Below are 113,645 nucleotides of genomic sequence, written 5' to 3'. Positions count from 1 at the left end.
AGGATGTTCGCGTCACGGTCGAGCGCGGCGCGCGCAGTTTTGCGGCCGGGGATCGCGTCATGTTCCTGCAAAACGAACGCGGGCTCAGCGTGAAGAACGGCACGCTCGGGACCATCGAACAGGTCAGCGCGCAGTCCATGACCGTGCGCATCGACGATGGCCGTTCCGTTGACTTCGACCTGAAGGATTACAACCGCATCGACCACGGCTATGCCGCGACCATTCACAAGGCGCAGGGTATGACAGTGGACCGCACCCATGTGCTGGCTACGCCGGGGATGGACGCCCACGGCAGCTATGTCGCGCTGTCGCGGCATCGTGACGGCATGGACCTGCATTACGGCCGCGCTGACTTCACCGGTCAGGACCGGCTTGTCCGCACCCTGTCGCGCGACCGGGCGAAGGACATGGCCTCCGATTACGAGCGCGCCGATCCGGCGCAGAGCTATGCCGAGCGGCGCGGCATCACCTTCCGCGAACGCATCGCCGAGATCGTCAGGAAGATCGTACCCGAGAGCGTGCGCGGCATGTTCGACGGCCTGCGCGTGCCCGCTGACGGTGCGCCCGGTCCGGGCGCTGGAGAGCGGCCGGAAAGGGGAAGCGCCGGTGTGGAGGCGCAGCGCGAAACCCCCGCGCCCGTGAGGGCTGCGACATCAGTGCAGCCCGCACGCGATGTTGCCGAAGATCGCGAAGCCGAGTTGCGTCGCGCCCGGACCGATGTGCTGAAACGTCATGCCCGCGCCGTGGACGCGATCTTCAGCATGGAGGATGCTGGCGGCAAGGCGAGCCCCGATCAGATGCGCGAACTGACCGACGCGCGGAAAGCGTTCGAGGATGTGCGGCCCCACGGCTGGCGCGATGCCGAAGCGGCTTACGCCAGAGACCCGGACCTTGTCCGCGAGGCAGGATCGGGCCGGCTCAATCGCGTGATCCGCGCGCTCCAGTTAGAGACCGAAATCCGAACCGATCCGGCTCGCCGCGCCGACCGCTTCGTGGAGCGCTGGCAGAAACTCGACCACACGAGCCAGCGCCAGTATCAGGCGGGCGACATGTCCGGCTACAAATCCACGCGGGCGGCGATGGGCGACATGGCCAAGAGCCTGGAGCGCGATCCGCAACTGGAATCCATCCTCGCGAGCCGCAAGCAGCAGCTCGGAATTCAGATCGAAACAGGCCGCCGCCTCGGTGCAGAACTCGCCTTCAATCACGGCATCGGCCTTGGCAGAGGACGCGGGATCGGAATCTGATTTTGATGCGGATCGTTGTCTGCACCCTTTTGGGCGATTGATTCCGCCGATCGCAAGTATTTGCCGCCGATTGTACGCCACGCTACGACGAGGCGAAAAATACTCTTGCACGCGCGTCACTGTTTGCTCTGTCTGGATCAGGAGCAGTCAGCGGGAGGCAGCGTTTCCATGCGCGAACCAGATCGTATCGTCCGCCTGAACACCGTTCTTGCCCGTACCGGCCTGTCCCGATCCACCATCTACCGCAAGATCGCCGAGGGCACGTTCCCGGCCCAACTCAGGATCAGCGTCAACGGCGCAGGCTGGCGCGAATCCGACATCAACCGCTGGATCGCCGATCCCGCGGCGTGGCGTCCGACATGCCTATCCGGTTTTCACCCAAACGGAGACTGACATGATGGACCAGCAACTCGTAGCGCGCATCAAGCGACGTAGCAAATACTGGGGCCAGACCGCACCTCATCAATGGTTCGATGTCCGTGTCGTAGAGGACGCAGGCTATCGCCTCAGAGGCAACAACAATAACTACCGATTGGACGACGTGATTATCGGCGTGCGTCTAGCCAATGGCTTCATCGTCGATCTCGCCAACGGCAAGACTAGCCGTGGGTAAAAGCCGGGATAGGCACCGCGTCGGAGAGGCGAGTGCGACTTCCATGACCGACGGCGAGGCGGATGACGATGGTGCAGGTGTTTGTGCCGCGCTCCCGGCGCGGACGGTGCTGCTTGCGGATATGGGACCGGAGCGCCGCCACCCCGTCAATGCCGAGCCGCTGCGCGGTGGCGCTTCGCGCCAGCATTGACCGGATGCCGCCGCCCCGGTGATGGCTTGTCAAGCAGACCAGGGTGGATTGTGGGCGCGGTCGCGCTCGCGTTCCGGAGGGGAGAAAGAGCGGCGCTGTAGACAAGCCGAAGTTATCCTTGAAGATTGAGTTATAGGGTGGTACAACTACTCGAAGCTGGAGTGACGGAATGATCGTCGGCTTTCGGGACGGCTGGTTGCGGGCTTTCTTCGTGGACGATGCCCGTTCTCGCAATATCCCACCTGATCTTGAAGCCCGATTGTTCAGAAAGCTCCAGATGATCGACGACGCCGTGGCCGATCAGGACTTGCGCGTGCCGCCCAGCAATCACTTCGAGAAGCTGCGCGGCAATCTGGCGGGGTTTCATTCGATCCGTGTAAATCAGCAATGGCGGCTGATTTTCCGCTGGGATGGCGAGCGCGGCGAGGCAGACGGGATTTATCTAGACGATCACAGCTACCGATAAGAGCGAGGCAACCATGCTGACCACCAAGCGCAAGCCGGCGACTGTCGGCGAGATTTTGAGCGAAGAGTTCATGGAGCCGATGGGCCTGACGCAGGGCGCGCTCGCCGAGGCGATGGGCGTTCAGCGCAAGCACGTCAACGAGTTGTGCGGCAACCGCAGGAATGTGACTGCCGCGACGGCCTTGATCCTGGCCCGCGTCTTCGGCAACAGCCCGGACTTCTGGCTCAACGTGCAGCGGCGCAGCGATCTTTGGGAGGTGATGAACACGCCGAAGGAGCGCGAGCGAATCGCGCGCGCACGTCCGTTGAAGAAGCGCGCAGCATGAGTAACGTGATGCGTAGGAAGCGATCTACGCAAATGCCGCCGTTCGCAAGTATTTACCGCCGATCGTACGACGAAGTGAGATCAGGTCTTTTCATTCCGGTTTCGCCGCCGCTTCATGCCTGTTTGTCTCGAAAAACAGTGCGGGAAACGGCATGGAAGACAACACCGAGCCAGAACGATTCAAACCGGCGAACGATAACAATGGCGCACCGGATGCCGACAAGTCGAGCGCGGAGACTTGGGATAAGATCGACCGTGTGGCGCTGACGCTGGCCCGCATCATCGGCCGCCGCATGGCGCGCGAGGATTTCGAGCGGCTGACCGCCGCAAACGACAACAGGCCCATCGTGTCCGAGAAAACGGAGGACGGGGCCGATACCGAGTGAAAGGATCGCCCCGATGACCGCCACCCGTCCGACGCCCCGCGTCGCCCTCTACGCCCGCTATTCTTCCGACAATCAGCGCGAAGCCTCCATTGAGGATCAATTGCGTCAGTGCCGCGAGCGCGCGGCGCGCGAAGGCTGGACCGTCGTGGAGTGCTATTCCGACCGCGCCATCTCCGGCGCATCGCTCATCCGTTCGGGCATCCAGTCGCTGCTGGCCGACGCGCAGGCGGGCCGGTTCGACATGGTGCTGTCCGAAGCGCTGGACCGCATCAGCCGCGATCAGGAGGACGTTGCAGGCGTCTTCAAGCGCCTGCGCTTCGCGGGCGTCACCATCGTTACCCTCTCCGAAGGCGAGATCAACGAACTTCATGTCGGCCTCAAGGGCACCATGAACGCGCTCTTTCTCAAAGACCTCGCCATCAAGACCCATCGCGGCATCCGGGGGCGCATCGAGGCGGGCAAGATCGGCGGCGGCAATGCCTATGGCTACCGCGTCGTCCACCAGCTCGACGCGCGCGGCGAGCCGATCCGGGGCGAACGCGAAATCATCGAGGAGCAGGCCGAGATCGTGCGACGCATCTTCCGCGAATATGTCGCCGGCAAGGGGCCGCAGCGCATCGCCGCCGATTTGAACCGCGACGGCATCCCAAGCCCGACCGGAAACCGCTGGAACGACACCACGATCCGGGGCAACCGGATCATCAGTTCGGGCATCCTGAATTGCGAACTCTATGTCGGCGTGATCCGCTGGAACAGGCAGCGAAAACTCAAGAACCCCGACACCGGCCACTTCGCCTATCGGCTCAATCCTGAAAGCGAATGGATACGCTCGGAGGCCCCCGAGCTTCGCATCGTGCCACAGGAGCTATGGGATGCCGCCAAGGCACAGCAGGACGAGTTGACGGCGCGCTACAAGAGCCGGATCGAGGCAGCGCGCGAGGGCACGAAGCGCAGCCTCGCCAGGAATGGCGCAATGAACGCCACCCACCGTCCGCGCACTTTGCTGTCCGGTCTGTTGTTCTGCGGCTGTTGCGGCGGCTCCTATGCCCGGCGCGGGCAGGATCGCTACGCCTGCACCAACCATGTCTTGGGCAACGGCTGCGACAATGTCCGAACCATCGCCCGCCATGCGCTGGAAACTCGCGTGCTGACCGGGCTGCGCGAGCGCATGATGACACCGGAAATGGCGGCGGAAGCCATGCGCGCCTATACGCAAGAAACCAATCGGCTCAATCGTGAGCGCCGCAATACAGCCGACGCCACACGCCGCGAGCTTGCCGAGACGGCCAAGGCCATTGCCGAGATCGTGCGCGTCATCGAGCAAGGCGGCTGGCACCGTGCGCTGTCCGACCGGCTCACCGAGCTTGAGGCCAGACAGGACAGCCTCACCGCCCGCATGTCGGACGCCCCGAAGGACGTTCCCGATATGCACCCCGGCATCGCCGAGACCTACCAGCGCAGGATCGAACGCCTGACCGCCGCGCTCGCCCATCCCGACGACGCTGCGGAGGCGGCCGAGGCCATCCGTGAGATCATCGACCGCATCGTCATCACACCCGGCCCGACGCGCCGCGACCTCTCCGTCACCCTGCAAGGCGAGCTTGGCGCCATTCTCGACTGGATCGACCGCACCGGAAAACCCGGCTACAAACCCGCCCCTGACACCGCCTCAACCCGATTGTCAGTTTCGGTCAAAGCCGGGGCTTGACCCGCGCATCCATCGAGAAAAAGTCTTCTTCAAGTGAAGGATTGCCGGGTCAAGCCCGGCAATGACGCAAGAGACGCAGGCCCGCGATCCCGCAGCGCAACACGCCCGAGTCATGCGGTAATCGCTCGCCCGAGAACAGAGGGCGCAGCGCGCGCCTCAAGTGAGGGCGCGGGGAAGGCCGGGTGCCCGTTGCACCCGCAGCCTCGCGTGCAAAATAGATAAGCACACGAGTTCGTCACCACAGGTACACCGGGACAGCCCGGCCTTCCCTGCGCAATGGTTTTAACGGCTTACTCCGCGCTCTCCCCGGTGACCGGGCTTTATTGTCACCGTCGCCAGCGTGATGCGCAGGCATCATCGCCAACTTGACGCCAGCGTCGGGGCGTCAGGACCACACGGCTTCGCCGTCCGCGTTCACCGGCGTTCGTCTCTCGCCGCTGCCGCGTCCACCGCTTCCCGCGCCCAACGTCCGTGACGATCGCGATACGCCCCTCTTGCGGGTGCGGGATGACGCGGGACATGGCGGTGATTTGGCCTGGCTGTGAACCAAAATATTTTCGCGCAAGGGACTGGTCAGACTTTTGGTGATTTGCCCGTCGGGCTGTTTTGGGCGTGCCACCGCCTCCCCGTCATTCCGGGGCACGCCATTTTGGCGCGAGCCCGGAATCCATTTCGCCGCTGGCGCATGTGGCCCGATGGATTCCGGGGTCGCACATTGCACGCGCGCCCTCAGCGACAAGCGCTACGCGCTTGCGCGGGGAATGACGTGGCTTCACCAATTGACGTACACGAAATCCTGCGGCGACGGATAGCAAGTAGCCCGCATGAGCGCAGCGACATCCGGGTTACGCTTGCTGCTCAGAACGAGGACATAGAGCCGGTCGTCACGCCGTAAGATCAATTATCCTATTGGGCGGGAGGCGCGCCGACTTCGGCCGCTTGCGGCCTTTGACGGAGGACGGCGGGCAAGAGATCCGGCCGATCAATTCCGGTCACGAGGACGGCTGCAAGCATCGCGGCGATCGCCGTTGCGATGAGCGCAACGCTGCGCCAGCGCCGGACACGCGCCGACAGACGGATCACATTGGCGGTGTCCGCGACAAGAACAGGCCGTTCGATGTCAGGCGCGGCCGGCTCCCGCAACGCTTGCGGCAAAACCAACGGCGCCTGTGCCTGCGAATGGCCGACGGCGGCCTTGATCCTGTCCCAGACCTCCGGCCGCGGCTCGACCAATCCGGCCATCTGGTTCAACGCGCCAAGCCTTTGCTCCCAGGCCTGCACCATCGCCATGAAGTCCTTGTCGACGGACATCATGGTCTCGACCTGTACGCGCTCGTCGGCGTCAAGCGTGCCGAGCACGTATTCCGCGGCCAGCGCGATATGGTCCTCGCTATAAACCATCATCCAGAGTCCAAAATCACCTAGAGTCCGAGACACTCCCGGATATCCATCAGGCTGCGATGCAGCCACGTCTTCACCGTATTCACCGGCGCCTCGAACTTCGCCGCCAATTGCTCCCGGCTCCAGCCGTTGTAGTAGGCAAGCAGCACGAGCTTCTGGCGGTCCGGCTCCAGCCGCCCGATGCATTCCAGCAATTGCTTCAGCTCTTCGCTCATTTCGCTGCGCGCGAGCGGATCCGGGCTTTCGGCCGGCACTTCCGCGGCCACCGGCTCTTCCTCGATCGAGACTTCGCCCCGCTTGCGCGCGACATCGATGGCGCGGTTTCGCGCGATCGACGCCATCCAGGTGATCGGCGACGACAGACCGGGATTGAACTGTCCGGCGCTGTTCCAGATATTGACGTAAGCCTCCTGAATGACGTCCTCCGCGAGATCCTGCCGGCGCAGGATACGCAGCACCACGCCGAAAAGTTTCGACCGCGTGGCGGCGTAAAGGCGCTCGAAAGCGGCTTCATCCGCCTTCGCTACGGCGGCGATCAGCCAGACCAACTCAGCCGGCGTCAGCATTCGATGCCCTCAAACTCGCAATGCCTCGCCGCTGTTGTCGGCCGCAGCAGGATTCCATAACGGCGGCATCATAGCTCGCGTCAATCCGGTCCACCACGCCGCCAGCAGCCGGCCTGTGGACAGCAAAACAAAAACCCGGACCTCGCGGCCCGGGTCTTCCCGATGGTGCAAGCGGTTGAAGAACGAAACAGCGTCAGGCGACCGCGCCGATGCGCGAGCGCATCAGTCCGATGCTGTCGAGATCGGCTTGCTCGCGGGCGCTCTCTTCGGCCCGCTCGCGTGCCTGATCGCGCTCGTCGAGAAGCTCGACCTTCTTGAGCTCCTCGAAGGCTTCCGCCAGCAGACCCTTGGCGTCTTCAAGCTGAACGCGCAATTCATCGGCGGAGCGGGTCAGATTTTCCCGCCGCTGGATCGCAGCCTTGGCATAGGTCGGATAGGCGAAGTGCGTGGGATCGTTGATCCCGGCGCGCTCCTGCTCGGTCTGGATTTCCCGCTCGAGATCGACCGACATGCGCTGGAAGTCAGCAATCATGCTCTCGATCTGAGCGACCCTCCGACGCTTTTCGTCGACCTGAAATTTCTTCAGGCGGATAAGCGTTTCACGTGACTTCATCGACTCATACTCCCCAGAAGTCCCGATTTGAACGCGGGACGAAGCCGGCTTCCCCAAAGGGCCCGGCCGGTGTCTCAACTGTGTGGCGAGGATGATGGCCCGACAAAGTTAGCGTTCCGTTTCCAAACTACCTAGGATTTGCTCAAGCCGCCGATAGCCGTCGTTAAGGGTGGATACTTCGTCCTTGCCCTGGCGCAGAAACCCTTCCAGCGGCTCATGCAGCCGGATCGCCTCGTCGACCTCGGGGCTGGAGCCCGCCCGGTAGGCGCCCAGCCGGATCAATTCCTCCATGTCGGCATAGGTCGCCATCACCCCGCGGCCCCGCATGATGGTCGGCAGGAACGCCGGGTCGGCCGCCTTCGGCATGGTGCGGGAAACCGACTTGAGAATGTTGATCGCCGGGAAACGTCCGCGCTCCGCAATGGCCCGCTCCATCACGATGTGGCCGTCCAGAATGCCGCGGACCGCGTCCGCGATCGGCTCGTTATGGTCGTCGCCGTCCACCAGCACGGTGAAGATCGCGGTGATGCTGCCGACCCCGAGGCCGGGCCCGGCGCGCTCGAGCAGCTTCGGCAATTCGGTGAACACGGTCGGGGTATAGCCCTTGGCGGTCGGGGGCTCGCCTGCCGACAAACCGATTTCGCGCTGCGCCATCGCGAAACGCGTCACCGAATCCATCAGGCACAGCACCGATTTGTTCTCGTCCCGGAAATATTCTGATATCGCGAGCGTCAGATAAGCCGCCTGTCGCCGCATCAAAGCGGGCTCGTCCGACGTCGCCACCACCACGACCGAGCGCGCCAGCCCCTTGTCGCCAAGATCGTCCTGAAGGAATTCCTGCACCTCGCGGCCGCGCTCGCCGACCAAGCCGATGACCGTGACGTCGGCGTCCACGTTGCGCGCCAGCATCGACAGCAGCACCGATTTGCCGACGCCGGAACCGGCGAAAATACCCATGCGCTGGCCGCGGCAACAGGTCAGAAAAGTATTGAGCGCCCGCACACCGAGATCGAGCGGCTTGCCGACGCGCTGGCGCGAATGGGCCGGCGGCGGCGAATTCCGGTACGGCATCGGCGAGCCGCCTTGCGGCAACGGCCCTTTGCCGTCGATCGGTTCCCCCATCGCGTTGATGACACGCCCGAGCCAGGCCGGCGAAGGCCGCACCTGGTTGGCGGCATTGGCGATGACGGCGCGGCAACCGCGGCGGACCCCGTCGAGGCCGGCGAACGGCATCACCACCGCGTTGCTGCCGGAGAAGCCGATCACCTCGCACGGGATGAAGCGGTCGCTCCCAGTCTCGACCACGATGCGGGAGCCGACCGACATCGCGTGAATCGGCCCCGCGATCTCGACCATCAGGCCGCGCACGCCCACCACACGGCCATAGATGTTGACGCCGTCGATATCGTCGATCTGCTGGGCCAGTGCTTTCATTGCGAAAAGTTTAAGTTTCGCCACATTGAGATTTTGCCCTTAACTTCGTGTTTACCCGCATCGTTAATCATTGCGTCACTGTCTTTGATGACTGGGTGCGCTCGACCATCAGAAGAAGGTCGAGTCACGGGAGTCGGTTAGGCCCGTCTCTTAATGCGGAACTTGAACGAGAGTGGATACGAAAAACTGGTTTGGCGCAATATCTTAGGGCGATTCGAAAAAAATTGCACGGTGAGAGCTTGCGTACCGGAATCAGATTTTGTTAACCATATGTCGTCAGGATCCGAATCAGTTGTGCAAAGGCGTTTTGAGTGCCGCAAGTGCGGCCGACCTGACGCCCGGGGCGGCGACGATAGGGGACTGGCATGCGCGTATTGCTGATAGAAGATGACAGCGCCGTCGCGCAGTCGATCGAATTGATGCTCAAATCCGAGAGTTTCAACGTCTATACGACTGACCTGGGCGAAGAAGGCGTCGATCTCGGCAAGCTTTATGATTACGACATCATCCTGCTCGACCTCAATCTGCCCGACATGTCGGGTTATGATGTGCTCAAGCAGCTTCGAGTGTCGAAGATCAAAACACCCATTCTGATCCTCTCCGGCCTCGCCGGCATCGAGGACAAGGTCAAGGGTCTCGGCGTCGGCGCCGACGACTACATGACCAAGCCCTTTCACAAGGACGAGCTGGTCGCCCGCATCCACGCGATTGTGCGCCGCTCCAAGGGCCATGCCCAGTCGGTGATCCAGACCGGCGATCTCGTGGTCAATCTAGACACCAAGACGGTCGAGGTCGGCGGCCAGCGCGTGCATCTGACCGGCAAGGAATACCAGATGCTGGAGCTGCTCTCCTTGCGCAAGGGCACCACCCTGACCAAGGAAATGTTCCTCAACCACCTCTATGGCGGCATGGACGAGCCCGAGCTGAAGATCATCGACGTCTTCATCTGCAAGCTGCGCAAGAAGCTCGCCAATGCTTCCGAAGGCCGCAACTTCATCGAAACGGTATGGGGCCGCGGCTATGTGCTGCGCGAGCCGCACGAGCAGGAAGAGCGCATTCCCGCCTGATCCCGCTTGGTTTTACGGCGGGCCAAAGGCCCGTCCTTCCGACTGAACCCCGCCGCAAATGGCGGGGTTTTTGTTTTTGGAGCGTTTCAAGCGAAGTGGATTCCGGTTCGCGTGAAGAAAACGCATCAAAACAAGAGGGCAGAGCCCGGTTCTGATGACGTCGAGAGCGCCGCCGGGGCAGGTTTTCGCTTCGACCATACGCGGGCTTTTTAACTCGAACGCGCGCCCGCCGTCTGACGGGAGACGGTTGAAGGACCGCTTTGACGGCTCACCGCCCCGCCGCAACCGCTTTCAAGGGCGGTGGCATCGCTGCCGCTCCGGCGTGCGGCAGCGGCGCCGCGCTTGAGCGGTAAAGCCCGCGCCGTTCCGGATAGGGCCGGAAGGCATCGGTCAGTCCGACAACGGTTTCCGCCGCGCCCAGCAGGAGATAGCCGTCCGGCTCCAGCGACCTCGCCAGCCGGTTGAAGACGCCGGCCTTGGTCTCCTGATCGAAATAGATCAGCACGTTGCGGCAGAAGATCACGTCGAAGGTGCCGAGATTGGAAAAATCGTGCAGCAGATTCAGCTGCCGATGCTGCACCATGGCGCGGATATCCGCATTGATCTGCCACAGCTCGCCGTTCTGCGTGAAATACTTGACCAGCATCTGGATCGGCAGCCCCCGCTGAACCTCGAACTGGCTGAAGATGCCCGCCCTGGATTTCTCGAGAACGCCCTGCGACAGGTCGGTGGCGAGAATCTCGACCCGCCATCCCGTCAGCATCGAGCTGATTTCCTTCAGGCACATCGCGATCGAATACGGCTCCTGCCCGGTGGAGGACGCCGCACACCAGATCCGCAGCGAGCGGCGGTTGGCGCGCGCCTGCAGCAGGTCCGGCAGGATGGTCTGCCGCAGATGATCGAACGGAATCTTGTCGCGAAAAAAGAACGTCTCGTTGGTGGTCATCGCCTCGACCACGTCGACCGTCAGCGTCTCGGCGCCGCCGGCCCTCAATTTCTGAACCAGTTCGGCGATACCGGGAAGACCCGCCTTTCGCGCCAGCGGAATCAGGCGGCTCTCGACCAGATACTGCTTGTCCACGGACAAATCGAGGCCGGAACGATCCTTCAGGAGCCTGCGCAGGAACTCATAATCAGCCGGCGTCACGAGCGGTCTCCCGAAAACACGCGAACCAGCTTCGGCGCGATCTGGTTGAGCGGCAGCACCGCGGCGCAGATGCCCGCATTGGCGGCCGCACCGGGCATTCCCCACACCACGCTTGTCGCCTCGTCCTGGGCGATCACGCTGCCGCCCGCCGCGACGATAGCCTTGCCGCCGCGCATGCCGTCCGAGCCCATGCCGGTCAAGACCAGCGCCAGAACGCCGCTCTGCCAGACATCGATCGCGGAGGTGAACAAGGGATCGACCGCGGGCTTGCAGAAATTGACCGGCGGACCGTCGTCGAGGGCGATCGCGACCTCGGCGCCATGACGCACGACGCGCATATGGCGTCCTCCCGGCGCGAGATAGATCCTGCCCGGCTTGACGACCTCGCCGTCGATGGCTTCGCGCGCCGGCCGGCGGCTCGAACGCGCGAGGTGTTCGGCAAGAATGGTGGTGAAGGTCGGCGGCATATGCTGGGTGATCAGCACCGGAAAACGGTCGATGACCGGACCGAGATCGGCGACCAGCGTCATCAGCGCCTGCGGGCCGCCCGTCGACGAACCGATCAGAAGCGCGCGCGGCGCCTGGGTGCTGAAGGCATGGCGCACCGGTTGCGGCGGCTCGGCCGGAACCGGCTGGAGCCGGAGTTGCGCTTCACGCGCGCGTTCGACGCCGGGCGCCAGAAGCGGCACCACGGTGGCGTGCCTCGCCGGAGCCGGGGCCGGGGCCGGCGCGGTGCGGCGGACCTTGCCGCCGAGAGAGCGAATCTTCTGGATCAGATCGTGGTGGAAAATCTCGGCGGCGCCTGATGCGCGGGTGCTCTCGGGCTTCGGGATGTAATCCGACGCGCCGAGCGACAACGCCTTGAAACTGACCTCCGCGTTGCGGCGGGTCAGCGTCGAAGCCATGATGACAATGAGGTCGCGCTTCTTCGCCAGCAGCCGCGGCAGCGCGGAAATGCCGTCGAGTTCCGGCATCTCGATATCGAGCAAGGCAATATCGGGATCGGCGCGTTCAAGCTGGTTGACGGCTTCAAGGCCGGTGCGCAGCGATGCCACCACCACCATGTCCGGCTCGGCTTCGATCCAGCGGGAGATCAGACCCCTGATGACGACGGAATCATCGACCACCATCACCCGCAGCGGCCGTTGCCGTGTCGAATTCGGGATGGGGGCAGTTGTCAACGCAACACTCATTACTCACCGGTACAGCTACAGCGGCACTACAGAAACAACGCCGAAGGCCGTTCAGCCACCGGATAAGATACCAAATCAGATAAGTCCGACTTCCTGGAACTTGGCCGTGACGATATCCTTGTCGAACGGCTTCATGATGTATTCGTTGGCGCCGGCGTGAAGCGCGCGCGCGATATGCGCGACATCGTTTTCAGTGGTGCAGAACACCACTTTGGGCCGGTCGCCGCCGGGCATGCGGCGAAGATTGCCGAGAAATTCGTAGCCGTCCATCACGGGCATGTTCCAGTCGAGCAGGATCGCCTCGGGCAATCCGTGCCGGCACGCTTCCAACGCCTTCTCGCCGTCCTCGGCTTCGAGGATGTGGAAGTCCAGTCCTTCCAGAATGCGCCTTGCGACCTTGCGGATCACGCTTGAATCATCGACCACTAAACATGTTTTCATGTTAGCCCTCTGCTTCCTCAGTGCCCAGCGCGGGCGTTTCCATTGCTGCTCGGTCCACGTTAGCCGTTGATCTATGCCGCGAGCTGCGCCGGCGCGATTTCGAGGACGCGGTCGACATCGAGGACGACCATGAGCTGGCCGTCGAGGCGATGTACGCCGCCTGCAAGCTTGGCCATGCGCGGATCGAGGTTGACGGGGTTGTCCTCGCGGCCGTCGTCGGGCAGCGTCAGCACTTCGCCGATCTGATCAATCAAGAGGCCATAGGATTCACCGCGCAGATCGACACCGACCGCCATCGGCGGCTTGCCATCGTCGTTCTTCGGCAGGCCAAGCCGGGCACGCATGTCGATCACGGTGACGATGCGGCCGCGCAAATTGAGCACGCCGGCGATTTCGGTCGGCGACAACGGCACCCGCGTCAGCCGCTCCGGCATGAACACGTCCTGGACCCGCGAGATCGGCAGTCCGAACAATTGCCCGCCGATCACCGCAGTGACGTATTCCGCGACGGAATTTTGGATGGTCTGGGTCTTGGTCATGGTGGACTCCATTACGCTGCTGCCGCACGGCTCAGTTCGGCGGTCTGTTCCTTCAGCGCCGCGATCAGGCCGGGCCGATCGAATTTGGCGACGTAATCGTGGAAGCCGGCGAGCTTTCCGCGCTCGATCGCCGCCGGTGACACCATCGAGGACAGCGCGATGATCGGCATCGAGCTCAAATGCTGATCGGCCTTGATCGTCTCGGCGAACTCGAACCCGTTCATGTCGGGCATCTCGATGTCGGTCAGCACCACGTCGAACGACTGGCCCGAGCGCAGGGCGGCGAGGCCTTCCTGCGCGTTGGGCGCCACCCGCACCCGGTAACCGGCCGCCTTCAGCACCGGCGCCAGCATGTTGCGGAAGAACGCGCTATCGTCGACCAGCAGCACCGATTGCGACAGCGCCGAGGGGCGCATTTCCTTGCGCGCGAACCAGTCGGCAAACGCCATCGGCAGGAAGTGTCCGACGTCGATCACCTCGGTGGCCTGGCCCTTGATCACGGCGGAGCCGAGAATGCCGTCACGGCTGCCCGCGACCTCGATGTTGAGCCGTTCCTCGACGATGTCGATGATCTCGTCGACCACCAGTCCCATCGAGCGACCGTCATCGGCGAACACCAGGATCGGCTGCGATCCCGAGGTGGCGACATTGACGCCGACCATCTGCACCAGCGGCATCAGCTGGTCGCGGTACTGCACCATGTGGCGGCCGTTGGAGAGTTCGATCTTGTCGGTGGCGATCTCCTCCAGCCGGGTAACGAGCCCGAGCGGCACCGCCTTCGGCTGGTTGGAGCCGGCGCGGAACACCAGGAGCGAGGTCAGTTGCTCGGCGGTGGCGGCGCGCGACGCCGCGTTCTCGTCCGAGATCTCGTGGGAAGCGGAGACCGAGGTGCCGAGCGCCTTGGCCACGCCGTTGGGATCGATGATCATGATCACCGCGCCGTCGCCCAGAATGGTGTTGCCGGAGAACATGTCGATGTGACGCAGCTTGGTCGACATCGGCTTGACCACGATTTCCTCGGTGTGGAACACGCCGTCGACCACGATGCCGAAGGTCTGGCTGCCGACCTGCGTGACGACGATAAAGCCGTTCTCCGGATCGGAGGAGGAGCCGTCGTCGGTCTTGAGCAGCTTCTTCAGATGCACCAGCGGCAACAGCTTATTGCGCAGGCGCAGCACCGCGGTGTCCTTGATGCGCTCGATGCGGTGTTCCGAATTGGCGCGGGCCCGCACCAGTTCGACCACGGAGAGCTGCGGGATCGCAAAGCGGTCGCCGGCGGCCTCCACGATCAGCGCCGACACGATGGCCAGCGTCAGCGGGATCTTGATGGTGACGCTGGCGCCCTCGCCCGCCACCGACTTGACGTCGATGGTGCCGCCGATCTGGTCGATATTGTTGCGCACCACGTCCATGCCGACGCCGCGGCCGGATACGCTGGTGATTTCGGCTGCGGTCGAGAAGCCCGGCGCGAAGATGAATTTGTGGATCTGGGCTTCCGTCATCTTCTCCAGTTCGGCCTCGGTGACGAGACCGTTGGAGATCGCCTTGGCCTTGATGCGCTCGGTGTTGAGGCCGCGGCCGTTGTCGGCGATGCAGATGATGATGTGGCCGCCTTCATGATAGGCGGACAACCGGATCGTACCCTGCTCCGGCTTGCCGGAAGCGAGCCGCTCGGCCGGCGTCTCCAGCCCGTGATCGGCGGAGTTGCGCACCATGTGGGTGAGCGGATCCTTGATCAGATCGAGCACCTGGCGGTCGAGCTCGGTGTCGGCGCCGTGCATCTCCAGTTCGATATGCTTGTGCAGTTCGCCCGAGAGGTCGCGCACGATTCGCGGCAGCTTCTGCCAAGCGTTGCCGATCGGCTGCATCCGCGTCTTCATGACGCCTTCCTGCAATTCGGCCGTCACGTTCGACAACCGCTGCAACGGCACCTTGAATTCGGTGTCCTCGTTGCGCCGCGAGATCTCCAGCAGCTGGTTGCGGGTCAGAACAAGTTCCGACACCATCGTCATCAGATGTTCCAGCGTGTCGACATTCACCCGGATCGACTGGTTGGCGACCTTGTCCGCCTCCTGCATCTCGGAGTCGGCGGCCACTTTCTTCACGGCCGGCTTCGGCTCGCTTTTCGGCGCGGCTGCGGCCGGCGCCGGTTCGGGCTTAGGCTGAGGTGCCGGCGACGGCGCGGACTCGGTTTCGGTCTCGCGGAAGGCGCGCTCCAGTTCGTCCAGCGACACTTCGCCGGGCCTGAGTTCGCGCTCCAGCGTCTGCACCACCAAAGCGTTCTCCTGCGCGGCCTCGGGCGCTGCTGCGGGAGCCGCGGCATCCGGTTCTGACCCGGCCTGCGTCCCGCGCTCGGCCATTTCGTGCAATTGGACGATCAGATCCTGATCGTCGCCTTCCGGCTCGGCCTCGGTCGCCTCCAGTTGAGCAAGCAGTTCCTTGATGCGGTCGATGCTGGCGAGGATCAGGCTGACCGCATCCCCCGTCACCGGCATGCCGTCGCGGAATTTGCCCATCAGGGTCTCGCCGGCATGAGCCAGCGCTTCCAGCCGCGGCAATCCGAGGAAGCCGCACGTCCCCTTGATGGTGTGGACGAGGCGAAAGATGTTATCCAAAATCTTGGCGTTGTTCGGCTCCTGCTCGAACCGCACCAGCTGATTATCGACCGTATCCAGGCTCTCGCTGGTCTCGGTCAGAAACTCCCGCAACAAATCATCCATGAAACCGACCCTAGAACACACGGGACGCGCCACATCGACACGCCTTTCGGAGTTTGGTCAGCTTCTATGCAAAGCGTTTAATATTAGTTGAGTAACCGGAAAAGAACGCTCTCAACAAAGAGATAAGAGCGCCGCACGCGATCCGGCCGCGATTTGTAAACCTCCGGTTAACCATACCGGCCGTGTAGAGCGCCCTTTCGGTTCTGATGGAATCAGAACCGAGGCTTTCTCTTCATTGCTTTGACACGTTTTCCTGACGCGAACTGCTATCCGCTCCGCTCGAAAACGCTATGCGCTTTTCACGAAGCGGTTGCGACGATCGAATCGCCCTCGGGCGCCAGCACCACCTTCAGGCCGCAGGCTTCGGCGAGGAGCCGCGTATAATAAGGCTGCACCGCATGGGCATCGACGCCCGCGCTCTGACTCGAACTCAGGAGATCGGCGATATTTTGCGGCATGCGCGCGTTCAGTCCGCTGGCGGCGACACGGAATCCCATGACCTCGCCTTCGCCGATCGGGTCGACCGCGATCACGCCGCCGCGCGGAATGGTCTGCTGCGCGATCACCATCATGTTCAACAGCAGCTTGACCCGGTTTTTCGGCAGCAGCAGGCGCGGCAGGCTCCAGGTGATCTTGGTCTTGGCGTCCTCCAGATGCCCCCGCGCCATGTTCTGCGCGTCGCCGAGGTCGATCTGCGCGCCGGCCGAGCCCGCCGCCCCGAATGCCAGGCGGCAGAACTGCAGACGCGCCGACGCGGTCTTGGCGCTCTTGCGGATCAGATCGAGGGCAAACTCGCGATCCTCCGGCTTGGGATTGTCGTCGAGGACCTCCAGCCCGTTGACGATGGCGCCGACCGGGCTGATGAGGTCGTGGCAAACCCGCGAACACAGCAGCGCCGCAAGTTCGAGGGCGTCAGGGGCAGGATTGGGAGACGAAGTGCCAGACATAAGAGGTGTTCCTGGATATCTGCACGGCGCGGGCCAAGCCGAATCACGCCTGTCAGCAGGCTTGATACACTGGGGACGCGTGCGGCGCCAACACGGAGCAACCCCACCCCTATGGTTCCTTTTCGTCAACAGGCACGATTGAAGCGGCTCTGTCGCAGGGAAAAACATATAGGTATGACTGTCCGCCGGTGAGGTTCGCCCGAGAATCCACCCGATGAATCCACCGATGAACGAGGCCCCTTTGTCCGGATCCGAGATCGGCCGCGATACCGCGGCCCTGCTGATGCAGCCGCTGACCGATCTGGTGATCCGGGCCGGCGCGGCCATTCTCGCGGTCAACCGCCTTGCCATGAAAATCGACGGCAAGCCGGACGGTTCTCCGGTGACGGAAGCGGATCTCGCCGCCGACCGCATCATCGGCGAAGGCCTGGCCCGGCTCGCCCCTGCGATTCCGGCGGTCTCCGAGGAGCGGGTTCATCTGGCCAAACCGCCTTATCACGGCAGTTTCTTCCTGATCGACCCGCTCGACGGCACCAAGGAATACGTCGCCGGCCGCGACGAGTTCACGGTCAACCTGGCGCTGGTCACCAACGGCACGCCGCTGCTCGGCATCATCGGCGCGCCGGCACTTGGATGGATATGGCGCGGGCTGGTGGGACAAGGCGCCGAACGGCTAGCGACAGCCGATGCCTCACCGGGGCAGCCCGAGCCGATTCACACCCGCCCCGTGCCGGCGCCGGGCGCGCCCTGGATCGCAGCCGTCAGCCGCTCGCATGGAGATGCCTCCACCGAGGCTTTCATCGCGGCCCGGCCGGGCGCCACTCGGCTCAAGCTCGGCTCGGCGGTCAAATTCGGCCGCCTGGCGGAAGGCGCCGCCGATATCTATCCGCGGCTCGCTCCGACCTGCGAATGGGATATCGCGGCCGGCCACGCCATCGTCACCGCGGCGGGCGGCAAGATCACTGATTCGCGCGGCGCGGAATTGCGCTACGGCGAGGGCCGCAAGGATTTCATCGTGCCGGAATTCATCGCCTGGGGCGATCCGGCGGCAGCAGGGCGAATCACGCCTACCGCCCCAGGGTCTGCCTGAGTCTCGGCCAGCGCAGCTTCGCGATCCGCAGAATGCGTGCGGAATCCGCGGCAAAGGCGTCACGGGCCTGCTCGCGGCTGAACAGATAAAGCCGTTGTCCCGTGACCAGCCAGAAGTTCGGATTGCCGGCCACCGCGACGCCGCGAGCGACGTCGACCGGGTCGTATCCGCCGAACTGGGGCCCGTAAATATCGGGATGGGCGACAAAGGCGGCGCGATTGCCTTCATTGCAAAAACGCCAGACCACGCCGGCCTCCGAGGCCTCGAACTCTTCCCGGCCGATTTCGGCTTTGGCATCGGCAAAATAAGCCACGGGGTCGAAGCCCTCGATGGCAAGGCCGGAGAAACGATTCGCGACCACCCGTTCAGTGGTCGCGGCATGGACCGCGCGCGGCAAGCCGGACAACATGCCTAGCCCTGCGAATAATGCGATCAAGGCGATTCCGGGGCGCCTGCCGTTTCCTTCCTGCCGTGGTGCCGTCATAGTTGATGCCGATAACATTCGAGTCGGGGGACAGTGGACGCAACCTAAAGCCGTGTTTGTTGGCGTCGGGTTAAGGTCGGCGGCCATGATTTCGATACCAGGGGTTCTTTCATGACTTTCGCCTCTCGCCTTGCCGCGGCTGCAGTCGCCGCCCTGGTGTGCTGGTCCGTACCTGTTTTCGCGCAACAGCAGGAGCCGGCGGAACCACCTCCGCCTCCCCCGCCACGCCAGGCGGCGGGAGCGAACACCTACGGCCCGGACGAACTGGTCAATGCCGGTCATCGTTTTTTCGGCAACGTGTCGCGCGGGCTTGCCGCGGTCATCGAACGGGCGGTGAGCCAGTGGGGCCTGCCGAACGGCTATGTTCTGGGTGAAGAAGGCAGCGGCGCCTTCGTCGCCGGGCTGCGCTATGGCGAAGGCACGCTCTACACCAAGAACGCCGGCGATCTGCACGTCTACTGGCAAGGGCCCTCGGTCGGCTTCGACTGGGGCGGCGACGGCGCCCGCACCATGACGCTGGTTTATAATCTTCCTTCCACCAATGCGATCTACCAGCGCTTTGCCGGCATCGACGGCTCCGCCTATATCGTCGGCGGCTTCGGGATGACGGCGCTGACCGCCAACAACATCGTGCTGGTGCCGATCCGCTCCGGCATCGGCCTGCGGCTGGGCGCCAATATCGGCTATCTGAAATATACGCCGCGCGCGACCTGGAACCCGTTCTGAACCCTTCGCGCCTTCTGAATCCTGAAGCCGGGGATGAATCCCGAAGTTAAGGATGTCCTGGCGGCAGATTCACGTTAACCCGGCATTGGGCTGGCGTTCACCCTGCTCTCCGTGGCATTGTGATTAACGAAGGGTTTCCGACGCGGGAATCCAAGGTTTCTCGCCGAGTTGCCGCGCGTAGCAGGGAGTTTGGTCCATGGTCGAACCGATCATGTATCTGGCGATCGGTTTTCTGATCTCGATGCTGTGCGGGTTGATGATCATCCCGCTGGTTCACAACCGAGCAGTGCGGCTGACGACGCGGCGCATCGAGGCGGCGACGCCGCTGTCGATGGCGGAAATCCAGGCCGACAAGGATCAGCTGCGCGCCGAATTCGCGATGTCGGCGCGGCGGCTCGAGATGAACGTCGACCAGCTCAGGAACAAGACCACCAGCCAGCTTGCCGAACTCGGCAAGAAAACCGACGCGATCAATCGCATGAAGCTCGAGCTTGGCGAAAAGAACGCCACGATCTTTGCGCTCGAGGCGCGCGAGAAGGCATTCAAGGAACAGCTGCGGGCGACCGAAGAGGAGTTTGCCGCCAAGACCGAAGCCTTGCGTGTCGCCGGGCAGGCGCTGGCCGACAAGCAAAGCGAACTGGCCAAGATCGGCGCCGCGTTGTCCGACCGTTCCATCACCGCGGACAGCCGCCAGGTCGAACTGGTCGCGGTGCGCGCCCAGATCGATGCGCTCAAGAACCGGGTCGGCGACGCCGAGAAGGACTTTGCCGAAACCCAGGCTCGGCTCGCGCAGGAGCGCGGCGCGTCCGAGAACGCGACGCGCGATCTTGCCGAAGCGCGCGGCCGGGTCGAGAACCTGAGCCAGCGCGTCACCGATCTCGATCGCCAGCTGATCGTCCAGGTCAAGGAAGCCGAAATGCTCGGCAACCGCGTCACCGATCTGGAAACCCGCCTTGCCACCCAGGGCAAGCTGCTCGCCGAGCGCGATTACGAGAGCAATCAGTTGCGCCAGTCGAACACGGCCGCCGAACGCACGATCAAGGAATTGCGCAACGAGATCGCAGCGACCAATGCCGGCAAGGCGCCGGCGATCGAGAAGCTGCGCGGCGAAAAGACCGAGCTTGAGGAACAGCTTCGCCTCGCGCGCGACGAGCGTTCCAAACTGCAGCGCGACATCAACGCGATCCAGCAACAGGCCGAAAGCTCCTGGGCCACCGAGCGCATGGAAAACGCGCTGCTGCGCGAGCGCATCAACGACATCGCCGCCGAAGTCGCCAAGCTGGCGATGACGCTGGAAGGGCCGGATTCGGCGATCGAAGCCATGCTGGCCGGCGAGACGGCGGTGGCCGCGAAGACGGCCAAAACCGGCAAAGGCACCGCCAATGGCGTTATTCCCGAGGGCGGCACCCTGGCCGAGCGCATCCGGGCGCTGCAATCCCACGCCTCCCGCGCCCGCCAGCCGGAGGCGTGAACCTTTCGTACATGGTCTGACGGGTTTGGCTTGACCGGTTTGACTTGACACTTAGGCCTTGCCCTTCGTAAATCGCCGCAATTGACGGCGTGCATTATTCCGTCGAAGATGCTTGGCGGCGTTTGACGGTTGCACGAAATTCCCGGGCGCATAGCTCAGCGGGAGAGCGTTCCCTTCACACGGGAGAGGTCCAAGGTTCGATCCCTTGTGCGCCCACCATAAACCCCTTGTTTTAAGGGTTTTTTATTTTCTGCCCTAGTTCCAATATGCGTTTCGACACGCCTTAGAGCAAAAAATCACGCACAATTGGCCCAAAATTGGCCCAGTGAAACGTCTCTCCAACTCAGCAATCGGCACACGTTTGCGTTTTGATGCTGTCAATCATAGCCTTTTTGAAACGCGCTGTGTCTGAAAGCTTGTTGGCACCCCTCCATATATAGGGAGAGAGGCCCTGAACAGTGTACCCATAATTTTGATAGCGATACCACGTCCGCTTTGCACCGTTAGCCGCCAACATCGCGCGACGATGCACTGTGTCGCGATGGCACTTCCGGACACTCTGCCATGCTCCGCTTTGTAAAGCGGAATTTTTACAACGCTACAATCCAAGGTAGCATATTGAAATGGGGGAACGTCGCTGTATAAATCACGGACGGCGTATCGAATCTTTGACAAGTGATACGAATGGATTTGGGCCATTCGCGGGAAAGGAGGAATTTGTGCGCGCAGAACCGAACTTCGTTGCAGCAATAATCTTCGGGGTATTGGAGATTGCCTATTTCGTTATGTTCTTGCTGCTCAAATACGAAAATCGGACTGAGCTTTATCAGCCAACCCTCTATATAAGTACCGCGTCTTGGTTTGCATTTGTTGTGTTTGCAGCGTTCATTTTCCGGCCTTTTGCCTATCGATGGCTGCGTGTAGTTATCGCATTCATAGTGTTCATGACTGTTCCGGCCGTTTTTTCGCTAGCTCTTACAAAAATACTTGCTGACGCAAATGCAGATAAATTGTGGTTTGAGCTGGCGTTCCTCGGTACCACTGCAATCAAGCTTGGTATAGCGGCAAGCCTTTATGCTTGGGCTGGTTCTCGGAGACCCTCAGGTCAGTACGCGTGAGGGTGGGATGTTAGCAACTAACGCTCGGCCGCCGCGTGCGCTTGTGATCATGCTCCTAGTAGTTCAATAGCATAGACCAAGCTACGCCAAGCCTTCACACGGGAGAGGTCCAAGGTTCGATCCCTTGTGCGCCCACCATTAGACTTTTATATCCAATGAATTAGCGGACTAATTCCCTCGGAATGTTCCCCAAAAGAGCCGGGGCAAAAGAGGGGCACCTCGGATTTGGCACGGTTGACGAAAATCGCTCTGCCACCGCAACGCTCCGACTTGACCATCCACAAAGTGACGCCGCTTCCCCGCCAAACGGGCTGCACCTGGTCGGCGCTCCTCTTTCCAGAGCTGGAACGAAATCGAGGACGTCGCCACGGCAATGCGTTCAGGAAGTATCCACATTCCACATGTCGCGGTGACCGAGCCGCTCGACCGGACATACTTGAATTGTTAGACGCATCTTCCTGGAATAAAATTTGAGTCGGTAATGACCGTTGCGATCGAGATTGGGCGGACCGTAACGGGAGATCCCGCAGTTTTGGACTTAGAGGAACTTCTCGCGACGCGCCTTCTGGTTCAAGGCAATTCCGGCTCCGGCAAGTCTCACCTGCTACGCCGACTTCTCGAGCAGAGCGTGCCCTGGGTCCAGCAGACGGTCATCGATCCCGAGGGCGACTTCGTGACGTTGGCCGAACGCTTCGGTCATCTCGTCATCGACGCGCAAGAACACACCGAGCGCGCTCTGCAGGTGGCTGCCGAGCGGATCCGGGCTCACCGCGTCTCTACCATCCTGAATCTTGAAGGGCTCGACGCGGAAAACCAAATGCGGCGCGCAGCCGCGTTTCTCGGGGGCCTGTTCGAGGTCTCCCGGGATCACTGGTATCCGATGTTGGTGGTCGTTGACGAGGCTCAGTTGTTCGCGCCGGCGATAGCCGGAGAGGTTTCGGACGAAGCGCGCAAGCTCTCGCTCGGCGCGATGACGAACCTGATGTGCCGGGGCCGCAAGCGCGGGCTTGCAGGCATCATCGCCACTCAGCGGCTCGCGAAACTCGCCAAGAACGTGGCTGCCGAGGCCGCCAATTTCCTGATGGGCCGGACGTTTCTCGATATCGACATGGCGAGGGCCGCCGATCTTCTGGGAATGGAGCGCCGGCAAGCGGACGCCTTTCGCGATCTGCAGCGGGGACAATTCATGGCGCTCGGCTCCGCCCTCTCGCGCCGCCCCATAAGCGTACAGATAGGCTCGACCGACACGCACCCGCGCAACGCATCGCCGCGGCTGATGCCGATGCCGGATGCGAAAATCGAGGACGCGCGCGGCATAATCCTGGCGGCCCCGCCGCCGGAGGTCAATCGGCCTGTGCGCAGACCTTCGGTGGACATCGTGAACCAGCTCATGATGGCGAAGGAAGCAGTTCCCGAAGCTGTCGAGAGGCCACTGAGTGCGGAAGAACGAACGGAGCGCCGTCTAAGGCTGGACCGCATTCTCTCCGCCATCCTGGCCGAACCCGATGCCGGATTCCGAACCGCGGACATCCTGTATCAGGAGTTCGTCGTCCGCTGCCGGATCGAGGGTCTCGGTTCGGCGGCGCCGACGCTAAGCGTCTTCCGACGCATGCTGACATGCGCTCGCGCAGGACTCTCCAGCGATATGGAAGAAGAAGACGACGCCTGGCGGGAAGTCCTGCTGCGGGCCGGCATCCTTCCGGAAGACATGCAAGGCGTATTCCTGCTGATCGCTCGCGCCGCCAGGGAGAACTTGCCGTGTCCCAGCGATTCGGCGATCGCCCGCGCTTACGGCACGCATTCGTTTCGCCGCGCCCGACGGACGTTGGCCTATATCGAGGAACAGGATCTCCTTGTATGCCAGATCGACGGCATGGGCCGCAGAATCGCGACGCTCGTCGAGCCCGCTTGGACAACAGCGCCGGGTGACCCCAATGCCGACGAAACGCCCGCCCTATTGATGTGCGCGGCACCGCCATCTGCGTAGCCGGAGCGAATGGGCCTCCCCGCCGCTGTATCTGTCGCCGTCACGCAAACGTACAAGACCAAGTTTTCAAACGGGCTCTACGGTATCCACGCCGTTGAAGCGATCGCATCCGACGATGCAACAATGCGGCCGCCCATCAGCACCGTGCGTGCCAGCGTGCCGGCCGCCACCAGATCCTCCACGCTCGCCGCGCGCGCGATCAGCAGATCGGCCCGCGCGCCTTCCCGAAGCCCGAAATCATCGAGGCCCATCAACGACGCCGGTGTACTGCTGACCATATCGAAGGCGCGGCGCAGGTCGTTGAGGCCGAGATGGCCGGCGAGCACCGTCCATCGGGCGATCTCAAGCAGGTCGCCGGAGCCGGTCGGCACGAACGCATCCTCGATGTTGTCGGAAGCCGCCGCGACCGGCACGCCTGCCTCCAGGAGTTCGCGGACGCGCGTCAGGCCGCGCGGGGCCAATCGGTCGGCCGCCCGTCCCTGCAGGAAAAGGTTGGCGGCGGGCAACGTGACCACGGCGACACCGGCCTCGTGCAGCCGCTCGATCGAGCGCAGCGCCTGGTCGCGCGGCATCGCGGAGAGCGCCGAGCAATGTCCGGCAACGACCCGGCCGGCCATGCCGCGCTCCCGCGTCAGATCCGCCAATGCGTCAAAGAGCACCCGGCCGCCATCGAGATGTTCGTCGATATGCAGGTCGAGCGGCAGGCCGCTGCGTTCGGCCACATCGAACAGCATTGTCAGGAACGCCAGCGGCTGGCTGGAATAGGCCGGCACCCCGCCGATCGCGTCGATGCCGAGCGCAATCGCCTCCTGCAACCACGCTTCACTTTCCGGCAGCATGGAGGTGGCGTCCGAGGTCACATGGCCGACCACCTGGATGCGCATCCGGTCCGCGCAGCTCTCGCGTAGCGCAAGCATGGTCTCGATGCCGCGGAGCCCGCTCTGCGGGTCGATATTCGTATGGCTGCGGATGGCGACGGTGCCATACGCGCTGCATGCCTCGACGGTGTCGCGGGCCCGCATGATCATCTCGTCGCGGGTGATGTTCGGCGCAATGGCCCGATAGGCGGCGATCGCTCCGTCCAGCGTGCCCTGCGGATTGGACAGAAGCCCGCGCGTGCGCGACTTGTCGAGGTGCTGGTGGATATCGACCAGGCCCGGCAGCACCAGCCGGCCGTCCAGCGCGATCAGCTCGGCCCCTTCACCGCTCAACTGCGGTGCAATGGCCAGGACGCGCCCTTCGGCCCCGATCCGGACATCGAGAAATTCCGGCTGCGAGGCCCCGGCTCGGAGCACGCGTCCGCCGCGCAATATCAGGTCACGAGCCATCGGCATTCCTGTTCGACCCTAAGCGTTCCCTTCTCCTAGACCTGAGTTTTACAGGCGCCGCAAGTGCGGCGAAAAGGAAGCCAACGGAATGCGGGACATCGATCTGGTTTACAGAGAGCTGACTTATGGATTCATCGACCAGGGCACGCAGGCGCTCGAAAAGCACCGCACGACCCTGCCTGGTCCTGCTTATGCCCCGCGGGCCTAGATGCCGAACACCCAGATCGCAACGATGGCGCCGAGCGTTGCCAGTCCGCTGATGGTCCAGCCGACGGCGTAGGCGGCTTCCTCGTTGTTCGCGCCGCGCATGACATCATATCTATCGGTGTAGCTATCGGTCGAGACGTGCCAGTGATCCGACATGATCGCCTCCTGATTGTAACCAGGAAACAATCGCCCACCGCCGCTAAGGTTCCGTATGCGCCTCGCCTACAACACTCATTCAATTCGAGCCAAATTCACGGATAACTGATCGCCCCTCGCGGAAACTGCGGGAGCGCCGATTCGGTTGAGCTGCGCCGGGTACCTGCCAACCAACCGGGGAGACCACTTCCATGCGCAAATTGATCATCGCCGCCACCGCCATCGCCTTGCTCTCGTCGACGGCTGCTTTCGCCCAATCGACCGGCAAGGCGGGAGGGACCACGGGTGCGGTGGCCCAAAACGCCGACACGACGGCCAAGAGCGATCCGTCGAGCGCCAAGATGGCCAAGACGACGAAGAAAGCGAAGAAGTCGAGCACGGCCAAGAGCAACGACGCGAAGTGACGCAGAGGCCGCCTTCGGGCGGCCTCGTCTTCGTCCGGATCGGGTTTTCGCCCGAAACGCTATGGCCCCGCGCCTTTGAGCCGCTCCTCGAACCACCCGGACAGGGCCCGCTCGACGGCGCCCCCGACATATAATTCCGACGCGGCGACCTGGTTTTTTCCCAGCACCAGAAACAGCCCGATCCGGTAGGCGAACCACAGATGGGGATCGGTCAGCGCCCGCAGCTTGTGCCGGTCATGTTCCGGCGGCTGGTGATTGACGGCCTTGCGGATCTCGATCGCGAGCAAATTTTCCGGAACGGTTCGCCGGTGTACGACGATATCGGGATAAACCGATTTGCCGAGATCGTCGTCGGTCGAGACGATCGAACCCTTGGGCAGAAGCAGCCGGCGGTCCCCGAGCCGGTTGTAATCGCAATCGACGTCCCAGCCGCCGAACCGGCGTTCGAGATGGACGGCGAGGCGATGCGTCAATGTCCGCTCGCCGACGTCCTTCCCGAGCAGATAGGTCTCGCGCGCATAGAACTCACCCAGCGCGCCGATCACCTTGTCCAGTTCGGACTGCATATCGGCCAGCATGTCGCCTCCCCCGAGGCGTCGTGATGGCCGACATCTGCGTCGCTTCGATGACGCTTACAGCCGTATTTTTTACATCTGGACTTCGATCAGCCGCGGTCCGGGCTCGGCGACCGCTTCGGCGAGCGCCTTGTTGAACTCGTCGACGGTGGTGACCGCGCGGCCCGGAACGCCCATGCCCCTGGCCAGCGCGACGAAGTCGATGGTCGGCCGATCCAGCTTCAGCATGTCCAGGGCACGTTTTCCGGGCTCGCCGGCGCCGACGCCGTCGAACTCGCCGCGCAGGATCTGGTAGATGCGGTTGGCGAATACGATGGTGACGACATTCAGGTTTTCGCGCGCCTGGGTCCACAGCGCTTGAATCGTGTACATCGCGCTGCCGTCGCCGACCATGCACATCACCTTGCGGTCCGGGCAGGCCACCGCGGCCCCGGTCGCGACCGGGGGCGAGAAGCCGATCGAGCCGCCCATGTTCTGCAGCCAGTCATGCGGCGCAGCCCCCGCCGTCGGCGGGAAGAAGCCGCGGCCGGTGGTGATGGATTCGTCGACCACGATGGCGTTTTCCGGGATCGCCAGCGCGATCGCCTGCGCGATCGAGGCCGGGGTCAGCGCGCCGGTCGGCTTGACCAGCTCCATCAATTGCTGCGGCTTGACGTCCGACGGCTTGGCGCCGAGCGCATCGGCCAAAGCCCCCAGCGCCGCGATCGAATTTTCGCCCCAGGAGGTCAAGCGGTGAACCTCGCAGCCCTCGGGCTTGAGGATGCTCGGCTTGTTCGGATAGGCGAAGAAGGCGATCGGCTCGTTGGCCTCGACCAGGACGATGTTCTTGAAGTTCTTCAGGATCGGCAGCGCCTGCTCGATCACATAGGGAATGCGGTCGATCGAGAAGCGGCCGCGGCCGCGCGCCATGCGCGGATGATAGGTCTGGCCCATCACCTTGCAGCCGGTCTTGCCGGCAATCTGCTGCGCCAGCGCCAGCCCCTGCTCGGTCAGGCCATCGCCGGTGACCAGCACCAGGGTCTCGGCGCCCCCGTTCTTCAGCACCCTTGCCGCCTCATCCACCGCCCGTGGCGAATAGTTCGGGCGCTGGCTCTCGGTCGGCACCTCGGCGATAGCGCCGGCTTCGTTCCAGGCGGTGTCGGCGGGCAGGATCAGGGTCGCGATCTGGGGCGGCGAACTTTTCGCCGCGGCGATGGCGGCGGCGCCGTCGGCCGAGACCGATTTGGCATCCGGCGAGGTCCGGACCCAGTCCGACATCGGCCGCGCCAGGCCCTCGACGTCGGAGGTCAGCGGCGCGTTGTAGCCGATGTGATAGGTCGCGTGCTGTCCGACGATGTTGACGATGCCGGAATGCGCCTTCTTGGCGTTGTGCAGATTGGCCAGCCCGTTGGCGAGGCCGGGGCCGAGATGCAGCAGGGTCGACGCCGGCGTGCCCTTCATGCGAAAATAGCCGTCCGCGGCGCCGGTCACCACGCCCTCGAACAGGCCGAGGACGCAGCGCATGCCCGGAACCCGGTCCAGCGCGGCGACGAAATGCATTTCCGAAGTGCCCGGATTGGTAAAGCAGACGTCAACACCGCCCGCCACCAGGGTTCGCACCAGACTTTCCGCACCGTTCATCATTCCACTCCCGTTCGCATTCCTCTGAGGCAGCCAGAGATCACAATCATTCTTGACGCGTTTCGTCAAAGGGGGCGCAGAGCATTCCTGCCAAGCGGACGACCCTATGGCGTTTTCAAGCGAAGCGGATACCGGCCGGCGTGGAGAAAACGCCTCAAAAGGTCCAACGCCTTTTTAACCGGTTGATCTGAAAATCGGCGCCCTCACGGGCTCGTTGCTTGCGAAATCGCGCCAATTATGGCCTTTCTGGCGATGAGGATCGAATTTTTCGCGAGGAAGAAAATGACTCGGGGATTGGCTTTCCTGGCTGCCGCGGTTTTCATCCTGACCGGGGCGGGGCACGCGCGGGCTCAAGGCTTCGACTCACGCGATATCATGGGTGGCGGGCCCAATTTCTTCGCCGGCGGATCGAGCCCAATTCCGCGCACCACCGTCAATTTCGAGAGCAATTATCCGCCCGGCACCATCGTGGTGAACACCGCCGAGCGTCGGCTTTATCTGGTGGAGCCCGACGGCCAGGCGCTGCGCTATGGCATCGGGGTCGGCCGCGACGGTTTCCGCTGGGGCGGCGTACACCGCGTCTCGGCCAAGAAGGAATGGCCGGGCTGGACCCCGCCCGCGCAGATGCTGGCGCGGCGGCCGGACCTGCCCCGCCACATGGCCGGCGGCATCGACAACCCGCTCGGCGCCCGCGCCATCTATCTCGGCTCGACGCTCTATCGCATTCACGGCTCGAACGAGCCCGAGACGATCGGCCAGGCGGTATCCTCCGGCTGCTTCCGCATGACCAATGAGGACGTCACCGACCTCTATGACCGGGTTCACGTCGGCGCCACGGTCGTCGTGAAGAATTAGGGCTTTTCGGTTCTGATTGAATCAGAACCGAAGCTCTATCCTCTTTGCTCCGTGAGCGGATGCGCCCGATCAAGCCTTGCGCGGACGCGACGATTGCGGCAGCGTCAACACAATGAATGCTTCTCGTCGGCCTTCGCCCGTCATCAGGGCCATCGCGGTCCTGCTGGCCGCTGTTGCGCTCGACAGCCTTGTTCCGGAGCCGGCGGCGACGTCCGAAATTCCGGCCATCGCCTCGCGCCAGCGCGCCGAGAAGAAATCCTTTACCGACGGCGAAATCATCGACGGATTTTTCAAGACCGCGTTCGGCGCCGAATATCATCTGGCCGGCCGGGTCGACCGCATCCGCAAATATGACGTGCCGGTGCGGGTCTTCGCCGAAGGCGACGACCGTGCGGCACGCAAGGCGCAACTCGCCAGGGTCGTCGCCGATATCGGCCGGCGGGTGCAGCACCTCGACATCGCGATGGCGGCGCCCGGCGACGACGCCAATATCGTCGTCAACCTGGTGCGCGACCGCGATTTGTCGCGGACCATCACCAGTCTCTACGGCAGCGAGCGGGCCAAGGAGATCCGCACCTCGCTCGATCCGCAATGCCTGTCCGGTTTTCGCAAGAACGAGGCGTTCGAGATCGAGCATTCCGACGTGATCCTCACCTATGACAGCAGCGATTTCATCTTCCTCGACTGCGCCTATGAGGAATTGCTGCAATCACTGGGACCGATCAACGATACCAGCTCCGTGCCCTGGACCATGTTCAACGACAATGTGTCGATGGGCTTCTTCGACATCTACGATCAGTACATCCTGAACCTGCTCTACGACCCCCGCATCAAGGCCGGCATGACCGTGCAGGAGGTGCGGGAGGTGCTGCCGGAGGTGCTGGCCGATGTGCGGGCCTGGGTCGCCAAGGTCAATAATCTGCCAGAGTGAAGGCGCTGTGCAGCAAGCCGGGCGCGCGCCGCGCAAGCCGCGAATTCGCACGCCGACGATGAGGTTTCAACGCGCCCCGGCGTCGGATAGGGTGCGCGCGATCAACTGGGGAATGACATGAGCTTGTCCGGAATTTTTGCGCGAATAGTGGCGCTGATCGGCGCCGCCGCGGTGCTGTGGCGCCGTCTGCAGGACGCCACGCATGAGCCGGCCTGGGGCAGCGCGCCGGTGGTGCCGGCGGCGAAGCCGCAGGGCAGCATCCCGACGCTCAAAATGCCGACGGCCCAGGGCTGGACCGACGGGCAGATCCCGGTGGCGGCGCCCGGGCTCAAGGTCAATGCGTTTGCGACCGGCCTGAAACACCCGCGCTGGATCAATGTGCTGCCCAATGGCGACGTCCTTATTGCCGAGGCGACGCAGGTCGCCGGACCGATCAGGAACGTGTTCAGCTACGCGATGCAGGCGACGATGAGACGCGCCGCCGCGCTCGGCGTCAGCGCCAACCGCATCACGTTATTGCGCGACGTGGATGGCGACGGCATCGCCGAACGGCGCGAAATTTTCATGGAGGGACTGAACCAGCCGTTCGGCATGGCGCTGCTGGGCGATACGTTCTACGTCGGCAACACCGACGGCGTGGTCGCCTTTCCGTATGCGGCGGGCGCGGACCGCATCACCGCGCCGGGCCGGAAACTGGTCAGCTTCAAGCCCGCTGGGCACTGGACGCGAAGCCTGCTGCCGAGCCCCGATGGCAAAAAGCTTTATGCCGGGGTCGGCTCGCTCACCAATATCGCCGACGACGGCATGGCGGCCGAGCAAGGCCGCGCCGCGATCTACGAACTCGATCTGGCCGAGGGTTCAAGCCGCATCTTTGCCAGCGGCCTGCGCAACCCGGTGGGCCTGGCATGGGAGCCATCGACCGGCGTGCTGTGGACGGTGGTCAACGAGCGCGACGGACTGGGCGACGAGACGCCTCCCGATTATCTGACCTCGGTCCGCGACGGCGGTTTCTACGGCTGGCCCTATTGCTATTGGGGGCAGACGGTGGACGATCGGGTGCCGCAGGATCCGGCCGCGGTCGCAAAGGCCATCACGCCGGACTACGCGCTGGGCGGCCACACCGCGTCGTTGGGCCTGTGCTGGATGCCGGCCGGCACGCTTCCCGGCTTTCCGGACGGCATGGCGATCGGACAGCACGGCTCCTGGAATCGCAGCACGCTGAGCGGCTACAAGGTTGTGTTCGTGCCGTTCGCGGATGGGCGCCCGTCCGGGCCGCCGCGGGATATCCTGTCGGGATTCCTCGCACCGGACGAGCGGGTATCCTACGGGCGGCCGGTCGGCGTAACGCTCGGCCCCGACGGCTCCCTGCTGGTGGCGGACGATGTCGGCGACGTGATCTGGCGCGTCACGGGCGAGCGGCAGGGCTGAGCGAGCCTGCAAAGGTTTGGTTCGGAGCGCCGATCCGTCAGTGCGGCGTTGCGCGAGGATACCTGTGATCCAACAGCGCCGACTCGCAATGACTGCCGACTCGCAGTTTCAAAACGGAGTTATGCGAACTTCTCGAACAGCTCCCGCCCGATCAGCATGCGCCGGACTTCGCTGGTACCGGCTCCAATTTCGTAAAGCTTGGCGTCGCGCAACAGCCGCCCGGTCGGATAGTCGTTGATATAGCCGTTGCCGCCGAGCAGCTGGATGGCGTCGAGCGCGCATTGCGTCGCCTTCTCCGCGGCAAACAGGATCGCGCCCGCCGCATCCTCACGCGTGGTCTCGCCGCGATCGCAGGCCTTCGCCACCGCGTAGACATAGGCGCGCGAGGCATTCATCGTGGTGTACATGTCGGCGATCTTGCCCTGCACCAATTGAAACATGCCGATCGGCTGGCCGAATTGCTTGCGCTCGTGGACGTAGGGCATCACCACGTCGAGGCAGGCCTGCATGATTCCGAGCGGCCCCGCCGCCAACACCGTGCGCTCGTAGTCGAGGCCCGACATCAGGACATGGACGCCGCGGCCGGCCTCGCCGAGCACGTTCTCTTCCGGCACTTCGCAATTGTCGAACACAAGCTCCGCGGTGTCGGAGCCGCGCATACCGAACTTGTCGAGCTTCTGCGCGGTCGAAAACCCCTTCATCCCCTTCTCGATGATGAAGGCGGTGATGCCGCGCGGGCCGGCGGCGGGGTCGGTCTTGGCATAGACCACCAGCGTCTCCGCCACCGGTCCGTTGGTGATCCACATCTTGGCGCCGTTGATGACGTAACGGTCGCCCTTCTTCTCGGCGCGGGTCGTCATCGACACCACGTCCGAACCGGCATTCGGCTCCGACATCGCCAGCGATCCGACATGCTCGCCAGAAATCAGCTTCGGCAGATATTTGCGCTTCTGCTTTTCGTTACCGTTGCGGCGGATCTGGTTGACGCAGAGATTCGAATGCGCGCCGTAGGACAGGCCGACCGAGGCCGAGGCCCGCGATATTTCCTCCATCGCAATGCAATGTTCGAGATAGCCGAGCCCGGATCCGCCATACTCCTCCTCGACCGTGATCCCGTGCAGTCCGAGCGCGCCGATTTTCGGCCAGAGGTCGCGCGGAAACTGGTTGCTCTTGTCGATCTCGGCAGCGCGCGGCGCGATCTCGTCGGTCGAAAAGCTCTGGACGGTTTCGCGAATCGCGTCGGCGGTTTCGCCGAGGTCGAAATTGAACATCCGATGCGCGTTGGAAATCATGGGCGGTCTGGCTCCGGGCAATGCGTGCAGCTGGTCGCGTGCATAGGCTTAGGCTCTGCAACCGAGCTTGTCACGGGCCAGCCGGCCTGAGAAGGGGGCGTGAACAGGACAAGCGCTGCACCGCCGCAGAAAATGCGTCAAACTCCCGCCTTGCTCCGGCCCGCGCTCCGGGTTGTAATTCGCACCCAATACCGCCGGCGCCGAAAACAGAAGCGGAACCTTCAGGGAGCGAAACCATGCACGGGACCATCGAGCCCGCCCACGATGTCAATCCGACCGATAGAGCCGAGCTTCAGCGGCTGGCGCGCGAGGAAGCCTATGCGACACCGCTGAAGGATTTTCATCCGGGCGCGCCGCGCCTGTTCCAGAACGACACGCTGTGGCCCTGGTTCGAGCGGCTGCGCCGGGAAGAGCCGGTGCATTACTGCGCCAATGCGCCGATCGAACCCTATTGGTCGGTCACCCGGTATCACGACATCATGCAGGTCGACACCAGCCACGGCCTCTTCTCGTCCGATGCCGGCCTCGGCGGCATTTCGATCCGCGACATGCCGACGGGCTATAACTGGCCGAGCTTCATCGCGATGGACCAGCCGCGACATGGCCCGCAGCGCAAGACCGTCTCGCCGATGTTCACGCCGACGCACCTGGACCAGCTTGCGGTCCTGATCCGCGGGCGCGCCGGCCGCGTGCTCGATGCGTTGCCGCGCAACGAGACCTTCGATTTCGTCGATCGGGTGTCGATCGAACTGACCACGCAGATGCTGGCGACATTGTTCGACTTCCCTTTCGAGGAACGCCGCAAGCTGACGCGCTGGTCGGATGTCGCGACCGCGCTGCCCAAGAGCGGGATCGTCGAATCGGCGGAGCAGCGCCGCCAGGAGATGGACGAATGCGCGGCCTTTTTCACCGGGCTCTGGAACGAACGCGTCAACGCCGCGCCGCGCAACGACCTGATCTCGATGATGGCCCATAGCGACGCGACGCGGCACATGGATCCCGACAATCTGATGGGCAACATCATTTTGCTGATCGTCGGCGGCAACGACACCACCCGCAACACCATGAGCGGGTCGGTGCTGGCGCTGAGCGAGAACCCGGAGCAATATCGCAAGCTGCGCGACAATCCGGCGCTGATCGATTCCATGGTGCCGGAAGTGATCCGCTGGCAGACGCCGCTCGCCCATATGCGCCGCACCGCGCTGGCCGATACCGAGCTTGGCGGCAAGAAGATCAAGAAAGGCGACCGGGTCGTGATGTGGTATGTCTCCGGCAACCGCGACGACGAGGTGATCGAACACCCCGACGACTTCATCATCGACCGCGCCCGTCCCCGCACCCATCTGTCGTTCGGCTTCGGCATCCACCGCTGCGTCGGCATGCGGCTCGCCGAGTTGCAGCTGAAAATCGTCTGGCAGGAGATGCTGAAGCGGTTCGACGCGATCGAGGTGGTCGGCGAGCCGAAGCGGGTCTATTCCAGCTTCGTCAGGGGTTACGAATCCCTGCCGGTGCGGATCCGGGCGTAAAGCATCCGCCAGCCGCCCGGGGCTTGCCGGACGCGGCCTATAAAATTGCGGCATGACAGCTCAAGCCGGATTGGAAGGGAAGGCGGAGCACTTCTGTCCTAAAGGCTTTAGCGTGAGAGCACGCGCCACGGCGCGAATCCAACCGAGGCCGCCATGGATATCGCTGCAAGAGATCAACTCGCCACCAGCCAGGACTGGCCGCTCGCGATTTACCGGACGCTGAAGAGCTTCGGCGTATCGCAGATTTCCTATGTTCCGGACGCCGGCCATTCGCGGCTGATCGAGCTGTCGCATGGCGATAGCGCCATCGAAACCACCGTGCTGACGACGGAAGAAGAAGGGGTCGCGCTCAGCGCAGGGGCCTGGCTCGGCGGAAGCCGCGCCGTGCTTTTGATGCAATCGAGCGGCGTCGGCAATTGCGTGAACATGCTGTCGCTTTTGTCGAGTTGCCGGTTTCCGTTCCTCACCCTTGTCACGATGCGCGGCGAATGGGCCGAGTTCAACCCGTGGCAAGTCGCGATGGGAAAAGCGACCCCGCAAGCCCTGGAAATCATGGGCGTCACGGTGCTGCGGCTGGAGCGGCCGGAGGAGGCGGAAGATATCGTCTCGGCCGCCGCCTCGCTGGCGTTCGAGAGCGACCAGCAGGTTGCGATCCTGATCTCGCAGCGCATGATCGGCCGCAAGAAATGGACGGAGGCAAAGTGATGGCGCAGAATTTCACGCTCGACCGCCGCGACGCGGTCAAGGCCCTGCTCGCCGATCGCGGCGACCTGCTGGCCGTATCCGGTTTGGGATCATCTTCCTACGATGTCTTCGCCGCCGGCGAACATCCCGGAAATTTCTATCTGTGGGGCGCCATGGGCGGCGCGGCCATGGTCGGCCTCGGTATTGCCCTGGCCCAGCCGAAGCGGCCGGTGGCCGTGATCACCGGCGATGGCGAGCAGCTCATGGGCGTCGGCAGCCTGCTGACGATCGCGGCCAAGAAGCCCGGAAATCTCACCATCGTCGTGCTCGACAACGGCCATTTCGGCGAAACCGGAATGCAGCTCAGCCATTCAGGCCTGGGGGCGCGGCTCGAGGTGATCGCCAGCGGCGCAGGCATTGCATCGGTCAGGGAAATCACCGACATCGAAGGCATCATCAGCCTTCGAGCCGAGATGCAAAGCATCGATGCGGGGCCACGGCTGGCCAGGGTGAGGATCGCCTCGGATCACGTCGATCGGGCGTTGCCGCCGCGGGACGGCGTATTTCTCAAGAACCGGTTCCGGCAAAATCTCGGCATTGCAGTTACGTGACTCAACCTTGCCTTACGCGAGCCTGATATCCCAGAGGCCTTCCTGGCGGCATGCTTTTATTTCGCTTCGGAGCAGGGCCGTGATCGCAGCGGTAGCTGTCGAGCCGGGATGGTCGATCGGAGATGCGATCACGAGTTCGCGCGACAGCGTCTGTTTCGAGATTGTCGCGACCTCCAGCCGCCCTTCCGCGACCTCGTTTCGCACCGCGGACGGCGGCAGCAGCGAGAACCCCAGCCCTTCCTCGACCAGGCTGGTCAGGACGCGAAAGGAATCCGCTTCCACCTGCACGCCGAGTTTCAATTTCTGCTTCGCCGCCACTCGCTCGATCAGAGCCCGGAGCCCGTGCGAATGACTGGGCAACACCAGCCGCTGCCGCAACAGCCAGCCGATCTCCACCTGCTTTTTCCGCGCCAGCCCGCAGCCGCGCGGCCCGACGCCGACGATATGGTCGCGGCCCAGGGTCTGAACCGTCAGGTGCAGATCGACGGCTGGCCCATAGACGATCGCAAGATCCATTTCTCCGCGGTGCAGCCATTCGAGCAGATGCCCGCCATAACTTTCGACGATGCGCAGCGATATGCCGGGGAAGTTCTCGACCGTCCGTCGCGCCAGCCGGCCGGAAAGCACGCGGCTCACCGTCGGAACCAGCCCCAGCACGACACGTCCGGACGGCGCGCCGCCCACGGACTGGATATCATCGCGAATCTGGTCGATTTGCCGGACAATGCCCGCCGTCCTGGCCAGCAGCAGCCGGCCGGCCTCGGTCAGCACCATGCCGCGGCCGTTCCGGGTAAAAAGCTCGGCGCGCAATTCATGCTCGAGAAGCTTGATTTGACGGCTGAGCGCGGGCTGCGCTACCCGCAACGTATCGGAGGCTTTGCTGAGGCTTCCGAGCTCCGCTACGCAGTTGAACGTCCTGAGCTGACGGAAATCCATACTTGCCAATCTTGGAATGCGGGTTAATACGCTATAACAAATAAGCATAGGGAGTTTACGGTGGTTTCTCAACCGCAAGCCGATCAGCGCGCGACGTCAGCGCAACATTGCCTCCGGTAATTCCGATGACCGCAATCGAACAAGACGAATATGCCGACATCCGCGACGCCGTCGCCAAGCTGTGCGCCCAGTTTCCGGGCGAATATTGGCGCAAGCTCGATCGCGAAATGGCCTACCCGAGCGCCTTCGTCGATGCGCTGACGCAGGCCGGCTACCTCTCGGTCCTGATCCCCGAGGAATATGGCGGTGCCGGACTGAAACTGTCCGCCGCGGCCGCCATCCTCGAAGAGATCCAGCGGGCCGGATGCAATGGCGGCGGCTGTCACGCGCAGATGTATACGATGGGCACGCTGCTGCGGCATGGCAACGACGAGCAGAAAAAGAAATGGCTGCCCAAGATCGCCAGCGGCGAATTACGGCTGCAAGCCTTCGGCGTCACCGAGCCGACCAGCGGCACCGACACCTCGTCGCTGAAGACCTTCGCAAGGCGCGAAGGCAATGACGGCTATGTCGTCAACGGCCAGAAGATCTGGACCAGCCGGGCGCAATATTCCGACCTGATGATCCTGCTCGCCCGCACCACGCCGAAGGAGCAGGTGCAGAAGCGGACGGATGGCCTGTCGGTCTTCATCGTCGATATGCGGGAAGCCAAGAACGCCGGGCTCGAGATCCGCCCGATCCGCACCATGATGAACCATGCCACCACCGAAGTGTTCTTCACCGACATGAAGGTGCCGGCCGAAAATCTGATCGGCGAGGAAGGCAAGGGTTTTCGCTACATCCTGTCCGGCATGAACGCCGAACGTATCCTGATCGCGTCGGAATGCGTCGGCGACGCCAAATGGTTCATCGCCAAGGCCTCCGCCTATGCCAAGGAGCGCGCGGTGTTCGGCCGGCCGATCGGCCAGAACCAGGGCATTCAGTTTCCGATCGCGAAAGCCTATGCCGTGATGCGCGCCGCCGAACTGATGGTGAAGGAAGCTACCCGCAAATACGAAGCCGGGCTCGATTGCGGCGCGGAAGCCAACATGGCCAAGATGCTGGCGGCCGACGCCTCCTGGGAAGCCGCCAATGCCTGCGTGCAGACCCACGGCGGTTTCGGCTTTGCAGAAGAATATGACGTCGAGCGCAAATTCCGCGAGACGCGGCTGTATCAGGTCGCGCCGATCTCGACCAATCTGATCCTGTCGTACCTCGCCGAACATGTGCTCGGCATGCCCCGCTCCTATTGAGAACGCAAAGATGCTGCCGCTTGAGGGAATAACCGTTATCGCCGTCGAACAGGCGGTCGCCGCGCCGTTCTGCAGCTCGCGCCTGGCGGACGCCGGCGCCCATGTCATCAAGATCGAACGGCCGGAAGGCGATTTCGCGCGCGGCTATGACGCCGCGGCCAAGGGGCAGAGCAGCTATTTCGTCTGGCTCAACCGCGGTAAGGATTCCGTGGTGGTCGATCTCGCCACCATGGAAGGACGCGCGGAGTTGGAGAAGCTGATCGCCGGGGCGGATGTCCTGCTGCAAAACCTGAAGCCCGGCTCGATGGACAGGCTCGGCTTCTCGCTCGACCGGCTGAAGAAAGATTATCCGGCGCTGATCTGCTGCACCATCACCGGCTATGGCGATACCGGCCCCTACGCCGATCGCAAGGCCTACGATCTCCTGATCCAGGCCGAAAGCGGACTGGCCTCGATCACCGGCGGCGCGGACGGCCCCTCGCGCGTAGGGCTGTCGATCGTCGATATCGCCACCGGCGCCACCGCCCATGCCGCCATCCTCGAGGCGCTGATCGGGCGCGGCCGCACCGGCAAGGGCGCCGATATCCGGATCTCGATGTTCGACGTGATGGCCGACTGGCTGACGGTGCCGCTGCTCAATTCCGAGGCCGGCAATCCGCCGAAGCGCATGGGCCTCGCCCATCCCTCGATCGCGCCCTATGGCGTGTTCTCGTCCAGGGACGGCAAGGGCATCCTGATCTCGATCCAGAGCGAGCGCGAATGGAAGAAGCTGTGTACCGAGGTCCTCGGCCAGCCCGACTTGCCCAATGACCCCCGCTTCTCCAACATGGTCGAACGCGTCCGCAACCGGCAGCTCACCGACAAGGCGGTCGGCGATATCTTTGCGACACTGACCCGTGACGAACTGCTGAAGCGCCTGTCCTACTCCGACATCGCCTTTGCCGAAGTGAACACGATGGCCGATCTCACGATCCATCCGCATCTGCGCCGTATCGAGGTGGACACGCCGAAAGGCGTCGTCACCTATCCGGCGCCGGCGGCCATCGTCGTCGATCAGCCGCGCCATTACGGCGCCGTGCCCGCGATCGGTGAAACGACCAGCCTGTCCAAAGCCACTCCTGCCCGGACCAAAGCGTCATGACCGACAAGATCGACCTGGATCATCTGCGCCAGTGGATCGGGCGCAGCACCGAGGCTTCCGACACCGTCACCGCGCAACTGGTGAAGGGCCTGCGCGCGACCCTGTTTCAGGAGATCGGCGAGCCCAGATCCGGCGATGCCGCGCCGTTCACCACCCATTGGTGCCTGGCGCAGCCGGTGTTTCCGATGTCGGAACTGGGGCCGGATGGCCATCCCGCGCGCGGCGGCTTCCTGCCGCCGGTGCCGTTGCCACGCCGGATGTGGGCCGGCGGCGAACTGCAATTTGCCGATGCCCTGCGCGTCGGCGACGAACCGAAGCGCATCTCGCGCATCGCCGACGTGACGATGAAGACCGGCTCTACCGGCACCTTGTGCTTCGTTGCCGTCTCCCATGAGGTGACGACGCCGCGCGGGATCGCCATCCGCGAGCGGCAGGACATCGTCTATCGCGAGATGTCGACAACGCCGCAGGCCGCACCCGCCAAGCCGGTCGCCGCGCCGCCGGCCGGGCAACACCGCGAAGCCCACATCTCCGATCCGGTGCTGTTGTTTCGCTATTCGGCACTCACCTTCAACGGCCACCGCATTCATTACGACCGCGATTACGTCACCAAGGTCGAAGGCTATCCCGGCCTGATCTTCCACGGCCCGTTGCAGGCCTCGTTCCTGGTGGAATTGGCGGCGAAGCTGCGCGGCGGCCAGCCGCCGAAAAAATTCAGCTATCGCGGCTTGCAGCCGCTGTTCGAAGGCAGCGAGTTCAGCATCAACGCCAATGACAATGGCGACGGGATGGAACTGTGGATCGCCAACGCCGAAGGTCAGCCGACCATGAAGGCGACAGCGATTTGGTAGTTTCCTGCCTTGTCATTTCCGGGACATCGCCACCAGGTCCGCGCGAACACGCTGCCTGACGATAGGCGCGCATGACGGCACGAGTCACGACGCCAGAAACCCGCCATCCGCCGCCAGCATATGACCCACCACATAGGAAGCGGCATCGCTGAGCAGCCAGATCGCGGCTTCGGCGGCTTCCTCCGCCTTCCCCATCCGCCGTAGCGGCAGCCCGGCCGCGACAGCCGACATGTCGGCGATGCCGGATCTGAGCATCATGTCGGTGACGACCCGGCCGGGGCCGATCGCGTTGATCCGGACGCCGCGCGGCGCGGCTTCCATCGCCGCAGACCGTGTCAGGGAGATGACGGCCGCCTTCGAGGCGGAATAGAGCGACAGGCCAGGATTCGGATTTCGCACGCCGCTGACCGACGCATTGACGACGATGCTGCCCTTGCCTTGCGCGAACATGACCGGAAGCTGATGGCGAAGACACAGGAAGACGGAACGCACATTGGCATCGAAGACCTCGTCATATACGGCGCTGCCCTGCTCCTCGATCGGCGCGCGACGCTCCTGAAAGCCGGCATTGTTGAAGACAGCATCAAGCCGGCCGTAGCGCTCGACCGCGGTCCTGACCAGGCACGCGACCTCGTCTTCCCGCGTCACATCGGTCCTGACCGCAAGCGCCTCCGCTCCCGCGCTCCGGCATTCGGCCGCCGCCGCTGCGATCTCCGGCTCGCGCCGGCCGGCAATCAACACGGCTGCGGCACCCTCTTCCGCCATCTTCAAGGCCGCGGCGCGTCCGATGCCGCTCCCGCCTCCGGTCACCAGGCAAACCCTTCCGCGCAGCCGGCCCGCGGCCGCGCCCTCGGAGATCCCCGTCGGCAAAGGCTGGCCCATCGTGCCAAACTCCTCGATCATGCTATCGAACCATTCCGGCATATAGTTGTATAATACAACTATTATATCCCTCTGGAGTCAAGCCATGACCGTCCCGGATCCGAGCCTGATCGACGACATTCGCGCCGCTTCCCGGCAGATGGTCCGCGAACTCGGTTTCATGGCAGCGACGCTGGCCGCCACCGGCTATCCGCCATCGGCCGTCCATACCATCCTGGAGATCGGCCTCCGCGGTCCGATGAATTCGGCGCAGCTTGCCGAACTGCTGCATCTGGAGAAATCCAGCGTCAGCCGCATGGTCCGCAAGCTGATCGAAAACGGCGAGTTGAAGGAGACATCCGATGCGGGAGACGCCCGGATCAAACCGCTGTCGCTGACCGCGAAGGGGCGACGCACGCTGGCGGCCATCCATGATTTCGGCCGGCGTCAGGTTTCCGGTGCGCTTGAGCGGCTGACCGAGGCCGAACAGCGGACCGTAAGGGAGGGACTGACGATCTATGCCCGCGCCCTGCGTGCGGCGGATCGCGATGCGGAGACCATCGTCCCGCATTCCACGGCCTGACATTCGGCGCTATGGCTACTTCCCCTGCGCTTCCCGCATCTTCGCCTGGATCTTGGCCATGCCCGCGATCCAGCGATCGTAATTCTCGGTCTTGTTGCGCATGTAGCCGAGCACCTGCGGATGCGGCAGGATCAGGAAGGTTTCCCGCTCGATCCCGGCGAGCGCATCGCTCGCCACCTGCTCCGGCGTCAAATCGCCATCGCCGGATTGCGGCCCCTTCGGGATCGAACGCAGCATGTTGGTGTCGACGCCCTGCGGGCACAGGATCGAGACCTTGATGCCGTCGGCGCGATGCGCGATCGCGAGGTTCTCGGCGAAACCGACCGCGGCATGTTTGGTGGTCGAATAGGCCGGGCTACCGACCTGCGACAGCAGGCCCGCCGCCGAGATCGTGTTGAGGAAATAGCCACCGCCGCGCACCTTCATGCGCGGGATCAGATGCCGCGCCGCATAGACATGGGCCATGACGTGGATCGCCCAGCTTCGCGCCCACGGCTCGTCGGAATCGCCGCCGGCATTCACCGTCAGCGGATCGAAGCCGCCACCGATGCCGGCATTGGAGCAGAACAGCGCGATCGGGCCGAATTTCCGCTCGGTTTCCTCGATGACATGACGGATATCGCGCTCCTGCGCGACATCGCATTTGAACACGGCGCCACCGATCGGACCGGCAACCGCTTCCGCGCCTGCATGATCGAGATCGGCGACCACGACCTTGGCGGCGCCGGCGCGGTGAAAGGCTTCGCAGAGCGCGCGGCCGATGCCGTTGGCGCCTCCGGTCACGACCACGACCCTGCCGTCCACCTGCATCGTCACACTCCCATTTTCGTTTCTAGTTTTTAAACTTCAGGTCAAAACAAGATCGAGCACCGCAGTATAATGACAGGCTGCGCCCAGCAGCACGAAACAATGCCATATCGCGTTCTGGAAACGAAGCCGCCGCCAGGCGTGAAAGATCACGCCCAGACTATACAGCGCGCCCCCGATCAGCACGAACCACAGCGCCATTCGCGGCAGCGCCGAGACCACCGTGTCGTAGAGCATCATGCCGCTCCAGCCCATCGCCAGGTAAAGCCCGACCGAAAGCCGGTCGAAACGGCCAGGCCAGCGGAGCTTGAGCACGATACCGACGACCGCGATGCACCAGACGCCCACGAGCAGCGCGATGGCGAAGACGCTCTGCTTCATTTCCATAATCAAGGGCGTGTAGGTCGCCGCGATCAGCACGTAGATCGCCGAATGATCGAAACGGCGCAGCACCCATTTGGTGGGCGAGACCGGCCACAGATTATAGGTTGCCGACAGCGACAGCATCGCCAGCAGCCCCGCGACATAGATCGACACCACCACGACATCGAGCGGCGTGGCATAGATGGCCGTGAGCACGATCAGCACGGTGGCCGCGATCAATCCCAGGCTCACGCCGACGATATGCACGACGCCGTCCGCGATCAGTTCGGCCCGGTCGTAATGCCAGCCGATCGCGTCGCGGGCGGCATAGACGGAATTCGAAGCCAGTTGCTTGAGTTGGAAAATGGTCATGGCAGGCCCGGCGTTCTGGTCAAAGACGGATAAAATATAGCCCCCGCATGGTCAACGAACCGTTCAAACCCGCTTCGCCTTTAATCGCGTCGAAAGTGTGAAGCTTGATTTCAGCCTCCCGATCGCCATTTTTCAGACAGTCCGCCCGCCCATTTTCGAGCCCTTGTCCTCCATGGCCCCGAGCTTTTCCGATATCGTCGAGGAAGCACGCCTGTCGGCGCGGGCGCTGTTGGACTATGGCGAGCACTTTTTCGATCCGACGGTCCGGCTTGGCGTCACCGGCCTGTCACGCGCCGGCAAAACGGTCTTCATCACCGCGCTGGTGCATGGCCTGATCCGCGGCGGCCGTTTCCCGGTTTTCGAACCCTTTGCGTCGGGGCGGATCGCCCGCGCCCGGCTCGAGCCGCAGCCCGACGACGCGGTGCCGCGCTTCGACTATGAGAACCATGTCCGCACCCTGATCGAAGATCGCCGCTGGCCGATTTCGACGGTCGACATCAGCGAACTCCGGCTCGTCATCGATTACCAGCGGCGCAACGGCGCCGACCGCACCCTGACGCTCGACATCGTCGACTACCCCGGCGAATGGCTGCTCGATCTGCCGCTGCTGAACAAAACCTACCAGCAATGGTCCGCCGAGAGCCTGACGCTGTCGCGCGAAGGCCCGCGCAAGCTACTGGCGGCGCCGTGGCACGCGCATCTGGCGACGCTCAGCGCCGCGGCCAAGGCCGACGAGCAGGCGGCGCTGACCGAAGCCAGACTCTTTACCGACTATCTGCGCGCTTGCCGCGATGAACGTTTCGCCATGAGCCTGTTGCCGCCGGGCCGCTTCCTGATGCCGGGCAACCTCGCCGGTTCGCCGGCGCTGACCTTCGCGCCGCTCGAGGGGCCGGTGGATGGAACGGCGCCCGAGGGTTCGCTGTGGGCGATGATGGTCCGGCGCTACGAGGCCTACAAGGACGCGGTGGTGCGGCCGTTCTTTCGCGATCATTTCACGCGGCTCGATCGCCAGATCGTTCTGGTCGATGCGCTCGCCGCCTTCAACTCCGGTCCCGAAGCGCTGCGCGATCTCGAGGCGGCGCTGGCGGGCATCCTGGACTGTTTCCGGACCGGGCGCAGCACCTTGTTCAGCAATCTGTTCCGGCCGCGCATCGATCGCATTCTGTTCGCCGCGACCAAGGCCGATCATTTGCATCATGCGAGCCACGACCGCCTCGAAGCCATCCTGCGGCGGATCGTCGCCAGCGCAGCCGAGCGCGCCGAATACGCCGGGGCCGGGATCGACGTGGTGGCGCTGGCCGCGGTGCGCGCCACCCGCGAGGCGCAGGTGCAGCGCGGCCGGGACAAACTGCCGTCGATCCTCGGGACGCCGGCCGCGGGCGAACAGATCGGCGGCGAGACGTTCGACGGCAGCATGGAAGTGGCGACCTTTCCGGGCGATCTGCCGGCCGACCCGGAAGAATTGTTCAAGGACGACGGCGCGTTCCGCGGCCTTGCCAGCACGCCTCCGGAAAAGACCGATTTCCGCTTTCTGCGCTTCCGGCCGCCGCAGCTCGAATGCCAGGATGCGGGCGGTCCGGTTTTGCCTCACATCCGCCTTGACCGCGCCCTCCAGTTCCTGATCGGAGACAAACTGCAATGAGCGAGCGATCGCCTCATCGACGTCCCGCCACCTTCAGGCTCGACGACCCCAGCGTCATCGTGATGGATCCGGAGGATTCCAGCCGTCCGTCCCGCGGCACCATCCAGATCAGACCGGAAGCCGATCCGGTGCTGCTGCCGGTGCCGACGGACGCGCCGTTGATCCCGGCGAGGCGCGGCTTCCGCTGGGGGACGATGTTCTGGGCCGCGGTCGGCGGGCTGGTGCTGCTCGGCCTCGGGCTCAGTGTCACGCATCTGATCGAGGATCTGTTCGCGCGCAGCGAAGGCCTTGGCTTTCTCGGCCTGGCGTTCGCCTTTGTTGCCGCGCTGGCGCTCGCCGTCGTCATCGCGCGCGAAGCATTCGGGCTGGCGCGGCTGGCGACCATCGAGAAGCTGCATTTGCGCGCCGCGGAGGTGCTGGCCAGCGACAACCGCGATGAAAGCCGGGCGATCGTGAACGATCTGCTGAAGCTCGCGCACCAGAATCCGCAGCTGGCCCGCGCCCGCGCCACGCTGCGGGGCCACGCCGACGACATCATCGACGGCGCCGACATGATCAAGCTGGCCGAGCGCGAACTGATGACACCGCTCGACCAGGAAGCGCGCCGGCTGGTCTCCTCGGCCGCGCAGCGGGTCTCGATCGTCACGGCAGTCAGTCCGCGCGCCATGATCGATGTGCTGTTCGTTTTCGTCGCCAGTCTGCGGATGATCCGGCAGCTCGCGCTGCTTTATGGCGGACGGCCGGGCACGCTCGGCATGATCCGGCTGATGCGCCATGTCATCGCCCATCTTGCGATCACCGGCGGCATGGCCGCGAGCGACAGCCTGGTTCAGCAGATGCTCGGCCACGGCCTGGCGGCGAAACTGTCGCAGCGCCTTGGCGAGGGCGTCCTCAACGGACTGCTCACCGCGCGGCTCGGCCTCGCCGCCATCGAGGTGACCCGCCCGCTGCCGTTCACCGCCCTGCCCCAGCCGGCGCTCGCCGATCTCGCAAAAGACCTGCTGCGCAAGCGCGACGGCGAGGAATAATCAACAAATTGCAGGGTGGGTTAGCGAAGCGTAACCCGCCTTTCGTTGCAAATAGGCGACGGCGGATGACGCTGATGCTCATCCGCCCCACGCGGGCTGCTGTCATTCCGGACGGCGCACATTGGCGATCTTGTAAAGGTAATCGCCGATATTGGAGCAACAGCCGCTGCCTGCCGTTGAGGACCCGCCCTTGCCGGGATATTCAGCGAAAGCTACGGCCTGTGAATGTAAACTCCGTCATCGCTGACACCCGGCTTATGAACTCCATGACCGCATCCTCCCGATCCAGATTCTCCGGATTTGCCCGCGGCGTCGGCGTGCGGCAGATCCGTCTTGGCTGCGGCGTGGTGCTGTTCGCCTATCTGATCAGTCACTTCCTCAACCATGCGCTCGGCAATATCTCGATGGACGCGCTGGCCACGGGCGTCCACTACCACACGATGTTCTGGCAGTTTCCGCCGGTCGCGATCGTGTTTTACGCCGCGGCGCTGGTTCATTGCGGTCTCGGAATCTGGGCGCTCTACCAGCGCCGGCAATTCAAATGGAAGGCGATCGAGCCGCTCCAGCTCGTGCTGGGCCTGAGCATCCCCGCGCTCATCATCGCTCATATCGTCGGCGTCCGTCTTGGCCAGACGCTGTTCGACAACGAAAAACTCTATCCGCAGGAGCTTTACGGGTTCTGGGTGACGCAGCCCTACAAGATATGGCTGATGTCGGCGGTCATGACCATCGCCTGGGTCCATGGCTGCATCGGGCTTTATTTCTGGCTGCGGATAAAAGCGTTGTTCGATCGCGCCGCGCCATTTCTGCTCGTGGCCGCCGTGCTGATTCCGACGCTCGCTTTGCTCGGCTTTTATCAGGCGGGGCGGCGCGTCGCCGAAGACAGCGCCAGCGCCCAATGGAGGGCCGACAATCTCTCGCCTCGTCAGGTCGGCACCCCGGCACAGCAAAGCGCGCTTGAGGAGATCGCCGATGGTTTTCTGATCGGTTATCTCGGTCTGGTCGGATTGGTGTTGCTGGCGAAAGGCGCGCGCGTCCTGGCCGAGCGCCGCGGCGGCATGATCACCTTGTCCTACGGCAATGGCCGCAAGATCCGGGTGCCGAAGGGCTTGAGCGTGCTCGAAGCCAGCCTGCGCAACAATCTCCCGCATGCCAGCGTTTGCGGCGGCCGCGCCCGCTGCTCCACCTGCCGCATTCGTGTGACCAGCGGCGGCAAGAACTTGCCGCCGCCATCGAAGCGGGAAGCCTTCGTGCTGAGCCGCGTCGGAACGACCGATCCGTCGATCCGGCTCGCCTGCCAGCTGCGCCCCACCCAGGACCTGTCGTTGTTCCAGCTCTTCATGCCGCACACGATGTCGGCCAACGTGCATGCCTCGGATCCTCACCGCATCGGCCAGGAGCGCTATCTCGTCAGCATGTTCGTGGACATGCGCGGCTCGACCAGGCTTGCCGAACAGCGATTGCCGTTCGACACCGTCTTCATCGTCAACCGCTTCCTCGGCGCGGTGTCGGAGGCCGTGGTCGAATGCGGAGGGCAGCCCAACCAATTCGTCGGCGATGGAGAACTGGCGCTGTTCGGGCTGGACACCAGCCCACAGGCCGCATGCCGCCAGGCGCTCAGGGCGGCGGCCATGATCGCCGTCAATATCGCGGAGCTGAATCGCTCTCTCGGCGACGATCTGCGCGAGCCGATCGGCTTCGGCATCGGCATTCACGGCGGCGAAGTGATCGTCGGAGACATCGGCTATCGCGACCATATGGTGTTCACCGCGCTCGGCGACGCCGTGAATGTCGCTGCGCGATTGCAGGACATGACCAAGAGCCTGGGGTGCGAGGTGATCCTGTCCGAGGAGGTGCGCATCACGGCCGATCTGCCGGCAGATGGCCTGCCCAAACAGCAAGTCGCGATCCGCGGGCGCACGGAGCCGATGATGGTGCGCTATGTCACCGGCGCGGGGACATTGACGGCGTTCATCGACGAGGCCGTCGTGGCATAGCAAGCTAAGGTCCCGGACAACTGCTGGTCCTGGCAGCCCCGAAAGGAACGAGAAGGAGCCGGCCTCATGGTGCTCTGCAGCAGAAAAAACATCGAGGTTAGTTTTTACTTAAAAGCAACCTTCTTCATGGTTTTGCTGCGACCAAAAACTCTCAACCGCGTGCAAAACTAGCAAAAAGCGTGAATGCGCCGCGATTATGATCATTTTCCGCCAGAATCACCGTGTGGTCTAAGCTATCCAGGTCGGCTCGGACCTCGTATCGTACACCCGCGGACATGCCAGTTGGCGGGGACTGGCAGTTCGTTCTTATTTTTGATCCCGCGGAGACGATGTGATGGCTAAAGGTACTGTTAAATGGTTCAACCCAACCAAGGGTTATGGATTTATCCAGCCCAGCTCGGGCGGCAAGGATGTTTTCGTTCATATTTCAGCAGTCGAAAAGGCTGGCCTCTCGACGCTCAATGAAGGACAGACGGTCGAATACGAAGAGGTAGCCAATCGCGGCAAGACCTCGGCCGAAAACCTCAAAGTTTAAAGCGACGCCATCGCCGGCAGGCCCCACTCTCGGACATTATCCGAGGGCAGTGCCTGAAGCTTTGATCTCAAGCGACACAACATTGCGCAGGAGCAGGCTCTGCTCTTGCGTGCATGAAAGCCGGCGCGGAACAGGCCGGCCGGTTTTTCAGTCTTCCTTGACCCATTGGGCGAGCGGCATGACATCCGGCGGCTGGGCGTAGCCGCGTGGCCACATGTCGACAACCCACCCGAGCTTGGTGGCGCGGTCCACCAGCACGGCCGTGTTGTGCGGCAGCTGAAAGGTCAGCGGATTGCCGCGATAATGCGGATCGCCAACGTCGTGGAACCTGAACAGACCCCATTCCTGCAGCACCAGCAGCAGGCTTGTGGTGTTGCGGGTGGTGTCCCAGCAATCGTAATTGTGCTTGTCGTCCAGCGCGCGAACGTCGGCTTTCGCGACGCGCTTGTCGGTTCCGATCACCGGTCCCATGCGGCGATCGAACCAGATCACGGCCTTCTGCAACGCCGCCCGCTCCGCCGCGGCTGACGCGCGGCCCGAGGCGAGGATGTGCGTGAGCGCGCGACGGTCGCCGGGGGTGAAATCAAGGATCTCGCGGCGGCGGCAGACAAACCCGTAGCAAACCGTCATGGACGTTGCGGAAGGCGGATAGATCGATACCGTGCTGTACAGCGCCGCCTGCGGTGTACTCAACTCCATTGCGGCCGCCGACCGCGGCATGGCCATCAGGATCGGTCCGAGCAACAAAACGGCAAACGCGGATGCGGAGCCGCTGCCCGGCTTCCCAGTTCGTCGTCTTTCGCCAAATTCCATCCGTCGCCGCGCTTCGCTTCAAAAATCCCGCAAAGCCTATCGCAGCCGTTTCGCGATTCCAAGCTTGGGTCCATGATGAGGGGGTAACGGAACTTCAGGTCACGCCATGACGTCCGACACCGTACCGCTTCCGCCATTCGAGGCGCCGTATGCGCCGGACGATCGCGTTATCGCCGGACGGCTGCTCGAAACCGGCCGATTGGACCGCGTGCGGGAAGAGCGCATCGACCACACCGCGACGCGCCTGATCGACGCCATCCGCAGCCGAGACGACCGGCTCGGCGGGGTCGAGGACATGCTGCGCGAGTTCGCACTTTCCAGCAAGGAGGGCCTCGCACTGATGGTGCTCGCCGAAGCCCTGCTGCGCGTGCCGGATGCCCGCACCGCCGACCGCTTCATCGAGGACAGACTCGGCCAGGGCGATTTTGTACATCACGAAACCAGATCCAGCGCCTTCCTGGTGAACGCGTCGGCATGGGCGCTGGGAATGTCGGCGCGGGTGATCCAGCCCGGCGAGACCCCGCAAGGCACGATCGGCCGGCTGGTGAAACGGCTCGGCGTCCCGGCCGTGCGCGCCGCGACACGGCAGGCGATGCGGCTGATGGGCAGCCATTTCGTGCTCGGCGAAACCATCGAGCAGGCGCTGGCGCGGGCGCATCCGGATTCGGCGCGCGCGCCGCGCTATTCCTACGACATGCTGGGCGAAGGCGCCCGCACCGCCGCCGATGCCGAGCGCTATTTCAATGCCTACGCCAGCGCCATCGACGCCATCGGCCGCGCCGCCGGCCGCCGGCCGCTGCCCGACCGTCCCGGCATTTCGGTAAAGCTCTCCGCGCTGCATCCGCGCTATGAAGCCGTGAGCCACGGCCGGGTGATGGCGGAGCTCGTTCCGAAGCTGATCGCGCTGGCGCGGCAAGCCAAAACCCATGATTTGAATTTCACCGTCGATGCCGAGGAAGCCGACCGGCTCGAACTGTCGCTCGACGCGATCGCGGCCGTCTTCAGCGAGGCGTCGCTCGCTGGCTGGGACGGTTTTGGACTGGCGATCCAGGCCTATCAGAAACGCACGGCCGAGGTGATCGACCATGCCGACCGCCTCGCGCGAACGCTGGACCGGCGCATGATGGTGCGCCTGGTCAAGGGCGCCTATTGGGATACCGAGATCAAGCGCGCGCAAGAGCGCGGCCTCGACGACTATCCGGTGTTCACCCGCAAGGCGATGACCGATCTCAATTACATCGCCTGCGCGCAAAAACTGCTAGCGCTGCGCCCGCGCCTGTTCCCGCAATTTGCGACCCATAACGCGCTGACGGTCGCAACCGTGATCGAGCTCGCGGGCAACGAAGGCGGCTTCGAATTCCAGCGCCTGCACGGCATGGGCGAGGCGCTCTACGAACAATTGAGCAAGGATCGCCCGGATCTGGCCTGTCGCTCCTATGCGCCGGTCGGCAGCCATCGCGACCTGCTCGCCTATCTGGTGCGGCGGCTGCTGGAAAATGGCGCCAACACGTCGTTCGTGGCGCTCGCCGCCAACGATAAAATACCAGCGGCCACGCTATTGCGGCGGCCGACCACGATCTTAGGCGCCGCGGCGCAAGCGCGGCATCCGAACATCCCCTTGCCGCGCGACCTTTACCGGCCGCAACGGACGAATTCGCGCGGCATCGAATTCGGCGACCGCACGGCCTTGAACGAATTGCTTGCGGCGGTCGCGGCGAGCCGGCCGGCGATCACCGGGACTACGAGCGTAACTCCGGAAGCCGCAAACAACCTGGCCGACGCCGCCCGCGCCGGTTTCAGGGCGTGGAACGAAACACCGACCGGGACGCGCGCGGCGATCCTCGACAAAGCGGCCGACCTGCTGGAGCAACGCGCGGCGCATTTCATCGCCCTGTTGCAGCACGAGGGCGGCAAAACGCTCGACGACGCGCTCTCGGAAGTTCGCGAGGCCACCGATTTCTGCCGCTATTACGCCGCCGAAGGCCGCAGGCTGTTCGGCCAGAGCGAGACCATGCCGGGGCCAACCGGCGAGAACAATGTGCTCGGGCTGCGCGGCCGCGGCGTGTTCATCGCGATCTCGCCGTGGAATTTTCCGCTGGCGATCTTCCTCGGCCAGGTCACGGCGGCGCTGATGGCGGGCAATAGCGTCGTCGCCAAGCCCGCCGAACAGACCCCTTTGATCGCGGCGGAAGCCGTCCAATTGCTGCACGAGGCCGGCATCCCGTCCCCGGCGCTGCATCTGGCGCAGGGCGATGGCCGGATCGGCGCGGCGCTGGTCGCGCATCCCGGCATCGCCGGCGTGGTCTTCACCGGCTCGACCGAGGTCGCACGCGCGATCAACCGGACGCTCGCCGCCAGGGACGGACCGATCGTGCCATTGATCGCGGAGACCGGCGGCATCAATGCCATGATCGTCGATGCCACGGCGCTGCCCGAACAGGTCGCCGACGATGTCGTGACCTCGGCGTTCCGCTCGGCCGGCCAGCGCTGCTCGGCGCTGCGGCTGTTGTTCATCCAGGACGACGTCGCCGACCGCATGATCGAGATGATTGCGGGCGCGGCGCGCGAACTCAAAATCGGCGACGTGCGCGACCCTGCCGTGCATATCGGGCCGGTGATCGACCTTGAGGCCAAACAGCGGCTGGAGGCGCATATCGCCCGCATGAAGCGGGAGGCGCGCGTGCATTTCGCGGGTCTGGCTCCCGCCGGCAATTATGTGGCGCCGCATATTTTTGAATTGTCCGAGGCCGGTCGACTGACCGAGGAAGTGTTCGGCCCGATTCTGCATGTGCTGCGCTATCCCGCCGAACGGCTCGAAACCGCGCTGCAATCGATCGAGTACACAGGCTACGGGCTCACGCTCGGTATTCATTCGCGGATCGACGACACGATCGAGCAGGTGATCGCCCGCCTCCAGGTCGGCAACATCTATGTCAACCGCAACATGATCGGCGCCGTGGTCGGCGTGCAGCCGTTCGGCGGTCATGGTCTTTCAGGCACGGGGCCGAAAGCCGGCGGGCCGCATTACCTGGCGCGGTTCGCCACCGAACAGACCGTGACGATCAATACCGCCGCCGCCGGCGGCAATGCCGCGCTGCTGTCGGGCGAGGAATGAGGATTCACGTCGCGAGGAGCACAGCGATCTACCGTCACTCGTCATTCCGGGGCATGCGCGCGGCCCCGTTTGCTCGCCACGACGCCTAAACAGCCGTTGCATCGCACCGCCAACATCGGTCAAATGCGCCCTGCCATCTGCTGATCGCAGCCGACGATTCCACATGGCGGAATAAAACCAACAAACGTGACGGGAGCGACCCCATTATGGAAGACGGCATCTTCGCAGGCCTCAAGGTTCTGGACTGCGCCAGCTTCATCGCGGCGCCCGCCGCCGCAACCGTGCTGTCGGATTTCGGCGCCGAGGTCATCAAGATCGAGCCGCCCGGATCGGGAGATCCCTATCGCAACCTGCCGAATCTGCCGGGATATCCGCGCAGCGAACATAATTTCGCGTGGCTGTTGGAGGCGCGCAACAAGCGCAGCCTCGCTCTCGATCTCAGCAAGCCGAAAGGCCAGGCGGTGCTGCATCGGCTGGTCATGGAGACGGATGTCTTCATCACCAATTTTCCGCCAGGCGTGCGCAGCCGGCTCGGCATCTCCTACACCGAACTGGCCCCGCTGAACCCGCGCCTGATCTATGCGTCGTTCACCGGCTATGGCGAACAGGGCGAGGAAGCCAACAAGCCCGGCTTCGACAGCAACGCCTATTGGGCGCGCTCCGGCCTGATGGATCTGGTGCGGGCGGATGAGAGCACCACGCCGGCGCGCTCGGTCTCGGGGATGGGCGATCACCCCTGCGCGATGGCGCTGTATGGCGCGATCGTCACCGCGCTCTACAAGCGCGAACGCACCGGCAAGGGCTCTCACGTTTCCTCGAACCTGATGGCCAACGGCGTCTGGGCCAACGGCGTGCTGGCCCAGGCCAAATTATGCGGCGCCAAATTCGGGGAACGGCGTCCGCGCGAACGCGCGCTGAATGCCGTGACCAACCACTACCGGTGCAAGGACGGCCGCTGGATCATCCTGTCGCTGCTCAACGAGGAACGGCAATGGCCGGCGCTGGCGCGATGCCTGGGACGCGAGGAGCTCGTCACCGATGCGAGATTTGCGACCAAGGCCGATCGCCATGCGCGATCGCTGGAGCTGATCCAGATATTCGACGAGGTGTTCGCAACCAAAGACCTCGCCGAATGGCGCAAGACCCTCGACGGCAACGGCCTGGTGTTCGGCGTGGTCGGCATTCTCGACGACATTCCGCACGACCGGCAGATGATCGACAACAACGTGCTGGTGCCGTTCGAGGGCGACACCATGCTGACCGTCAACAGCCCGATCTGGGTCGACGGCAGCACAAAGACCCCACCGCGGCGTCCGCCCGATATCGGCGAGCACAGCGACGAGGTGCTGCGCGAGGCCGGTTTTGACGAGGCCGCGATCCGGCAATTGCGCGCGTCGGGCGCCGTGGCTTGAGCGCTATAGCGTTTTCGAGCGAAGTGGATTCCTGTTCGCGTGAAGAAAGCGCGTCAAGGCAAAATGCTGGAGCCCGGCTCTGATTCCATCGGAACCGATAAGGCGCTAGTGATTGTGCAGCAACACCCAACCGATAGCGGCAACGCCAATGACCACCGCCACCGCGATCGCCCACGTGCTGACACGGATATCGCCAGTCGTTTGCCGCTCGGCTTCGTTCTCGGCGATCTCGCGGTTGCGCTGCTTGTTCTCCTGTTCGGACGAACTCATCGGCGAACCTCCGCTTGAGGATGCATCAGACGACTTCAGGCGAGGATAGGCCCAGCCAACCAGCCGTCAACCAGGTTGCATTCAGCTACCGGGTTTTGACAAAGCACATCCCCATGCGCGATGTCGCGTCCACGACTTGGCAGGCCAGTCCCTTGGCGCAACTCCACGACCGGAAGCTTGCATCCCTGGCGTTCGCGCCCGGCACTGGCCGGTAGCAATGCGCGCCCCAGCCATCGTCATATTCGGTTCCGGCAAGCTCGGTGCTGCCGCGCAGCTGCGGGCGGTTCGAGAAACCGCGCGAATAATCCGGCGGCCTGCCGTCACGCAGCGCGGTCAGGATATCGCGGCGCCTGATCTGGTCGCCGAAGAAATGCGGCGATGCCGGCACGAATGTCGTGTTGGAGGGCTGCTCCCTCATCCAGTCGACGCCGGGGAAATGAAAACCGCCGATGCCGCGGGTCTGGTGGCATCCGGCGCAGGTGATGTCGTTGAGCCGGCGTTCGAAGCCCGCAACCGAGCGGATATTTTGCGTCGGCATGCCGCGCCCGGCCGCCTTTTCCAGGGCCGAGACGACATCGCTGTCGCTGAACAGCGGGGCGGTCTTGGCGTCATCGCCCTGCGTCAGGCCGAACTCCGGCTGCAAATTCGAGATTCCAAATCCGACCGGCGTCGTGGCGATCGCGCCGGTCGCGAGGAATTCCGGCGGGATCAGAACGGTGCCGCGATCGAGCGCGCTGAAATGTTCAGGATCGAGCAGCCAGGCCTTGAAGGCACGTTTGAGGTTTGCATCGGCCAAGATACGATCGCGATCGATCTGGTCCTCGAGCGGCGCTTCGTCAAAGGTCCGGGACTCCGCGTGATAGTCGAACACCTTCATGAGATAGTCGGTGCGGAAATCGCGGGCGGCCGATTTCGGCGCATGCGCGATCTGAAGATTGGTCTCGATGCGCTCGACATCCGCAGGCGTGACGGGATCGAGCGGGCCGCCCTGCGCCGTCAGCTTTTCCGCAAGCTGCTTGCCGGTAGATGTCCAGCCGCTGGTGGCCAGCCATCGGCGGGCGATCTCCGCGCAGATGACGGGGGCGCCGCTGTTATCGGCCGCATGATCGCCTTTGGCCTTGAGCACGACCATGAGCGTCATCGGCAACCGCGGCGAGACGTCGTCATCGCCGGCTGGCGTGATGCCGGTGCGCGTCAGCCGGTAGATCAGCCGGATTTCGCCGCAGGCGTCGGGCGCGACATAGCCGCGATCCATCCGGTTGACGATGCCCGACAGCACGAACCGCGAGTCATCGGAATAGAGCTGCGCGCGATCGAACAATCGAAAGGCAAAGGACTCGCCGACGCCGATGCTCTCGCCCGGAAATTCGGCCTTGTGTCTGGCGACATAGCGATCGAACTCGCCGTCGAGCGCCTTGCGTATCGGCGCCATCGACGGCAGCGCGAACAATTCGCGGTTGGCGAGCGGCGCATCCGCCGTCCGCGACGGCGCCAGCATGCGGCCGAGCGCAAATCTTCCGCCATCGAGTTCACGCAAGGCAAAGGGATCGGTGATCGCGGCGCCCCGCTCCAGCGCGGCGTTTTCCGTTCCGCGCGCAGGCAGCGCGCAACAGAGCAGGACGGAGACTGCGAGAAGCCGCGAGATACGATTCATATCCTGACTAACACCGCAAGTTCACGCCTATTTCGGCGCATGGGCGTGCAGCCTATAGCCGAAAAAGAAACAGGCTGTCTCACGACAGCCTGAGAACTTGGACAGGATCACTTCACCTCACGATGAGGTGAAGTGCTTCCCTGATTTAGCGGGCGACGATCAGGCCGCGGCTGGTCACCACCACCCAGTGGCCGTCCTGACGCCGGATCGCATCGACGCGGCCGAGGCCCGGCACGGGATCTCCCGCATAGACTTCGTACATGCCGCGCCGGCCTTCGATCAGCGCGCCGCCATTTCCGACATCGCGCAGCACCCAGTCGTCGAGGGTCGGCAACCGGCCGACCTCATTCCTGGCGTCGCTGACCTTGGCATCCGCTTTGGGCGCAGCCGCGGCCAGCGCAGCGGGCGCGGTCGATGGCGGCGTGACCGACCCGGTGACTTCCTTCTGTGCCGCCTGCGCGGCATTTGCCGCGGCGGGTGCAGCCGCCGGCGCAGGGCGGAGCTTTTCCACGGCCTCGCTGAGCTTGGCCAGCTTGGCGGCCGGTTCGGCCTGCGCCTTCTCGAGCTTGTCGAGGCGGTCGCTGGTCTTGTTGAGCTGGGCCATGTCCGTCCTGGACGTGTGTTCGACACTGGCCTTGAGCGCGACGACATCCGCATCGATCCGGGCCACGGTGGCTTCGAGCGCATGGTCGCCCGCAGCCGCCGTGTCCGCGCCGACAACATGTCCCAGACCCGCGGTCGCCAGCGCGCCACCCAGCGCGCCCGCCACCACCGCCAGCGCCACCACGGCCGCCATCGCTCCAATTCGCCGCTTGCCGGGTACGCCGCCGGCGTTTTGTCCCGCCGCGGCTTCCGGAGCCACGCCTTCATGGGCCCAGGCGCGATCGCCCGGCGACATGATCATGAGCTTGCCGGGCGTCCGCGACGCTTCCGGCTTGGCGGCTTCCACCTTGACGGCTTCGACCCTGGGCGCATCCGGCCTGGGAGCGGTTTCTTCCTGATCGGGGGCAATCCTCGGAGATTCGACGCTGCCGATTTCAGGCGAGGCGCCCGAGACCGGCCGGCGCTGCGCGTCGGACGAACCGGAAATCACCGGCCCGATCGACCCGGATTCATCGCTGCTAGGCTCAGCCTGTTGTTCGCTCACGGCTAATTCTCCAAAATAGATTGACCATTTGGTAACTTTTATTGCTTGCGAAATCGTTACCGGCACCCAAGTTACGGAAATTTTAGGGAGTCATTGCGGCCGGTTTTGGCCCTTGGACGGGCTTTGGCCGGTCCCGCCAGGATTCCCGGGGCCACGCGCAGGCACGTGTCCGGCAATGACGAACGACGCTAGATCACCAGCGGCGCATCGGGCAGTTCGTTCGGCCCCCGGCCTTGCGCCGGGAAATATTTCGCCAATTGCCGCGACACCGCTTCGATCCCGCGGATCACGCCGCTTTCAAAATGCCGCGCCCTGAAGTCGGCTTCCATTCCGGCGCAGATTTTTTCCCATCCGTCGGCGCCGACCTTGGCGTCGATGCCGCGGTCGGCGATGATCTCGACATTGTGGTCGGCGAGCAGCAGATAGACCAGAACGCCGTTGTTGTGCGCGGTGTCCCAGATCCGCAGTTGCGAAAAAATATCCAGCGCACGTTCCCGCGCCGGCTGATCGCGAAACAAGGGCGCGCCGTCCAGCGCGCCTTCCACGACGAAGCGGACCTGGCCGGAATGGGTGGCCTCGCCTTTCTTGATCGCCTGCTCGATCGCAGCCAGCGTCTTCGACGGGAAAATCCGCCGCGCCTGCCAGCGGTGGAGGAGAAGATGTCTGCCGATGCGCCTGATGCCCATAGCCACCCCTACCAGCTTCCTGACGCGCCGCCGCCGCCGAAACCGCCGCCACCGCCGCTGAACCCGCCGCCGGAACGGCCGCCGCCCCAGCCACCGCCGGGAAACGGACCGCCATAGCCGCCGCCGGTCCAGGTGCCGCCCCGTCCGTTCGACGACACGATGCTCTCGCCGATCATCGTGAAGACGAAGGCGATGACGGCCACGATGGCCGATGCCGCGATCGATCCGACCAGAAGCCAAGCCAGAAATCCGACGACGCCGCCGGTGGCGACCGAGCCGATCAGCCGGCCGAACAGGCTCCGCAGCACGGCGCCGCCGATGAACACGCCGAAGATAAGGAAGGGATTGAAGAGATCATCGATATGGGCCGAGGACGGCTCCCAGCTTTGCTGCGGCTGCGGCGCGGGCAGCGGTTCGCCGTCGATCACCTTGATGATCTGATCGACGCCCGCCGAGATGCCGCCGGCAAAATCGCCATCCCTGAATTTCGGGGTGATGATCTCGTCGATGATGCGCTTGCTGGTTATATCCGTCAGCGCGCCTTCGAGGCCGTAGCCGACCTCGATGCGAAGCTTGCGATCGTCCTTGGCGACCAGCAGGATCGCACCATCGTCGACCTTCTTGCGTCCGACCTTCCAGGCGTCCGCGACCCGGATCGAATATTGTTCGATGGCCTCGGGCGCCGTCGTCGGCACGATCAGCACTGCGATCTGGCTGCCTTTCCGGGCTTCGAAATCCGTCAGCTTCTGCGTCAGGGAATCGATATCGCCGCTGGAGAGCGTGCCGGTCTGATCGACCACGCGCCCGGTGAGCGGCGGCACCGCGACATCGGCCAGCGCTGCAAAGGCCCAGCACAGCAGCAGCGCAACGAGGGAGGCTCTTGCAGCGTTCATCGCGCTCAACCGGGTTGCCGGATTATTTAGCGGGCGCGGGCGCGGGTGCCGGTGCCGGTGCCGGATTGAAATCCACCTTCGGCGCGGTGGAGATTTCCTTTTCATTGTCGACGGTGAAATTCGCCTTCTCTTTGTAGCCGAACGCCATCGCCGTCAGGTTGGTCGGGAACGAGCGTATCGTGACGTTATAGTCCTGCACCGTCTTGATGTAGCGGTTGCGCGCCACCGTGATGCGGTTTTCGGTGCCTTCCAGCTGCGCCATCAGGTCGCGGAACAGCGCGTCGGATTTGAGTTGCGGATAATTCTCCGTCACCACCAGCAATCTTGACAGCGCGCTGCTCAATTCGCCCTGCGCCGCCTGGAATTTCGCGAACGCGCCGGGATCGTTGACCATGTCCGGCGTGGCCTGGATGCTGCCGACCTTGGCGCGGGCGTTGGTCACCCCGAGCAGCACGTCCTTTTCCTGCTGCGCATAGCCCTTCACCGAATTGACGAGGTTGGGCACGAGGTCCGCACGGCGCTGGTACTGATTGAGGATTTCCGACCAGGCCGATTTGACCTGCTCGTCATTGGTCTGGATGGCGTTGTAGCCGCAATTGGTCAGGCTCAATGTCGCCAGCGCCGCCAGCACGGTTAAAAATTTACGCATTGAAATCTCCCGCTTTTCTTGCGGCAAAGTAGCAGAAGGATTTGAGGACGGCTGTAGTATTTTACGTCGCATGCCCTCATATCTAGCCGCGTTCACTGGGACAAAACGCGAGTCTGCCACAAGGCGTCACGCGTCCCACAGGAGGCAAATAATGAGTGCGAATCACGTCTCAAGCGGGAACGAACCCCTTACGTTGATAAACGTCTTTCAAGTGGATCCTGCGCACCAGGAGCAACTGGTCGACCTTCTGAAGCGCGCAACCGATGGCATCGTGAATGCCGCTCCGGGCTTCATCACGTCCACACTTCACCGCAGCCTCGACGGCACCAAAGTCGCGATGTACTCGCGCTGGCGCAGCAAGGATGATTACCAGGCCATGCGCGGCGACCCTCGACCGCGGGCTCTGCTGGAGGAAGCCCTTTCCATCGCGAAATTTGAGCCTGGGATCTATGAAGTCGTTCAGACCTATTTGCCGTTGAACAAGCAGAACCCCGGGGGTGGTGGCTAAAGCCCTTTCGGTTCTGATTGAAGCAGAACCGGGCTTCAGATTCTTGTTTTTGACGCGTTTCTTTACGCGGACCGGTATCCACTTGGCTCGAAAACGCTATAGGGGCCAGCCCGACGCGCCATCGCGTATCGGGTACACGCGACCTTAGCTCTGTGCCGCCTTGGCGTCCTGGATCGCCTGCCAGACCTTGTGCGGCGTCAGCGGCGTGTTGAGTTGCTTGATGCCGAGCTCGCTCAACGCATCCATCACGCCGTTGGTGATGCAGGGCGGGCCGCCGATGGCGCCGGATTCGCCGCAGCCCTTGGCGCCCAGCGGATTGGTGCGGCAGGGTGCGGAATCATCGAGCGTGACCGTGATCGGCGGAATGTCGTCGGCGCGCGGCAGGCAATAATCCTGGTAGCTCGCGGTCAGCAACTGACCTTCCGCGTCATAGGACACGCCCTCATACAGCGCCTGTCCGATCCCTTGCGCGACGCCGCCGTGAACCTGTCCCGTCACCAGCATCGGATTGACGGCGACGCCGACGTCGTCGACGGTGGTGTAGCGCACCACCTTGCTGACGCCAGTCTCCGGATCGATCTCGACCTCACAGATATGCGTGCCGTTCGGCCAGCTCGGGCCGTCGACTTCACCCTGGCTGTCGACGCTGAGCCGGGTTCCGCTCTCCTTCTTGGCGATATCGAACAGGCTGATCCGCCGGTCGGTGCCGACCACCGTGAGCCAGCCGTCGCGGTATTCGATATCGTCGACCGAGGTTTCGAGCAGGTTCGAGGCCTTCTCGCGCGCTTTCGCAACCATGTCGCTGGCCGAGACCGCGACCGCGGTGCCGCCGACGAACAGCGAACGAGAGCCGACGCTGCCGAAGCCGGTGGCCAGATCGGTGTCGCCCTGCACCACGTCGATCCTGTCCATGGGGATACCGAGCGATTCCGACACCATCTGGGTGTAGGTGGTTTGCAGCCCCTGCCCCATCGCCATCGTGCCGGAATGCAGGACGATGCGGCCTTCGGCGGTCGCGTGCAGGCTGACCTTTTCGGTATGCGCGCGCCCGCCGGTCCACTCGATATAGCTGGTCAGGCCGCGGCCGTAGAGCAGACCCTTCTTCTTCGCCGCCTTCTTGCGCGCGGCGAAGCCGTCCCAGTCGGCCAATTCGGAGGCGCGCTCCAGCACCTGCGCGAACGCGCCTGAATCATAGACCTGGCCAGCGGCGTTGGTGTAGGGCAGTTGCTCGGGCTTGATGTAATTCACCTTGCGGATCGCGCGGGGATCCATCCCGATCTGCCGCGCCGCGGCGTCAAACAGCCGCTCCACGATGAACACCGCCTCGGGCCGGCCCGCGCCGCGATAGGCGCCGACCGGCGCGGTGTTGGTCATGACCGATTTGATCTCGAAATGCACCAGCGGCAGATCGTAGACGCCGGTCTGCACGAAGGGACCGAGCACCAGCGGGATGATGTTGCCGGTGCCGCTGCTGTAGGCGCCGGTGCCGCCGACCGAGCGCACACGATAGGCCTGCACGCGGCCCTTGGCGTCGAGCGCGAACTCGCCGGTCGAGGTGAGGTCGCGGCCATGCGTGCCGCCGACGAATTCATCGGTGCGCTCGCCGCGCCAGCGGATCTTGCGCCCGAGCTTAATGGCGGCGTAGGCCACGATGCCGTCTTCCGGATACACATTGGTCTTCTGGCCGAATCCGCCGCCGATATCGCCGACCAGCACGCGCACGCTCTCCTTCGGCCGCTTCAGCACGGCCTCGGCCAAGACGTCGCGGGTCGAGCCCGGGGTCTGCGATTGCACATGCAGGGTCAGCCGCCCGGATTTCTTGTCGACCTCGGCAATCGTCGAGCGCGGCTCCATCGCGGACGGGATCAGCCGCTGGCTGGCCAGATCGAGCGAGACCACATGCGCGGCCTTGGCGAATACGTCCTCGACCTTGGCCCCATCGCCATAGCTCATGACGGCCACGATATTGTCGGGCGCGTCGGGCCAGACCGACGGCGCGCCGGGCTTGATGGCCTCGATCGGATCGACCACCGACGGCAGCACTTCATAATCGATCGTGATCGCTTCGGCCGCGGTCTGGGCCAGCACCCGCGAGCTCGCCACCACGGCCGCAACCGACTCACCGGCAAAGCGCACGATCTCGTGCGCCAGCAACCGCCGCGGCGGCACCGTCATCGGCGAGCCGTCCGGCCGCTTGAAGATCGCCAGCGTCGGGATGGCGCCGATGTCATCGGCGATCAGGTCGGCGCCGGTATAAACCGCCTCGACGCCCGGCATCCCGGTGGCGGCCTGGGTGTCGATCGACACGATCCTGGCATGGGCGTGTGGCGAGCGCAGCACATAGAGCCAAAGCGCACCGTCTTCCGGCCTGTCGTCGATGAATTGCCCCTTCCCGGTGAGCAGCCGCTGATCCTCCAAACGCTTGATCGGCTGGCCCGCACCAAAACGCATGTTGCCGGGAAGAATATTCATCAGTTTGTCCTTCGAGTCTCTTGTGGGATTGGGCCGGTTTTAGCGGATGGAACACGGGAAGGCCAACTGGCGTTTTGCGGCAGAAAACGCCTAAGAAATCGTCATGGCCTGCCCGGCGACGGGGGGTTCCCGGCACCGGAATCTCTTGCCAACAACCTCCCGGGTCCACGCTTCCCGTACCCCGGATGATGCCCAGCAGTGAGCCCTCAGCCGAGATCCTGCAGCACCTTTTCGACGGCCTGGCGCTCGTCCGCGGTCAGGGCCGCCTGCGGGGCGACCGGATCTCCAGCATCATAACCCTGGATCGCGAGGCCGGCCTTGATGCAGGCGGCGAGGTTATAGCGGGCGAAGGCTTCGTTGATACGCCACAGCCGCCGTTGCAGGACCAGCGCCTCGTCCCAGCGCTTGGCCTTGCAGAGATTGTATAGTTCGACGCTCTGGCGCGGAATGAGGCAGGCCGGGCCCGCCATCCAGCCGACCCCGCCGATCAGCATCACCGCCGCCGGGATATGCGCCGACGCCGAGAATACGCGGATCGCGTCGCCGCAGCGATTCATGATCGACAGCAGCCTGCCGGTGTTGGTCGAGGCATCCTTGATGTAACCGATGCGCGGATGGGCCGCGAGCCGCGCGATGACATCGAGCGTGAGATCCGAGCGCTGGAATTGCGGGTTGGTGTAGATGACGACGGGAATATCGACCGCATCGGCAATGGCGCGAAAATAGGATTCGATCTGCGCGTCCTGAAGCGGAAAATAAGCCTCCACGATCGCCAGAATGCCGTCGGCCCCAAGCCTCTGGTAGGACTTCGCCTGCGCGACCGCATCGATCGTCGAGGTGGAGACGACGCCCGCCACCACCGGCACGCGTCCCCTCGTGGCTTCGATCGTCGCCTGCACCACAGCCGCGCGCTGCGCATTGTTCAGATAGGCGAACTCGCCGGTCGAGCCGAGCGGCGTCAGCCCGTGAACGCCCGACTTGATCAGATCGTCGCAAAGCTTGCCCAGCACCTCGGTCCGGATCCTGCCGTCGGGATCGACGGGCGAGACGAGGTAAGGGAAAACCCCGTGAAAATCAGCCATGACCGTCTCGAGCCCCGGGAACTCAGCCCAAGCACCGATACGCGCTTTTTCAATCGAGGTGAAGCCGCCGCGCCGACGGCGGCTTCTGGCAGAGGCTACCGCTCAGCACCGCTCGTAGCAGTGAAACGCGCCGTAAATCCCGGACCGGTCCCGTTCGAACCCGATCGCGCTTCGCTGCTCGTCACGGCGCCAGACGCCGCGCAGCGACGCCAGTTCGGAACCATCCAGCGGAGACTCCTTACCTGCGGTGCGGAAGATGACGCGGACCTCGTCGCTGCCGGAACGGTCGATCGCGTTCCACAACGCACCGATCTCTTCCGGGGCCATCCAGTCCTGCGAGTCCAGCAGCACGACGGCATCGATCTGCCGCGCCGGAAGGTCTTCCAGGAATTGCCGGAGATTGGCGTGAACGGGAATGATCAGCCCGGCGCCGTCGCGCATCCGCTCGAACTGGCCGCGCTGCAAATAGGGCGGCAGGCAGCGGTCGCCGGGACCGGGGTAACGGCGTTGCAGCGCCTGCCAGGCGAAATAATTGGTCTCGTTGGGATGGCCGTTGATCAGGCGCAGCAACCGCTCATAGAGCACTTCGTTGAGCGGCTCGCCGCCTCCCAGCAATTCGCGCTGTTGCGGCGGAATCCCGAGGCTGAAAAGCAGCGCCGGTGTTCCCGTGATCAGCCGGGCCAGCGGCGAATGAAACAGGCGATGCAGGCGGGCCAGCGCCCGGATGCGCTCCGGCGAGTCCGCCCTGGCATTCAACAGGGCCACCAGATCGATATTGGCGAATTTCGCCAGCAAATGCGCAAAGCCGATGAAGCCGCCGAGCATGCCGTGGCGGTAGAACCCGTCGGTGAAATAATCGTGCCGCGGACGCCCGATGACATTGCGCTTGTCCCAGTAAGAGCGCGCCTCGGTATCAAGCAAAGGCCGCAGCCGGTCGCGATACAGCGCGGCGTTGTCCGGCGAAGCGGCCTCGCCGAAGAATTGCCAGAACTCCTCATATCCAGAGAAAGCGCGAAGGCCCGCGAGCTTGAGTTTGAGCAGCGCGAGATGGGCTTCGTTGAGATCGATGGCAAAGACCTGGGCCGGTCTGGCCGTCAGGTAGGACAGCGCGTTGCAGCCGCCGGACGAGATGGTGGCGATGGTCGAGCCGACCGGCAATTGCAATGCCGCAAGATCGGCTTCCGGATCCTCCCAGATCTGGGTGTAGACCAGACGGCGAAACCAGAACGCAAACAGCCGGTCCCAAACGGTCGATTGATCATCACTTCTGCTATTGCGAACCGCGTTCGCGATCAGTTGCGAGCTCATCTAATCTCCGAATCGTCAATCTGACGAGCGTATCGCGGGCTCGCTTCAGTTTTACGACAGTCACAAAGGCGCGAAATTGTCACATGGCTGTCGCGCGAACATCGCAAGGAAGCAAAGACACCTGCTGCTGGAGAACTAATTAAATGTCCGCGGTTCCCTCTGACGTCAGCGTGGATATTTCATGGCCGGTCGAGGCAACCGACCGCATGAACAGGATGTATCGCTGGCAGCGCCACATCTACGACGCAACGCGGCGGTATTATCTGCTCGGCCGCGACCGGATGATTGCAGACCTGCAACCTGCCCCTGGCGCCAGCGTCCTCGAGATCGGCTGCGGCACCGGCAGGAACCTGGCGCTGGCCGCGAAGCGCTACCCGAATGCCCGATTTTTCGGTGTCGATGTTTCGACGGAAATGCTGACCTCGGCGATATCGGCCATTTCACGGCGCGGCCTGGCGCCGCGCATCCGGGTCGCGCATGGCGACGCGACGGTTTTTGATCCACAGGCTTTGTTCGGTATCCCCAGCTTTGACCACATCATGATTTCCTACAGCCTTTCGATGATTCCGGACTGGAACCGGGTGCTTGAATCCGCCGTCACGCGTCTCGCGCCCGGCGGCCGTCTGCACATCGTCGATTTCGGCGGACAAGAACGGCTGCCGTTCCCGACGCGACAGTTGCTGTTGCAGTGGCTCAAACTGTTCGACGTGACGCCGCGCGATGATCTGGAACAGGCGCTGACGGCGATGGCCGAGGCTTGCCGCGGCAATCTGAAATTCGAACGTCCGTTTCGCGGTTACGCGCAATATGCGGAGTTGACGCTTCCTGCGGAACCAAACACGCCATGAGCGGGTGGCTGGCACTGGTCGCGGCCGGTCTGTTCGAAGTCGCCTGGGCGCTGGGCCTGAAATATTCCGAGGGCCTGACCCGGTTCTGGCCGGCCGTGGCCACGCTGGTCGCGATCCTCCTGAGCTTCGGGCTGATGTCGCTCGCACTCCGGTCGTTGCCGTTCGGCACCGCCTATGCGGTCTGGACCGGGATCGGCGCGGTGGGCACGATCCTGGTCGGCATGATCGTCTACAGCGAGCCGACCGACCCGGTGCGAATTCTCTGCCTCACCCTGATCGTGGCCGGCATGGTCGGGCTCAAGCTCAACTCGCCGGTGTGAGAACGCCTCAGGTTCACGACGGCCGCTTCACTTGCAGACTTCTCCACCCTTCCACCGCGCCGAACAGGCCGAGCGCGATCAGGAACGGGAGAAAGTGATACAGGAAGCGGAACATCAACAGCGCCGCCACCAGCGGCTCCTTGTCGTCGCCGCCAAGCCCGATCAGGATGGTGGCGTCGAAGACGCCGATCCCCGCCGGCGCATGGCTGGCAAAGCCCAGCAACGTCGCGATGATGAAGACGACCGCGACCTGAAAAACGCCGACATCGGCGCCGGCCGGAATCAGCACATACATCGCAAGCGCCGCGGCGCCGAGATCGAAAACGCCGATCACGATCTGCAGCAGCACCATCGGCCCGGATGGCAGGCGCACCGGCCAGCGCCACGCCCCGAGACTTCTCGGTGAGCGCCAGCTCCAGACCACAAAGGCGCCGACACCCATCAGCAACGCCGCCGCCAGCCATCGATTGAGCTGCGACGGCAGATAATCGATCAGGCTGATGGCAGAGGGCTCATAGAGCACGCTCAATCCGAAAGCGGTCAAATTGCCGAGCCAGAATGTCAGCCCGGTGAGAAAGCAGATATTGGCCACGTCCAGCGCGCCGAGACCGTTGCAGACATAGATCCGGTAGCGGATGACCGGCGAAATCAGCGCCACCGCGCCGATGCCATGCGCAATCGGATAGCTGGTAAAGCTCGCCAGCGCCGCGATCCGATACGGAACCTCGGCGTGACCGATCGTGCGAAGCGCCAGCACGTCGTAAATCGTCAGGCTTCCGTAGGAAACAACTACAAGCAACAGCGCCAGCGCGATCAGGCCGGGACTGGTGCGCTCGACGACCGCGACGACTTCGCTGTAGTGGATATTCTTCAATGTGTGCATCAGCGCGAATACCGCCATCGCGACGATGACGGCGCTGATGACGATACCGAGACCTTTCAGCCAGCCGCTGCTCAAAAACCGCTTCTGCGACGAAAGGATTGTCAGGGCTTGCATCCATTCGGGCGGCGATCTCGACGATCGAGCCAACTGATTCGGTGCGGTCCATACATGGATTGACACGCCGATATGACAGCGGCGTTACCAGTCATTCTAAACACATCGTGATTCCCGCTATTTCGTAAGCAGAGTCCCGGCGCATTGCCGTCGCATCCCGTTCACGCGGCCTCGGTAAGAAGCGGCGAACTCATAATGATTCGAGGAATCATGAGCGCGGAACTCGACTACGATCTGACGCAGGATCAATGGGAAGTGCTGAAGGCGCTCCGCCTGACCGCCGCCATTCGGCGCACATTGAATCAATTTATCATCGAAAGACTCGTCGCACTCCAGCTGGCCGCGATGGCCGACGATGGCCCCGTCATTACCGACACGGGCCGCAAGGTGCTGGTCAGAGGCTCGGCGCGATTGTGGGATCTCGCGGCCTGAATTTCCGGGAACGCAAATCCGGGGCTGTCATCGCCGGCTGCCGCTCATGAAAAGTGCCTTGCTAAGAAATCCTCCTCATAAAAAGACACCCTCCGGGGGATCCGAAGGGTGCCCAAGTTAACGGAACGGGACGAACGCCGAACGCGAAACGGTGTTATTCTGCGGCTTCCGCCAGATCCTCACCCTGCTTGTTGTAATCATAGACCACGCGGCCATAAGGCAGCGTCAGGTCGGCCAGGAAATGGTGCGCGCCGATCATGCGGCGCACCGGGAAATCGGCGACCGGCGCGTTGACATGCGGCACGAGGTGAAGCCGTCCGGGTCCGCTCCAGGATCCCTTCACCACAATGTCAGTGAGATTGATCGCGACGAGCTGACAGACTTCCGCATGCCCATCGACGCCCGGAATCAGTTTCAAGTTGATTTGCGTCTTGGAGAGCGTCGCGCGCGTCAATTCGCCGTCGCCGGACATCGCCTCATGCTTGTAACCCATGGTTCCCATCGCAACGAGCTGGCCGGCATATTCGAGCGTGCCGGTCAGCGTATCCTTTGCCACTTCGAGCTTGGGGTGGGCATACTTCTTGGGGAAGCCCCAGATCTCACGGCCCGCGGCGATCGGCGGATCGTCGTCGAGATACATGTGCGAGACGAAATTGACCTCTTCGCCATTCAACCGCGCCGGGATGACCAGACCGGACTCGGTATAGCTGCCAAAACCCGAACTGTCCGGCATCCTGATCCACTCGTAATGCATCAGCGGCTGTTCGATCGGCTCCAGCGGTTCGGGCAGGCCGGCGCGGATCAGCTCCGGATCGGTCTCATAGGTGATGACCAGGAATTCGCGGTTGATGAAGCGATAAGGTCCCGCCGGATAGCTCGGACCCGCCATCGGCATCGACGGAAGCTTCAGGATATCTGCCTTGCGCATCGAATGACCCTTTGTCCCTGATCAAGGGTGTCCCTGATGAACGGTTACCTGATGAATGTTCGAACGGTACCCAATCGGCGGAGCAAACTACTAAAACAACGCTACCGGCAGTGTTTGACAGGGGTATGAAGCCGTTCGCCCTCGTTACGTGGGCCGCGTAGGGATGACCGCCATGATCTTCTAGCGATGCGTGGCGCGTGCCGAAAAAAGCGCCTTGTCACAACGGCGTCATCGCATTTTTGAATCCTGCAAGGCGTCGATCCACCGGCGAATTCCAATCCACCCGAATTCGAAGAGCACATCATGGATGCGCGAGCGCCCGACACTGAGCCTTCCGCAACATCAGACTGGCGGCCCGACCGATGCGACCGGATCGCATTGGTGCTGCAAGGCGGCGGCGCATTGGGCGCCTATCAGGCCGGCGTCTATCAGGCGCTGCATGAAGAAGGCATGGAGCCGGACTGGGTGTGCGGCGTCTCGATCGGCGCCATCAATTCGGCCATCATCGCCGGCAATCCGCCGGAGCGGCGGCTTGAAAGGCTGCAAGCCTTCTGGGATCGCATCACGGCCCGGAAGGTGTGGCATTACACGCCGGACGGCGATGTCTATCGCAAGGCCCGTAACCTCACCAGCACATGGCTGACGACGACGCTGGGCCAGCCCGGCTTCTTCAAGCCGCACGAGCTCAACCCGTGGCTCAGCCCCGCCGGCGCGAAAACGGCGACCAGCTATTACGACACCATGCCGCTGCGCGACACCCTGCTGGAGCTGGTGGATTTCGACCTGATCAATTCGCGCAAGCTGCATTTTGCGGTCGGCGCCGTCAACGTGCTGACCGGCAACTTCCTGTATTTCGACAACAAGAAGGAAGTGATCGGTCCGGAGCACATCATGGCCAGCGGCGCATTGCCGCCGGCGTTGCCGATGGTGAAGATCGGCACCGACCATTTCTGGGACGGCGGCATCGTTTCCAACACGCCGTTACAGCACCTCTTGGAGCAGGACGACGGCAAGAATTCGCTGGTGTTCCAGGTCGACCTGTTCAGCGCCCGCGGCCTGCTGCCCCGCGACATTCAGGAGGTCATGGCGCGGCACAAGGACATCGTCTATTCCTCGCGCACCCGCTACAACACCGATGTCTACAAGCGCATGAACAATCTGAAAGCGGATTACTACCAGGCGCTGCTGAAAATCCCGGAAGACAAATTAAGCAACCAGGAGCGCGCGGCGCGCGATCGGCTGGCGCATCTGGCGGGGATCACCATCCTGCAGCTGATCTATCAGCAGAGAATCTACGAGGGCGATTCCAAGGACCATGAATTCTCGGCGACCTCGATGCGCGAGCACTGGCAAAGCGGCCTGGAAGACACCAGGCGAACCCTGCTTCGCCGCGACTGGCTGTCGATGCCGGAAGACGGCACCAGCATCGTCGTGCATGACGTGCATCGCGAGCGGGATTACTAGAGCGTCTTCGAACGAAGTGGGTATCGGTTCGCGTGAAGAAAACGCGTCAAAACAGGAATCCGGAGCTTCGGTTCTGATCCAATCAGAACCGATCGTGCTCTAATCGTCCCAGCGTTCGGCCTTGATGATCCGGACGAGCTGGCGCGCGTGATAATCGGCGATGCCGACATTCAGAATCGTGAAATCGGGCACGGCCGCGGCGCCATCGACGGCGCGGCCAAGCCGCTGCTCGATTTTTCCGTCGCTGCCGCGCGCCCGCATCGCCAGCCGCTCGGCAAGAACCTGCGGCGGCGCCGTGATCGAAACCACTACGACATGTTGATAAGCCTCGCGCATCGCGCCTACCACCGTGCGCGAGACGTTGGCGATCACGGTGCGGCCGGCGCGGATCTCGTCATCGATCACGCGCGGCAGGCCGTAGCAATGGCCATGCGCCTCCCAATGCATCGCATAGGCGTCGCTCGCGAGCGCCTGCTGGAAGGCATCATGGCTGACTTGTTCGTTGTCCTCGAAACTGGAGGCTTCGCGCGTCACCACGCGGCGCGCAAACACGATGCCGGCATTGTCCGCACAGGCCGCTCGCGCCAGGCCCAGCAGCGTATCCTTGCCGGCGCCGCTCGGTCCGACCACCAAGATCAGCCGGCCCGGCCCAATCGCCTGCGATCGTTGACCGGATATCGCCAATGTGTCCGTCATGCCACCCGTTGCCCCTCCCGCCATACCGAACGCACCACCGGAATATCGCGCGCCACATGCACCCGAATGAGATCGGCGCGCTTGCCGATGGCGATCTCGCCGCGGTCGGAAAGACCGACAGCTTCCGCGGGTGTCTTGGTGACGGTGCGGACCGCGGACGCTAGATCGATCGCGGGCACGCGCTGCGGCAATTGCAGCGCGCCCATCAACAGGCTCGACGGGACATAGTCGGACGACAGGATGTCCAGCAGCCCTTCGACGGCGAGATCGACAGCGGCGATGTTGCCGGAATGCGAACCGCCGCGCACCACGTTCGGCGCCCCCATCAGGATGCCGATGCCGGCCTGGTGCAGGCCGCGCGCGGCTTCCATCGTGGTCGGAAATTCCGCCACCGAAACCCGGTCATGGATCGCATCCGTGACGTTCTCTTCCGTGGTGTCGTCGTGGCTTGCGAGCGGAATGCCGTGCTGCTGCGCCAGCGCCACGATCGCGCGCATATTGGTTGCCGCGTAGGCCTTCTGATAGGCAAAGCGCTTCTCGAACAGTACGTCGAGCTGGGCATCGGTCATGCCGGCGCCCTTGCCGCGATAATAGTCGCGCAGCTTGGCTTCGTCGCGGAACTGGCGCTGGCCCGGCGTGTGATCCATCAGCGACATCAACCGCACATCCGGTCGCCCGACCAGTTCCTTGGCTTCCTCGACCACGTCGGGCATCGGGATTTCACAGCGCAGATGCAGGAAATGATCCGCCCGCAGCAGATTTTCGGCGCGCGCGACCGCGATCGCCTCGGCCAGCACCCCGGCCCGCCCGTCCACGTCCTCGGCGCCGTCCTCGCGCCAGACCCGCAAGGAATCCAGCACCGTGGTGATGCCGGAGGTCGCGAGCTGCCCGTCATAGGAGACGACCGCGGCAATCGGATCCCAAAACACTTTCGGACGCGGCACGTAATGCGCTTCCAGATGATCGGTGTGCAGTTCGATCAGGCCGGGCATGACCAGATCGCCGCTCGCGTCCTCGCTGCCCGCAGGCGCGTTGCCCTCACCAAAACCGGCGATGCGGCCATCGACGACCGCGATCCAGCCGCGATCGATCACGCGATCCGCCAGCACGATCCTGGCATTGCCGATGACGGTTTCGGGCGTCGGCTTCATCTTGAAATATCTTCCTTCATGCGGCGGCTGCGAACGATGTCACGTCGACGGTACGGTCGGCGATCAGATGGCGGATCTCGTCGTCATGCACGATCGCGACCATGGCGACGCCCTGACGTTTCTTTTGATCGATCAAATCGACCACGACCGCGCGATTGGCGGCATCGAGCGAGGCGGTCGGCTCATCCAGCAGCAGGATCGGCAGATCGGAAATGAATCCGCGCGCGATGTTGACGCGCTGCTGCTCCCCACCTGAGAAGGTCGAGGGCGGCAGCATCCACAGCCGTTCGGGAATGTTGAGACGGCGCAACAACTGCCCCGCTCGTTCGCGCGCCTCGGCGCGCGCGGTCCCGTTTGCGATCAACGGCTCGGCCACCACGTCGACGGTAGCGACGCGCGGCACCGCGCGCAGGAACTGGCTGACATAGCCGATGGTAGAGCGGCGCACGCTGAGCACCTGCCGCGGCTCGGCCCTGGCCAGATCGATCACCTTGCCCTGATGGTGGATGCCGATCCGTCCGCCATCGCAGCGGTAATTGCCGAAGATCATCTTCAGGATCGAGGATTTTCCGGCGCCTGACGGCCCCGACAGCACCACGCATTCGCCAGGATTGACCTGGAACGAGACGCCGCGCACCACCGGCAATTCGATCCCGCCCTGCAAATGCATCACAAAGCTTTTTTGGGCGTTGCTGATATCGATCATCGCGGTCATCATTTCAGCCCTGGGTGCGCTCATGCCGGCAGAATCGAGGAAACGAGAAGTTGGGTGTAGGGCTCGCGGGGATCGTCGAGCACCTGATCGGTCAGCCCGGTCTCGATCACGCGACCGCCTTTCATCACCATTACGCGGTGCGACAATAATCGCGCCACCGCGAGATCATGGGTGACCACGATCGCCGCCAGGCCGAGCTCGCTGACCAGATTGCGCATCAGGTCGAGCAGGCGCGCCTGCACCGACACGTCGAGCCCGCCGGTCGGCTCGTCCATGAAGACCAGGCGCGGCTCGGTGACGAGGTTGCGCGCGATCTGCAACCGCTGCCGCATGCCGCCCGAATAGGTCCGCGGCTCATCGTCGATACGGTCGATGCCGATCTCGACCCGCTCCAGCCAGGACGACGCGGCATCCCTGATCCGTCCATAGTGATTCCAGCCCACCGCCATCAGCCGCTCGCCGACATTGGCGCCGGCCGACACCGCCATGCGCAGGCCCTGCGCCGGATCCTGATGCACATAGCCCCAATCGGTGCGGAACAGAAACCGCCGCTCGGCCTCGCCGAGACTGGCGAGATCACGCATCACGCCGTCGCGCATCCGGTACGATACACCGCCCGCGCTCGGCGCCAGCTGCGCCGACAGCAATTGCAGCAGCGTCGACTTGCCCGAACCGGACTCGCCGACGATCGCCAGCACCTCGCCGGGATAGAGCGCGAACGACACGTCGCGGCAGGCCGTCAGCCGGCCATAGGATTTGCTCAAGTCATCCGCGACCAGCAGCGGCGCGTCATTGTCCTGCACGGCGTTGCCTGTCTCAGCCATGCGCGCGTTCCTTGTGCGGCGCCGCGCTCTCGCTGCCGCGATGACCCTGCGCTTGCCTGGTCTCGCAGTAATCGGTGTCGGAACAGACGAACATCCGGCTGCCCTTGTCGTCGGTGACGATCTCATCGAGGTAGGAATCATCGGCGCCGCACAGCGCGCAGGGCGCGTCGAAGCGGTAGCGCGTGAACGGATGATCCTCGAAGTCGAGCGACACCACCGGGGTGTGCGGCGGGATCGCATAGATCCGCTTCTCGCGCCCGGCGCCGAACAATTGCAGCGCCGCGCAATGGTCCATCTTCGGATTGTCGAATTTCGGCGTCGGCGACGGGTCCATCACATAGCGCGCGTTGACCTTGACCGGATAGGCATAGGAGGTCGCGATATGGCCGAAGCGGGCGATGTCCTCATAGAGCTTGACATGCATCAGGCCGTATTCGCCGAGCGCGTGCATGCGCCGCGTTTCGGTCTCGCGCGGTTCGAGGTAGCGCAGCGGTTCCGGAATCGGCACCTGATAGACCAGCACCTGCCCCGCATGCAGCGGCGCTTCGGGAACGCGATGGCGGGTCTGGATCACGGTGGCATCCGCCGTGCTGGTGGTGGTCGCGACGCCGGCGGTCTTGGCGAAGAATTTGCGGATCGAGATCGCGTTGGTGGTGTCGTCGGAGCCCTGGTCGATCACCTTGAGCACATCGTCGGGCCCGAGGATCGCCGCCGTCACCTGTACTCCGCCGGTACCCCAGCCATAGGGCATCGGCATCTCGCGGCTGGCGAACGGCACCTGATAGCCGGGGATCGCGATCGCCTTGAGGATCGCGCGGCGGATCATCCGCTTGGTCTGCTCGTCGAGATAGGCGAAATTATAGGTCGGCGCGCTCATTCCGCAGCTTCCTTGATCTGCGACGGCTCGACGGCCTCGCTGAATTCCTGGCGCAGCTTGCGCAACAGCCCGAGCTCGGACTGGAAGTCGACATAATGCGGCAGCTTGAGATGCTCGACGAATCCGGTCGCCTGCACATTGTCGGAATGCGACATCACGAACTCTTCATCCTGCGCCGGCGCCAGAACTTCCTCGCCAAGCTCACGCGCGCGCAAGCTGCGGTCGACCAGCGCCATCGACATGGTCTTGCGCTCGCTGTGTCCGAACGCCAGCCCGTAGCCGCGGGTAAAGCACGGCGCTTCGGTCGCCGAGCCCTTGAACTGGTTGACCATCTGGCATTCGGTCAGCGTGATCGGGCCGAGCGGCACCGTGAAGCCGGCATCTTCGGCCATGAACTCGACCTCGACCTCTCCAAGCCGGATTTCGCCAGCAAAGGGATGGTTGCGGCCGTAACCGCGCTGCGAGGAATAGCCGAGCGCGAGCAGAAAGCCCTCATCGGCGCGCGCCAGATTCTGCAAGCGCAGATCGCGGTCGGCGGGAAAATTCAGGGGCTCGCGGGTCAGATCGCCGACGGGCGCGCCGGTATCCGCAGGCGGAGACGGCTCGATCAGGCCGTCGCGGCCGAGGATGTCGGTGACACGCGGCATCGCCGCGTCCGAGGCGTCCGAGGTCGCAGGCTGTTCGGGGACGAATCCCCCGGCAAGCTGCGGATCGAGCAGCCGATGGGTGTAATCGAACGTCGGCCCGAGAATCTGACCGCCGGGGATGTCCTTGAAGGTCGCCGAGATCCGGCGCCGTACCTGCATCGCGCCGGTATCGACCGGCTCGGTGGCGCCGAAGCGCGGCAAGGTGGCACGGAAGGCGCGGGCCAGGAAGATCGCCTCGATCAGGTCGCCACGCGCCTGCTTGATCGCCAGCGCCGCGAGTTCGCGATCATAGAGCGAGCCTTCGGTCATCACGCGGTCGACGCCAAGGCTGAGCTGGCCGGAGATCTGCGCCAGCGAAATCTCCGGCACCTCACGGTCGCCGCGGCGCTCATGCGCCAGCAGACGGTGGGCGTTGTCGATGGCGCGCTCGCCACCCTTGACCGCGACATACATGCGTCAGTCTCCCTTGGCTGCCAGCCGCGTGGTGCGCGGGATCGCGACCATGCAATCGTCATGAACCAGCACGACATCGATGCCGCGCGGAAACAGCGCGGCGTTGACGGCAAGCCGTTCGAACAAATCCGAAGGCTGGATCGTGGCCCGCAACACCGCAACGCCGTCGATGCCGGGGCCTTGCAGTTCGACCGCCGGCCCTTCGCTCAGGCTTTCGACCTGGAGGATCAGCGTGGTGGAGCGGTCAGGATATTCGTTGCTGCCGAAAGCGAAGCGGTCGAGCGCGGGAAGCGCTTTCGCATCGCCGATCAGTGCAAAATTGCAGACCGAGGAGTCGGTGACGACAGGCGCGCTGGTATGGAATTTCAGCCATTTCGACACATCCGAGGCCGCGGACATCGACGGGTCGAGCCAAAGCGGCGTGTCGTGGTCGAACAACGTCAGCGCGATCGCGGCGGTGCCGCGCATCATGCCGGGAGGCGTCCCGCTTGCCGCCGAAATACGCTGCACGCTGCCGGGCCGCGCCATCGCATCCATCACCGACCGAAAGGTCTTTTGCGCGGACACCACCTTGTCCGCGAAACCCGCTGGCATTTCGGCAACTGTGGTCATCGTTCAGCCCTCGCCGCGTACCATCGTGTAAAAATCGACTCGCGTCGCCGCCGTCTCCCGCGCCCTGCGATGACGATCGGACGCGACAACCGCGCGCAGCGGCGCGAGCACCTGCGCCTCGACCATATCGGCATGGCCGGCGGTCTGGATCAGGGCATCGCACAACGCGATCAGGCGCGCCTTTTGCCGGTCGCGGCCGAGCGTATAGCCAAAACCCACCTCGCCGGTCACAAGCCGCACCGCCGCACGCGAGACCGTGGCTTCGCCCAGATTGAACGGCGCGCCGTCGCCGCCGACCCGGCCGCGCACCATCACCAGGCCGTTTTCCGGCTCGCGCAGATCTTCGTGGGCCGGCAGGGCCATCATATCGAGCCGCGCGGCGATCTGGGCGGCGTCGGAATACGCCAGCACCGCCATCGCCGCCTTGCGCAGCGCCTGCTTGCCGTTATCGCCGTTACGGACATCAACGTCGATTGCATCGTCGCTTGCGGACATCTCAACCTTGCCTGAATCGAGTTGTCTATGATAATAGACAACTTGCCAAGCGTTGCCAATGAATGTTTCGTGACAAAATGACTTTCTGGATGATTTTTTCCGGCTGGCCCGCGCCATGAATATGCAGGACATCAGTTCCGGCGTGGCCCTGTGGCGGCAGGTCGCCGACGGGATCGAGCGCGGCATCGCCGAAGGCCGCTTCACGGCCGGCGAGAAACTGCCCGGCGAGATGGAGATTGCCGAAACCTATCGGGTCAATCGCCATACCGTGCGCCGGGCGCTGGCGGCGCTGGCCGAACGCGGGCTGGTGCGCGCCGAACGCGGCAGCGGCACCTATGTGGAAACCGCTCGTCTGGCCTATCCGCTGCGCTCGCGAACACGTTTTTCCGAAATCGTCGGCGCCGGCGGGCGCGAGCCGCGCGGCCAGCTGATCGATGCGTCCGAAGAGCCGGCGACGCGCGAACTGGCGCAACTGCTCGGCCTCAAGACCGGCGCGCCGCTGGCCCGGATCGAAGCGCTGCGGCTCGCCGACCGCGCGCCGGTCTGTATCAGCACCACATGGCTCTCCGCCGAACGTTTTCCTGATGCCGGCAATGTCTTCGCCAGCGCGCGCTCGATGACCAAGCTGCTGACGCATTACGGCGTTCGCGACTATCGCCGGGCTTCCACCCGGATCACCGCGGCGATCGTCGACGCCACCGACGCCGCGCGGCTGGACCTCACGCTGGGACGCCCCATTCTGGTGGTCGATTCCACCGACGTCGATAATGATGGCCAGCCGCTCGTCACCAAGCGCTCGCGCTTTGCCGCCGAGCGCGTCGAGTTCCTGGTCGAGAACGTTTAGAGCAGCGGCGTCATTCCATCCAAACGGAATGCGCTACACCACCGCGCGCGGGCCGATGATGGCGAAACGCAGCTTGCTCGAGATCCAGTCGATCACGGCAACGGCGATCAGAACCATCAGAATGAGGAACGACACCTTTTGCCATTCCAGCACGCGGATCTGCTCGGCCAGTTGCAGGCCGATGCCGCCGGCGCCGACGATGCCGATAATGGTCGCCGAACGGGTATTGGACTCGATGAAATAAAGCACCTGGCCGGCGATGACAGGAAACACCTGTGGCATCAGGCCGAAACGGATCTCATGCAGCGCATTGCCGCCGGAAGCGCGGATGCCTTCGACCTGCTTGCGGTCCGCGCCTTCGATCGCCTCGGAAAATAATTTGCCGAGCGCGCCGAAATCCGACACCGCGATGGCGAGCACGCCCGCGAACGGGCCGAGGCCGACGACATTGATCCAGACCAGCGCCCAGATCAGGGTATCGACGCCGCGGATGGTGTCGAGGAAGCGGCGAATCGGAAAACGGAAGATGTTCGAGGGCACGATGTTCTTGGCCGCGAGCAGGCTGACCGGGAGCGCGAACACCGCGGCCAACGTGGTGCCGAGCAGCGCGATCGACAGGGTTTCGCCGAGCGCGTGGAGGTAGGTCGGCAGCGACGAGCCGGGGTTGGGCGGCAACATCATCAGCGTGATCCAGCCGAGCTGGTGCAGGCCGTTGAGCATGCGCCAGGGCGAAAATCCGAGATGGACCAGCCCGAACACGAAAATCGCCAACGCGACGAGCAGCATCAAGGGCCAGGCGAGCCGCGCCGAGGCCGGCCGCTCGAAAACATCCGGATATCGTGCCCGCAGCCCTTCGGGTTCGGGTATCGAGACTTTGGTCATGACCGCCGTTCCCCGCCGAACAGCCGGCCGCGGATCCAGCCGGTGCCGATGTCGATGACAAAGACGGTCAGAATGATCATCAGCAGGATCGCGCTCACATCCGAATAATAGAATTTGCGGATCGCCGTGATCAGTTCCAGCCCGATGCCGCCGGCGCCGACGAAACCCATCACCGAGGCGCTGCGCACATTGATCTCGAAGCGCAGCAGCGTGTAGCTGGCGAAGCCCGCCGCGACCTGCGGCAACACCGCGAACCGCATGCAGGAGATCCAGCCGGCGCCGGTGGAACGCACGCCTTCCACCGGTTTCATGTCGATGTTCTCGACCATCTCGGCATATTGTTTTCCGAGCGCGCCGATCGAATGGATCATGATCGCGAGCACGCCGGCCATCGGGCCGAGACCGAACGCGATGACGAAGATCAGGGCGAAGACGATATCGGGAACCGTGCGGCAGAATTCCATCAGCCGCTTGATGGTGAAGCGCGTCCACGGTCCTGGCGAGGTGTTTTCAGCCGCGAGAAAATTGAGCGCAAAGCCGATCACCGCGCCGGACAAGGTGCCGACATAGCTGATCAGGATGGTTTCGCCCAAGAGCAGCGACCATTTGCGCCAGCCCCACAGCCATTCCGGAATATTGGTCCAGACCCGGTGGCTGTCATCGAGCGTCAGGATGCGATCGAAATAGCTGACGAAATGTCCGAAATAGGTGAACAGCGTCCTCAGGTTCACATCCGCCCCGATCGCGGCGATGATCAGCGCGGTACAGAATACGGCGGTTGCGAGCGTAAAGCGCAGACGCCGCCGCGCCACTGCCTTGCCATAGGCCTCGTTGAGCGCGGCAAGCTGCTGACCGGGAAGAATGGATACGGCTGTTGTTGTCATGGTGCCGATGGCCGCGGGCGCTTCATCTCAAGCAAAAGAGCCGGGTCGCGGCGGACCCGGCTCCTGTGTCGGCATCCTGTGATCAGGACGCCTTCTTGCGCAGATTGTCGACGAACTTAATCAGCTCGATGGTCTTGTCGTAGTCTGCGTTGCCGACCGACTGCCACGGCTGGTTCTTGCCATCCGAGAGCTTCTTGAAGGCTTCGCTGTCCTTTTTCGGCGCATCGAGGAAGGCCTGCTTGATCGCCGCCTTCATGTCATCGGGCAATTCGCTGAGATAGGCGTAGGGCGAGTTGATGATGAGGTCGGACTTCACGATGATCCGGAAGTCTTCCTTCTTCAGCGGCGTGCCGTCGCTCGACTTGACCATGTTCTTGGAGAGCATGCGCGTCAGGTTCGAATCGTCCTCGGCGTTCCACCAATTGGCGCAGACGTCGACGGTGCCCTGTGCCAGCGCCAGCACGGCGTTCTCGTGGCTGCCGGTGAACACCACCTGCGAGAAGAAGGTGTCGGGATCGATGCCCATCTGGTTCATCTTGAAGCGCGGCATGTTGTTGCCGGAGGTCGAGTTGGGATCGACCAGACCGAGGTTCTTGCCCTTCAAATCCTCGAGCTTCTGATAGGGGCTCTTGGCCAGCACATAGAACACCGAATAATAGCCCTTGGAACCGTCGGAATTGACGTCGATCACGAAGGCGTCGGTCTTGACGCCGGTGACGAGGGCACGGGCGAACGATGCCGGTCCGTAATAGCCGATCTGGATATTACCGGCGCGCTGTCCCTCGATGACGGCGGCGTAGTCGTTGGCGACGCGCAGCGTCACCTTGATACCGAGTTCCTTCGACAGATAATTCACGAACGGCGTAAAGCGTTCGGTCACGCCCGAGCCGTTCTCGGCCGGAATCACCGCAAAGGTGATTTCCGGATATTTCGCTTTCCAGTCTTCCGCCGACATGGCGGTACGGACAAAGGCCAGCGACGCGGCGCCGGCAAGAACAATACGACGATTGATCATGGTGATCTCCTTGTTGAGTCCCGTGCGATATTACTGCCGGCCGATTGCAGGCTTGCGACGGCCGCGTCTTCGTAAAATCCAAGGTTCGATCGCGCCTTCAGGCCGCGACGGTACCGAGAGCGGGAACCGTCGCGCCATCGGGCGCAGGCACCGGCGCACCGCCCATGACTTCATGGCCCATCACTTCATTGGCCTCGAGGTCGTAAAGTTCGCGCGCGATGTGGTCGGTCAGCGCGGCCGGCGCGCCATCGAACACCACGCGCCCGGCCGACATGCCGATCAGGCGGTCGCAATAGCCGCGCGCCAGTTCAAGCGAATGAAGATTGCAGAAAACCGTGATCCCGAAATGCTTGTTGATGCGCAACAGCGCATCCATCACGATCTTGGTGTTGCGCGGATCGAGCGAGGCGATCGGCTCGTCGGCGAGGATGATATCCGGCTGCTGCACCAGGGCACGGGCGATAGCCACGCGCTGCTGCTGGCCGCCCGAAAGCTGGTCGGCGCGCTGCGCGGCATATTGGGCGATGTCGAACTGCTCCAGCGCCGACATCGCCAGCGCCCGGTCCGCTTCCGGCCAGAGTTGCGCCAGCGATCGCCATGCCGGAATATCGGCAAGCCGGCCCATCAACACATTGGTGAGGACATCGAGCCGGCCGACCAGATTGAATTGCTGGAAGATCATCGCCGAGCGCGCCCGCCATTTGCGCAGATTTCTGCCACGCAGCGCCGTCACATCGAGATCGTCGAACAGAATCCGTCCCGAGGTCGGCTCGGCGAGACGGTTGATCATCCGCAACAGTGTCGACTTGCCGGCACCCGATCTGCCAATCACACCGACGAATGTGCCCGGTTCAACCGAGAACGACGCATTGTCGACCGCGGCCTTCGCGCCGAAACGGCACGTCAAACCTTCCACCACCAACATGCGATGCTCCACCGTAGCCGCCGATCATCGCTAGCGTCGGGATTTAACAGTTATGTGACAATCGCACTGCGGTGCGGCAACCGTCAACATTGGAGGCTGCCGCGTCATTGAGTTGTCATTATATCGTCATGAAGGCTATCGATGACGTGCAAGCCTTTCGATGAACAAACGGTAGGGAAACTGGTATGGCCGGCAAGCGACTCTCCGTCGAACCCACGATCGATCCGACGGCCAAGGTCCAGGACACCCGGCTTGGCGCCTATTGCGAAGTCGGCGCCCGGACCATGCTGCTCGACGTGACGATGGGCGATTACTCCTACGTCGTGAACGATTCCCAGATCACCTACACGACGATCGGAAAGTTCTGCTCGATCGCGGCGATGACCCGGATCAATCCCGGCAATCACCCGATGCATCGCGCCACGCAAGCGCACTTCACCTATCGCGCCAGCGCCTATTTTGCGGAAGAGAGCGACGATGCCGAATTCTTCGAATGGCGGCGCGCGCATCACGTAGACATTGGCCATGACGTTTGGATCGGCCACGGCGCGATCGTGCTGCCGGGACGCAACGTCGGCACCGGCGCCGTGGTCGCGGCCGGTGCCATCGTGACCAAGGACATTCCAGCCTACACCATCGTCGGCGGCAATCCCGCGCGCGTGATCAAACGACGGTTTCCGGAAACCATCGGCGACCGGTTGGCGGCGCTGGCATGGTGGGAGTGGGACCACGAAACGCTGCGCCTTGCGCTGCCGGACTTCCGCAAGCTTGGCATCGAGGAATTTCTCGAAAAATACGAGACCAAGAACACCGCGCGGGCATCAGCGCCGCGGCAAAGGGCCGCGTCATGAGCGAGGTTCTGATTGAAGGCGGCCGGACACTTCTCGGTGCGGAAATTCGCGAAACCTCGCTCGGGATCGCGGACGGCAAGATCAGCTCCGTCGGCGCCGGACAGCAGCACGGCTCGCTTGCGATCGACGCCGGAGACCTGCTGGTGCTGCCGGGCATTGTCGACCTGCATGGCGATGCGTTCGAACGGCAGATGATGCCCCGCGCCGGCGTCGATTTTCCGATCGACGTCGCGCTGGTCGACAGCGACCGGCAGGCGATCGCCAACGGCATCACCACGGTGTTTCACGCCACCACCTGGTCGTGGGAGCCTGGCCTGCGCAGCGCCGACAACGCGCGGCAATTGCTCGAGGCGATCGAAAGCCTGCGGCCGCAGCTTGCCGCCGACACCCGCTTCCATCTGCGGCACGAGACCTACAATCTCGACGCCGAGGATGACATCTGCCGATGGCTGGCCGAAGGCCGGATCGACCTGCTCGGCTTCAACGACCATATGGATGGAACGGTCGCGGACCTTGCCAAGCCGCAGAAGCGCAACCGCATGGTCGAACGCACCGGCCTCTCCAGCGAGGCGTTCGATGCGCTGGTGAAGCGCGTCGTTGGCCGCGCACATGACGTGCCCGCCTCGGTCGCGCGTCTGGCCAAGGCCGCGAACGACGCCGGCGTCCGCACGCTGTCGCATGACGACAACAGCCCCGCGATGCGCCAGGCCTTCCGCAGCCAGGGCATCGCCATCGCCGAATTCCCGGTGAATGAAGAGACCGCGCGCGAAGCCGCCGATGGCGGCGACTTCATCGTGTTCGGCGCGCCGAATGTGGTGCGCGGTGGCAGCCACACCGGCTGGACCCGGGCCAGCGACATGATCGCCAAGGGCCTGTGTTCGGTGCTGGCTTCGGATTATTATTATCCGGCGCCATTGCTCGCCGCCTTCCGGCTGGTCCATGACGGCGTGCTGACTTTGCCGAAAGCCTGGGATCTGATTTCATCCGCGCCGGCCCGCGCCGCGGGACTTGCCGATCGCGGCGTTCTCGCCCCCGGTGGTCGCGCCGATGTCCTCCTCGTCGACGATCAACCGAAGCTGAGGCCGCGCCTCGTTGCCGTGATCTCCGCCGGCCGTCTGGTTCACATCGCCGATGCGGACCGGCTGAGCCGAAGGCCCGCGGTGTCACGCAAGACGGTTGCAGCCGTCTGAGCCGGCTCTATGCTTCACCCATGACCGATGCTCCGCGCTATGCGATCTATTATGCCCCGCCGCCCGGCAGCGATCTCGACCGCTTCGGTGCGCATTTGCTCGGCTACGACACCTTCAGCGGCAAGGATCTCCCGTTTGCCGACGGCATCGAGCAGATGGTGCCGGACTGGCGGGAGCTGACGCAGGATCCGCGCAAATACGGCCTCCACGCCACGCTGAAAGCGCCGCTGACGTTGGCGGCCGGCAAGACCGAGGCCGAATTGCTCGCGGCCTGCGAAGCGTTTGCCCAAACGCCACGGGCCGTTCCGGTCATCCAACCCGTCGTCAACACGATTAGCGACTTCATCGCCATCGTGCCGGCGGCACATTCGGCCGAGCTTGCGCAGTTAGCCGCCGACGCTATCCGCGCCTTCGATTCGTTCCGCGCGCCGCTCATGGCGGAAGACCGCGCGCGGCGAAATCCGTCGAAGCTGACGCCGAGGCAATGCGACTATCTCGACCGCTGGGGCTATCCCTACGTGATGGACGAATTCCGCTTCCACATGACGCTGACCGGTAGGCTGCCAGCCGAACGACGCGAGACGATCGTCGCGTTGCTGCGGCAGCGGTTTGCCGCGCTTCAAATGACGTCGCTGGCGATCGACCAGATCGCCCTGTTTCGACAGGACCATCCTTTGGCGCGTTTCCAAATCACCGGCCAATGGCCGTTGCGCGCATCCTGATCCGGCGCGCGTGGGTCGCTATTTGCCTTATTGCTTGCCTTGCGCCTTGCCAGGGTCAGCCGCCTGACCGGCCGGCGGCTGGCCCGCCGAAGCCACCTTCTGGCCGTCGCCTTCCGAAGGCGGAGCGACCTTGATTTTCTGCCCCTCGTGGATCGTGGTCGGCGGGTTCAGCACGACCTGGTCCTGACCGCTGAGGCCGCTTTCCAATTCAACGACGTCGCCGAGATCGCGATAGATCTTCACGTCCTTGAAATGGATCTGGTTGTCCTTGGCGACCGCGACATGCAATCCCTGCTGGTTGAAGATCAACGCTTCGGCCGGAATCTGAATATTGGGATGCGCGCGCGGCACCTCGATCTCGATATTGACGAATATGCCGGCTTTCAGCGCGTGATCCGGATTCGGCACGTCCACCTGGACCGGCAAGGTGCGGCTGGCGGATTGCAGTGCGCCGGCGTTGCGGGCCACGGTGCCCGAGAACGTGCGGTCGGGCAGTTCGAACACCGTGACCTTTGCCGACAGACCGTCGCGAATGCCGACCGCCTGGGTCTGCGGTATATTGACGGCGACGCGCAACACATCGTCCTGGACCAGGCTGAACATCGGCGTCCCGCCGCCATTATCGGCGTTGACGAGATCGCCGATATCGACGTTGCGGGCGCTGACCACGCCGTCGAAGGGAGCACACACTTCCTCGAAACTCGCCAGCGTCTTCAGCCGGTTCACGGTCGCCTGCTGCGCCTGCACGTTGGCCTCGGCCACCTTGACCCCGGCATTGGCCGCCTCGACGTTGGCCTGCTGCGACGACATGTTGGCCTGCTGATTGTCCCGGTTCTGGATCGTCTCAAATCCCTTCTGGGCAAGCGAGTCGATGCGGGCAAAGGTTACATTGCCGAGCTTGAGATTGGCCTCGGCGAGGCTCACCTGGGCCTTCGCCTGCGCCACCGCGGCGGTGACCTGCAACAGCTGCGCTTCCGCCTGATCGAGCTGCCGGTCCAGATCGGGCGAGGCGATCCTTGCCAACAGATCGCCCCGCTTGACGTGGCTGCCGATATCGACCCTGCGCTCGGCGATGTAGCCGGTCGCGCGCGCAAAGATGCTGGCGCGGTCAAACCCCTCGGTCTGCCCGGGCAGGGTAACCTTGATCGGATCGGCAAGGACTTTCGCCGCGGCCGTCCGCACCATCGGCTCGTCGCTGTTGATTGCCTCTTGCGTCTGCTCCGCAGCGGCATGGGTCCGCCAGTGACCAACCGCCCCAAATCCGAGCACGACCGCAACAATCGCCAAAACCAGCCACAACAGCCGCAGCGAAGGCGGCTGGGGCTTTCGCGCTTGCCCGTGGGCGTCGTTCGCCGGCGGCTGCGGTTCTACCTTGGCCATTACGTTCATATGTAGTCTTCCAGCGGTTTGACGTCGCCCTTGCGAAGCACGGAATAAAGCAGCGGCACGAACAACAGCGTCGAGCAGGTCCCGACCAGCACGCCGCCGAGCACCGCCCGCGCCAGCGCGGCATTCTGCTCGCTGCCCTCGCCAAGGCCGAGCGCCATCGGGATCAGGCCGACAAACATCGCGGCCGCGGTCATCAGCACCGGCCGCAGCCGGGTCTCGCCGGCCTTGATGGCGGCTTCGACGGCGCTGCAGCCGGTCTTTTCACGATGCTCGCGCGCGAAGGTCACGAGCAGGATCGAATTGGCGCTGGCCACGCCGACGCTCATGATGGCGCCGAACAGCGAGGGAATCGAAAAGGATGTCTGCGTGACAAACAGGCTCATGACGATGCCGCAGAAGGCCAGCGGCAGCGCGGCGATGATCACGAACGGATCGCCCCAGCTCTGGAAGTTGATCGCCATCAGCAGATAGACCGCCACCATCGCGATCGCGAGGCCCAATCCAAGGTTCTGGAATGCGCTGTGCATGTCGGCGATCTGGCCGAGCACCGAGATCCGGTCCGGTACCGGCAGGTTCTTCTGCTCGTCCTGCATGATCTGCGAAATCTCGCTGCTGACCGAGCCGAGATCGCGATTTTGCACGCTTGCGAAAATGTCGAACTTGGGTTGGGTGTTGACGTGATTGACGACCGTCTGCTCGGACTGGCGGCGCAGCCTGGCGACATTGTTGAACAGCGTAACCACGCCGCCGCCCTGCCCGGTGGTGCTCGAAACGTATAGCGGCGTGTTGCCGACATCGGTCAGCGAATTGTTCCGGTATTCCGGGGTCTGGACCCAGAGCTGGTAGGGAATTCCGCTTTTCGGGTCGGACCAGAAATTCGGCGTGACCTGGAAGCTGCCGGCCAGCGAGATGTTCAGGCTGTCGGCCACCTGCTGCTCGTTCAGCCCGATCTCCTGCGCCATCTGCCGGTCGACATCGGCAAAGAACTCGGGCGCGTCGGTGATCTGCTGGATATGCACATCGACGGCCCCGCGCACCGCGCGAAGCCGGGTCTCGATATGCTTGGCAACCTCGAGATCCTTGGCGGCGTTGCGCCCGGTGACCTGAACGTCGATCGGCGTGATGGTTCCGAAGTCGAGAATTTGCGTGATGATGTCCGACGGCTGGAAATAGAAGATCACGTCCGGAAACGACTGTCGAAGAACGTCCCGCAGGGTCTTGCGGTAAGAGTCGGTCGAGGCATGGCCTTCCTTCAGCGAGATCAGGATCTGGCCGTCATTGTTGGCGACGAAGGAACCATCGCCAAAGGCGAAATTATAGTTGCTGGCGGGAAGCCCGATATTGTCGAGGACAAGTTCGAGATCCTTTGCCGGTATGACCTGACGGATCTTGTCCTCGATCGCGGAGAACGTCTGTTCGGCGGTCTCGATCCGCTGTCCGGACCTGGTGCGAACATGCAATGTCAATTCGCCAGCGTCGATCTGGGGAAAATAGTCCTCGCCGACGAACATGAACAGCACGCCCGCGATCGCAACCACACAGCCGGCGACGGCGAAGGCCGCGATGCGCCGCTCCAGCACGACATGCAACAGGCCGATATATCCATCGTGGAAACGGGCAAACCTGCGCTCGAAGCCGGCATGGAAGCGGGCGAAGAAGCCGGGCTTTGCGGCCGGCTTTTCATCATACCGTTCAGTTCCGTCCTGATGTTGTCCGGATTCCGCAGCCTGTTGATGGCCGCCGCCATGCCCGTGGGATCCAAAACGCTGCTCATGCTCGCGCCGCACCAGGACGTCGATGAAGATCGGAACCACCGTTCGCGACAGCAAGTAGGACGCCAGCATCGCGAACACGACCGCCAGCGCCTGCGGCGTGAACAGGAATTTCGGGGTGTCGGTCAGGAACAGCACCGACACGAAGGCGGCGCAGATCGCGAGCGTCGAGATCAGCGCCGGCTTGGCGATGCCGGCGGCGCCCTCGGCGACGGATTCTCGGAACGGATGCCCCTCCTCCATCAGCCGGTAGGTATTCTCGATCGCGACCGTCGCGTCGTCGACCAGGATGCCGACGGCGAGCGCCAGGCCGCCGAGCGTCATGATGTTGATGGTGTGACCGAGCAGCGCGAGCGCGGAGAGCGATGTCAGGATCGACAACGGGATCGAGATCAGCACCACGAGGGTCGAGCGCCAGGAGCCAAGAAACAGCAGGATCATCAGCCCGGTCAAACCCGCGGCGATCACGGCCTCTCGCAGCACATCCATGATCGCGCCGGAGACGAAAACGGATTGGTCGAACAGGAGGTCGATCTTGGCGCCCTGTGGCGCGGCCGCGCGGATCTGGGGCAGGAAGCGCTTCACATTATTGACCACCGACAGGGTCGAGGCTTCGCCGTTCTTGAGGATGGTCAGCAGGATCGAATGACCGCCATTGGCGCGGACGATGTTCTGCTGCGGCGGCGCGCCGTCGCGAACATAGGCGACGTCGCGGACCAGCACCGGCGTCCCGCCGACCACCTTGACCGGGATGGCGTTCAGAGCGGCGATCGCTTCCGGCGCCGAATTGAGCCGGATCGGGTATTGCCAATTGCCGATCTTCGACTGGCCCGAAGGCACGGTCAGGTTTTGGGCCGAAAGCGCGTTGGTCACGTCGAGCGGCGTCAACCCGTAACCTTGCAGGGCGTGCATATCCAGATCGACCATGACCTGCCGCGGCGCTCCGCCATAGGGCGAAGGCAGCGTGCTGCCGGGCACGGCGGTGAGGGTCTGGCGGATCCGGTATTGCGCGTAATCGTAGAGCTGGGACTGGCTTTGCTGGTTGGACGACAGCGCCAATTGGACCACCGGCACCGACGAGGCGGAAAACCGCATCACCACCGGCGGCTGAATGCCGGGCGGCATCACCGCTCGGATCGAATTCATCGCCGAAACGACCTGCGTGATCGCGAGGTCGATGGAAACGCTCTGCTCGAAATAGACTTTCTCGATCGTGACGCCCTGAAGCGTCGTGCTCTCCATTCGCCTGATATTGTTGACGTTGTTGGAGAGCGAGAATTCGCTGTAGGTGGTAATTCGCTGCGCCATGTCGGTGGTGTCGAGACCGGTATAGGTCCACACCACGACCACGACGGGGATGTCGACGTTAGGCAGCACGTCCTTCGGCATCACGATTGCCGCGCCGATGCCGCCCAGCATCATCAGTATCGACAGCACGAAAAAGGATACGCGGAACTTCAGTGCGTATTTGACAAGACCCATGCCGATCCCTTCAATTCCCCCACTAGAATTCGCAACTGCGAGATAAAGTTCAAGCTCGCCCACACCACGCCCGGTCGATTCGGGCGCAACTCTTTGTGACTACGAGGCGATCTGCCGTTCCGGACGGCACGACGCGAGCTTGTTGTGCGGCTTCATGTCCGTTATTTGGGCACCCTCGTCCTCCATCATCCGCCTTGCCGCGCATGCGTTACCTAGAGACGATCTCCAAGGACGATCTCATTGCGATTCCGGCCGAAATCGCCGAGCGTGGCGCATGCGAGGGGAATGATTCGTGCCGGCGTCCACTGCCGCTCCATACCTGGACACACTCAATCCGGAACAGCGGCGCGCGGTCGAACATGGCGTGACGGCCGCTGGCCATATTGGCGCGCCCCTGCTGGTGATCGCCGGCGCGGGATCCGGCAAGACCAACACGCTCGCCCATCGGGTCGCGCACCTGATCGTCAACAAGGCCGATCCGCGCCGGATCCTGTTGATGACGTTTTCGCGACGCGCCGCCACGGAGATGGCGCACCGGGTCGAACGCATCGCGCGCAAGGTGCTGGGCGACAACGCCTCGATCATGACGGATGCGCTCAGTTGGGCCGGAACCTTCCACGGCATCGGCGCGCGGCTGTTGCGCGAGCACGCCGAGCAGATCGGGATCGATCCGGCGTTCACGATCCATGACCGCGAGGACTCGGCCGACCTGATGAACCTGGTGCGGCATGAACTCGGCCTGTCCAGGACCGAAAGCCGTTTTCCGGCCAAGGGTACCTGTCTTGCGATCTATTCGCGCTGCGTGAACGCCGAATTGCCGGTCGAGCAGGTGCTCGGACAATTCTTCCCGTGGTGCTCGGGCTGGAGCAACGAGCTCAAGCAATTATTCGCCGCCTATGTCGAAGCCAAGCAGAAGCAGAACGTGCTCGATTACGACGACCTGCTGCTGTACTGGGCGCAGATGATGTCGGATGTCGCGATCGCGGCTGACGTGGGCGGCCGTTTCGATCATATTCTGGTCGACGAATATCAGGACACCAACCGCTTGCAGTCCTCGATCCTGCGGACATTGAGGCCGGGCGGCCACGGGCTGACGGTGGTCGGCGACGATGCCCAGTCGATCTATTCGTTCCGGGCCGCGACCGTGCGCAATATCCTGGAATTTCCCGATCAATTCGCGCCGCGCGCCGAGATCGTGACGCTCAATCGCAACTACCGTTCGACACAACCAATCCTGGCGGCGGCAAATGGCGTGATCGATCTCGCCAAAGAGCGTTTCACCAAAAACCTCTGGAGCGAACGGGCGTCGTCGGCGAGGCCCCGGCTCGTCACGGTCCGCGACGAGGCCGACCAGGCCCGCTATATCGTCGAGCAGGTGCTTGAGAACCGGGAAAGCGGAACCCTTCTCAAGCAGCAGGCGGTGTTGTTTCGCACCTCATCGCATAGCGGTCCGCTGGAAGTCGAACTGACCCGCCGCAACATTCCTTTCGTGAAATTCGGCGGCCTGAAATTCCTCGACGCGGCCCATGTCAAGGACGTGCTGGCGCTGCTGCGTTTTATCGAAAACCCACGCGACCGCGTCGCGGGCTTCCGGGTTCTGCATTTGCTGCCCGGCGTCGGGCCCGCTTCGGCGCAGCGCGTGCTCGATCAGGTGGCGGAAGCGGCCGATCCCGCAGACGCGCTGTGCCATTTGCGCGCGCCGCCCCGCGCCGGCGCCGACTGGAGCGCTTTTGTCGAGACCGTGGCCAATTTGCGCTATTCGGAATGGCCTGCCGATATCGAGCGCGCGCGCCTGTGGTACGAGCCGCATCTCGACCGTATCCACGAGGACGCCGAAACGCGGCGGGCCGACCTGATCCAGCTCGAGCAGATCGCAACCGGCTATCCGTCGCGGCAGCGTTTTCTCACCGAGCTCACGCTCGATCCGCCGGACGCGACCAGCGGCCAGGCCGGAATTGCCCTGCGCGACGAGGATTATTTGATCCTGTCCACGATCCACTCCGCCAAGGGACAGGAGTGGAAATCGGTCTATATGTTGAACGTCGTCGATGGCTGCATGCCGTCCGATCTCGGCGCCGGAACGTCGGCCGAACTCGAGGAGGAACGCCGCCTGCTTTATGTCGGCATGACGCGCGCCAAAGATGATCTGCACCTCATGGTGCCGCAGCGTTTTTTCACCTACGGCCAGCACGCCAAAGGCGACCGCCATGTCTATGCGGCGCGGACGCGCTTCATTCCCGACCGGCTGCTCGGGCTGTTCGAGCGTACCGGCTGGCCGGCCTTTGCCGCGAGCGACAGCGTGCGCAGCATGGGGCCAAGGATCGACATCGGCGCGCGGATGCGCGGCATGTGGCGATGAGGTCGGTGCGGCGCCACCCGGAGTGAGATGAATCGCCGTCGTCCACGCTGTCTCTTTACCTCTCCCGTTGAGACTCCCGTTGAGAGAGGTCGGCGCACAGCGCCGGATGAGGTGTTATGCTCCATCGATAGACCGTACCCCCCTCACCCCAACCCTCTCCCAAGAGGGAGGGGGCAGACTGCCGCTGACGCTCGATCTCGACCTGATCTCATCATGCTCTAACCGCGCGGCGGGCCCGATATTTCGATAAAATCGACAGGCCCGCCGGGCCTGTCGTCCTCGAACACGCCGATCACCAGTCGTCCGGTCCGCCATGCGCGCGTATCGAGGTTGGCCCGCCCCTGATAGAGCTTCGGGCCGCCGGGAAAGGAATCGTGGCCGTGGACGACATAGCGCCCATCAAGACCGGAGCCTGATCCTTCCGGATAGCGCTTCCACAGCAGCGTCTTTTCGGTTTGCTGATCGAGCGGCAGTTCCGGATCGACGCCGGCATGCACGTAAATGCGATGACGGTCGGTGTGCAGCAACGGCAGCCCATCCAGCCATTCAATATCGGCCGCCGGCACCTGCAAGGGATCGCCGCCATAGGACCTGATCACGGCATCGCCGCCCCGCTCCAGCCACGGCGCCATTCTGGATGGAACGCGCAAGGCTTCGACCATCATGGCGTCGTGATTGCCCTTGAGCGCGACGAAGGTCCATCCCGGCGCGGGATCGTTGCGCAGGAGATCGATGACGGCCTTGGCGTCGGGTCCCTTATCGACGTAATCGCCGAGCGCGATGATCGTCCCGGCCCCGCCGCGCGCATGCGCGACGATCGCGGCAAGACCGTCGCTGAGCAGGTCCGCCCTGCCGTGAAGATCCGGAATGACGCAGGTGATAGCCATCCGTGAGCTGTATCAGGTTTCAGGCATGGCGGCACATATTCTCGGCCATAAACGCTCGAACTTACCGCGCCTCGACCTGCACGACGTCCCCCGGTTTTCCGCCGCCGCCTTCCGCGATGACGAGATAGCGTTTCTGCGCGAGAGCCGCGTCGTCCACCAGCTGCCGGATCGGGCCGGCCGCATTGACGATCGCCGAGCCCGCCGGATTGGTCATGAAATTCGCGAGCGGCTGCAACGGCCCGCTGCCGTCACGGTTGGACGAGAAAGCGAGCACATACGGCTTCTTCGGCTCAAGCCTGGTCACCGAGGCCTGCAAGATCTGGACAAGGCCCTGGTCGAACAGCGAAACGCTGGTCGGCGTTCTCGACGCATCGGCCGACGAGCCGGTGGTCGATCGCGGCATCAGCACCAGATGAGCGGCCTGTCCCGCCAGGCCCAGCGGCTGCAAATCCTGCTTGCCGTCGCCTTCGGGTACGGCGTTCGGCACATAATTGACCGCCTGCGGCGCCTGTCCGATCGGGATCGTCGCGATCACCTTGTTGGTCAGCGTATCGATCGCGGCCAGCGCGTCGTCGTTTTCCAGACCGACATAGACCCGGCTGCCGTCACCCGACGGCCAGACGCCATGCGGCAGCTTGCCGACCGGAATCGTCGCGACCTGCTCGAAATTATCGGTGCGGAACACCTTCACCTGATTCAGGCCGCCGACCGTCACATAGGCGAAGTCGCCATTGGCATTGCGCGCGATATTGACATGGTTGGTGATCGGCCCGGTATCGAGCGTCTTGATGACCTCGAACGGCGGCTGGGCGTTGAACACCTGGGTCTTGCCGGTGTCCTTCAGTGTGAACCACACCTGCTTGCCATCGGGCGTCGCCGCGATGTTGGGACAGAACGGGCTCGCCTGCGTGACGCGGCCGACGATCTGATGATCGGCGACGCTGACCACATCGGTCTCCGGATTGAAGGACGAGCAGACATAGCCATACTTGCCGTCGGGCGAGAAGATCTGCATGCCCGGGCCGCTCGGCGTCTTGATGCGGGCCTTTTCCTCAAAGGTCTTGCCGTCCAGCACCGAGACGTAGTCCTCGCCCCGCACCGTCACCCATACCTCGCTGCCATCCGGCGTGAAGAAGGCTTCGTGCGGCGAGCGTCCGACATAAGTCGTGTGCTTCACCGCGTTGGTCGCGGTATCGATGAAGGTAACCGAGTTCGAGCCGATCGACACCACCGCGATCGTCTTGTGGTCGGGCGAAAAGCCCATGCCGTGAACAAGAACCTGTCCCTTATATAGCGGGCTGAAATTGCCCGGCTGCGGATCGCCGAGACGAATGACGCCGAGCAGCCTGTTGTCGGCGGGATCGGTGACCGACACCGTGTTGGAGAATTGCTCGGCCGCATAGACGCGGTCGCGATGGCTGAGCGGAATATCCGGCGCTGACGCCGCGGCCGGCGCCTGACCGGCCCATGCCGGCGAGCAAATCGCAAGCGTCACAGAAAAACACGCGGAGACAAGATAACGGTTCACGGCAATCATATTCATTTCATCAATCCTCATTTCATCGGCATCATCGACATGCCATCATGCGGCATCGCGGCGTGACCCGACATGGCGTGATCCGGCATGGTGGTTGGCGACTGGCTGGAAGTGACCTGACCGGAAGTGACTTGGTTGGAAAAGACTTGCGTCGGCGCCGGCGCATCGGGCGGCAACGGCTGGCCGAGCGCCAGATGCATGGCGTTGATCTCCTGCTGCTGCTCGACGATGATCTCCTGCGCGATCCGGCGCAGCTGTTCGTTCTTGCCATAGCGCAACTCCGACAACGCCATGTCGATGGCGCCCTGATGGTGCGGGATCATCATGGCGGCGAAATCGGCATCGATGTCGCCGGTCGGCTTCACATCCATGCCTTTCATCATTTTGTTCATCGCCGCATCGTTCTCGGCGATGAAAGGAGCCTCGGCGGGATGTTGAGTGGCTGCCGAAACTACCGCTGTCGCGTCTTGAGCACGCGTGGCGGCTTGTTCGAATACCGATAAAATCGCAAAGCCCGCGACCAACAATGTCAATGCGCGGATCCAAATTGAGTTGGACAACTCATTCTCCGGTTGCTGAGGCCCCAAACTGGTAAACGCAGGCGGGTCCCCGATATTTCTCCAACCGGCGATGAAGTTTGCGTGAATGCAGGGGCAAGCACCCGGTCCGACGCTCGCGGTGGCCACGTCAACCGGCTTGCGGTTCGTCAGGCGGCTTCGGCAAGGGACATGTCGCTCCGGAGCGATTCGACCTTCGATTTGACGGCCTGTATCGCCGTCTGTTTCACCGGACCGAAGCCGCGGATTTCCATCGGCAGCGACAGGATCGCGGTGAGCGCGGAGAGCGAGTCCGCGCGCAATGACGGAAGCAATTCCGAGACGAGCTGGTCGTACCAGCCGATCAGCTCGCGCTCCATCCTTCGTTCTTCCGTATAGCCGAAAATATCGAAGGCCGTCCCACGCAGGAATTTCAGGCGCGCCAGCACGCCGAATAATGGACGAATCCAGCTTCCGAACTGCCGCTTCAGCGGCCTGCCCCGCGCGTCCTTGCCCGCCGGCCAGAACGGCGGCGCAAGGTGATGGCTGATCCTGAAGTCGCCGTCGAATTCCGCGTTGAGCGCCTGTTCAAAGGCCGCATCCCGGTGCAGGCGAGCGACCTCATATTCGTCCTTGTAGGCCATCAGCTTGAACAGCGACCGCGCGACGGCCGTTGTCAGCCGCGTCGAGCCCGGCACGGCGCGGTCTTCGGCGGCACGCACGTCGTTCACGCGCTTCCGATACCGCGCGGCATAATCCGCATCTTGATAGGCGGCAAGGAACGCGGCGCGACGGGCGATGAGGTCGTCCAGCGATTCGGCCACGGACTTCGATATCCCATGCGAAACCCCGACCATCCGGCCCGCAGCAGCGAGGCGGCCGGCCGCGAAGGCCTGCTTGTTCTGGTCGACCGCCACGCCGTTCAGCTCGATGGCGCGCATCAGGGCGCCAAGCGTGACCGGGACCAGCCCCTGCTGCCAGGCCGCGCCCAACAGCATCATGTTGGCGAAGACCGTATCGCCGTAGAGATCGCTGGCGGCCTGATTGGCATCGAAACTGACCATCCGGTCCGGCCCGATCAGCCGCTCGATGCCTTGCAAGCGCTCGCGCGCGGCGAGATCGGCGTCGCGGTTGCGGACGACGTCGCCGGTCGGCATCTCGGCGGTGTTCAAGACCGCGCGCATGGCCGGGCCATAGGCCGTCGAAGCCTTAATGGAAGAACTGACGACGATGTCGCAGCCGATCAGCGCGTCGGCGGCGCCGTGATCGATGCGAACCTGGTGGATCGCATTCGGGGTCGCGGCGAGGCGGATGAAGCTCAGCACTGGCCCGAACTTCTGCGCAAAGCCGGTGAAGTCAAGGACCGACGCCCCCTTTCCGTCCAGATGCCCGGCCATCGTTACCAGCGCGCCGATCGTGATGACGCCGGTGCCGCCGACGCCGGTGACCAGCAGATTGTACGGCTTGTTTAGATTCGGTAGCGCCGGGGCAGGAAGTTCATCGGCGCGGGCCAATGCATCGATACCGACTCCCGTTTTCTTCCGGCGCGTCGCCCCCTCGACCGTGACAAAACTCGGGCAGAAGCCGTTGAGGCAGGAAAAATCCTTGTTGCAGCTCGAGAGATTGATCTGGCGCTTGCGGCCGAACGGCGTCTCCTTTGGCTCGACGCTCAGGCAGTTCGATTCCACCGAACAGTCGCCGCATCCTTCGCAGACGAGATCGTTGATATAGGCAAACTTTTGCGGATCTGGCGCCTGCCCGCGCTTGCGTCGCCGCCGACGCTCGGTGGCGCATTCCTGCTCGTAGATCAGCACCGACACGCCGGGGATCTCACGCAATTCGCGCTGGACCGCATCGAGTTGGCCGCGCGCCTGAATCGTGGTCCCCTTGGGGAAATCACCAAGATCGAACTTGAGCGGATCGTCGGTGACGACGGCAATCCGCTGCACGCCATTGGCGCGCATTTCATGGGCGATGGCGTGAACGCTGATCGGCCCATCGACCGGCTGACCGCCGGTCATGGCCACGGCGTCATTGAACAGGATCTTGTAGGTGATGTTGGCTTTCGCCGCGACGGACTGCCGGATCGCCATCGATCCCGAGTGATAATAGGTGCCCTCGCCGAGATTCTGGAAGACGTGCCCGCGCCCGGTGAACAATGAGGACGCCGCCCAGTTGACGCCCTCGCCGCCCATCTGGATCAACGAACTGGTGTTGCGGTCCATCCAGCTTGCCATGAAATGGCATCCGATACCCGCCAGCGCTTCCGAGCCCTCGGGCACCTTGGTCGAAGTGTTGTGCGGGCAGCCCGAGCAGAAATAGGGCGTGCGTGTCGCGCCGGAAACATCGATCAGTCTTAACGGCGACGGTCGCAGCTTTTCGGCGCGATCGAGCAGGCCAAGGCCGGGAAAGATCGCATCCAGCCGCCGCGCGATGATCGGCGCCAGCAGAAGCGGTGACAGCTCACCGGTCCAGGGCACCAGCGGCAAGTTGTTCTCATCGTTTTTGCCGACCATGCGTTCGGGCTTGTGGCCCGGATAGTCGTAAAAATATTCCTTGAACTGGCTTTCGATGATGCCGCGCTTTTCCTCGATCACGAGGATCTCGCGCTTCTCACGGACGAACTCCAGCGCATCGTGATGGGCGAGCGGCCACACCATCCCGACCTTGTAGATATCGATGCCGAGCCGCCGGCATTCCACCTCGGTCAGGCCGAGCAGCGCCAACGCCTCCATCGCGTCGAGATGGCCCTTCCCCGTGGTCACGATGCCGTAGCTTGCGTCGCTTATGTCATAGATTCGGCGATCGATCGGATTGGCCGCGGCAAAAGCGAGGACGGCGTTCTTCTTGAATTCGAGCCGCTGTTCGATCTGCGGACCGGGGAGATCCGGCCATCGGTAATGAAGACCTCCGGCGGGCATCGCGAACGGCGGAATTTCGAAACGACGGCGCGGCTTCAGTTCTACGGAAGCGCAGGACTCCACCGTTTCCGAGATCGCCTTGAAGCCGACCCACATTCCCGAAAAGCGGCTGAGCGCGTAGCCATATTCGCCGAAGCTGAGATATTCAGCGACCGTCGACGGGTTCAGCGTCGGCATGAACCAGGCCATGAACGCGACGTCGGACTGGTGCGGCATCGAGGACGAGACGCAGCCATGATCGTCGCCGGCCACCACCAGCACGCCGCCATGCCGCGACGAGCCATAGGCGTTGCCATGCTTCAAGGCGTCGCCCGAGCGATCGACGCCGGGTCCCTTGCCATACCAGAGGCCGAAGACTCCCTCGACCTCCCGTCTTGGATTGGTTTCGACCTGCTGCGAGCCGAGAACCGCGGTGGCGGCAAGATCCTCATTGACCGCCGGCAGGAATTCGATGCGGCGCTCACTTAGAAATTTCTTGGCGCGCCACAATTCCAGATCGACGCCGCCGAGCGGCGATCCGCGATAACCCGAGACGAAGCCGGCGGTCTTCAGTCCGTCGGCGCGGTCGCGATCGCTCTGATCGAGCAGGATGCGCACCAAGGCCTGCGTTCCCGTCAGGAGCACGCGCCCGCTGGGTCTGATGTATCGATCCAGCAGCGCATAGGTCTCGATGTCGGTGCGTTCGTCCGGAGCGATGGATGCCATGTCGGTGATCCCACGGATGATGGCGGAATCATCGGCCGAAACAGCCGGTCAGATTATCCATTCTATTCGCGTATTCCCGATAGAATGGTATAATTATCCGATTTTAGGCAGATATCCGGATATTACTGGTCGCGAACCAGAGGAGCTATTAGATGCTCGATTCCCAGGACCGTCGCTTGCTGCTGCACCTGCAAAGGGACAGCCGGCTGAGCAACCAGCAATTGGCCGATCAGGCCGGCCTGTCGGCGTCGGCCTGCTGGCGCCGGGTGGACTCGCTGGAAAAGTCCGGCGTGATCGCGCGCTACACCGCGCTGGTGGATCGGGAGCAGGCGGGGTTTGCGATGTCCGCGATCCTGCATGTCGCGCTCGACCGGCACGACGAAAAATTCGTCGCGCAATTCGTGTCGCGGGTGACACAGCGGCCGGAAGTGCTGGAATGCTTCGCGACGACCGGCGACGCCGACTATCATCTCCGCGTCGTCGTCAGCGACATGGCCGCCTATAACCGGTTCCTCGACGACTTCATGTTCAAGATTCCGGGTATCCGCCACGTGCGAACGAACGTCATTCTCAAAGAAATCAAATACGAGATCGCGCTGCCGTTCTAGAGCAGACGAACCGCCCGACATGGGGAGGCTTGCCGATTAGTAAGTCTCGACGTGATATCTCCCCTCGTCGCGCATCGCGCCCTTGAGGATCGTCCAGTCGATCGAGGCGCCGCGGCAGACATCGGCAAAGGCCTCATTGACGCCGGTCTCCATACCCTTGAGGCCACAAATATAGACGTGGGTTTGCGCGTCCTTGAGAAGACCTGCGACGGTCGCCCCCTCCGAACGAATGCGATCCTGCACATAGACGCGCGGCTGGCCCTGCACCCGCGAATAGCAGAGATATTTACCAAGCAATTTCTCGGGTACTTTCTGCAGCGGGCCGAAATACGGCAATTCTTCAGGCCGCCGCGCCCCGAAGAACAGTAACAGCCGCCCCGGCGCTTCCGGCATCTCGCGGCGGCGCCGCTCGGTGAAGGCGCGGAACGGCGCCGATCCCGTTCCGGTGCAGATCATGATGACGTTCGCCGCCGGATCGTTGGGATGCAGGAAGGTTGCGCCGAACGGGCCGTTGACTTCGACCTTGGCCCCACGCGGAAGATCGCAAAGATAGTTCGAGCACACCCCGCCCGGTTCGCGCTTGACGGTCAGCGACAGATTATTCGCGTTCGGCTTCTCGCCGTCGCGGGCGCTGGCGATGGAATAAAGCCGCACCCTGTGCGGCGTGCCGTCCGCCGCCGTTCCCGGCGCGACGATGCCGATGCTCTGGCCTTCCAGCACCGGAAATGGCTGATCGCCGAAATCCAGGATGATGTGGCGCACATCGGAATCGGCATCCGCATGGGTAAGCCGGAAATTGCCGGTCACGGTCGCCCGTGCCGGCCTGTTGCGATTATACAGATTGACGGTCGGCTTGCTGGCGGAACGGGGCGCGACCGGCTTGCCGCCAAGTCCCTTGCGCGCCTCTTCAAGCAGGGCGTCGATCTCGTCCTCGAGCGCCTCGACGGCTCCCGCGTCCGCAACCGCGATTTCCTGCTGCGGCGGCAGATCGCTCCAGGAAAATTGTTCCGCCAACGTATAGGGATGCGCGACGACCCGCCAATTATCGATCGAACCCGTGGGACATGGCGAGATGCAATCCATGCAGTGATTGCAGATGCTGGCGTCGACGACATAATTGTTGCCGTCATGCGTCACCGCATCGACCGGGCAGGTTTCCTCGCACGTGTTGCAGCGAATGCATATTTCAGGATCGATCAGATGCTGCTTCAACAGCTCCTGCACCGGTTCGTTCATCGTCGGTCGCTCGTTCGCTAGGCTGCGATCTTCACATATTCGAAGTCGCCGGATTTGTTGTCGATACCGAGCTTGGGCGGCGCGATCCAATTAGCGAATTTGCCGGCTTCGCTCACGGGCTTCATCAGCGACTCGATGAAAGAACCGTCCGATTCAGACGGCAGATACTCGCCGCGCTTCCTTGCCCATTCGGCATCGCTAACGATGACGCCCGCCGGTGTCGCCTGCACGTCCTTGAACTCGCCGATCTGGCGGTGGAAGGCGGTGTGGGGCAGAGCCAGGCGGAAATTGACGCCGGCCTTTTCGATGATCTTGTTCCAGCGCTCGACGCCCTTGGCACAGTCCTCCGTGTAGTCGTCGCGCAGACGCATGTTGAGCGCGGTCAGCGCCGGCTCGTCGACCAACGTGATCTTGCCGTCGACCAGCTTCAGCACTTTATAGATATCGTTGGTCAGCCGATGATCGTCGGTGATCCTGGTTTCCTGGAAGCGGCCCTTGAGCCCGGCATTGTAGAAATTGGCGGCGTTGGTCGATACTTCCGAACCGAACAGGTCCAGCGACAGCGAATAATGCAGGTTCATCTTCTTCTGGACGGTCGGAAGATCGACGACGCCGAGCGCCCTCACCCGTTCGATCTCGTTCGCGTCCTCGATCCCGGCGGCCTTCATCGCCTCGCAGGTCCGCTGCAACACGCGGCCGACGCCGGTTTCGCCGACGAACATGTGGTGCGCCTCTTCGGTCAGCATGAAGCGGCAGGTGCGCGACAGCGGATCGAAGCCGGACTGGGCCAGGCTTTCGAGCTGCATCTTGCCGTCGCGGTCGGTGAAGAAGGTGAACATGAAGAAAGACAGCCAGTCCGGCGTCGCCTCGTTGAACGCCCCCAGCATACGCGGACTGTCCGCATCGCCGGAGCGGCGGCGCAACAATTCATCGGCCTCTTCGCGGCCATCACGGCCGAAATATTTCTGCAGCAGATAGACCATTGCCCAGAGATGACGGCCTTCCTCGACATTGACCTGGAACAGGTTACGCATGTCGTAGAGCGAGGGCGCGGTCTTGCCGAGATGGCGCTGCTGCTCGACCGAGGCCGGCTCGGTGTCGCCCTGCACCACGACAAGGCGGCGCAACATGGCACGGTATTCGCCGGGCACTTCCTGCCAGGCCTTCTCGCCGAGATGTTGGCCGAAATTGACCTTGCGGTTTTCGTCCTGCGGCGCGAGCAGCACGCCCCAACGATAGTCCGGCATTTTCACATAGTCGAACTTGGCCCAGCCTTTCGGATCGACGCTGATCGCCGTCCGCAGATAAACCAGCGATTCTTGGAAGCCGTCCGGCCCCATGTCGTTCCACCAGTCGATATAACCGGGATGCCAGCCTTCCAGGGCCTTCAGCACCTGGCGATCCTCGCTGAGATTCACGTTGTTGGGAATCTTGGTGCTGTAGTCGACATTCATGAGATTCATGGCGTTGCTCCCTGTTGGGACGAGCCGCAAATGGATAAGAAAACACCCACTCGCTGCTCGCTATTCCCTATTCGTTTTAGACCCTCGTCATATCGAATAGCGGCCTCTCGCCGCTGCCGTAGCGGCGCAGCGCGCCGTTTTCGCCGACCGCGTTGGGGCGCTGGAAGATCCAGTTCTGCCACGCCGTCAGGCGCGAGAAAATTTTCGATTCCATCGTCTCGGGTCCGACGAAGCGCAAATTCGCTTCCATGCCGGTGAGCCCGTCGGGCGAAAAGCTGGTGCGCTCCTCAAGGAACACCCTCACCTCGTCGTCCCAATCGATGTCGTCGAGCGCGAAGGTAAGGAGGCCGAGTTGTTCGGCCTGCTCCGCATCGATCGCCTCGCCGATCCTGGCCTGCGCGCGCTCCAGGTCGGACGGGTCGGCCTGAAAGCGCGATTGTAATCGCGTCAGGCCGTGGCTCATCGGATAGGGCCCGAAATTCATCGCGGTCAGTTCGATTGTGGGCGGCGGACGGTTGTCGCCCTGCTTCTGGCCGATCAGCATGTAGGAGCGGTCGGCCGCGAACACGAGCTCGGCCAGCGTGCCGACGAAGCACGAGCCCGGCTCGACCAGCGCGACCAGCGTGCGCGAGGTGACATCGATCCGCTTCAGCACACGCTTCCAATACTGCCTGATCTCGTTGACCAGCCAATGCGCCTTATGGGTATCGAGAAAGGCGTCATGGGCAACGACATCAGCGCGGTCGCCATGCGACTTGAACACCAGCATCGCGATCTCGAGTTCGTTGATGCGCAGATGCAGGATCGCGTCGTCCAGCTCGCGCGCGACCTGCAACGGCCAGAACGAGGCGCCCCGCGCGATCAGGCCGTCGATATCCGCAGGCGGCGGCGTTTCCGGCGCCCGAATCGAAATGGTCGCGATGCGCTCGGCGCGATCGATATCGACGCTGACGAAGCCGTAACGGATGCTGTTCTCGCCGATGCTGCGGTCGAGCGGCGTCAGGGCGATGCCCGTGCCGCTGCCGGAACGTTTCGAGGCAGCGGCGAATTCCTTGGTGCGCTCGGCGATCCTGGCCTCCAGCCTGCTGTTGGGTGCGATCTCATCGACCAGCCGCCATTGCACCGCGCGCTTGCCCTTGATGCCTTCTTCGATGGTGCAGAAATAATCGGCGTGGTCGCGGCGCACCTTGCGCTTGTCGACCACGCGGGTCAGGCCGCCGGTGCCCGGCAGCACCGCCAGCAACGGCACTTCCGGCAGCGCCACGGCGGCCGCGCCATCGTCCGCCAGGATGATATGGTCGGTCGCGAGCGCGAGTTCATAGCCGCCGCCGGCCGCCGTGCCATTGACGACGGTAATGAAGCGCTGTCCGGAATTCTCGCTGGAATCTTCCAGGCCGTTGCGGGTCTCGTTGGTGAATTTGCAGAAATTGACCTTGTGGGCATGGGTCGAGCCGGCCAGCATCCGGATATTGGCGCCGGCGCAGAACACGCGGTTCTTGGCCGACCGCAGCACCACCACTTTAACATCGGGATATTCGAAACGGAGCCGCTGCACGGCATCGGCCAATTCGATATCGACGCCGAGATCGTAGGAATTCAGCTTGAGCTGATAGCCTTCGAACAGCCCACCATTCTCGTCGACATCCATCGTCAGCGTGGCGACATCGCCGTCCACGCCGAGCTTCCAGTGCCGATAGCGCGACGGATCGGTCTGAAAATCGATGTATTTCGCGCCGCCCGCGAGGACGCGGTCTTCACCGGCCATTGGTGCCCTCTACGTTTCTAACTCCCCAGATTATGAATTATTATGCATGAATTCGGATGGGAGTCTAGCCTTAACCACCCAATAAAATGCACTTTCGTTCATATTCAGGCGAGCCGGCAGCCCGGCATGGGAGGATCTCCCATCCAGCCGCACCGAAGGCCCAACTAGGTCAGGTTCGGCGCAAGGCCACTTAAAACGATGGACTTTTCCGGCCTGCGGTTTCAGGTGAAGCATCCGCCGCGGATGGGCTGCAATGATCGCTCGGCATCCGCGTTCTGCCCAACGAATGTTCGCGGCTTCCGCACCGGAACATCGAAAACATATCGCGCGTCCGTCGCGCCATCACGCGAAGCCGTCGCGGCGCTCGCGCCCTGACGATACGCGCGCGGATTCGATCAGCTTCGCACTCTTCATTCGTGACGAGTCCATGACGCCGATGTTGATGTTCCGGCGAGGATCGGAACACCTACCATCCGGACGTCAAACTATGGCCGCACGTTCGTTGCAGATTAAGCCTCTCCAACAACAATGAGGCTTCGCTGCGTTCATGCTGAAGACAAGCCTGAGATTCATTCTGGTTGCGTATGTTTGTCTGCTGGCGGTTCATCCGGCGAGCGCGCAGGAGGTGTATGGTTCCCCGACGCAGCCCGATGCGGCGACAACGCCTGCGCAGGCGCAGCAGGTTCTCGACATCCTGCAGGATGACGGCAAGCGCGCGCAATTGATCCAGACCTTGCAGACGATCGCCAAGGCATCGCAACCCATCGCGACGGCGCCGGCAGCAGCATCGATCGCGCCGAACGACAATCTCGGGGTGCAGCTTCTGGTGCAGGTTTCGGACTGGTTCGGCGACGTATCGGACCAGCTCGCCGGCGCCGCGCGCACCGTGTCGGATTTTCCGATGATCTGGCACTGGCTGGTCCAGCTGACGACCAATCCGTTCGCGCGCCAGACGCTGATCGACACGGCGTGGCGGCTGGCACTGGTGATCTTCTGCGCGTTCGTCGCCGAATGGATCATTCGTCGCGTGGTGCGCCGTCCATTGGCTGCCGTCGACCGCTACGTTCCGTACCGTGGACGTCAAGCCGACGATCTGCAACCGCCTCCCGCTGACGGAGCTGTATCTGTGGCCGACGCGCAGCAAGTGCGCCGGTGGCACGCAAGCCTGGCTTACGCGTGGCAGCTCGTGCTGCGGCTGCCCTTCGTGCTCGCTCGGTTGTTCCTGGACCTGCTGCCGGTGATCTGCTTTGCCGCGATCGGCAATCTCCTGCTGGCAACAGACCTTGGCCGGGCGGCGACGCCGCGCGTGGTGATTCTGGCCATGGTCAATGCCTATGTCCTCTACAGCACCATTACCTATGTCACCGCCGCGGTGATCTCGCCGGCATCGAGCCAGCCAAGCCTTTTCGTCATTCGCGACGAAACCGCGGCCTATCTCGACATCTGGTGGCGGCGGATCGTCGCCGTCACGATCTTCGGCGTCGCGACGGCCAACATCGCATTGCTGCTCGGCCTCTACCGGCCGGCCTATGCGGCCGCCATCCGGCTGGTGATGCTGATCGCCCATCTGTTCCTCGTCATCATCATCCTGCAATGCCGCCGCAACGTCGCCGAGCTGATCCGTTCGCCAAAGGCCGAGCATGGGCTGTTCGCCGTGATGCGTAACCGCCTCGCCGATGTCTGGCACATCCTGGCGATCATCCTCGACCTGGCGCTGTGGGCGGTGTGGGCGTTCCGGGTGCAGAACGGCTATGCTTTGTTGCTGCGGTACTTCTTCGCCGGGATCGCCGTCCTGGTGATTGCGCGGCTGGTGTCGATCGCGATGATGACGGCGCTGGATCGTCTTTTCCGGATCAGCCCGGAGTTCCTGCGCCAGTTTCCCGGCCTCGAGGCCCGCGCCAACCGCTATTTTCCGGCGCTGCGCCGGATAGTCTCCGGGATGATCGCCGTCATTACCGTGATTGCTCTGCTCGAGGTCTGGGGCATCGACGCGACCGCATGGTTCTCCAGCGATCAGATCGGCGGGCGCCTGCTTTCCGCCGTGGTCACGATCGGCATTGCCGGGGCCGTCGCGCTGGCGATCTGGGAGGCGATCAATGCCGCGATCGATCAGCATCTCACGCAGCTTTCGCGCGACGGACGCTATGCGCGCGCCGCCCGCCTGCGAACCTTCCTGCCGATGGCGCGGACCGCCCTGTTGTCGATCATCGTCACGATCGTGGCGCTCACCGCGCTGAGCGAAATTGGCGTCAACATCGCGCCGCTGCTGGCCGGCGCCGGGATCATCGGCATCGCCATCGGTTTCGGCTCGCAGAAGCTGGTGCAGGACGTCATCACCGGACTGTTCCTGCTGCTGGAGAACGCGATGCAGGTGGGCGAGACCGTCTCCGTGTCCGGACTGTCGGGCGTGGTCGAAAACCTGTCGATCCGCACCATCCGACTGCGGGCGGGCGATGGCTCCATTCACATCGTTCCGTTCAGCTCGGTCACGAGCGTCACCAATACCAACCGGGGCATCGGCAACGCCTCGGTCAGCGTCAACGTGGCCTACAAGGAGGACACCGACCAGGTCGGCACGGTGCTGAAGGAGATCGCCGCAGAGATCCGGAAGGATCCCGAGTTCAAACCGCTGATTCGCAGCGACCTCGATCTCTGGGGCGTCGACAAGGTGGACGCCACGATGGCGACCATCGTTGGCCAGATCGTCTGCACCGATGCCGGACGCTGGCCGGTCCAGCGCGAATTCTACCGGCGCATGAAGAAGCGCTTTCAGGAACTCGGCATCGAGATCGCCCAGCCCTCACAAACGACCGTCGTCGTGCAGAATCTGCCCGCTCAGCAGCCGGAGGCGGACGAGGCGGCAGACGAACCGCAACGGCGCTCTTCGGCCGCCCGCGGCTGAACGAAGCACGAAATCGACGGTGTACGACGCGACGTCCGGCAGAAGCACTATCGCCTTGTTGAAATCGCGTTACTCCGCCGGCGCCGCGATGCGTTTATTGCCGTCCCAGAAAATAAGCCGTCGATGCAAAACCTGGATCGCCGTCGTTCCGATCAGTCCGATCATCACCAGGCTGAACAAGGCCGCGAACATTTGCGCCGTATCGAAATTGGAGAGCGACGACTGGATAAGCCAGCCCAGCCCCTCGCTCGAGGCCACGAACTCTCCAACCACGGCTCCGATCAGGCTCAACACGACCGCTATCTGCAAGCCGGCGAAAATATGCCCGGCCGCCGCGAACAGCTTGACCCGCTGGAAAGTCATCCATCCGGGCGCGGAGAATGCCTTCATCATGTTCAGCAGCGCCGGATCGGTTTGACGAATTCCCGCGACCGTATTCACAAAAAGCGGGAAAAAGCACATCAGCGCCACCATCGCGATCTTCGACCATATGCCATAGCCGAACCAGACGATGATCAGCGGCGCGAGCGCGACCTTCGGCATCGATTGCAGGGCAACGATGAAGGGATAAAAACTCTTCTCGAAGGTCCGCGACTCCGCGAGAACCGCTCCGATCACGATCGCGACCGAGCAGCCGAGTACATATCCGATCAGCGTCGACGACAAGGTAAAGGCGAAGTGAGGCCAGAACTCGCCGTCGATATAACCCGCCTTGAGACACGCCAGCACCGCGAGAGGGCGAGGCAGAATATAATCAGGAACGCCCAGAAGCTCGATCGACAATTGCCATACCGCCACCAGCACGACAAAGGTGCAGAGCGGATAGATCACGGAAGATATCCGGTTTCTCATGGCGCTTTTACCTGGTCGTTGAACATTCGGCGGATCTTTCCGCATATGGCTCCAAACGCCGGCGACGACATGGAATCGAGCGACCGCAGACGCGGCAGATCGATGATGATTTCAGCATGCAGCCGGCCCGGTGACGGGGTCATGACCAGAACGCGGTCCGACAGGAACACCGCCTCTGGAATGCTATGGGTGATGAACAGCACCGTCTTCCGTCTCGCGGTCCAGATATCCTGCAACTCGATCGACATGCGTTCGCGCGTCATGGCATCAAGAGCGGCGAACGGCTCGTCCATCAGCAGGATCGCCGGGTCCCGGATCAGCGCCCGCGCGATACCGACGCGCTGCTGCATGCCTCCCGAAAGTTCATCCGGATAATGATGGGCAAACGCCTGCAGGCCGACGAGCGCCAATAGTTCCTGCGCTCTCGGCCTCGCCGCGGCAACGTCCTGGCGCAGTGCCCGAACCGGAATCAGGACATTCTCCAGCACCGTCGCCCAGGGCAGCAGTGTCGGCTTCTGAAAGACGACACCAACATCGGCGCGCGGGGAAGCGACCGTTTCGCCCAGCACTTTCACGCCGCCGCTCGACGGCTGCAAAAGGCCGGCGACAACGTTGAGAAAGGTGGATTTTCCGCAACCGGAAGGCCCCAGGATGGAAACAAATTCACCGGCCCGGATCGACAGCGAGAGGTCGTCGACTGCCCGCTGTGGCCCACGGCTGGATTGATATACGACGGAAAGATGCTCCGCCTCCAGCACGTTATCTTTATGGTGGAGACCGGCCTCGGTGTTTGCGACATCGGGCTCTATTCTTAGCTCGCGCGCGCGGCGTTGAAACATCTCATGCTCTCCGCATTCGACTTATGCTTCCATCAAGAACAACTGACGCGACGGCATCAGTTGAGCTGCCTTTCACTTGAGTTGCCTTGCCCGGTCCTGGACTTCCTTGACGTTGAAATTGTTGATCTGGTCGACGAAAGCGTTGGTGTACAGCGTTGACGGATCGATATCCTTTGTCGTCACGACTCCGCCCTCGTACAGAATTTCAATGTGATTTTTCCAATCTTGCTCGGAATATTCGCCAAAGCGCCTCGGCGCGCCTTCTGGAAAGGCCAGATAGCTTTCCATCCGGGACTCGAGAATCCGTTTTCCGATGGCGACCGCCTCTTCATCGCTTACGCCGGACGGCTTCAGATTGGGCCGCATTTTATAGTAGTTGCGCACGCAAAAATCGGGATTCACCTCACAGGTCAGAATCCCCTTTGTCACGGCGCGGCCGAACCCGATGATGAGATCCGGCCGCTGCGCGATGGTGTCGAGATGAGCGATGAAGCCGTTCGAGAACAAATTACGGAACTTGTCCGGCTGCGGCAGGCTGCGCAGCTCGGCCCCGGTCGCCGCAAACGCCGCAATGTTGGTGTCGTAGGTGTTATAGGTGTCGACCTGTCCGGTTAATGTCGCGCGAAAGGCCGAGGGTCCCATCCCGATGGTCTGAAAGGAGTAGTCCTTGCCGGCCGTGAGGCCGATTTCCTTCAGCATCGCCGTTGTCATCTGCACGGTAGCGTTACCCAGGGCGGCGACACCGATCGTCTTTCCGCGCAGATCGGCGATGGTCTTGAGCGGACTGTTCTCCGGAACGATGAATTGCCAGATGTTGCGCCGCGCGGCGTTGTAAACAAACTTCATCGGCAGCGGATCGCGGCCGGGCTGGCGGGAGACGATCAGCGGATCGGATCCCGGGAAGCCAAAGGTAATCGTCTTGTTGGCGATCAGCGGCAGCAATGTCGAGCTGCCGCTAAAGTCCAGAATTTCAAGGTCGATGTTCTCTTCCTTGAAATATCCAAGCTGCATGGCCGCGAATATCGGCCCGAAGGTCAGCGTGGTGGCGGCCGGCTGGCCAAGCTTGACCGATTCCGCCTTTGCGGCCGGCGTCACGAGAAACATCGCCGCCAGGCACGCAACAGCCGCCCGATAGCGACCGAACCAGCGCGTATTCACATTAGCCTCTATCATACTGACTTCCCCTTTAGTGCCGCGTCGGACGACCATGCTTTTGTCGCTTCCATTTTCGTTCGATCATGAAGACGCCAAGCTCGACTCCATCGCAGGGTTTGCGACCACCCTCCGCAAATTCCGCTGGTTTGCTGATCCCGTAGCCTGTCGACGCGTCCCGCTTTTCGCCTTTCGGCCCGTAGCAAGAGCACCGGACCACGTTAAATGTTTCATGTCACGTTTCAGCAAGAAGCATGCCACAGGCAAATTCCGGCACCGCCGCTGAAACGGAATGGATAACGAGCCCGGTTCGGTACCGGGGGACCGGTTGCCGGGCGCGCCGGGAAAATCACGGACGGATTGCTGCGCCCTGTTTGCGGGCACAGGGCTCCGAAAAGCAGCAGCGGCTTTGCTGAAGAATGAAAGCGATACTCGCCAAGCATGCGCGGCTGAGTGCCGACTTGCGATCCGCGCGAAGAAAACGCGTCAAAACAAATATGAGAATCCGGTTCTGATTCAATCAGAACCGATAGGGCTCGTGATGCGAGGATCTCCGGAAATCACACGGTGCCGGCACACACGGCAAGTAAGCCCGCTCAACGGCGCTCGCTCTCACACTTATCGGCGTCAGGTTTTGCTCACCGCCAAGCCGGCGACCAAGCCAAAGACAACGCCATTCAAACCTGTCAGTCCTGAACTTCAATGGCCAGCGCGGGACATATCCTCTGCGCCTGCCGCACGGCCTCAAATTGCTCGGGTGGCGGCTCCGGATTCAGGAGGAAAACGACGCCGTCTTCCTCACGCTGGTCGAACACAGCAGACGCAACCAGGACACATTGTCCGGCCCCGCAGCATTTTGCCTGATCGATCAAAACTTTCATGCATTTTTCCCGACGAAACTCACCATGCGATCGGCAGGCTATCGACCCCGTAAACGAACATGTCGTCCTTGAACTTGAGTGCGGAGACAGGAACGGCGAGACGAAGCGCCGGTATCCGCTTGAACAGCGTTCCAAACACGGCCTGCAGTTCCGCGCGGGCCAGCGGCTGGCCGAGGCATTGATGGACACCGAATCCAAAGGCGACATGGTGGCGTGCGTCGCGCCGGATGTCGAAACGATCGGGATCATCGAATGCCCGGGCATCGCGGTTTGCGGAAGGATTATGCGCGATGATCCCGTCGCCCTTGCGGATCAGGCAGCCACCGATTTCGATGTCGGCAAGCGCTATTCGCCGGCGTCCCGCATGGGCGACATCCACATAGCGAAGGATTTCCTCGACCGCGCCGTTAAGCAAGGATGGATCATCCTTTAGCGCCTTGAGCTGGTCAGGATGTTCCAGCAAAGCCAGGACGCCCATCGCGATCGTATTGGCGGATGTCTCGTGTCCGGCAACCAGCAACTGTCGGGCGACGCTGATGAGGCCGTGACGGTCGAGATTGCCGGAGCGGAATTGAGCGACGATCACCCTGCTCAAGAGATCGTCCTGCGGATCGGCGCTCTTGCGATCGATCAGATCGCCGAGATAGCCGTCACACAATTCCCGGGTGACCTCCGCGGCTTTTTCGGGAGACGTGTTTGAGGACGCGATAATCGCCGCACGGCTCTGAAAAAAATCCTGATCTTCATAAGGTATCCCAAGGAGATCGCAGATGATGAGCGACGGCAACGCCAGGGCCAGGTCTTCGACCAGTTCGGCCGGCGGCCCTTTGTCGAGCATGGCCTCGATACGCTGGTCGACGATTTCCTGTATCCTGGTGCGAAGCTGATCTATCCGCCTCACGGTAAATTCCGCGGTCAGCATGCGCCGGTGCAGCGTGTGGTCGGGCGGATCCATCGACATGAAGGTGCGGTAGCGGCTGCGCACCAATGACATTCCGGGACTATGACCGGGAAAGTCAGGCCGGGTGGTATCCGCGCTGACGCGAGGATCCGTCAGCAACGCACGAACATCGTCATATCGCGTCGCAAGCCAGGCTTCCTGCCCGTTCCACAGCCGGACTCGCGAAATGGGCTGGTCTTTTCGCAAGTCGGCAAGCGGGGGTGGCGGATCGAGCGGATAATCCCGCGGCATCGGATAGGCCGACGCGGCACCGTGGTGAAAAGGGCAGCCCGCTACGGCGCCTGCCTGCTGGTCTGACGAACCGACATTTGCTGGTACCGCCATCTCGCTCCCCATCGACGGATCACGCCCCTCGTCTCCCCGCGCCCCAAGCGCCGGCGACGGTCCATATATATGACATGTTTCATGTTACGTGAAGAGGAAATTCTTGGCCACCTGGTGAGAGTTCACCCGATGAAGGGCGAGCAGCTGCCGAGAAGCCGTCCGCTGGCGCCATCATCGCGAAGGCGCCAACTACAAGCAGGCGCCCATTGGTATTGCCCGCCAATGACAAGCCAGCCGACGGGACTCTAACCTTCGACCAGGCCAAGAAAGCAGCACAAGAATCCGTCGCCTCGCCAGAACGGAGAAGTCGCGGCGCAGACTACGGGGCCGGTCCCTACCGTGCGATCGGCCGTTCAGGCCGACATCAAGGAACGCGACGCTCGAGATGGCCGGCGGACGGGCCGCGAGGTGCGATCCGACGCTGGCAACAGGCTGCGCCGCGATGTTTTCGGTCGAGAGGGCGGCAGTCGTGCCCCCTGGTGCCAGGGAATGGAGGGAATGTGGTACCGATGGCGAGACGAGCTTAAAAAATTGGATAACCTCTCATAAGGATTCGAGTGGTCGAGATCTCACCCGATTTTCACTAACGCGGACTATCTTATCGTGGGCGACTAGGAAAAAGCTGAAGCCAGTGATTGAGCTAAATTGCTCCGTGCCGCGAAATAGGCTTCGATCTCAGCAACCGCCAAACTCTCCCATTCCCTCGCTTGCTCCAGCAAGGACCAGCTCTGTCGCGGACGAAACGCCGCTGCCTGGCGGTACAGCGAAGCGGTCGCGCGATACCGGCGTACATTTTCCAGAACTGCGTTGCTATTCATGATCGTTCTCCCGTCTTTATCCCGGCCCGAATGTGGCCGAGGCAATTTTCTAATTCGTTAGCGGGACGAAGCGACAGCTGGAATGGTTTCTGGATCGTAAGACAGCAATGACCTGACGATCGGATCGATCGCCTGCGTCAGGCAACCTGCTTTAAGCGCTTGGCAATCTTCGCGATGGTCGCATGGCTGCAGCCGGTCACACTCTGAATTGTACCCCACGACTGCTTCGAGGCGAACATTCGCCCGATCGCCGTGTTCCGTTCCACATCTTCCCGGACGCCCCGATGCCGGATTACAGCGCGCCGGGCAGCCAGGTAGTCTGCGCCATATGATCAGTTTGTGTCATTCGGGTTAACAGTGGTCTTTTAACCATTTGGCTCTCTACCCATGCTGATGCAAACTTCTTCGTTACCTCTCTTCGTTTCAGAAGAAGCGAAGTAACGGAGGCGTTCGCCGAAAACATGCACGCTGGCGCCTATTCTGATCTCAAATTAGCCGTTGCTGAAAGACAGCAGCATCGCTGGTTTTTGCACACCCAAGGTCGATCCGGGCAAGGCTGTTTCTCTCGGCATCGCGCTCGCGTTACCCCAAAAACTTCGATCATGACGCAGGCCGCACAACTAAATTAGCAAAGGTGTTCAGTATTGCTCAGACATAGCGGCGGCAAATTTATAACATACTGATTGTTCGATCCGGATTTGGGGTGACCGATGTTTCACATCCGGCGGGGCTAAATCTTTATTTTCTCGTTTGTCGATCAGTTCAGCCGCAGATCGCGGTTTGTCTAACAGACATCTGACTTGGAAGCGGGGTGGCGTGAGCTTTATCGCTCTCCCGTCCTCGGCGTGAGCGAGGAGGGGGCGATGGGTGCTGTATGTCCGACTGTTGTGCATCGGCGTCCGTTTTGGTGTTCGATCGTCGCTTCTGCAGTCCTCGGCCTGACAATGCTCGCCCCGGCATCTTCCGTTCATGCGCAGGCGCCCAACCTGGGTACCGTCGGGAGCTTCGCAGTGCTGGGCGGCTCGACGGTCACGAATGTCGGCGCCACTGTCCTCAGCGGAACCGCCGCGGACCCTGGTAATCTCGGCCTCAGCCCGGGCAGCGCGATCGTCGGATTTCCCCCTGGTTTCTTGACCGGGCCGGGAGCGACGATCCATATCAGCGACGCGATCGCGAACCAGGCTCAGGTCGACCTGACGAATGCCTATAATATTCTGGCGAGCCGGCCGACCACGGCGAACCTGACGGGTCAGAATCTCGGCGGCCTGACGCTTACACCGGGCGTCTATAGTTTTGCCTCAGCGGCTCAGCTGACGGGAGCTCTTACCCTCAACGGCCTCGGCAACCCCAACGCGGTCTTTATCTTCAACATCGGGACCGCGCTGACCACCGCCAACGCTTCTGTGGTCAACCTGATCAACGGCGCGCAAGGCGGCAATGTATTTTGGAGAGTCGGCAGTTCCGCGACGCTCGGCACCACAACATCCTTCGTCGGTGACATCCTGGCCAATGCCAGCATCACGCTGAATACCGGCGCCAGGATCACCTGCGGTGCCGCCTGGTCAAGCACCGGCGCCGTGGCATTGGATACCAATACGATTGCCCTGTGTGATCTCATCGCCGCAGCCGGTATTGGTATGGGTGGTGGCAGTGGCGGCGGCGGCGTTATCCTCGGTCCTACTGGTGTCCCGCTCATCGCGTCCATGCTGCCGTCCGTGGCCAATGACAGTCAACGCGCCGTGGCGACGGCTATTGATACCTTCGTCGCCAGAGGCGGCGCATTGCCTCTCGGGTTTCTGGGCCTCTTCAACCTGTCGCCTGGGAATCTGGCGAACGCGCTGACGCAAATCCAGGGAGAGGCCGGCACAGGCTTCGCCCAGGCCGGTGTGCAGGCGATGAACTCGTTCCTGTCGCTGGTGACCAATCCTTATGCGGAGTACCGCGGCTTCGCGCCGGAGAGTCCGCTGCCCCGGCCTGCGCTGTACTACAAGGCGCTGAACCAGGCCGTGGTCGATCCGCGCCGCTGGAATATCTGGGCCGCGGGCTATGGAGGCCAAAGCAATTTAAACGGCGATGCTGCCGCCGGAAGTCACGATCTGACGGCGCGAGCCTACGGCTTCGCGACCGGCCTCGACTACCGCGTCGCGCCCCGCACGATCGTCGGCTTTGCGCTGGGAGGCGGCGGCACCAATTTTGGTTTGGCCATGCCTTGGGCAATGGACACAGCGACATGTTCCAGGCGGCCATCTATGGTCTGACGCGTGTCAATGCGGCCTATCTATCGGCGGCACTCGCCTATGGTTGGCATCAGGCGTCGACAGACCGGATAGTGACCGTGGCGGGCTTCGACCAACTGACGGCGGACTTCTCCGCCAACAACATCGGCGGCCGGATCGAGGGCGGTTATCGGTTCGCCCTTCCGGGCGTTCTCGACCTGACGGGGTTCGGGCTCACGCCTTACGCTGCATTGCAGATGCAGGCCCTCCACACGCCGTCCTACAGTGAGACCGCCGTCTCCGGTTCGTCGGCCTTCGCGCTGACTTACGACGCCCACACCACGACCGTGATCCGATCCGAGCTCGGCGCCTGGTTCGACTGGCCGTTCGCGCTGGACGACGGTGCGATTCTGTCGCTGCGCAGCCGCGCCGCCTGGGCGCACGACGATTGGTCCAACCTGGACTACACCCCCAGCTTCCAATCGCTACCCGGATCGAGTTGGACTGAGACGGGCGCTCCACCGACGCGTGACTTATTGCTCGCCTCGGCCGTTGCGGAGGTCAGTTTAAGGAACGGGATATCGCTCGCTGGTAAGTTCGACTCTGAACTGAGCCAGCATTCCCAGACTTATATCGGGTCCGCACGGGTGCGCTATAGTTGGTGAATGGAAACGGCGCTGCATTTGGCCGGTTGAAAGAGCCTGCGGAACGGGATCAACAGAACGTCGTTGATAGCTAATGGAATATAAATTTCTCGCGATCATTGTTAGTTCGATTATTGTGCTGGTGGCAGCGTTCGCGCTGGCGGTTCCGCCTACCGATTCGAGCGGCCCGCCGCAAGAAACCCTTTTGGTGCGCGCTGCGCGGTGACTATGCGAGATCCTCCAGGTCGAGGTCTCATCGTGCTCTCTCATTGTTTGTTCGGAGCAACGATCCTGCGCGCGGTCGTTGCATTCGCCGTAGTTTGATCCTCGACCGTCTCGCCAATCTGCACGAAGACCGTTTTCGGGCGGTCTTTTTGCTTGTTACGGCTGCCGCTATCGAATTGGCTCATATTCGTTGATCGGACTAACCAAACGGCCCCGGCGTTATCCACGCATACACCGGAGCCGTGCTGAGTGCCACCGAACCAACCTGAGAAGAACATTCGGCGACGATAGTACGACGTCCGTCCGATCCTATCGTTCCTTGCACCGAAACGATTTCCCGTCCCAGCCGGCTCTCATGGAATCCGCCGACGTTAGCCAGGAACCAATCCTGCGGGACCGGATTTAAATGCGGGTTCTGCCGCGGAGTGCTGCGTCGTGTCCTGGGATCGTCCGTTTGATCAGCCCGTTCCCCTGCCGAAGGGCGCGA

The 113,645-nt window shown here is 63.1% G+C and carries 105 protein-coding genes and 1 tRNA gene (1 of these 106 running past the window's edge); 46 read left to right on the top strand and 60 right to left on the bottom strand.

Annotated features, from left to right (window positions below; all coding sequences use genetic code 11):
* From traA to HB630_RS00495, 7 genes are all read left to right on the top strand, one after another.
* Positions 1-1,247: the 3' portion of a Ti-type conjugative transfer relaxase TraA gene (traA, locus tag HB630_RS00525; protein WP_213769417.1), read on the top strand. 1,777 nt of this gene lie to the left of the window's left edge; 1,247 of the gene's 3,024 nt are visible here — the last part of the coding sequence; its start codon lies beyond the left edge, outside the window; its stop codon occupies positions 1,245-1,247.
* Between the two features lie 168 nt (positions 1,248-1,415).
* On the top strand, positions 1,416-1,640 hold the full coding sequence (locus HB630_RS00520) for an AlpA family transcriptional regulator (protein WP_213769416.1): 225 nt from the start codon (positions 1,416-1,418) through the stop codon (positions 1,638-1,640).
* Between the two features lies 1 nt (position 1,641).
* Entirely contained in the window at positions 1,642-1,860 is a 219-nt protein-coding gene (locus HB630_RS00515; RefSeq protein WP_213769415.1) for a hypothetical protein, read from the top strand.
* Positions 1,861-2,219: 359 nt separating this feature from the next.
* Complete coding sequence (locus tag HB630_RS00510; protein ID WP_213769414.1) at positions 2,220-2,516, top strand: type II toxin-antitoxin system RelE/ParE family toxin; 297 nt, start codon at positions 2,220-2,222, stop codon at positions 2,514-2,516.
* Between the two features lie 13 nt (positions 2,517-2,529).
* Positions 2,530-2,841: a HigA family addiction module antitoxin gene (locus HB630_RS00505; RefSeq protein WP_213769413.1), complete on the top strand. Its 312-nt coding sequence runs from the start codon at positions 2,530-2,532 to the stop codon at positions 2,839-2,841.
* 151 nt (positions 2,842-2,992) lie between these two features.
* Positions 2,993-3,226, top strand: coding sequence for a hypothetical protein (locus HB630_RS00500; RefSeq protein ID WP_213769412.1), 234 nt, complete (start codon positions 2,993-2,995; stop codon positions 3,224-3,226).
* A 13-nt stretch (positions 3,227-3,239) separates the two neighbouring features.
* Entirely contained in the window at positions 3,240-4,934 is a 1,695-nt protein-coding gene (locus tag HB630_RS00495) for a recombinase family protein (protein ID WP_213769411.1), read from the top strand.
* A 906-nt stretch (positions 4,935-5,840) separates the two neighbouring features.
* Here HB630_RS00495 and HB630_RS00490 read toward each other — a convergent pair.
* The 4 genes from HB630_RS00490 to fliI all read right to left on the bottom strand — a co-directional run bounded on the left by HB630_RS00490 (position 5,841) and on the right by fliI (position 8,948).
* Positions 5,841-6,338, bottom strand: a complete 498-nt coding sequence (locus HB630_RS00490) for a hypothetical protein (RefSeq protein WP_213769410.1) — start codon at positions 6,336-6,338, stop codon at positions 5,841-5,843.
* A 17-nt stretch (positions 6,339-6,355) separates the two neighbouring features.
* Positions 6,356-6,901 carry a sigma-70 family RNA polymerase sigma factor gene (locus HB630_RS00485; RefSeq protein WP_213769409.1) on the bottom strand — a complete coding sequence of 182 codons (546 nt, stop codon included), beginning with the start codon at positions 6,899-6,901 and terminating at the stop codon, positions 6,356-6,358.
* Positions 6,902-7,094: 193 nt separating this feature from the next.
* The gene (fliJ, locus tag HB630_RS00480) at positions 7,095-7,514 is read right to left on the bottom strand and encodes a flagellar export protein FliJ (protein WP_213769408.1); all 420 of its coding nucleotides are present in this window, start codon (positions 7,512-7,514) and stop codon (positions 7,095-7,097) included.
* 108 nt (positions 7,515-7,622) lie between these two features.
* Positions 7,623-8,948 (bottom strand): flagellar protein export ATPase FliI, encoded by a 1,326-nt coding sequence (fliI, locus tag HB630_RS00475; protein WP_213769407.1) that lies wholly within the window; start codon positions 8,946-8,948, stop codon positions 7,623-7,625.
* Between the two features lie 365 nt (positions 8,949-9,313).
* Here fliI and HB630_RS00470 point away from each other — a divergent pair, with 365 nt between their 5' ends.
* Positions 9,314-10,015: a response regulator transcription factor gene (locus HB630_RS00470; protein ID WP_015688285.1), complete on the top strand. Its 702-nt coding sequence runs from the start codon at positions 9,314-9,316 to the stop codon at positions 10,013-10,015.
* Between the two features lie 268 nt (positions 10,016-10,283).
* On the opposite strand, the gene HB630_RS00465 is transcribed toward HB630_RS00470, so the two are convergent.
* The 6 genes from HB630_RS00465 to HB630_RS00440 form a co-directional block, all read right to left on the bottom strand.
* Positions 10,284-11,162: a protein-glutamate O-methyltransferase CheR gene (locus tag HB630_RS00465; RefSeq protein WP_213769406.1), complete on the bottom strand. Its 879-nt coding sequence runs from the start codon at positions 11,160-11,162 to the stop codon at positions 10,284-10,286.
* Positions 11,159-12,355: a chemotaxis response regulator protein-glutamate methylesterase gene (locus HB630_RS00460; RefSeq protein ID WP_213769405.1), complete on the bottom strand. Its 1,197-nt coding sequence runs from the start codon at positions 12,353-12,355 to the stop codon at positions 11,159-11,161. Before HB630_RS00460 ends, HB630_RS00465 begins: the two co-directional genes overlap by 4 nt.
* A gap of 75 nt (positions 12,356-12,430) precedes the next feature.
* Complete coding sequence (locus tag HB630_RS00455; RefSeq protein WP_213769404.1) at positions 12,431-12,796, bottom strand: response regulator; 366 nt, start codon at positions 12,794-12,796, stop codon at positions 12,431-12,433.
* Between the two features lie 71 nt (positions 12,797-12,867).
* Positions 12,868-13,335: a chemotaxis protein CheW gene (locus HB630_RS00450; protein ID WP_213769403.1), complete on the bottom strand. Its 468-nt coding sequence runs from the start codon at positions 13,333-13,335 to the stop codon at positions 12,868-12,870.
* Positions 13,336-13,346: 11 nt separating this feature from the next.
* Positions 13,347-16,055, bottom strand: a complete 2,709-nt coding sequence (locus HB630_RS00445) for a hybrid sensor histidine kinase/response regulator (RefSeq protein ID WP_213769402.1) — start codon at positions 16,053-16,055, stop codon at positions 13,347-13,349.
* A gap of 299 nt (positions 16,056-16,354) precedes the next feature.
* Positions 16,355-17,002 (bottom strand): histidine phosphotransferase family protein, encoded by a 648-nt coding sequence (locus HB630_RS00440; RefSeq protein WP_213769401.1) that lies wholly within the window; start codon positions 17,000-17,002, stop codon positions 16,355-16,357.
* 226 nt (positions 17,003-17,228) lie between these two features.
* On the opposite strand from HB630_RS00440, the gene HB630_RS00435 reads away from it, so the two are divergent.
* The gene (locus HB630_RS00435) at positions 17,229-18,092 is read left to right on the top strand and encodes a 3'(2'),5'-bisphosphate nucleotidase CysQ (protein ID WP_213769400.1); all 864 of its coding nucleotides are present in this window, start codon (positions 17,229-17,231) and stop codon (positions 18,090-18,092) included.
* Here HB630_RS00435 and HB630_RS00430 read toward each other — a convergent pair.
* A complete protein-coding gene (locus HB630_RS00430; protein WP_213769399.1) occupies positions 18,070-18,576 on the bottom strand; it encodes a YHS domain-containing (seleno)protein in 507 nt (168 codons plus the stop codon). The genes HB630_RS00435 and HB630_RS00430 overlap by 23 nt on opposite strands.
* Positions 18,577-18,687: 111 nt before the next feature.
* Here HB630_RS00430 and HB630_RS00425 point away from each other — a divergent pair, with 111 nt between their 5' ends.
* The 5 genes from HB630_RS00425 to HB630_RS00405 all read left to right on the top strand — a co-directional run bounded on the left by HB630_RS00425 (position 18,688) and on the right by HB630_RS00405 (position 23,878).
* A complete protein-coding gene (locus HB630_RS00425; protein ID WP_213769398.1) occupies positions 18,688-19,302 on the top strand; it encodes a DUF1134 domain-containing protein in 615 nt (204 codons plus the stop codon).
* Between the two features lie 196 nt (positions 19,303-19,498).
* Positions 19,499-20,773: a hypothetical protein gene (locus tag HB630_RS00420; RefSeq protein ID WP_213769397.1), complete on the top strand. Its 1,275-nt coding sequence runs from the start codon at positions 19,499-19,501 to the stop codon at positions 20,771-20,773.
* 144 nt (positions 20,774-20,917) lie between these two features.
* Positions 20,918-20,992, top strand: a tRNA-Val gene (locus tag HB630_RS00415).
* A 500-nt stretch (positions 20,993-21,492) separates the two neighbouring features.
* Positions 21,493-21,891, top strand: coding sequence for a hypothetical protein (locus HB630_RS00410; protein WP_213769396.1), 399 nt, complete (start codon positions 21,493-21,495; stop codon positions 21,889-21,891).
* A gap of 481 nt (positions 21,892-22,372) precedes the next feature.
* The gene (locus HB630_RS00405) at positions 22,373-23,878 is read left to right on the top strand and encodes an ATP-binding protein (protein ID WP_213769395.1); all 1,506 of its coding nucleotides are present in this window, start codon (positions 22,373-22,375) and stop codon (positions 23,876-23,878) included.
* 77 nt (positions 23,879-23,955) lie between these two features.
* Here the strand turns inward: HB630_RS00405 and HB630_RS00400 are convergent, their stop codons facing one another.
* Complete coding sequence (locus tag HB630_RS00400) at positions 23,956-25,206, bottom strand: amidohydrolase family protein (protein WP_213769394.1); 1,251 nt, start codon at positions 25,204-25,206, stop codon at positions 23,956-23,958.
* A gap of 204 nt (positions 25,207-25,410) precedes the next feature.
* Positions 25,411-25,569 carry a hypothetical protein gene (locus tag HB630_RS00395; protein WP_213769393.1) on the bottom strand — a complete coding sequence of 53 codons (159 nt, stop codon included), beginning with the start codon at positions 25,567-25,569 and terminating at the stop codon, positions 25,411-25,413.
* A 191-nt stretch (positions 25,570-25,760) separates the two neighbouring features.
* Between HB630_RS00395 and HB630_RS00390 the strand changes: the two genes are divergently transcribed.
* The gene (locus tag HB630_RS00390; RefSeq protein WP_213769392.1) at positions 25,761-25,973 is read left to right on the top strand and encodes a hypothetical protein; all 213 of its coding nucleotides are present in this window, start codon (positions 25,761-25,763) and stop codon (positions 25,971-25,973) included.
* Between the two features lie 59 nt (positions 25,974-26,032).
* Here HB630_RS00390 and HB630_RS00385 read toward each other — a convergent pair whose 3' ends face one another.
* Positions 26,033-26,539 carry a hypothetical protein gene (locus tag HB630_RS00385; protein WP_213770653.1) on the bottom strand — a complete coding sequence of 169 codons (507 nt, stop codon included), beginning with the start codon at positions 26,537-26,539 and terminating at the stop codon, positions 26,033-26,035.
* A gap of 81 nt (positions 26,540-26,620) precedes the next feature.
* Positions 26,621-28,168 (bottom strand): acetolactate synthase large subunit, encoded by a 1,548-nt coding sequence (locus HB630_RS00380; RefSeq protein ID WP_213769391.1) that lies wholly within the window; start codon positions 28,166-28,168, stop codon positions 26,621-26,623.
* Between the two features lie 282 nt (positions 28,169-28,450).
* Between HB630_RS00380 and HB630_RS00375 the strand changes: the two genes are divergently transcribed.
* The 3 genes from HB630_RS00375 (at position 28,451) to HB630_RS00365 (ending at position 31,382) form a co-directional block, all read left to right on the top strand.
* Complete coding sequence (locus HB630_RS00375) at positions 28,451-29,023, top strand: L,D-transpeptidase (protein ID WP_213769390.1); 573 nt, start codon at positions 28,451-28,453, stop codon at positions 29,021-29,023.
* 112 nt (positions 29,024-29,135) lie between these two features.
* Positions 29,136-29,954: a DUF2927 domain-containing protein gene (locus HB630_RS00370; protein WP_213769389.1), complete on the top strand. Its 819-nt coding sequence runs from the start codon at positions 29,136-29,138 to the stop codon at positions 29,952-29,954.
* A gap of 117 nt (positions 29,955-30,071) precedes the next feature.
* On the top strand, positions 30,072-31,382 hold the full coding sequence (locus HB630_RS00365) for a sorbosone dehydrogenase family protein (RefSeq protein ID WP_213769388.1): 1,311 nt from the start codon (positions 30,072-30,074) through the stop codon (positions 31,380-31,382).
* A 119-nt stretch (positions 31,383-31,501) separates the two neighbouring features.
* Here HB630_RS00365 and HB630_RS00360 read toward each other — a convergent pair whose 3' ends face one another.
* Complete coding sequence (locus HB630_RS00360) at positions 31,502-32,674, bottom strand: isovaleryl-CoA dehydrogenase (protein ID WP_213769387.1); 1,173 nt, start codon at positions 32,672-32,674, stop codon at positions 31,502-31,504.
* A gap of 236 nt (positions 32,675-32,910) precedes the next feature.
* On the opposite strand from HB630_RS00360, the gene HB630_RS00355 reads away from it, so the two are divergent.
* From HB630_RS00355 to HB630_RS00345, 3 genes are all read left to right on the top strand, one after another.
* Positions 32,911-34,200, top strand: coding sequence for a cytochrome P450 (locus HB630_RS00355; protein ID WP_213769386.1), 1,290 nt, complete (start codon positions 32,911-32,913; stop codon positions 34,198-34,200).
* A 153-nt stretch (positions 34,201-34,353) separates the two neighbouring features.
* Positions 34,354-34,905: a thiamine pyrophosphate-binding protein gene (locus tag HB630_RS00350; protein WP_213769385.1), complete on the top strand. Its 552-nt coding sequence runs from the start codon at positions 34,354-34,356 to the stop codon at positions 34,903-34,905.
* Positions 34,887-35,495: a thiamine pyrophosphate-dependent enzyme gene (locus HB630_RS00345; RefSeq protein ID WP_213769384.1), complete on the top strand. Its 609-nt coding sequence runs from the start codon at positions 34,887-34,889 to the stop codon at positions 35,493-35,495. The genes HB630_RS00350 and HB630_RS00345 overlap by 19 nt, the downstream gene beginning before the upstream one ends.
* Before the next feature lie 12 nt (positions 35,496-35,507).
* Here the strand turns inward: HB630_RS00345 and HB630_RS00340 are convergent, their stop codons facing one another.
* Entirely contained in the window at positions 35,508-36,431 is a 924-nt protein-coding gene (locus tag HB630_RS00340) for a LysR substrate-binding domain-containing protein (protein WP_213769383.1), read from the bottom strand.
* A gap of 125 nt (positions 36,432-36,556) precedes the next feature.
* Here HB630_RS00340 and HB630_RS00335 point away from each other — a divergent pair, with 125 nt between their 5' ends.
* Genes HB630_RS00335 through HB630_RS00325 form a run of 3 tightly spaced genes read left to right on the top strand, consistent with a single transcriptional unit; the run spans position 36,557 to position 39,715 of the window.
* On the top strand, positions 36,557-37,723 hold the full coding sequence (locus HB630_RS00335; RefSeq protein WP_213769382.1) for an acyl-CoA dehydrogenase family protein: 1,167 nt from the start codon (positions 36,557-36,559) through the stop codon (positions 37,721-37,723).
* A 10-nt stretch (positions 37,724-37,733) separates the two neighbouring features.
* A complete protein-coding gene (locus HB630_RS00330) occupies positions 37,734-38,864 on the top strand; it encodes a CaiB/BaiF CoA-transferase family protein (RefSeq protein ID WP_213769381.1) in 1,131 nt (376 codons plus the stop codon).
* Complete coding sequence (locus tag HB630_RS00325; protein WP_213769380.1) at positions 38,861-39,715, top strand: MaoC family dehydratase N-terminal domain-containing protein; 855 nt, start codon at positions 38,861-38,863, stop codon at positions 39,713-39,715. The genes HB630_RS00330 and HB630_RS00325 overlap by 4 nt, the downstream gene beginning before the upstream one ends.
* 84 nt (positions 39,716-39,799) lie before the next feature.
* Here the strand turns inward: HB630_RS00325 and HB630_RS00320 are convergent, their stop codons facing one another.
* Complete coding sequence (locus HB630_RS00320; RefSeq protein WP_213770652.1) at positions 39,800-40,597, bottom strand: glucose 1-dehydrogenase; 798 nt, start codon at positions 40,595-40,597, stop codon at positions 39,800-39,802.
* Between the two features lie 85 nt (positions 40,598-40,682).
* Here HB630_RS00320 and HB630_RS00315 point away from each other — a divergent pair, with 85 nt between their 5' ends.
* Entirely contained in the window at positions 40,683-41,159 is a 477-nt protein-coding gene (locus HB630_RS00315) for a MarR family winged helix-turn-helix transcriptional regulator (protein ID WP_213769379.1), read from the top strand.
* Positions 41,160-41,174: 15 nt separating this feature from the next.
* On the opposite strand, the gene HB630_RS00310 is transcribed toward HB630_RS00315, so the two are convergent.
* Positions 41,175-41,969 carry an SDR family oxidoreductase gene (locus tag HB630_RS00310; protein WP_213769378.1) on the bottom strand — a complete coding sequence of 265 codons (795 nt, stop codon included), beginning with the start codon at positions 41,967-41,969 and terminating at the stop codon, positions 41,175-41,177.
* 36 nt (positions 41,970-42,005) lie between these two features.
* Positions 42,006-42,701, bottom strand: a complete 696-nt coding sequence (locus tag HB630_RS00305) for a hemolysin III family protein (protein WP_213769377.1) — start codon at positions 42,699-42,701, stop codon at positions 42,006-42,008.
* A gap of 172 nt (positions 42,702-42,873) precedes the next feature.
* On the opposite strand from HB630_RS00305, the gene HB630_RS00300 reads away from it, so the two are divergent.
* The 4 genes from HB630_RS00300 (at position 42,874) to HB630_RS00285 (ending at position 47,903) form a co-directional block, all read left to right on the top strand.
* Positions 42,874-44,343, top strand: a complete 1,470-nt coding sequence (locus tag HB630_RS00300; protein WP_213769376.1) for a YcjX family protein — start codon at positions 42,874-42,876, stop codon at positions 44,341-44,343.
* Positions 44,340-45,371, top strand: coding sequence for a TIGR01620 family protein (locus tag HB630_RS00295; RefSeq protein ID WP_213769375.1), 1,032 nt, complete (start codon positions 44,340-44,342; stop codon positions 45,369-45,371). The genes HB630_RS00300 and HB630_RS00295 overlap by 4 nt, the downstream gene beginning before the upstream one ends.
* Before the next feature lie 266 nt (positions 45,372-45,637).
* Positions 45,638-47,368 carry an adenylate/guanylate cyclase domain-containing protein gene (locus HB630_RS00290; RefSeq protein ID WP_213769374.1) on the top strand — a complete coding sequence of 577 codons (1,731 nt, stop codon included), beginning with the start codon at positions 45,638-45,640 and terminating at the stop codon, positions 47,366-47,368.
* A 334-nt stretch (positions 47,369-47,702) separates the two neighbouring features.
* Positions 47,703-47,903: a cold-shock protein gene (locus HB630_RS00285; RefSeq protein ID WP_100384109.1), complete on the top strand. Its 201-nt coding sequence runs from the start codon at positions 47,703-47,705 to the stop codon at positions 47,901-47,903.
* A 147-nt stretch (positions 47,904-48,050) separates the two neighbouring features.
* Here HB630_RS00285 and HB630_RS00280 read toward each other — a convergent pair whose 3' ends face one another.
* Positions 48,051-48,629: a hypothetical protein gene (locus tag HB630_RS00280; protein ID WP_213769373.1), complete on the bottom strand. Its 579-nt coding sequence runs from the start codon at positions 48,627-48,629 to the stop codon at positions 48,051-48,053.
* Positions 48,630-48,822: 193 nt separating this feature from the next.
* Here HB630_RS00280 and putA point away from each other — a divergent pair, with 193 nt between their 5' ends.
* Together putA and HB630_RS00270 are read left to right on the top strand one after the other, a co-directional pair.
* A complete protein-coding gene (gene putA / locus HB630_RS00275; protein ID WP_213769372.1) occupies positions 48,823-51,831 on the top strand; it encodes a bifunctional proline dehydrogenase/L-glutamate gamma-semialdehyde dehydrogenase PutA in 3,009 nt (1,002 codons plus the stop codon).
* A gap of 206 nt (positions 51,832-52,037) precedes the next feature.
* On the top strand, positions 52,038-53,243 hold the full coding sequence (locus HB630_RS00270) for a CoA transferase (RefSeq protein WP_213769371.1): 1,206 nt from the start codon (positions 52,038-52,040) through the stop codon (positions 53,241-53,243).
* Between the two features lie 105 nt (positions 53,244-53,348).
* Here HB630_RS00270 and HB630_RS00265 read toward each other — a convergent pair whose 3' ends face one another.
* The 6 genes from HB630_RS00265 to HB630_RS00240 form a co-directional block, all read right to left on the bottom strand.
* Positions 53,349-53,513, bottom strand: a complete 165-nt coding sequence (locus tag HB630_RS00265; RefSeq protein ID WP_213769370.1) for a hypothetical protein — start codon at positions 53,511-53,513, stop codon at positions 53,349-53,351.
* A gap of 85 nt (positions 53,514-53,598) precedes the next feature.
* Complete coding sequence (locus HB630_RS00260) at positions 53,599-55,167, bottom strand: hypothetical protein (protein WP_213769369.1); 1,569 nt, start codon at positions 55,165-55,167, stop codon at positions 53,599-53,601.
* A 145-nt stretch (positions 55,168-55,312) separates the two neighbouring features.
* Positions 55,313-56,314 (bottom strand): hypothetical protein, encoded by a 1,002-nt coding sequence (locus HB630_RS00255; protein WP_213769368.1) that lies wholly within the window; start codon positions 56,312-56,314, stop codon positions 55,313-55,315.
* A gap of 188 nt (positions 56,315-56,502) precedes the next feature.
* On the bottom strand, positions 56,503-57,000 hold the full coding sequence (locus HB630_RS00250; protein WP_213769367.1) for a TPM domain-containing protein: 498 nt from the start codon (positions 56,998-57,000) through the stop codon (positions 56,503-56,505).
* 8 nt (positions 57,001-57,008) lie between these two features.
* Positions 57,009-57,893 carry a YgcG family protein gene (locus HB630_RS00245; protein WP_213769366.1) on the bottom strand — a complete coding sequence of 295 codons (885 nt, stop codon included), beginning with the start codon at positions 57,891-57,893 and terminating at the stop codon, positions 57,009-57,011.
* Positions 57,894-57,915: 22 nt separating this feature from the next.
* Complete coding sequence (locus tag HB630_RS00240) at positions 57,916-58,542, bottom strand: LemA family protein (protein WP_213769365.1); 627 nt, start codon at positions 58,540-58,542, stop codon at positions 57,916-57,918.
* Positions 58,543-58,693: 151 nt separating this feature from the next.
* Here HB630_RS00240 and HB630_RS00235 point away from each other — a divergent pair, with 151 nt between their 5' ends.
* Entirely contained in the window at positions 58,694-59,050 is a 357-nt protein-coding gene (locus tag HB630_RS00235) for an antibiotic biosynthesis monooxygenase family protein (RefSeq protein ID WP_213769364.1), read from the top strand.
* Positions 59,051-59,194: 144 nt separating this feature from the next.
* On the opposite strand, the gene HB630_RS00230 is transcribed toward HB630_RS00235, so the two are convergent.
* The 3 genes from HB630_RS00230 to HB630_RS00220 all read right to left on the bottom strand — a co-directional run bounded on the left by HB630_RS00230 (position 59,195) and on the right by HB630_RS00220 (position 63,912).
* On the bottom strand, positions 59,195-61,522 hold the full coding sequence (locus HB630_RS00230; protein WP_213769363.1) for a xanthine dehydrogenase family protein molybdopterin-binding subunit: 2,328 nt from the start codon (positions 61,520-61,522) through the stop codon (positions 59,195-59,197).
* Positions 61,523-61,728: 206 nt separating this feature from the next.
* Positions 61,729-62,604, bottom strand: a complete 876-nt coding sequence (locus HB630_RS00225; protein ID WP_213769362.1) for a dihydrodipicolinate synthase family protein — start codon at positions 62,602-62,604, stop codon at positions 61,729-61,731.
* 102 nt (positions 62,605-62,706) lie between these two features.
* Positions 62,707-63,912 (bottom strand): BtaA family protein, encoded by a 1,206-nt coding sequence (locus HB630_RS00220; RefSeq protein WP_213769361.1) that lies wholly within the window; start codon positions 63,910-63,912, stop codon positions 62,707-62,709.
* 143 nt (positions 63,913-64,055) lie between these two features.
* Between HB630_RS00220 and HB630_RS00215 the strand changes: the two genes are divergently transcribed.
* Together HB630_RS00215 and HB630_RS00210 are read left to right on the top strand one after the other, a co-directional pair.
* Positions 64,056-64,760: a class I SAM-dependent methyltransferase gene (locus HB630_RS00215; RefSeq protein ID WP_213769360.1), complete on the top strand. Its 705-nt coding sequence runs from the start codon at positions 64,056-64,058 to the stop codon at positions 64,758-64,760.
* Complete coding sequence (locus HB630_RS00210) at positions 64,757-65,080, top strand: multidrug efflux SMR transporter (RefSeq protein WP_213769359.1); 324 nt, start codon at positions 64,757-64,759, stop codon at positions 65,078-65,080. The genes HB630_RS00215 and HB630_RS00210 overlap by 4 nt, the downstream gene beginning before the upstream one ends.
* Positions 65,081-65,093: 13 nt before the next feature.
* Here HB630_RS00210 and HB630_RS00205 read toward each other — a convergent pair whose 3' ends face one another.
* Positions 65,094-66,077: a YbhN family protein gene (locus tag HB630_RS00205; protein ID WP_249780588.1), complete on the bottom strand. Its 984-nt coding sequence runs from the start codon at positions 66,075-66,077 to the stop codon at positions 65,094-65,096.
* A 210-nt stretch (positions 66,078-66,287) separates the two neighbouring features.
* Here HB630_RS00205 and HB630_RS00200 point away from each other — a divergent pair, with 210 nt between their 5' ends.
* Positions 66,288-66,509 (top strand): hypothetical protein, encoded by a 222-nt coding sequence (locus HB630_RS00200; RefSeq protein WP_213769358.1) that lies wholly within the window; start codon positions 66,288-66,290, stop codon positions 66,507-66,509.
* Positions 66,510-66,663: 154 nt separating this feature from the next.
* Here the strand turns inward: HB630_RS00200 and HB630_RS00195 are convergent, their stop codons facing one another.
* Positions 66,664-67,437 (bottom strand): acetoacetate decarboxylase, encoded by a 774-nt coding sequence (locus tag HB630_RS00195; RefSeq protein ID WP_213769357.1) that lies wholly within the window; start codon positions 67,435-67,437, stop codon positions 66,664-66,666.
* Between the two features lie 303 nt (positions 67,438-67,740).
* Here HB630_RS00195 and HB630_RS00190 point away from each other — a divergent pair, with 303 nt between their 5' ends.
* Positions 67,741-68,901 (top strand): patatin-like phospholipase family protein, encoded by a 1,161-nt coding sequence (locus HB630_RS00190; RefSeq protein ID WP_213769356.1) that lies wholly within the window; start codon positions 67,741-67,743, stop codon positions 68,899-68,901.
* A 99-nt stretch (positions 68,902-69,000) separates the two neighbouring features.
* Here the strand turns inward: HB630_RS00190 and phnN are convergent, their stop codons facing one another.
* The 8 genes from phnN to phnG are packed head-to-tail and all read right to left on the bottom strand — an operon-like array spanning position 69,001 to position 75,371.
* A complete protein-coding gene (gene phnN / locus HB630_RS00185) occupies positions 69,001-69,597 on the bottom strand; it encodes a phosphonate metabolism protein/1,5-bisphosphokinase (PRPP-forming) PhnN (RefSeq protein ID WP_213769355.1) in 597 nt (198 codons plus the stop codon).
* The gene (locus HB630_RS00180) at positions 69,594-70,748 is read right to left on the bottom strand and encodes an alpha-D-ribose 1-methylphosphonate 5-triphosphate diphosphatase (protein ID WP_213769354.1); all 1,155 of its coding nucleotides are present in this window, start codon (positions 70,746-70,748) and stop codon (positions 69,594-69,596) included. The genes phnN and HB630_RS00180 overlap by 4 nt, the downstream gene beginning before the upstream one ends.
* Before the next feature lie 16 nt (positions 70,749-70,764).
* Complete coding sequence (phnL, locus tag HB630_RS00175) at positions 70,765-71,463, bottom strand: phosphonate C-P lyase system protein PhnL (RefSeq protein ID WP_213770649.1); 699 nt, start codon at positions 71,461-71,463, stop codon at positions 70,765-70,767.
* A 20-nt stretch (positions 71,464-71,483) separates the two neighbouring features.
* A complete protein-coding gene (gene phnK / locus HB630_RS00170; protein ID WP_213769353.1) occupies positions 71,484-72,287 on the bottom strand; it encodes a phosphonate C-P lyase system protein PhnK in 804 nt (267 codons plus the stop codon).
* Positions 72,280-73,164, bottom strand: a complete 885-nt coding sequence (locus HB630_RS00165) for an alpha-D-ribose 1-methylphosphonate 5-phosphate C-P-lyase PhnJ (RefSeq protein ID WP_213769352.1) — start codon at positions 73,162-73,164, stop codon at positions 72,280-72,282. Before HB630_RS00165 ends, phnK begins: the two co-directional genes overlap by 8 nt.
* Positions 73,161-74,264, bottom strand: coding sequence for a carbon-phosphorus lyase complex subunit PhnI (locus HB630_RS00160; RefSeq protein ID WP_213769351.1), 1,104 nt, complete (start codon positions 74,262-74,264; stop codon positions 73,161-73,163). Before HB630_RS00160 ends, HB630_RS00165 begins: the two co-directional genes overlap by 4 nt.
* 3 nt (positions 74,265-74,267) lie before the next feature.
* On the bottom strand, positions 74,268-74,876 hold the full coding sequence (phnH, locus tag HB630_RS00155; RefSeq protein WP_213769350.1) for a phosphonate C-P lyase system protein PhnH: 609 nt from the start codon (positions 74,874-74,876) through the stop codon (positions 74,268-74,270).
* A gap of 3 nt (positions 74,877-74,879) precedes the next feature.
* Entirely contained in the window at positions 74,880-75,371 is a 492-nt protein-coding gene (phnG, locus tag HB630_RS00150) for a phosphonate C-P lyase system protein PhnG (RefSeq protein ID WP_276571574.1), read from the bottom strand.
* A 115-nt stretch (positions 75,372-75,486) separates the two neighbouring features.
* Between phnG and phnF the strand changes: the two genes are divergently transcribed.
* Complete coding sequence (gene phnF, locus HB630_RS00145; protein ID WP_213769349.1) at positions 75,487-76,215, top strand: phosphonate metabolism transcriptional regulator PhnF; 729 nt, start codon at positions 75,487-75,489, stop codon at positions 76,213-76,215.
* A 33-nt stretch (positions 76,216-76,248) separates the two neighbouring features.
* On the opposite strand, the gene phnE (HB630_RS00140) is transcribed toward phnF, so the two are convergent.
* From phnE (HB630_RS00140) to phnC, 4 genes are all read right to left on the bottom strand, one after another.
* Entirely contained in the window at positions 76,249-77,097 is an 849-nt protein-coding gene (phnE, locus tag HB630_RS00140) for a phosphonate ABC transporter, permease protein PhnE (protein WP_213769348.1), read from the bottom strand.
* Positions 77,094-77,981, bottom strand: a complete 888-nt coding sequence (phnE, locus tag HB630_RS00135) for a phosphonate ABC transporter, permease protein PhnE (protein WP_213769347.1) — start codon at positions 77,979-77,981, stop codon at positions 77,094-77,096. The genes phnE (HB630_RS00140) and phnE (HB630_RS00135) overlap by 4 nt, the downstream gene beginning before the upstream one ends.
* 82 nt (positions 77,982-78,063) lie before the next feature.
* Entirely contained in the window at positions 78,064-78,996 is a 933-nt protein-coding gene (gene phnD, locus HB630_RS00130) for a phosphonate ABC transporter substrate-binding protein (RefSeq protein ID WP_213769346.1), read from the bottom strand.
* Between the two features lie 97 nt (positions 78,997-79,093).
* Positions 79,094-79,921: a phosphonate ABC transporter ATP-binding protein gene (gene phnC, locus HB630_RS00125; protein WP_213769345.1), complete on the bottom strand. Its 828-nt coding sequence runs from the start codon at positions 79,919-79,921 to the stop codon at positions 79,094-79,096.
* Between the two features lie 185 nt (positions 79,922-80,106).
* Between phnC and HB630_RS00120 the strand changes: the two genes are divergently transcribed.
* The 3 genes from HB630_RS00120 to HB630_RS00110 are packed head-to-tail and all read left to right on the top strand — an operon-like array spanning position 80,107 to position 82,684.
* Positions 80,107-80,772: a chloramphenicol acetyltransferase gene (locus HB630_RS00120; RefSeq protein ID WP_213769344.1), complete on the top strand. Its 666-nt coding sequence runs from the start codon at positions 80,107-80,109 to the stop codon at positions 80,770-80,772.
* Positions 80,769-81,962 carry an alpha-D-ribose 1-methylphosphonate 5-triphosphate diphosphatase gene (locus HB630_RS00115; protein WP_213769343.1) on the top strand — a complete coding sequence of 398 codons (1,194 nt, stop codon included), beginning with the start codon at positions 80,769-80,771 and terminating at the stop codon, positions 81,960-81,962. The genes HB630_RS00120 and HB630_RS00115 overlap by 4 nt, the downstream gene beginning before the upstream one ends.
* Before the next feature lie 20 nt (positions 81,963-81,982).
* Positions 81,983-82,684, top strand: coding sequence for a DUF1045 domain-containing protein (locus tag HB630_RS00110; RefSeq protein ID WP_213769342.1), 702 nt, complete (start codon positions 81,983-81,985; stop codon positions 82,682-82,684).
* A gap of 27 nt (positions 82,685-82,711) precedes the next feature.
* On the opposite strand, the gene HB630_RS00105 is transcribed toward HB630_RS00110, so the two are convergent.
* Together HB630_RS00105 and HB630_RS00100 are read right to left on the bottom strand one after the other, a co-directional pair.
* A complete protein-coding gene (locus HB630_RS00105) occupies positions 82,712-84,064 on the bottom strand; it encodes an efflux RND transporter periplasmic adaptor subunit (RefSeq protein ID WP_213769341.1) in 1,353 nt (450 codons plus the stop codon).
* A gap of 5 nt (positions 84,065-84,069) precedes the next feature.
* A complete protein-coding gene (locus tag HB630_RS00100; protein WP_213769340.1) occupies positions 84,070-87,327 on the bottom strand; it encodes an efflux RND transporter permease subunit in 3,258 nt (1,085 codons plus the stop codon).
* Between the two features lie 292 nt (positions 87,328-87,619).
* On the opposite strand from HB630_RS00100, the gene HB630_RS00095 reads away from it, so the two are divergent.
* On the top strand, positions 87,620-89,686 hold the full coding sequence (locus HB630_RS00095; RefSeq protein WP_213769339.1) for a UvrD-helicase domain-containing protein: 2,067 nt from the start codon (positions 87,620-87,622) through the stop codon (positions 89,684-89,686).
* A gap of 218 nt (positions 89,687-89,904) precedes the next feature.
* Here HB630_RS00095 and HB630_RS00090 read toward each other — a convergent pair whose 3' ends face one another.
* From HB630_RS00090 to HB630_RS00075, 4 genes are all read right to left on the bottom strand, one after another.
* Positions 89,905-90,573 carry a metallophosphoesterase gene (locus HB630_RS00090; protein WP_213769338.1) on the bottom strand — a complete coding sequence of 223 codons (669 nt, stop codon included), beginning with the start codon at positions 90,571-90,573 and terminating at the stop codon, positions 89,905-89,907.
* A gap of 61 nt (positions 90,574-90,634) precedes the next feature.
* Entirely contained in the window at positions 90,635-92,110 is a 1,476-nt protein-coding gene (locus HB630_RS00085) for a YncE family protein (protein WP_213770647.1), read from the bottom strand.
* A gap of 17 nt (positions 92,111-92,127) precedes the next feature.
* Complete coding sequence (locus tag HB630_RS00080) at positions 92,128-92,697, bottom strand: DUF305 domain-containing protein (protein ID WP_213770646.1); 570 nt, start codon at positions 92,695-92,697, stop codon at positions 92,128-92,130.
* A 119-nt stretch (positions 92,698-92,816) separates the two neighbouring features.
* Complete coding sequence (locus HB630_RS00075) at positions 92,817-96,272, bottom strand: indolepyruvate ferredoxin oxidoreductase family protein (protein ID WP_213769337.1); 3,456 nt, start codon at positions 96,270-96,272, stop codon at positions 92,817-92,819.
* 152 nt (positions 96,273-96,424) lie between these two features.
* Between HB630_RS00075 and HB630_RS00070 the strand changes: the two genes are divergently transcribed.
* Positions 96,425-96,880, top strand: a complete 456-nt coding sequence (locus HB630_RS00070; protein ID WP_213769336.1) for an Lrp/AsnC family transcriptional regulator — start codon at positions 96,425-96,427, stop codon at positions 96,878-96,880.
* A gap of 36 nt (positions 96,881-96,916) precedes the next feature.
* On the opposite strand, the gene boxA is transcribed toward HB630_RS00070, so the two are convergent.
* The 3 genes from boxA to boxC form a co-directional block, all read right to left on the bottom strand.
* A complete protein-coding gene (gene boxA / locus HB630_RS00065; RefSeq protein ID WP_213769335.1) occupies positions 96,917-98,116 on the bottom strand; it encodes a benzoyl-CoA 2,3-epoxidase subunit BoxA in 1,200 nt (399 codons plus the stop codon).
* 17 nt (positions 98,117-98,133) lie between these two features.
* Complete coding sequence (boxB, locus tag HB630_RS00060; protein WP_213769334.1) at positions 98,134-99,579, bottom strand: benzoyl-CoA 2,3-epoxidase subunit BoxB; 1,446 nt, start codon at positions 99,577-99,579, stop codon at positions 98,134-98,136.
* A 76-nt stretch (positions 99,580-99,655) separates the two neighbouring features.
* A complete protein-coding gene (boxC, locus tag HB630_RS00055; protein ID WP_213769333.1) occupies positions 99,656-101,344 on the bottom strand; it encodes a 2,3-epoxybenzoyl-CoA dihydrolase in 1,689 nt (562 codons plus the stop codon).
* Positions 101,345-101,891: 547 nt separating this feature from the next.
* Between boxC and HB630_RS00050 the strand changes: the two genes are divergently transcribed.
* Complete coding sequence (locus tag HB630_RS00050; protein ID WP_213769332.1) at positions 101,892-104,246, top strand: mechanosensitive ion channel domain-containing protein; 2,355 nt, start codon at positions 101,892-101,894, stop codon at positions 104,244-104,246.
* Between the two features lie 69 nt (positions 104,247-104,315).
* On the opposite strand, the gene HB630_RS00045 is transcribed toward HB630_RS00050, so the two are convergent.
* The 6 genes from HB630_RS00045 to HB630_RS00020 form a co-directional block, all read right to left on the bottom strand.
* The gene (locus tag HB630_RS00045) at positions 104,316-105,098 is read right to left on the bottom strand and encodes an ABC transporter permease (protein WP_213769331.1); all 783 of its coding nucleotides are present in this window, start codon (positions 105,096-105,098) and stop codon (positions 104,316-104,318) included.
* A complete protein-coding gene (locus HB630_RS00040; RefSeq protein WP_213769330.1) occupies positions 105,095-105,937 on the bottom strand; it encodes an ABC transporter ATP-binding protein in 843 nt (280 codons plus the stop codon). The genes HB630_RS00045 and HB630_RS00040 overlap by 4 nt, the downstream gene beginning before the upstream one ends.
* Positions 105,938-106,009: 72 nt before the next feature.
* Positions 106,010-107,110, bottom strand: a complete 1,101-nt coding sequence (locus HB630_RS00035) for an ABC transporter substrate-binding protein (protein ID WP_213769329.1) — start codon at positions 107,108-107,110, stop codon at positions 106,010-106,012.
* Positions 107,111-107,775: 665 nt separating this feature from the next.
* Entirely contained in the window at positions 107,776-107,970 is a 195-nt protein-coding gene (locus HB630_RS00030) for a ferredoxin (protein ID WP_213769328.1), read from the bottom strand.
* Between the two features lie 19 nt (positions 107,971-107,989).
* Positions 107,990-109,255: a cytochrome P450 gene (locus HB630_RS00025; RefSeq protein ID WP_213769327.1), complete on the bottom strand. Its 1,266-nt coding sequence runs from the start codon at positions 109,253-109,255 to the stop codon at positions 107,990-107,992.
* Between the two features lie 611 nt (positions 109,256-109,866).
* The gene (locus HB630_RS00020) at positions 109,867-110,073 is read right to left on the bottom strand and encodes a hypothetical protein (RefSeq protein WP_213769326.1); all 207 of its coding nucleotides are present in this window, start codon (positions 110,071-110,073) and stop codon (positions 109,867-109,869) included.
* Positions 110,074-110,936: 863 nt separating this feature from the next.
* Here HB630_RS00020 and HB630_RS00015 point away from each other — a divergent pair.
* The 3 genes from HB630_RS00015 (at position 110,937) to HB630_RS28580 (ending at position 113,159) form a co-directional block, all read left to right on the top strand.
* Entirely contained in the window at positions 110,937-112,331 is a 1,395-nt protein-coding gene (locus HB630_RS00015) for an ice-binding family protein (protein WP_213769325.1), read from the top strand.
* A complete protein-coding gene (locus HB630_RS00010) occupies positions 112,304-112,954 on the top strand; it encodes an autotransporter outer membrane beta-barrel domain-containing protein (protein ID WP_213769324.1) in 651 nt (216 codons plus the stop codon). Before HB630_RS00015 ends, HB630_RS00010 begins: the two co-directional genes overlap by 28 nt.
* A gap of 73 nt (positions 112,955-113,027) precedes the next feature.
* On the top strand, positions 113,028-113,159 hold the full coding sequence (locus HB630_RS28580; RefSeq protein WP_276571573.1) for a hypothetical protein: 132 nt from the start codon (positions 113,028-113,030) through the stop codon (positions 113,157-113,159).
* Between the two features lie 40 nt (positions 113,160-113,199).
* Here HB630_RS28580 and HB630_RS00005 read toward each other — a convergent pair whose 3' ends face one another.
* A complete protein-coding gene (locus tag HB630_RS00005) occupies positions 113,200-113,343 on the bottom strand; it encodes a hypothetical protein (protein WP_213769323.1) in 144 nt (47 codons plus the stop codon).
* Positions 113,344-113,645 lie beyond the last annotated feature (302 nt).

The organism is Bradyrhizobium sp. dw_78 (assembly GCF_018449525.1).
Taxonomy (GTDB): Bacteria; Pseudomonadota; Alphaproteobacteria; order Rhizobiales; family Xanthobacteraceae; genus Bradyrhizobium.
The sequence above is the reverse complement of the archived record's forward strand: the minus strand, read 5'-3'. Positions and strand labels throughout refer to the sequence as shown.

Excerpts from the sequence above, each read along its gene's own strand:
- HB630_RS00310 (WP_213769378.1), bottom strand. The coding sequence starts at position 41,969 with ATGCAGGTGGACGGCAGGGTCGTGGTCGTGACCGGAGGCGCCAACGGC.
- HB630_RS00400 (WP_213769394.1), bottom strand. The coding sequence starts at position 25,206 with ATGGCTCGTGACCTGATATTGCGCGGCGGACGCGTGCTCCGAGCCGGG.
- HB630_RS00085 (WP_213770647.1), bottom strand. The coding sequence starts at position 92,110 with ATGATTGCCGTGAACCGTTATCTTGTCTCCGCGTGTTTTTCTGTGACG.
- HB630_RS00300 (WP_213769376.1), top strand. The coding sequence starts at position 42,874 with ATGGCCCCGAGCTTTTCCGATATCGTCGAGGAAGCACGCCTGTCGGCG.
- HB630_RS00245 (WP_213769366.1), bottom strand. The coding sequence starts at position 57,893 with ATGAACGCTGCAAGAGCCTCCCTCGTTGCGCTGCTGCTGTGCTGGGCC.
- HB630_RS00365 (WP_213769388.1), top strand. The coding sequence starts at position 30,072 with ATGAGCTTGTCCGGAATTTTTGCGCGAATAGTGGCGCTGATCGGCGCC.
- HB630_RS00495 (WP_213769411.1), top strand. The coding sequence starts at position 3,240 with ATGACCGCCACCCGTCCGACGCCCCGCGTCGCCCTCTACGCCCGCTAT.
- HB630_RS00390 (WP_213769392.1), top strand. The coding sequence starts at position 25,761 with ATGCGCAAATTGATCATCGCCGCCACCGCCATCGCCTTGCTCTCGTCG.
- boxB (WP_213769334.1), bottom strand. The coding sequence starts at position 99,579 with ATGAATCTCATGAATGTCGACTACAGCACCAAGATTCCCAACAACGTG.
- HB630_RS00395 (WP_213769393.1), bottom strand. The coding sequence starts at position 25,569 with ATGTCGGATCACTGGCACGTCTCGACCGATAGCTACACCGATAGATAT.
- HB630_RS00385 (WP_213770653.1), bottom strand. The coding sequence starts at position 26,539 with ATGCAGTCCGAACTGGACAAGGTGATCGGCGCGCTGGGTGAGTTCTAT.
- HB630_RS00360 (WP_213769387.1), bottom strand. The coding sequence starts at position 32,674 with ATGATTTCCAACGCGCATCGGATGTTCAATTTCGACCTCGGCGAAACC.
- HB630_RS00520 (WP_213769416.1), top strand. The coding sequence starts at position 1,416 with ATGCGCGAACCAGATCGTATCGTCCGCCTGAACACCGTTCTTGCCCGT.
- HB630_RS00005 (WP_213769323.1), bottom strand. The coding sequence starts at position 113,343 with ATGAGCCAATTCGATAGCGGCAGCCGTAACAAGCAAAAAGACCGCCCG.
- HB630_RS00515 (WP_213769415.1), top strand. The coding sequence starts at position 1,642 with ATGATGGACCAGCAACTCGTAGCGCGCATCAAGCGACGTAGCAAATAC.
- fliI (WP_213769407.1), bottom strand. The coding sequence starts at position 8,948 with ATGAAAGCACTGGCCCAGCAGATCGACGATATCGACGGCGTCAACATC.
- HB630_RS00180 (WP_213769354.1), bottom strand. The coding sequence starts at position 70,748 with ATGAAGCCGACGCCCGAAACCGTCATCGGCAATGCCAGGATCGTGCTG.
- HB630_RS00105 (WP_213769341.1), bottom strand. The coding sequence starts at position 84,064 with ATGGCCAAGGTAGAACCGCAGCCGCCGGCGAACGACGCCCACGGGCAA.
- HB630_RS00100 (WP_213769340.1), bottom strand. The coding sequence starts at position 87,327 with ATGGGTCTTGTCAAATACGCACTGAAGTTCCGCGTATCCTTTTTCGTG.
- HB630_RS00380 (WP_213769391.1), bottom strand. The coding sequence starts at position 28,168 with ATGAACGGTGCGGAAAGTCTGGTGCGAACCCTGGTGGCGGGCGGTGTT.
- HB630_RS00370 (WP_213769389.1), top strand. The coding sequence starts at position 29,136 with ATGAATGCTTCTCGTCGGCCTTCGCCCGTCATCAGGGCCATCGCGGTC.
- HB630_RS00070 (WP_213769336.1), top strand. The coding sequence starts at position 96,425 with ATGCTCGATTCCCAGGACCGTCGCTTGCTGCTGCACCTGCAAAGGGAC.
- phnL (WP_213770649.1), bottom strand. The coding sequence starts at position 71,463 with ATGACCGCGATGATCGATATCAGCAACGCCCAAAAAAGCTTTGTGATG.
- HB630_RS00165 (WP_213769352.1), bottom strand. The coding sequence starts at position 73,164 with ATGAGCGCGCCGACCTATAATTTCGCCTATCTCGACGAGCAGACCAAG.
- HB630_RS00455 (WP_213769404.1), bottom strand. The coding sequence starts at position 12,796 with ATGAAAACATGTTTAGTGGTCGATGATTCAAGCGTGATCCGCAAGGTC.
- HB630_RS00505 (WP_213769413.1), top strand. The coding sequence starts at position 2,530 with ATGCTGACCACCAAGCGCAAGCCGGCGACTGTCGGCGAGATTTTGAGC.
- HB630_RS00025 (WP_213769327.1), bottom strand. The coding sequence starts at position 109,255 with ATGGCGGTACCAGCAAATGTCGGTTCGTCAGACCAGCAGGCAGGCGCC.
- HB630_RS00160 (WP_213769351.1), bottom strand. The coding sequence starts at position 74,264 with ATGTATGTCGCGGTCAAGGGTGGCGAGCGCGCCATCGACAACGCCCAC.
- phnN (WP_213769355.1), bottom strand. The coding sequence starts at position 69,597 with ATGACGGACACATTGGCGATATCCGGTCAACGATCGCAGGCGATTGGG.
- HB630_RS00240 (WP_213769365.1), bottom strand. The coding sequence starts at position 58,542 with ATGCGTAAATTTTTAACCGTGCTGGCGGCGCTGGCGACATTGAGCCTG.
- HB630_RS00285 (WP_100384109.1), top strand. The coding sequence starts at position 47,703 with ATGGCTAAAGGTACTGTTAAATGGTTCAACCCAACCAAGGGTTATGGA.
- HB630_RS00110 (WP_213769342.1), top strand. The coding sequence starts at position 81,983 with ATGACCGATGCTCCGCGCTATGCGATCTATTATGCCCCGCCGCCCGGC.
- HB630_RS00320 (WP_213770652.1), bottom strand. The coding sequence starts at position 40,597 with ATGGGCCAGCCTTTGCCGACGGGGATCTCCGAGGGCGCGGCCGCGGGC.
- boxC (WP_213769333.1), bottom strand. The coding sequence starts at position 101,344 with ATGGCCGGTGAAGACCGCGTCCTCGCGGGCGGCGCGAAATACATCGAT.
- HB630_RS00195 (WP_213769357.1), bottom strand. The coding sequence starts at position 67,437 with ATGCGCAAGGCAGATATCCTGAAGCTTCCGTCGATGCCGATGGCGGGT.
- HB630_RS00490 (WP_213769410.1), bottom strand. The coding sequence starts at position 6,338 with ATGATGGTTTATAGCGAGGACCATATCGCGCTGGCCGCGGAATACGTG.
- phnK (WP_213769353.1), bottom strand. The coding sequence starts at position 72,287 with ATGGCTGAGACAGGCAACGCCGTGCAGGACAATGACGCGCCGCTGCTG.
- HB630_RS28580 (WP_276571573.1), top strand. The coding sequence starts at position 113,028 with ATGGAATATAAATTTCTCGCGATCATTGTTAGTTCGATTATTGTGCTG.
- phnD (WP_213769346.1), bottom strand. The coding sequence starts at position 78,996 with ATGATCAATCGTCGTATTGTTCTTGCCGGCGCCGCGTCGCTGGCCTTT.
- HB630_RS00290 (WP_213769374.1), top strand. The coding sequence starts at position 45,638 with ATGACCGCATCCTCCCGATCCAGATTCTCCGGATTTGCCCGCGGCGTC.
- HB630_RS00050 (WP_213769332.1), top strand. The coding sequence starts at position 101,892 with ATGCTGAAGACAAGCCTGAGATTCATTCTGGTTGCGTATGTTTGTCTG.
- phnH (WP_213769350.1), bottom strand. The coding sequence starts at position 74,876 with ATGACCACAGTTGCCGAAATGCCAGCGGGTTTCGCGGACAAGGTGGTG.
- phnF (WP_213769349.1), top strand. The coding sequence starts at position 75,487 with ATGAATATGCAGGACATCAGTTCCGGCGTGGCCCTGTGGCGGCAGGTC.
- HB630_RS00460 (WP_213769405.1), bottom strand. The coding sequence starts at position 12,355 with ATGAGTGTTGCGTTGACAACTGCCCCCATCCCGAATTCGACACGGCAA.
- HB630_RS00450 (WP_213769403.1), bottom strand. The coding sequence starts at position 13,335 with ATGACCAAGACCCAGACCATCCAAAATTCCGTCGCGGAATACGTCACT.
- phnC (WP_213769345.1), bottom strand. The coding sequence starts at position 79,921 with ATGTTGGTGGTGGAAGGTTTGACGTGCCGTTTCGGCGCGAAGGCCGCG.
- HB630_RS00405 (WP_213769395.1), top strand. The coding sequence starts at position 22,373 with ATGACCGTTGCGATCGAGATTGGGCGGACCGTAACGGGAGATCCCGCA.
- HB630_RS00270 (WP_213769371.1), top strand. The coding sequence starts at position 52,038 with ATGGAAGACGGCATCTTCGCAGGCCTCAAGGTTCTGGACTGCGCCAGC.
- HB630_RS00470 (WP_015688285.1), top strand. The coding sequence starts at position 9,314 with ATGCGCGTATTGCTGATAGAAGATGACAGCGCCGTCGCGCAGTCGATC.
- HB630_RS00225 (WP_213769362.1), bottom strand. The coding sequence starts at position 62,604 with ATGGCTGATTTTCACGGGGTTTTCCCTTACCTCGTCTCGCCCGTCGAT.
- HB630_RS00075 (WP_213769337.1), bottom strand. The coding sequence starts at position 96,272 with ATGGCATCCATCGCTCCGGACGAACGCACCGACATCGAGACCTATGCG.
- HB630_RS00190 (WP_213769356.1), top strand. The coding sequence starts at position 67,741 with ATGGATGCGCGAGCGCCCGACACTGAGCCTTCCGCAACATCAGACTGG.
- HB630_RS00115 (WP_213769343.1), top strand. The coding sequence starts at position 80,769 with ATGAGCGAGGTTCTGATTGAAGGCGGCCGGACACTTCTCGGTGCGGAA.
- HB630_RS00035 (WP_213769329.1), bottom strand. The coding sequence starts at position 107,110 with ATGATAGAGGCTAATGTGAATACGCGCTGGTTCGGTCGCTATCGGGCG.
- HB630_RS00010 (WP_213769324.1), top strand. The coding sequence starts at position 112,304 with ATGTTCCAGGCGGCCATCTATGGTCTGACGCGTGTCAATGCGGCCTAT.
- HB630_RS00345 (WP_213769384.1), top strand. The coding sequence starts at position 34,887 with ATGGACGGAGGCAAAGTGATGGCGCAGAATTTCACGCTCGACCGCCGC.
- HB630_RS00260 (WP_213769369.1), bottom strand. The coding sequence starts at position 55,167 with ATGAATCGTATCTCGCGGCTTCTCGCAGTCTCCGTCCTGCTCTGTTGC.
- HB630_RS00045 (WP_213769331.1), bottom strand. The coding sequence starts at position 105,098 with ATGAGAAACCGGATATCTTCCGTGATCTATCCGCTCTGCACCTTTGTC.
- HB630_RS00220 (WP_213769361.1), bottom strand. The coding sequence starts at position 63,912 with ATGAGCTCGCAACTGATCGCGAACGCGGTTCGCAATAGCAGAAGTGAT.
- HB630_RS00375 (WP_213769390.1), top strand. The coding sequence starts at position 28,451 with ATGACTCGGGGATTGGCTTTCCTGGCTGCCGCGGTTTTCATCCTGACC.
- HB630_RS00335 (WP_213769382.1), top strand. The coding sequence starts at position 36,557 with ATGACCGCAATCGAACAAGACGAATATGCCGACATCCGCGACGCCGTC.
- HB630_RS00510 (WP_213769414.1), top strand. The coding sequence starts at position 2,220 with ATGATCGTCGGCTTTCGGGACGGCTGGTTGCGGGCTTTCTTCGTGGAC.
- fliJ (WP_213769408.1), bottom strand. The coding sequence starts at position 7,514 with ATGAAGTCACGTGAAACGCTTATCCGCCTGAAGAAATTTCAGGTCGAC.
- HB630_RS00040 (WP_213769330.1), bottom strand. The coding sequence starts at position 105,937 with ATGTTTCAACGCCGCGCGCGCGAGCTAAGAATAGAGCCCGATGTCGCA.
- phnE (WP_213769347.1), bottom strand. The coding sequence starts at position 77,981 with ATGACAACAACAGCCGTATCCATTCTTCCCGGTCAGCAGCTTGCCGCG.
- phnG (WP_276571574.1), bottom strand. The coding sequence starts at position 75,371 with ATGTCCGCAAGCGACGATGCAATCGACGTTGATGTCCGTAACGGCGAT.
- HB630_RS00305 (WP_213769377.1), bottom strand. The coding sequence starts at position 42,701 with ATGACCATTTTCCAACTCAAGCAACTGGCTTCGAATTCCGTCTATGCC.
- HB630_RS00315 (WP_213769379.1), top strand. The coding sequence starts at position 40,683 with ATGACCGTCCCGGATCCGAGCCTGATCGACGACATTCGCGCCGCTTCC.
- HB630_RS00340 (WP_213769383.1), bottom strand. The coding sequence starts at position 36,431 with ATGGATTTCCGTCAGCTCAGGACGTTCAACTGCGTAGCGGAGCTCGGA.
- HB630_RS00445 (WP_213769402.1), bottom strand. The coding sequence starts at position 16,055 with ATGGATGATTTGTTGCGGGAGTTTCTGACCGAGACCAGCGAGAGCCTG.
- HB630_RS00265 (WP_213769370.1), bottom strand. The coding sequence starts at position 53,513 with ATGAGTTCGTCCGAACAGGAGAACAAGCAGCGCAACCGCGAGATCGCC.
- HB630_RS00355 (WP_213769386.1), top strand. The coding sequence starts at position 32,911 with ATGCACGGGACCATCGAGCCCGCCCACGATGTCAATCCGACCGATAGA.
- HB630_RS00200 (WP_213769358.1), top strand. The coding sequence starts at position 66,288 with ATGAGCGCGGAACTCGACTACGATCTGACGCAGGATCAATGGGAAGTG.
- phnE (WP_213769348.1), bottom strand. The coding sequence starts at position 77,097 with ATGACCAAAGTCTCGATACCCGAACCCGAAGGGCTGCGGGCACGATAT.
- HB630_RS00015 (WP_213769325.1), top strand. The coding sequence starts at position 110,937 with ATGGGTGCTGTATGTCCGACTGTTGTGCATCGGCGTCCGTTTTGGTGT.
- HB630_RS00440 (WP_213769401.1), bottom strand. The coding sequence starts at position 17,002 with ATGTCTGGCACTTCGTCTCCCAATCCTGCCCCTGACGCCCTCGAACTT.
- HB630_RS00430 (WP_213769399.1), bottom strand. The coding sequence starts at position 18,576 with ATGACGGCACCACGGCAGGAAGGAAACGGCAGGCGCCCCGGAATCGCC.
- HB630_RS00330 (WP_213769381.1), top strand. The coding sequence starts at position 37,734 with ATGCTGCCGCTTGAGGGAATAACCGTTATCGCCGTCGAACAGGCGGTC.
- HB630_RS00295 (WP_213769375.1), top strand. The coding sequence starts at position 44,340 with ATGAGCGAGCGATCGCCTCATCGACGTCCCGCCACCTTCAGGCTCGAC.
- HB630_RS00030 (WP_213769328.1), bottom strand. The coding sequence starts at position 107,970 with ATGAAAGTTTTGATCGATCAGGCAAAATGCTGCGGGGCCGGACAATGT.
- HB630_RS00230 (WP_213769363.1), bottom strand. The coding sequence starts at position 61,522 with ATGAATATTCTTCCCGGCAACATGCGTTTTGGTGCGGGCCAGCCGATC.
- HB630_RS00500 (WP_213769412.1), top strand. The coding sequence starts at position 2,993 with ATGGAAGACAACACCGAGCCAGAACGATTCAAACCGGCGAACGATAAC.
- HB630_RS00205 (WP_249780588.1), bottom strand. The coding sequence starts at position 66,077 with ATGCAAGCCCTGACAATCCTTTCGTCGCAGAAGCGGTTTTTGAGCAGC.
- HB630_RS00120 (WP_213769344.1), top strand. The coding sequence starts at position 80,107 with ATGGCCGGCAAGCGACTCTCCGTCGAACCCACGATCGATCCGACGGCC.
- HB630_RS00020 (WP_213769326.1), bottom strand. The coding sequence starts at position 110,073 with ATGAATAGCAACGCAGTTCTGGAAAATGTACGCCGGTATCGCGCGACC.
- putA (WP_213769372.1), top strand. The coding sequence starts at position 48,823 with ATGACGTCCGACACCGTACCGCTTCCGCCATTCGAGGCGCCGTATGCG.
- HB630_RS00350 (WP_213769385.1), top strand. The coding sequence starts at position 34,354 with ATGGATATCGCTGCAAGAGATCAACTCGCCACCAGCCAGGACTGGCCG.
- boxA (WP_213769335.1), bottom strand. The coding sequence starts at position 98,116 with ATGAACGAACCGGTGCAGGAGCTGTTGAAGCAGCATCTGATCGATCCT.
- HB630_RS00210 (WP_213769359.1), top strand. The coding sequence starts at position 64,757 with ATGAGCGGGTGGCTGGCACTGGTCGCGGCCGGTCTGTTCGAAGTCGCC.
- HB630_RS00235 (WP_213769364.1), top strand. The coding sequence starts at position 58,694 with ATGAGTGCGAATCACGTCTCAAGCGGGAACGAACCCCTTACGTTGATA.
- HB630_RS00485 (WP_213769409.1), bottom strand. The coding sequence starts at position 6,901 with ATGCTGACGCCGGCTGAGTTGGTCTGGCTGATCGCCGCCGTAGCGAAG.
- HB630_RS00325 (WP_213769380.1), top strand. The coding sequence starts at position 38,861 with ATGACCGACAAGATCGACCTGGATCATCTGCGCCAGTGGATCGGGCGC.
- HB630_RS00280 (WP_213769373.1), bottom strand. The coding sequence starts at position 48,629 with ATGGCCATGCCGCGGTCGGCGGCCGCAATGGAGTTGAGTACACCGCAG.
- HB630_RS00090 (WP_213769338.1), bottom strand. The coding sequence starts at position 90,573 with ATGGCTATCACCTGCGTCATTCCGGATCTTCACGGCAGGGCGGACCTG.
- HB630_RS00425 (WP_213769398.1), top strand. The coding sequence starts at position 18,688 with ATGACTTTCGCCTCTCGCCTTGCCGCGGCTGCAGTCGCCGCCCTGGTG.
- HB630_RS00420 (WP_213769397.1), top strand. The coding sequence starts at position 19,499 with ATGGTCGAACCGATCATGTATCTGGCGATCGGTTTTCTGATCTCGATG.
- HB630_RS00215 (WP_213769360.1), top strand. The coding sequence starts at position 64,056 with ATGTCCGCGGTTCCCTCTGACGTCAGCGTGGATATTTCATGGCCGGTC.
- HB630_RS00250 (WP_213769367.1), bottom strand. The coding sequence starts at position 57,000 with ATGGGCATCAGGCGCATCGGCAGACATCTTCTCCTCCACCGCTGGCAG.
- HB630_RS00435 (WP_213769400.1), top strand. The coding sequence starts at position 17,229 with ATGAACGAGGCCCCTTTGTCCGGATCCGAGATCGGCCGCGATACCGCG.